The sequence below is a fragment of the Cohnella algarum genome (assembly GCF_016937515.1).
In the GTDB taxonomy this organism is placed as follows: domain Bacteria; phylum Bacillota; class Bacilli; order Paenibacillales; family Paenibacillaceae; genus Cohnella; species Cohnella algarum.
Map to the genome: position 1 here is coordinate 3,113,104 of NZ_JAFHKM010000002.1, position 115,343 is coordinate 3,228,446.

The following is a 115,343-nucleotide window of genomic DNA, read 5'->3' on the forward strand; positions in this document are numbered from 1 at the left end:
CTGGCAGCAGGCTGGCCGTGTGGGGCGCACTAGAGAAGGTGTGGTCATCATGATGGTTCAGGAAGAGCCATTGCAGCAATATTTCGCCCGCAACCCTGAAGAATTCTTTAAGCTCCCGCCCGAATCAGCAACGATTAATACAACGAATCCAAAGTTGTTGAAGGAACATCTTGCATATGCGGCTCATGAGCAGGGTGGAATGGTCATCAATGCTATGAATTATGTTCGCTCTTCGGCGCTTCGCAAGGTAGTCGCAGAAGCAAGCGAACAGTGGCAGCAACTCGAAGGGAAACTCCTTTATCGTGGTGAAACGCCAAGATATCAAACTTTATTTACAATGGGAGCTACTTATACGGTTGTAACCAAGAACGGCTGGAATGAGGACATCTTGTTTCAAAGTGTCGAAGAGCGTTCCTTAATAAGAGATTATCACGTAGACGCCGTATTTCTGGGGCCTGACAATCGTACCTTCTATAAGGTCAAGTGGGTCAATAACAGGCAACGCAAAGTGGTTGTAGAGCCGGTAAGAACGGATTATCATACTCGCGGAATTGTTCGCGATAGCATTGAAATCCATGACATAACCAATCCACTGAGAAGTGACGCGGCGATCAGATCCAATCTTGGAAACATCATCGTAAAACGAAGCACATTTGGATACAAAAAAATTTATAATCACGGTGCAACGCTTCCCGAAACCATACAATTAACCAACACATATCCTGTCAGCTTCCAAACAGAGGCGTTCTGGCTGATGTGGGATCACCAAGGAAGGGATGAACTTAGAGGTCTGCTCAAGGATGTGGATAATCACGAATCTGCTGACTTGGAGACCTTGGTTGAGGGAAGCCTTCATGCAGCTGAACATGCAATAGCTTCGGCGATCCCGGCCGTTGTAAGGTGCAGTATGGCTGATTTTCAGCACACCTCTTTTTATTCTGGCTCTGCTTTGTTCGGAATGCCCGGGATGTTCTTTTACGACAGTCAAGCAGGAGGCGGTTCGGGTATTGTCGAGGTCGTCGCTGAAAAATTCGGAGTTCTCTTGGAGAAAGCGCAACAGATCATTAGCAGCTGTGGATGTTCAGACGGCTGTCCATCATGCATTCAGTTATTTCATTGCGAAAAACAGAACGAGCCGCTGCATAAGGCTGGGTCTTTGCTGGTAATCAACCATTTACGAAAATCCCGATAGTAGAAGGTGCCGTTCCCCTTTGTGTTTTGGATGATGGCCAGGCAAATCCTATTGAATTGGATGCAGCGTTGCTGTCCAGGTTGAATGACACGTTTGAAGAACATCCATATATGCTTTCGCTGATCAATCCGGGAATGACGTTAAGATCTAATCCTTACGAATGATCAATATTTAGGGAGAGAACGTAAATGGCCGAAATTACAAATGAGGACTTAAGATTATGGAATATCCCTTCAACTCGGACCAAGGAAGTATGGAAAAGATGGGCAGAATTTGCTCTCACATTTGATGGTTACGACTACTTCAAAGGTGACGCTGACGAATTAGTCAACCTGCATGCTATGGTGGCCGAATACTGTAATACCAATAAGCGCCTTCCTAGCGAACTCAATCTTTCAGAGTTGCGAGCATGTTTGTTTGCTATGCAAAGAATGTGGCGGCATTCCGGAGAATGGGGTCTGGCCCCTAAGGACAAGGCATTCATAAAAAAGTTAATCGATGCTATCAGAGATCATGTAAAGGAAAATGAAGCACAGTTACCGTCCCTTGTCGACCAAGCGATCGAGTATGCCGCCTACGCGCACCAAGGTCAGAGGCGTAAAGGCACCAATATCCCTTATATTAGTCACCCTTATGCTGTAGGAATGATTTTGCAGAAGGCAGGGTGTGCAGAGGAGGTCGTCGCTGCCGGGATTTTACACGACACACTTGAAGATACCGAAACTACGGAAAAAGACTTGCTTGAGCGGTTCGGGCCGGTTGTGCTTGAAATGGTCAAGGGCTGCTCGGAACCGGACAAGGGGGCGTCTTGGGAAGAGAGAAAGCAGCATACGCTCGATGAACTTAAACACGCTTCATTACCGATTCGGCAGGTGTCTTGCGCAGATAAGCTGCATAATATACGTTCAATCCAGAGGGATTTGAAGGTACACGGGGAGGACGCTTGGAATAGGTTTAAACGCGGACGGGAGAGTCAGGAGTGGTATTACCGAGGTTTGGTAGAAAGCCTAGGCTATGCTTCTCGCTTTAAATTATTAGACGACCTTCAAGACGCAGTCGAAGAAGTATTCGGTCCGATATTGTTAAACGCAGAATGGAAGAAGCTGTGAAGGAATCGTAAATTCATAGACCTCGCGTTCGAAGAGTCGTAGGCGCAAAGGTCAGTTGGTCTCCTTGAACCACTTTGTCCATGGACTACAGACTGAAATTGGACGTTGTCCGAAAATGGACAGGTCGGATTCAAAACTGGGGACAAATCTCCTCCAGCTTTCCGTCTTCTTCCCCGATCGCATCGGACAGCATTTACGCTGAGGTTTCACTGTTGGTGGGTTTATACCAACTTCTTGACAGACTCCAGTTGGAGCGAGACATCGAGGACTACATTCACTTTTACAATTATGAGCGATTACAGTCCAAATAAAACGGCCTCAGTCTCATAGAATGCAGGACTAAGGCCGCTTTTCCGTTATCAACTATTCGATGGTTAGCATTAATTCGCTGACTGCATCGCCGAATAACGTGACGACATGCTGGACAATGCAAACGCGGCAATGATGGCGATGAGTACGCCGAGTATCCCGAACCAAGTAATGGATGCAAGAGAAACATGGTTAACGATCAGCCCGCCGATTCCTGCGCCGAATGCCATGGCAAGCTGCATCATGGAACTGTTCAAGCTCAGCATGACGCCCGAGGAGTCAGGAACGAGCGTAGCCAGGTTGAATTGCTGTGCCGGAGCGGATGACCAGGCGGCAAAAGACCAGAGGATCAAAATGGCGAATACGGCAATGGCCGACTGTCCGACGAAGGAAAGCAAAATCAACGAAATGACGTGAAGCGCCATCCCTGAAACGAGCGTGAATAGAATGCCACTTTTATCCGCGCTGTAGCCGCCGACTTTCGACCCTATCAAGCTAGCAATGCCGAACACGAGCAGGGCTGCGCTAATCAATGATTTATTTAAATGAGTCACCTCTAGCAGAAATGGGGAGATGTAGGTATAAACGAGAGAATATCCTCCTAACCAGAAAAAAGTAATCGCCAATGCAACCAAAACCTGAGGTTTTTTTAATAAAGCTAATTGCTTGATCAAACGAACAGGCTTGTCGCCCTGAATGCGTGGAAATACTGCAGCAATGACAAACATGGCCATAACCCCGATAATTGCGATGGCCAGAAATACAGCATTCCAGTCAAAAGCCGAGGCTACCATTCTGCCGAGCGGAACTCCGATGATGAGCGATGCGGTTAAGCCCATAGTGACGTTTGCGATGGCGCTGGCCTGCTTGCCTGGCGGAGCGATTTTGGCGGCGATGCTGAGTGCGTTAACAGTAACCACCCCGGCGCCTAACGCCGTAATGATTCTCCCCGCAATGAAGAAACCAAAGCCGGTCCATATAAATGTGAGCAGATTTGCACCAATAAAGAAGCCCAGCGAATAAAGGAGGAGCTTACGCCGTTCCATTTTAGCCGTTAGCGCCATTAGAATAGGCGTGCCGATCGCATAGGCAAGAGAATAGACCGTAATGAGCTGGCCCGCTGCCGCAACGCTTGTTCCTAATGCCTCGGCGATCCGGTCCAAAATCCCGGAAATGACATAATTAGATGTTCCTACTAAAAAACTGATCAAGACTAGAACGTAAACTTTCCATGTGCTTTTCATATTTCCCACTCCTGACGTGTTTTAAAAATATAAAAAAAGTTGGTGTTCCCTCGATTGCGACGGTTGTGAAACCGAAAGCATTTTGCTTCTATACGTCACTAGTTGTTTGAACAACATGTGTTGTATTTGTATGCTATAATAACAACCGAATGGTTCGCAATCATCAATAACCATAAACCGTTGTATAGACAACACCGTTTCTATAATGTCGTTTTACTGGGGGGATCTTAACCATGACAATTAAAAAGAATCAAGCCGATCCTCGTGTGATACGTACACGGCGGCTCCTTCAAGACGCTTTTGATTCCTTAATTCAAGAAAAAGATTTTGAATCGATAACCGTTAGGGATATTGCGGAGCGGGCTACTGTTAACAGAGCGACTTTTTATGCTCACTTTATAGATAAATTTGAAATTCTTGAGGCCAGACTAATGGAATCATTTATGACGATCATAAATCGTAGAATAAACGGGCATGAAGTTTTAAATAAAGAAACGATCCAGAGTATTTTCCTGGGGTTATGCGAATTTCATAAGGATCTGGGTACTATATGCAAAAAAAGAAATACATCGCTTGTTCCTGCATTCGAAATTCAAATAAAGAAAAAAATCCAAACGATACTTCTTTCCTTTATAGACAAAGACAAGATGCTATCGACTCCCAACACGCAATTCTTAATAAATACTGCTTCTATCATGTTAAGTTGGGGGATGTACGGTGCGGCTTACGTTTGGAATCATGAGGGGCGACTACTAAGTGCGGAAGCATTCGTTGAGCAGACTATGCCCTTAGTGATGAACGGAGCCAAAGAACTGCTGGGATAAGTCCTGTTGCTTTTTCTCTGCCCCTCGTGTTATATAAAAATGTTCGCCGCCTGACTTTATGGCGGGAAAAAGGCATGAATTCGCCATTCGGTGTGGCGGAGCCAAACCGAATAAACAGCCGACAATAGCCTAATCCCTTCTGTACAATGACGGTGGATTAGGCTATTGTCGATTAAAAAGGAAAATGCTCCCGAACCTTTGGCGAGGATCCCCGGGAGCATTCACTTCATCATGTCAAAAATACTTTATTTCGGCCTTTCTTGCAAGGCTTATTTACGCACATTCGGAAATCAATCTCCTGACGTCCAGCTCTGCTGTGAAAACTGCGGTCGGCTTCTCCATAAACACGGTCGTTATTGGCGAGGAATTGTGACGAAGCATGAGGTCATCCAGATCCCGATCTACCGTCGATATTGTCCTACCTGTAGAATAACAATCTCCCTCCTGCCGGAGTTCCTGATTCCATGGGCCCGGTATGCGACTTGGGTGCGAGAAGCGGCATTAAAGCGCAAGCACAAGGGATTCTCTTGGCGGCAGACGACAGAAAGCACAACAACTCCTGCCGTGCGTTATAGCCGCCGTACGTTGAAACGCTGGTGGGCAAGACATCTGCGCCGCGCAGCGGATGCAGCACTATGGGTTGCTGGGAAACTCGTAGCCCAGGGGGACGACACGGATATGCTCCACCTTTACCCCACCATGATGAACCCAACGCCAATGGATACATTGGATTGGCTGGACAAACTGTTACCCCGATTCATCCCCGCTGGCGCATCCAGACGGGGCTATTGGACGTTTCTAAATGCGAGGTTACCTGTAGCATCACGCTTATAAATCCCTTCAGCATCCACCGCCAAGGAGCAAGGCAAACGAAAATCGCCTCCAAAATTGCTTTAAAAATCGCCTGGACGGCAAGTTGCCCTCCTGATCCCACAAAATATGCGCCCTCCCTGGCTTCTAGCGTCTATGCGATACTCTCATAGACCACAGGGAGAGGAGATTTAGCATGGATGAGCAAGCAAGGCAGCAAGAAGCCAACTTCCGTTATGGCTTAATTGCATCACTGGTTAGCCGCAAATTGGATCCCGGAGAACAGATGGCGTTGATGCGCGAAATTGTAAGCCATGAGTATGAAACGTCGTCGGGACAGCGAAGGAGAATTAGTCTACGAACGCTTGAGCGATATTTAAAAGCGTATCGCGAAGGCGGATGGGAGGCGCTGTTGCCCTCCGTCCGAGCAGACAAACTCACGACCAGGGAAATCCCCGAGGATGTGCTTGCCAAAGCGATTGCCTTAAAGCAGGAGCAACCCGGCCGAAGCGTCAGGCAGATTATTGCGATTCTGGAACTGGCGGCATTCGTGGCCCCCGGCACCCTGAAAGAAAGCACGCTTAGCAAGCAGCTTCGCCGCCGCGGCGTCACGCGCAAAGCGTTACTGAATACGGGGTGGAGCCACTTTCGCCGGTTTGAAGCCACGCACCGAAATAGCATGTGGCAAGGCGATGTGCAGCATACCCTTTACCTTCCGCATCCGGACAAGCCCGGCAAGAAGGTCATGGCCTATCTGGTTATTTTCATTGACGATTACTCTCGCTTCGTGTGCATGGCCAGTTCTATTTCGAGGAACGTGTGGCCCGGCTGGAGGATTGCCTGAAGAAGGCGATTTTAAAGAACGGAGTGCCGGAAATGATCTATGTCGATAACGGCGCCATCTATTCTTCACACCATTTTGAGCGGATTTGCGGGCGACTGGGGGCAGAGCTTAAGCATACTCGCCCCGGACGTCCTATGGGACGCGGGAAGCAAGAAAAGTTCTTCCGATTTGTCGACCAGAGCTTTGTGCCGGAGGCATACGACCTGATTGAACAAGGGAAGATCCAGACGCTTAACGATTTGAATCGATTCTTCTCGGCGTGGCTTGAGATTGCTTACCACCAGAAAGTCCACAACAGCTTTAAGCAGCGCCCAGTCGACCGATACCAAAAAGACGACCACCCGATTCGCATGTTGCCGCCGCATGAACTCATAGAAGTATTCTTGCTGGAGGAATCCCGCAAAGTGGACAAAACGGGATGCATCTCGCTGCTGGGCACGATATTCGAGGTCCAGACAGAGCTTGCCGGCTCGAAGATTCAGGTGCGATTCGATCCGCACGACCTGTCCGTCATCCAGGTGTGGAAGGACGGCCAGCGCTATGAAGACGCGAAGCCAATGAAGCTCCGCGATCCGAAAAACCGGCCGAAGCAGGATGAACCGAAGGCCGTCATGCAACCGCCGAAGACGGGCCTCAACTATGTGGAATTATTGGTGGAAGAACAGAAACGGCAGACCCGCGAAGCGCAAGGCGCTGCGCTTTCGCGAGCGATGAAAGAGGTGAATCGCTCATGATTCGTGGTTTCTTCGGGTGGGAGCGCGTTCCGTTCACCCGGGAGATTGAAACACGGCATCTGCACCGCTCCAAGCGATTCGAAGAATGTGTAGCACGGATGCAGTATATGGTGATGACTCGCTCGATTGGCTGCGTCACCGGTGAAATTGGCTGCGGCAAGTCGACAGCCGTTCGCTACTTGAAAGACCAACTGGATCCGAACAAGTACCGGTTTATCTATCTGTCGGATGCGAATCTGAAACCAAGGGACTTTTACCGTGAACTCCTCCACCACTTCGGCTTGCCGCCCAAGTTTCTGCGCAGCGAAGCCAAACGGCAATTCCAGCACCTCGTATGGGATTTGTACGAGAACCAGCAGAAGGTCGCCGTTATTGTCGTGGATGAAGCGCACCTGCTTTCAGGAGACATGCTGCAAGAAATACGCTTTTTGACGAATTTTCGTATGGACTCGATTTCGCCGCTTGCCCTGCTGCTCATTGGACAGCCGGAACTACAGGCCACGTTGCAACTGAGAATCTTCAAGCCGATTACACAGCGGATGAACGTGCGTTTTCATTTGGAAGGCTTGTCGCTCGAGGAGTGCCGCGATTACATCTCCCACCAATTGGAGGTTGCCGGAAGTACAGGGCCGGTGTTTACGACAGAAGCGATGGACGCCATATACGCGCATGCTCGGGGGATATGCCGAGAGATAAATAACGTCTGCACCGCTGCGCTTCTGGATGCAGTGCTGCGAAAAGACAAAATGATTGATACCGTCCATGTGACGAGGATCCTAGCTGAATTTAAGGAACAGTGAGGGATGACAAATATGAATGAGATACGATTTCATGGAGATACCGAGCGTTGGAACGTGTACGATGGAGAAGAGTTGCTTTGCTCGCTACGTTGTGGTGATGCCGTGATGATTCAAGTAGGAAAGCACTTCTTGCCATCCAACCTTGAGCTCGATACGGACTGGTACGTGAAGTTTGGAAATTCGAAGTTCTGGCTCCACCGACATGCCAAGTACCGCGTCCGACCGCTGTTCTAACTGCTCTTCGGAGCAGTTTTTTTACGCCGACAAACAAAGGCGAAATATAATTGTCTCCGAAACGGCGGTGAGGAAAGCAAAAAGCCACCGTCATTGGCGGTTCCGAATCTACCGTCAATTAAAGTGGCTGATGACACTAAAGACCTTGCATGGGCTTGGCTGGACCGCTAGAGCGATTGGTCAGGAGCTTGGTCGTCATCATTCCACCATAGCCCGAGAACTCAAGAGAGGACAGACGGCTGAACGGTCCGACGCAGGAGCCGCTCATAACGCCTATCACGAGCGAAGAGCCTCAAGTGTCCCAGCGGCAAGTTCTCTGCTAGGCTTGCCGCAGAGTTGCAAGAGAAGCTTGAGCAGACATGGTCGCCCGAGCAGATCGCAGAGAAGCGGCGTAGCGAGGGGGCAGCCTAGCGTTTGCTTTAAGACAATCTATCGCTGGCTTTATGATGGCAAGCTCGTCGGTACTCCGATCCGTCAGCGCCCTAAGGAAGTGCGTAAACGTACGACCTTTGGTCATTGGGAGCTCGATACAGTCGTGTCCAGCAGAGGGAAAAGCAAAGCCTGTGCAGCCACTTTTATCGAGCGTAAGACAAGATTATACTTCGCTGTTAAGATGCCTGACCGCACCTCACATTCGATGGAGATTGCCTTTGGTATAGCCGCTAGTCAGTACCCACAAGGTGTCTTTAAAACCGCTACTACAGACCGCGGCAAAGAGTTTGCCTGCTATACCGAGCTAGAGCACTTTCACAACGTCAACGTCTACTTAGATGTCGGATCTTGTGCTGGGTCTGAATCTCGTCTATATAATTCAAGGAGAAGGATGAATGTGTTCACCAGCCAGTATAAATTGATCTAACGAACGAGAGAATCTTTATTTAGCTTTTGTGAAACTTTGTCCCCCTCTGATTATAGAGTCAATTCGCGGCCTGCATGTTCACGTAGCCGATGGATATCGGGTATGGTTGGGGAATCGCGCCCTAGGTAAATCACTTCCTAAAGTAACACCATTACGCACGAATTTCATCATAGGGGCTAAATGGTGAAAATGGGAAGGAATCTCGGGTATATCCCACCGAAAATGAATCTCGCTAAACTTTAGATTATGGATTTTGTTGCGGGATGGAGGAATCAGTTTGTTGTATGACTACACGACGAGCGGCGAGGCCATTTTCAACTGCTCTAGTAGCAGCAGCTACCCCATTAAACGAGAAAACCCTCTTACTGGGCTTGAAGCCCATAAGAGGGTTTTTTCTTGCGACTAGATCAATTCGGACTTCTGGAGCAGGCGCTGCATGAGAGTTGCTACTTCCGCACGGGTGATGAACGCTTTGGGAGCCAACTCCGAAGCGCTTCGACCCGTTGACACCCCTGCCTGCAAGCTGTCCGCAATGCCCGATTTTGCCCAGTCGCCGATTTCGTCTGCGTCGGCGTACGCGCCGAGCGCAATCTCGGAAGCTGGAGACGAGAGCTTGTCTTGTAGCCCCGTCAACTGCATGGCCTTCGCGATCATCGTCAGCGCTTGCTCGCGAGTGATCTTGTCCGCCGGTCGGAACGTTCCGTCCTCGAATCCGGTAATCAGATGATACTCGTAAGCCGTCGCGACCGCGCTCGCATACCAATCCGCCGCCTTTACGTCCGAGAACGCCGAGGTTTCATTATCCAGCTTAAGTCCTAATCCGCGTACCAAGATCGCTGCAAACTCGGCTCTTGTGATGTCCCGGTTCGGGCTGAACAGCCCGCTTCCCGTGCCGTCGACGACCATGCGGGACCCCATGTCGTTTGCCGCGACTTTCGCCCAGTGGTTTTCGACGTCGCTGAATTCGACCGGATTCCAGATAACGGAATACAAGCTGTTAGTCAGACTGTTGATGACCGCGTAATACTTCCCGTCGATCATCTCGATCTTGGTCGGAACGTGGCGAACGGTTCCGTCCGGATCGGTTACGACTCCTGTGGTGATGCGGTTAGAATCGACGCCGTCGGGAATGTTGATGGTTCGCTCCACGTAAGCGTCAAACCGGCTGATCTCGACCGTCTGGCCGCCATAGGTACCTTGCACGATAAACTCGACCGGCGGGACGACGAGACTAAAGCCGCCCTGCGAAGCCGTATCCTCCACAAGCTTGACGGCGTCAGCTGTCGGGGTCGCGATTTGAATATGAATCTTGATGTCTTGCAGATTTACTGTTTGCCCTAATTGGCTTGAGATGGAATCAATGTTAATCTGCCGGGCTGGCAGCGTATAGGTCCCTTGTTGCGTCCTGATCTCAACGACCGCTTGCTTCTGCTCCATATTTTTGACCATCTGACCGTTCAGTTCAACGACAACCGCATCCGTTCCGGTATTAACCGGAATGATGACCACGGCGTTCTCTCCCTCTGCCGCGAGCATCTTATCCAGCTTGTCCGGGTCCGCTGCTACGGTGGTGACCGATTGATCGTTGAGGGTCGAGGTTGTCACGGTTCCCGCATTCCCTACTTTGCCGTTGACGAGAACTTCAATTTCGTTTGTTGCCGGTTCGGGCGAGGTTACCGGTGTCGGCGTCGTGATAACCGGAGAAGGATTGGATACCGTCACCTCGCTAAATGCGGTAAACCCGCCGTCAGCTGTCATCGCCGTAATCGTCGCCGTTCCGGCGGCTACCGGCGTCACTACGCCGTATGCTACCGTCGCAACGCTTGGATTGCTCGAACTCCACGTGACGTTTTTGTTCGTCGCGTTCGATGGTGCAACTGTTGCCTTCAGCGCTGCCGTTGCGCCTCCCGCCGTCAAGGTTAATGTCGGCTTATCCAACGTTAGGCCTGTTACGGGTATCGTTGTCGGCGGAGCCGTCTCAATTGCCACCACCGTGACGGTGAACGTTTTGGTCTCGGTTTCGCTGCCTTTCGTAATCGTGGCCGTGAGCGTGACGGTTTGGTCTCCTGTCGTGAAGGAAGGAGGGGTAACGTTTCCGTCTTCTCCGATAACGGCCGGATCGCTGGATGCCCAGGTGATCGTCGTGTCGCTTGCTCCCGCAGTCGGAAGCGTCAAATCCTGGGTGACGCTCGTTTCGCTGTCGCCGCTGCCATAGCCGATTTCCAATGCGGCTTTGGCATTCGCTACGGCTTCGGCATCGGATTCAGGCAGTGCTTTCACCGTGACGGTGAACGTTTTGGTGTCGGTTTCGCTGCCTTTCGTAATCGTGGCCGTGAGCGTGACGGTTTGGTCTCCTGTCGTGAAGGAAGGAGGGGTAACGTTTCCGTCTTCTCCGATAACGGCCAGATCGCTGGATGCCCAGGTGATCGTCGTGTCGCTTGCTCCCGCAGTCGGAAGCGTCAAATCCTGGGTGACGCTCGTTTCGCTGTCGCCGCTGCCATAGCCGATTTCCAATGCGGCTTTGGCATTCGCTACGGCTTCGGCATCGGATTCAGGCAGGGCTTTCACCGTGACGGTGAACGTTTTGGTGTCGGTTGCCGTCCCTTTCGTAATCGTGGCCGTGAGTGTGACGGTTTGGTCTCCTGCCGTGAAGGAAGGAGGGGTAACGTTTCCGTCTTCTCCGATGACGGCCAGATCGCTGGATGCCCAGGTGATCGTCGTGTCGCTTGCTCCCGCAGTCGGGAGCGTCAAATCCTGGGTGACGCTCGTTTCGCTGTCGCCGCTGCCATAGCCGATTTCCAATGCGGCTTTGGCATTCGCTACGGCTTCGGCATCGGATTCAGGCAGGGCTTTCACCGTGACGGTGAACGTTTTGGTGTCGGTTGCCGTCCCTTTCGTAATCGTGGCCGTGAGCGTGACGGTTTGGTCTCCTGCCGTGAAGGAAGGAGGGGTAACGTTTCCGTCTTCTCCGATAACGGCCGGATCGCTGGATGCCCAGGTGATCGTCGTGTCGCTTGCTCCCGCAGTCGGAAGCGTCAAATCCTGGGTGACGCTCGTTTCGCTGTCGCCGCTGCCATAGCCGATTTCCAATGCGGCTTTGGCATTCGCTACGGCTTCGGCATCGGATTCAGGCAGTGCTTTCACCGTGACGGTGAACGTTTTGGTGTCGGTTTCGCTGCCTTTCGTAATCGTGGCCGTGAGCGTGACGGTTTGGTCTCCTGTCGTGAAGGAAGGAGGGGTAACGTTTCCGTCTTCTCCGATAACGGCCAGATCGCTGGATGCCCAGGTGATCGTCGTGTCGCTTGCTCCCGCAGTCGGAAGCGTCAAATCCTGGGTGACGCTCGTTTCGCTGTCGCCGCTGCCATAGCCGATTTCCAATGCGGCTTTGGCATTCGCTACGGCTTCGGCATCGGATTCAGGCAGGGCTTTCACCGTGACGGTGAACGTTTTGGTCTCGGTTTCACTGCCCTTCTTGATCGTAGCCGTGAGCGTGACGGTTTGGTCTCCTGCCGTGAAGGAAGGAGGGGTAACGTTTCCGTCTTCTCCGATGACGGCCAGATCGCTGGATGCCCAGGTGATCGTCGTGTCGCTTGCTCCCGCAGTCGGAAGCGTCAAATCCTGGGTGACGCTCGTTTCGCTGTCGCCGCTGCCATAGCCGATTTCCAATGCGGCTTTGGCATTCGCTACGGCTTCGGCATCGGATTCAGGCAGGGCTTTCACCGTGACGGTGAACGTTTTGGTGTCGGTTTCGCTGCCTTTCGTAATCGTGGCCGTGAGCGTGACGGTTTGGTCTCCTGTCGTTGACGATGGAAGGGTGACCTTTCCGTCTTCTCCGATAACGGCCAGATCGCTGGATGCCCAGGTGATCGTCGTGCCGCTTGCTCCCGAAATCGGGAGCGTCAGGTCTTGCGTGACGCTCGTTTCGCTGTCGCCGCTGCCATAGCCGATTTCCAATGCGGCTTTGGCATTCGCTACGGCTTCGGCATCGGATTCAGGCAGGGCTTTCACCGTGACGGTGAACGTTTTGGTGTCGGTTGCCGTCCCTTTCGTAATCGTGGCCGTGAGTGTGACGGTTTGGTCTCCTGCCGTGAAGGAAGGAGGGGTAACGTTTCCGTCTACTCCGATGACGGCCAGATCGCTGGAAGACCAGGTAATCGTCGTGCCGCTTGCTCCCGAAATCGGGAGCGTCAGGTCTTGCGTGACGCTCGTTTCACTGTCGCCGCTGCCATAGCCGATTTCCAATGCGGCTTTGGCATCCGCTACGGCATCGGCATCGGTCACAAGAGGCTGAAGTGCCGGATACTGCCCGCCACTTATCTCCCATACGGTCTCGAAGTCCCAACCCGCGCCGGTGAACGTAGATTTCGTCTGCATTTCAGCGGTCGATTTCGGATCGCCTTTCCCTGTATCCGTTTGTTGAGTGGTTGTAGTGTCATAAAAACTGGAAGTTATCGTTCCGGAATCATTATTTCCAATCAGACCTCCGACTGGGGCGGTGCCGCTCACCTTACCGGCGGCATAACTGTTGATGATTTGTCCCCTGTAATTTCTTCCTATGAGCCCGCCAACGTTTCCGGCACCCTTCACCTCTCCGGTAGCGTAACTATTATCGATGACGGAAGCCGCATTAGCGTATCCGCTCAATCCGCCGACATAATTGTAGCCGTTGCCCGTTACTGTGGCGCTTGAGGAACTTTTGCTGATTTTCCCATAATTATCTCCAACTAATCCGCCAACATAATTACCGGCACTTGACACATTCCCGTTGACAGAGCTATAGCTGATGTTTCCGCCATGATTTCTGCCAACTAAGCCGCCAACTGTCAACCTTCCTGTTACATTTACATTTACCAGTTTGACATTTTCGATTTTTCCGTAACTGCCCACCCAACCGAATAACCCAACATTGTCGATATCCGTTCGATTAATCGTCAAGTTAGTGATTGTATGACCGGCTCCGTCAAAACGACCTAAAAAATTTGCCGAGGCATTTCCTATCGGCTCCCAATTCGAATAACTGCTCAAGTCGATATCATTGCCGAGCTTATAGGAAGAACCAAGTTTATCCCTGACGCTATTGAGTTGATCGGCGTCCGTGATGATATACGGATCAGTTGCAGTTCCCGAACCTGTCATGGGCGTCCCCGCCGCATCGGCCGGGTGACTGTACAAGAACGGTTGGATGATAGAAAGCAGCATTAACAAAAACAATCCAAGTGAAATTCTGCGTTTCATGTTTTTCTCCCTTCGAATGATGTCAAAAAATGACGAAAGTCTAAGGACAGGATACCGATCATCGCTTAACAAACGCTTAAAGCCCTCCTTGAACGATCACTGAAATACCGGCGAAGAAATACGCGATGTGCTGGACGAAGCCATTCGTTATTCGCAAGGAATTACGCAGTCGACAGGCGCCCCTATTCGTGCATTTGAGATATGACGTTTACCTAAATGCAGAAGAGGGCGTCAAGAGCGCGTACAATATTGAAGTAAAAGATCGGGAGACAAGGCCGAATCGTCAAAAGCAAGCGAAGCGCCTGCAAGCGAGTCTTCCGAAAAGAACGAAGCTTTAACACCTATACCGTGGCCGAGGGAGATAATCTCTTCAGAATTGCTCAGGCGGAATTGGTAAAGAGGGGAAGAACCCCTCTTTTTTTTTCATCCTTAATGTCGGTTTGAATCCATATTTAAGCATAGTTCTCCATCATGCTGGTTAAATAATTACAAAAGTCCGCTACGTAAGATTTGGGCTCTATGATTTTCAGATGGGTGCCGAAACCGGCTAAAAATTGAAATCCTACACTGTTTTGAGGAATATGAACGGTGGCTAATAAAAATTCGGAACTATAATTCTCAATGCTTTTTCGACCGTACCTTTCCATGAATTGATCTTTTATGCTGGGCGATATCAATGCCTTAACCGCGACGAGCTGCGGTTGAAAGCTTGCTTCGCGTTCTTGTTCCGACCAATCGCTTCTAGGGTGAAACGTTCTTTCATCCATCGCAAGGTGATCGATCCGGGATAATTTAAACGTGCGATATCCCTGACGATGCAAGCAGAATCCTTTCAGATACCAGCTCGATTCGCTAAAATGTAGCTCGTATGGCTCGACCGTGCGATTCGTTACAGCGCCATTTTTATCGATATAATCAAATGAAACCAACCTTCTCTTCGAGATGGATTCTTGGCATATTTTCAAGGTTTGAACCATTTCGGACCGGCCCTCCCAATCATAGAACGACAGTTGAATGGAACGATTCCGAGACAAGGGGCTAACCATGGCTTCTATTTTTTTTATCGTCAATTCAACTTCTTCGCTAAGGAGAATTTGCTCCAATCCGCCAAGCGCAGTCAATATATTCTCGATGTCGGTATTGCTTAGTAGACGTTTATCCACCTTATATTCATCCATAATGCCGTAGCCGCCATTCACCCCGTTGATCGAATAGATCGGAATGTTGGACAAGCTCAGGGTTTCCATATCGCGAAGGATCGTTCGTTTGGAAACGTTAAATAATTGCGCGAATTCGCTTGTTGGAACGACCTCTTTTTTCAGCAGGATCATGATGATCGAAATGAGTCTCTCGACCTTGTCCATATTCGCCCTCTTTTTCTTTGTTTTATCTCACAACGGTGACAATAAGCTGTCACCTTTTATCCATTATACTACATGTATCTTAAGAAGGAGGTATTGCTTTATGCCAGCTATTGCCTATTTGAATTTTGATGGAATTGCCGAACAAGCGATTGAATTTTATTCGGGGGCGTTAAAGGCGACTGAAGTGAAGAAAGTGAAATTCAAGGACTTCCCGCAAGATCCAAACTATCCGATGCCGGAAAATGAGTTAAATATGATCATGGAGTCATCGATCGAATTCGGCGGCGGGAAAATCATGATGTCGGATCTTTTGCCTTCCATGAAGACGGTAACGGGCGAGTTGACGAAAGGGAGCAACGTATGGATCAGTCTGGTCAACGAGGATAAGCAAGAACTGGAGGAATACTTCAATCGTTTGTCTGTCGGCGGCCATGTGATCATGCCGTTATCCGATACGCCTTGGTCTTCGTGCTTCGGCATGCTGGTGGATCAGTTCGGGGTCTGCTGGAAATTTAATCGCGACGCGGATAAGTTTCTGGATAACGTCATAGCCAAGCAAAAGTAACCCGCTCCCCAAAAAATGGTCTTTCATGAGGCCATTTTTTTAATTCGATCTTTGTATATGTGCAGCGACCTTGCTGATTGGAAAAGGGGGATTTGATTGATGGAAATTGAAAATCGGGTTCCGGCAACATCGAGAAAGGATCTAAGGAACTGGCTGCAGGAGAACGGCAAGACGGAAAAGTTTTGCTGGGTCCCGGTTAGCATGACGCCTACCCCTGATCGATTGTTATATTTGGACGCAGTCGAGGAAGCGTTGTGCTTTGGATGGATCGACGGAGTCAAAAAGAAAATTTCCGAAACGGAGCTGGCTCAAAGACTGTCTCCCCGAAGCAAAAAAAGTTCATGGACAGAATTGAATAAAGAACGTGTCCGCCGCCTTGAAAAGTTGGGGTTCATGACAGACGAAGGGAGAAGGGTTCTTCCCGATCTGGATCCCCGTTCTTTTCGAATAGATGAGGTTATCGAGCAAAGGCTGAAAGAGGATAAGCAAGTCTACGATCATTTCATGGCATTTCCGGATCTCTACAAAAGAGTTCGGATCGACACGATCCAAAGCATCAAGAATCAGCCGGAATTGTTCAGGAGCAGATTGGACAAATTCATAGCAAACACAAGAGAAAACAAAATGTACGGCCAATGGAACGATCATGGGCGTCTGCTGAATTATTAAGATTTGGATGCTCAGGGGCTTTTCAAGCCTTCAGGTCAGGAAAGAACGGTCCGCCCAATCAATACTTTCACTCTACTCAGTAGTACCTTTATAATGAAGATGTATTCGATAGGAGGTGGAATGATTGAAATATTTTATTACGGATCTACACGGTGAGTACAACGGACTGGAAATCCTGTTGAAGCATGCAGAGATCGATTTTGCCAAGGACCAGGTTGTGTTCGGCGGCGACTATATCAATCGAGGGAAGCAAAGCGGTAACGTCATCAAGCGGATAAAAATGTTGTCCCAGGCTTATCCCCAAAATGTAGTTGCCCTGATCGGCAATCACGAGGAGATGGCGAGGGATTATTATCTGAGCGGAGACAAGCTGTGGCTAAGCCACGGAGGGCGGGAAACGTTAAGGGACTTCGAGAAGACATTTTCCGGAGCCGAATTGAAAGAACATGTTGAATGGGTATGCAATCTTCCGATGGTTTACGAAGATGAAGAGTTCATCTATACGCATGCCGGTTTGAATCCATACGAGCCGCTGGATAAACAAAGCAGAGAAATCCTTTGGATGCCGGAGTCCGACTTTTACAGTATCTCAAAGGAGCACTTGTTCAGCTTAACGCGAAATAAACCGGTGATTCACGGCCATACGCCTGTCGAGCGAATTTATTTTGATGGGGGGAGGCTTAATTGCGATCTGGGAAGTCATACCTATTTCATTGAAGAGGAAAGAGGGCTTGCGCTGGTCGATTTGAGCCGAATGACTTACTTTGTTTATAAACAGTTTACAGGCAAGGTTGAAAAGCGGAAAATATCAAGATTTTAATACCGCATTCCTAAGGGGAACGAGTTTATTTTAGTATGCAGGAAAGCTTAATTCTATAGACGGTTTGGCGAATGCAAGCCGGATTCTACCCTCCACTTTTGCCCTGTTCGGGCCCTGAATGACGCCCCTCCAATCGGTCGAGCCAGGCCGAAACTACAGCGAAGAAACTTCTTGACCATCTAGTTTTAATTCGGCATTATATTCCAGCTTTTTATTGACAGATAGGCGAAAACACGGTATATTTATTTACTGTGCAATTGATAATCATTATCAAGGAACTTCGACATGGATGCAAGCAAGAACAAATATATTTTTGAGAAGGATGGATACGCGGAATGAATGCAACGAAAAGGAAATCCTTAATGACCTTATGGGTCTCGGCCATGATTCTGGTCCTGCTGGCCGCTTGCTCGGCCAATTCCTCCAATGGCGAGTCTTCGCCATCTCCGTCCGGTAGCGCGGCGGCAGCTACGGAAACGCCATCTTCGGAAGCTCCGGCATCTTCGGAAGCCGCGGTTGAATATCCGATCGTCATCCAGCATGCGCTTGGCGAAACGATCATTGAAAGCAAACCCGAACGCGTGGTGACCATTCAATGGGCCAACCACGATGTCGCTCTGGCGCTGGGCGTTGTTCCCGTCGGCTTCTCCGCGGCGAACTTCGGCGTTCAGGACGGCAGCGGACTGCTGCCCTGGACCAAGGAAAAGCTGGACGAGCTTAACGTAACCGAACCAAACGTGTTCCAGGATACGGACGGCCTTGACTTCGAAGCGATCTCCGACGCCAACCCGGACGTGATCCTTGCGGCCTATTCCGGCATTACGCAGGAAGATTACGATTTGTTGACGCAAATCGCTCCCGTTGTCGCATATCCGACGGCTCCGTGGGCGACAACATGGCGAGAGCAGGTGACGTTGAATGCGACCGGCATGGGCATGGCCGCCGAAGGCGAGCAGCTCATTAAGGATACGGAGGCTTTGGTGAGCGAAAAACTGAGCCAGTACCCTCAATTGAAAGACAAAAAAATCGTTTGGGTCAATTTCAACGCGCAGGATTTGTCCAAACTGCATATTTATACGCCCATCGATTCGCGCGTTTCCTTCCTGCATGAAATGGGACTCGTCTATCCGGAAAGCGTCACGAGCCTGATTACGGACCCTAACAGCTATTCCTTGTCGTTGAGCGCGGAAAATGCCGAGGCTCTAAACGACGCGGACATTCTGGTCGGTTATGGCAACGACGAGTTGTATCAAGCCGTTAAAGCGGACTCCCTGTTGGGCAAAATCCCTGCAATCGAAAGAGGATCGGTCGCGTTTATCGACAGCGACACGCCTCTCGTAGCCGCAGGCACGCCAAATCCGCTGTCGATCGCCTACACGATCGATGAATATTTGAGCCTGCTTGGAGCCGCCGCCGACAAAGTAAATGAATAATTCATCGATTTCGAACACCGCTCGGCTAAACGCGCATATCCCGAGGAGATTCCCCCTGGTTCTGACCCTAGGCCTCCTCCTCCTCGGGGTGAGCGTATTCGCTTCTTTGGTCTTCGGCTCCCGGCCGGTCCGCATTCACGAGCTGATCGACGGTTTGTTCCGCCCGGAAGCCGATTCCTACGGGGCAAACATCGTACGGAAGAGAATATCCCGGACCGTCTTCAGTTTATTGAGCGGCGCGGCGCTTGGGGTTTCCGGATCGCTCATGCAATCGGTCACGCGCAACCCGCTTGCCGATCCCAGCATTCTGGGCGTCAATACGGGAGCCTCGCTATTCGTGGTGATCGGCATGGCTTTTTTGGGCATAACCACCGCGAATCAATATATATGGCTAGCTTTAGCCGGGGCTGCGATTACGGCAGTCTTCGTGTTCGGAATCGGCTCGATGGGGCGTGGCGGCGCTACGCCCATTAAGCTTGTTCTGGCCGGAGCCGCCGTAAGCGCCGCCCTTGCTTCGCTTGTTTCCGCGATTCTGATCCCGCGTTCCTATGTCATGGATCAATTCCGATTCTGGCAGGTGGGAAGCGTGGGGGCGGGCACCTGGGACAGCATCGGAACGTTCGTCCCGTTTCTAATCGCAGGCTTGCTCATCGGATTTATTGCGGCGCCGGCGCTCAACGCCCTCGCGCTTGGCGACGACGTCGCGACGGGACTTGGCGTGCGGACGGGAACGCTTCGGCTGATCGCGGCGATGGGGGGCGTCTTGTTATGCGGGGCGACCACCGCGCTCGCCGGCCCTATCGGGTTTATCGGTCTTTTAGCCACGCACGCCATTCGCCTGATCCTTGGACCGGATTTGCGCTTCGTCATTCCGATGTCGGCCCTCGCGGGAGCGATTATTTTGACCCTGTCGGATGTCGCCGGAAGGCTTCTCGGAAGTCCCGGCGAGCTTGAAGTCGGCGTCGTTACGGCGTTTATAGGCGCCCCTATCCTTATCATTCTAGCGATGAGATCGAAAGTGCGGTCATTATGACAAATCCATCTATTGCAATAATTGCGGCGGGCAGGCGCCAAAGGCGCCGCCGTTTTATTCTCGTCACAGGCCTCCTGTTCCTTCTGGCGTGCGTGCTTTGCTGCGCCATGCTTTTACTCGGGAACACGATTTATCCGGTCCAGGAGGTCGTTCGCGCGCTGACGGGAGATTCCGTCAAAGGCGTGTCGTTCGCAGTGAACACGATCCGCCTTCCGCGAATGCTGGCGGGCCTGTTCGCAGGCTTTGCCTTCGGCATTGCAGGCTATACCTTTCAAACCATGCTGCGCAATCCGTTGGCGAATCCCAACGTCATCGGCATTACGTCCGGCTCCAGCGCGGCCGCCGTTTTCTGCATTACCGTCCTCAACGCGAACGGTTCGGTCATTTCCGCGGCCTCGGTCATTGCCGGGCTGGCTACGGTGCTGTTCATTTATGCATTGTCGAGAGGAAAGGCCTTTTCCATCGGGCGGCTCATTCTGATCGGGATTGGCATACAAGCGATGCTGGATGCCCTGATTTCCTATCTGCTGCTGGTCAGCGACGAGCAAAACGTTCCCGCGGCGGCAAGATGGCTCGCGGGCAGCCTTAACGGCTCCCAAATGAGCGAGCTGGCGCCTCTCGTCATTGCCGTCGTCGTCTGTACGCCGATCATTATGGCGCTCGGCAAGCATCTCAGCCTATTGGAGCTTGGAGAGCAGTCGGCTTTTTCGCTCGGCGTCAGCACGGACAAAACAAGGATCGGGCTTATCGTCGCCTCCGTCTGCATGATCGCGATCGCTACGGCCACCACGGGACCGATCGCCTTTGTTTCCTTTCTTTCGGGGCCGATCGCAAAAAGATTGGTCGGCGCAGGCTTCTCCGGCGCCCTTCCGGCGGGCCTTGTCGGCGTCAATCTCGTTCTGGCGTCCGATCTGGTGGGGCAATTCGCCTTCGAGTACAGGTTCCCCGTCGGCATCATTACGGGAATACTCGGCGCGCCGTATCTGATCTTTTTGCTCATCCGCATGAATCGAAAGGGAGAATTGTGATGAAACCGACGCATACGTTTCAGGTCGAAAATCTCGTCGCCGGCTATGAAAATAAAACGGTCATCCACGATGTGGGCCTGGTCGTACCCGGCAACAAAATAAGCGTCATGATCGGGTCGAACGGGTGCGGGAAGTCTACGCTCCTGAAAGCGATGGCGCGGCTGATCAAGCCCGAGTCCGGGTCCATTACCCTTGACGGCAAGCCGATCGGCAAATTTCCGCCCAAGGAATTGGCTCGTGTCGTCGGTCTGCTGCCGCAATCTCCGATCGTGCCGGAGGGCATTTCGGTGGCGGATCTGGTCGGACGAGGCCGGTTCCCTCACCAGTCTCTGCTTGGCGGCTGGTCGAAAAAGGATTACGCGGCCGTTGCCGAAGCCATGGAAATCATGAATATTACCGAATTCGCCAACCATCCTATCGACGAGCTGTCGGGCGGCCAGCGGCAGCGGGTCTGGATTGCGATGGCTCTGGCGCAGCAAACCGATATACTGTTTCTCGACGAGCCGACCACCTTCCTGGATATTACGTACCAGATCGAGATTCTGGACCTGCTCACCGACATTAACCGAAAGCACGGAACAACCATCGTCATGGTGCTGCACGACATCAACCTGTCCGCGCGGTACGCCGACCATATCTTTGCCCTGCAAGGCGGCAGGCTCGTCGCCGAGGGCGCGCCGTCAACGGTCATTACAAGCGAGTTGATCAAGGACGTGTTCGGGCTGGACTGCACGGTGATCGAGGACCCCGTCTCGGGCTCCCCGTACGTCATTCCCATCGGGCGCCATCATGTCAAAGACGCCGTAAGGACGACATAAAGGGTGACAATGCAATAAAATCTCCGGTAATAAGATCGCCCCGCCGCGATGCTTTGCCGGATTTTTTCTTTTTCGCTTAAGCAGGAACGAAACGCCAAGCGGTGGACAGTATTGTAAGGGAAGATACCCTATGTATTGAGTTGTTAATGTTAAGGATGTCCGAAAACTCTACGAACATTGCCCTCGGTAATATTCAGGATGCGATAGAGAGAGTTGATCGTTCGATCAGATCCTTTTTTTCTGAAATGACCAATAAGCTTGATTATCTCAATATTAACCTTACCGTGCTCAACGTTTTGATTGGCGCACTTGTCGTTATTTCGTTTTTGAGGTTGTTGAGAGAATGGAATAAAACGAAGTAGCGCCTTCAAGCAAAAGCTATCGGTGTTATATCCTGCTCGATGAATAATACGAGAGGGGGATCGGTATTCGCACCAGCCGAACGAAGAGTTCTTCTATCCGTATGTACGGTGCTCGTCCCCTCTTGACGCCCCCATCCCCCTATGTTACAATCTGACCGACAGACAGTCGGTCGAGGGTGGGGGTGCACGAATGAGAATCGTAAAAACGGCCGGGGAACGGAAGAACGAAATTTTGGACGCGGCGGACGAGTTGTTCGGTCAGAAGGGCTTCGAAGGCACCAGCACGAACGATATTCTCGAAAAAGTCGGGATTGCGCGGGGGACGCTGTATCATCACTTCAAGTCGAAGGAGGAGATTATGGACGCGCTGATCGAGCGATACGGCGCGCGTCTGTTAAGCGCGGCCCGGGATGCGGCCTCGGACAAGAGCGTTCCCGTCGTCGAGCGTATCATCCGCGCCGTGATGGCGCTGAATTTAAACGGAGGAAGCAGCGAGGAAATCATGGAGCACATCCACAAACCGCAGAACGCGCTGATGCACCGGAAAATCCAAACGGTCGTCCTGAACGGCGTCCCCCGATTCTGACGGACATCATCCGCGAGGGCATGGAGCAGGGGCTGTTCAACACGCCGTTCCCGTACGAATGCATGGAGATGGTCGTCATTTACGCGAATGCCGTTTTCGATGACGATCTCGTCCCGCTGACGGACGAGGAACGCTTAACGCGCATGCAGGCGTTCGTCTTCAACGCGGAAAGGCTGCTCGGGGCCGAAAGCGGAAGCCTGATGTCCGTCATGCGGATGTTCGCCGGCGGAAATCGGGACGGCCATGAGTAACGCCACGGCGCTTCCTGAAATCGATTCGACAGCATGAAAGCAGAGGTGGCCCATGTATTCCAGAATCATCCGCAACGACATGATCAAGAGCAAAACCGTGACGCTGGCAACCGTTCTGTTCGTCGCCGCCGCCGGCATGCTCGTTTCGCTCGCGGCGATCCTGACCGTCCATCTTTCGAGCGCGCTGGATACGCTGATGAAAACGGCGAAAACGCCGCATTTCATGCAGATGCATTCGGGCGATATCGACACGGCGCGGCTTGCGGCGTTTGCGGAACGGTACGGCAACGTCGAGGAATTTCAAGTGCTTGAATTTCTCAATATCGAAGGCGCGCGGATTCGATTGGGCGACCGGTCGCTAGCGGGCAGCGTTCAGGACAACGGGTTCAGCGTGCAGAGCGAGAGTTTTGATTATTTGCTCGATCTGGACGGAAATGTCATCCGCGTATCCGACGGCGAGCTCTACGTTCCGGTTGCCTATATGAAGGACCATACGGTAAAAGCGGGCGACAGGGCCTTCATCGGCGAAAAGGAGTTCACGGTCGCGGGATTTCTGCGCGATTCGCAGATGAACTCCGCGCTCTCTTCCTCGAAGAGATTTTTGGTCAGCGAAGGCGATTTCGCGGCCATCCGGAATGCCGGCAGCGTCGAGTATCTGATCGAGTTCCGACTGAAGGATTTGTCCAAGCTCGGCGCGTTCGAAACCGCGTATGCTTCCGCAGGGCTCGAAGCGAACGGCCCGACGGTGACCTATTCGCTTTTTCAAATGCTGAACGCTCTTTCCGACGGATTGATGATCGGGGTCATCCTGCTCGTCAGCCTGCTGGTCGTGGCGATCGCCTTGATGTGCATCCGGTTTACGCTCCTGGCGAAAATCGAGGACGACTACCGCGAAATCGGCGTGATGAAGGCAATCGGCATGCGCGTTTCCGACATGAAAAAAATCTATCTGGCCAAATACGCGGCGATCGCGGCGGGAGGCGGCGTTCTCGGGTATGCCCTTTCGTTCCTGTTCAAAGACATGCTTCTCGAAAATATCCGGCTGTACATGGGGAAAAGCGGGAATCCCTTCCATGCCGCGCTGTTCGGAATCGTCGGCATCGCGCTCGTGTTCCTCGCCGTCGTGGCTTATGCCGGCCGGGTGCTGAACCGCTTCCGGAGCATTTCCGCCGCGGAAGCCATTCGTTTCGGCTCTTCGCGGGAGAAAATCGCGGGCGGAAGGCGTTTTAACCTGAGCGAAAATCGGCGGCTCGGCACGAATCTTTTTCTCGGGCTCAGGGACGTCCTCGCCAGGAAAAGACTTTACGCCACCATGCTGGCGGTGCTGGTCATTTCTTCCTTTATCCTGATCGTTCCGCAAAACCTGCATCATACGATTTCCTCCAGCGGCTTCGTCCAATATATGGGGATCGGAAGCTACGACTTGCGCATCGACATTCAGCAGACCGACCGGATTTCCGAGAAAACCGCCGACATCGCCGACGCGATGCGAAACGACCGCGACATTGCCCGATACGCCGTCCTGACGACCAAGACGTTTCGGACAACGAAGGTGGACGGCTCGGAGGAGCTTATCAAAATCGAGCTGGGCGACCATTCGGTTTTTCCGATTCGATACTCCTCCGGCAGAGCGCCCGCAGCGGACGACGAAATTGCGCTTTCGGCCTTGAACGCCGATGAGCTGGGCAAGAAGGTGGGCGACGTCCTCGCGCTGGCGATCGAGGGGAAGGAGAAATCCTTCGCGGTAAGCGGAATCTACGCCGATCTCACGAATGGCGGCAAAACCGCAAAGGCGGCATTTGCCGACGATTCGGCAGAGACGATGTGGAGCGTGGTGTCCGCAGAGCTGGCGGACCCGGCTCTTGTCGGCAGCAAGGCTTCGGAGTACGCGGACAAGTTCGGGTATGCCAAAGTTTGATGGACCTGTTTTCCGAAATCAACGCGGCCGGGACCGCCGTTATGCTGGTCACGCACGACGCGAAGGTCGCGGCGCGGACGGAACGCATTCTGTTCATGCGCGACGGAAGCCTCGTGAGCGAGCTGAAGCTGCCGAAGTTTGACGGCGCGGATATGGAGGGCAGGGTCGAGCGGGTAACGGCCAAAATGCGGGAAATGGGGATTTGATTTTCGCGCGGAAGGGATCTTGAAAAATTTGTCGAATAATCCAACATAGCATCTATTCGACAATATTCACGATAAGAGTTGGTTGAACTGTTAAAGAGATCTCTGCTCGTTTGCCTGCTCGGCCTCCTCGCGGTTTCTCTCATTCCGTTGTCGCTTCTGTCGAATGACGACCGTCAAGCCGGCGACTTGCAAGTCCGGAACGGGGTCATGGACCTCTCCTCATGGAATCGCGAGCGGGATACGCGAATCCGGCTGGACGGCGATTGGGAATTTTACTGGGGCCGGCTGCTGGCCCCCGACGATTTTCGCGGCAACGCGGCCGCAACTGCCGCCTATATGAAGGTTCCGTCCCAATGGAACGGCAAAATCGTTGACGGCCGCCCCTTGCCTGCTTACGGCTACGCGACCTACCGGATGGTCCTGAAAAACGTGCCGTTCAGCGGCGTTTTTGCGTTGAAAAAAAACAATATCCGCTTTTCGAGCGCCATTTTCGTGAACGGGCAGAAGCTGTTCCAGGATGGAACGCCGTTCGCGGAAGCGGCGGGTTATCGCCCCGGCAACACGCCCCAGTTCGGGCTCGTTTCGCTTGAGAAGGGGGATGTGGAAATCGTCGTCCAGGCCGCCAACTACGATTACATCAACGGGGGCATTCCGATCTCCCTCTACTTCGGCGAACAGGCGGCCATGATGGAGCGCGAGGTGAAAAATTCGACGCGCGAATTCAGCATCCTGGCGATTCTCGGCACGCTGGCGCTCATTTATTTGATCTGCTTCGCGGCGACGGCCGTCTACCGCAACAAGGATGTTTCGCTGCTTCTGTTCGCGGTCGCCTGCGCGCTGTTTGCCGTTTATCACGGCCTCGTCGGCGAACGGACGCTCTTGCTGCTTTTGCCCGACGCCGCTTTCGAAACGATGTACAAAACGAAGGATATCGCCTCGATGGCCGGCCTCATCGCGCTCTCCGCTTTTTTCTACAAGCTGCAAAAAGACATGGTTCCCCTAAGGCTGCTGCAAGCGATCTCGATCGTGCTGGGAGCGTTCCTGATTCTGGTCGCAACGGCTCCCGTCCGCGTGTATACGAACATCCAGGTCATCGTCATTTTCATGTACGAAGCCTTGCTGATCTGGATGCTTCTGAAAGCCGCCGTTCTCTTCGTCAGGAGCGCGCCTCGCGGCCGGCTTAAAGCGTTGCTGCTGTTCATGGCGGTTCTCATGATCAACCTGTACTCCCTGGACATCATTTTATTTGCCCTCTCCTGGAAAGAAAATCTTTGGCTTTCGCAGTTTTATATCGTCGTCTTCAACGTCGTCGTCCTCTTCCTGGTCGTTCTCCGGTTTTTCGAAGCCTACCATACGGTCGACGAAATGAAGAACAGGCTGCTGCAAGCCGACAAGATCAAAGACGATTTTCTCTCGAACACTTCCCACGAATTGAAAACGCCGCTGAACGCCATCGTCGGCATCGCCGATACCCTCCTCAGAGGAATCGAGGGACCGGTTACGGAGAAACAGGCGCAAAACCTGGCCATTATTTTGGGGAGCAGCAGAAGGTTAACCCATCTTGTGAACGAGCTTCTCGATTATTCCAAAATGAAGCATGGAGACGTTGCGCTCCAGAGGAGCAGGGTCGATTTGAAGGCGACCGTCGATTCGGTTATCCGGATTCATACGTTTCTGCTCGGCGGAAAGCCGATTTCACTGGTCAACGGCGTGCCGGCGGACTTTCCCGCCGTGCAGGCGGACGGCAACCGGCTCATTCAAATTTTGCACAATCTGATCGGCAATGCGATCAAGTTTACCGACCGTGGGGAGGTGGCCGTCCGCGCCAGGGCAATCGGCGACGCGGCGGAAGTCCGGGTAAGCGATACGGGGATCGGGATCGAGGCGTCCATGCAGCAGCGCATATTTAACGACTTCGAACAGGTAGATCCTTCCGAAACCCGGAGCTACGAGGGAACCGGCCTCGGCTTGAGCATCACCAGAAGGCTGGTGGAGCTTCACGGAGGCGAAATCAGGCTGGAATCGAGTCCCGGACAGGGCTCGGTATTTATATTCACGCTTCCGAGAGCGGATGCGGCTTCGGGCGCCGCTGCCGGACAGCGGGAAGAGGAGGGGCCGCCTCGCCCGGATGCCGTCGTTCCGAGATCGGAATACCCCGTCTTCGTCGAGGGGAAGGTCGACGAGCCGATTCTCGTGGTGGACGACGATTTCGCCAGCCTGCAAGCCATGATCAACCTGCTCCGGCTGGAAGGGTATTCGATCGTGGCGGTCAATCGCGGACAAATGGCGCTGGAGCAGCTTTCCCGGACGCCGGATTTTTCCCTGGCGATTCTGGACATTATGATGCCCGACATGTCGGGCTACGAAGTGCTCCAGAAAATCAGGGAGCGATTCTCTTCCTTCGAGCTGCCGGTTTTGATGTTGACGGCGCGAAGCAGGCCGCACGACGTGAGGTCGGCGCTCGAAATCGGGGCCAACGACTTCGTCGCAAAGCCGTTCGAAGCGGAGGAGCTGACGGCTCGCGTCCGAAGCTTGACGAGATTGAAGGCTTCGGTGCGAAATGCCGCGAACGCGGAAATCGCGTTTTTGCGTTCGCAGATCAATCCTCATTTTTTGTACAACGCCTTGAACGCGATTGCCGAATTGTGCCTTGACGACCCCCGGAAGGCGGAGGAACTGACGCTGAATCTTTCGGACTATTTAAGAAGCAGCTTCGATTTCAAGCAATTGGACTCGTTGACGACGCTGCGCAGCGAGATGGAGCTCGTGGAAGCGTACGTGCATATCGAGCGGGCGCGTTTCGGGAGCCGGCTTGAGGTCGAGTACGAGGTGGAGGCGGACCCGGATAGCCGAATCCCCCCGCTGATTCTGCAGCCGCTGGTTGAAAATGCGATCCGGCACGGCTTGCTGTCTACGTTTAACCGGGGGAAAGTGTCCGTAACCGCGAAAAGGGCGGAGGGCGGGATTCGTTTTACCGTGGCGGATAACGGGAGCGGGATGAGCGAGAGCAGAAGAAAAGCCGTGCTGAACCCGGATTCGGACTCCGATTCGGACAAAAAAGGCGTCGGATTGCGGAATATCGACAGAAGACTCAAGCTTTTGTACGACACGGGCATTCGGTTGGATAGCGAAGAAGGGCGGGGACATCGGTATCGTTCGTCATTCCGGCGCATCCGTCCGGAAAGCAGGGAGGGTAAACCATGTTAACGGCAATGATTGTAGACGATGAGGAATTGTCGGTAAAACGGCTGAAGAGGCTTTTGCACGAGAGCGGCGAGTTCGGCGCATGCCACGCTTTTCTGAACCCGGCGGAGGCTTATGAATTCGCGAAAACGAATCCGATCGATATCGCCTTCCTGGATATCGCCATGCCGAAGCTGGACGGCATGACGTTGTCCGGCAAGCTGCGGGAGCTTGACGATTCCATCAAGCTGGTGTTCGCGACCGGATACGGCGACTACGCCGTCAAAGCGTTCGATATCAACGCCCTGGATTATCTGATGAAACCGGTCACGGCGGAGCGGTTGGACCTGACCTTGGGCAAGATCGGCAAGGGGCGTCAAAGCGCTCCTTCCCTGCGCATTCGGCTGTTTAACGGATTGAACCTTGTCAACCGGGGCCGTCCGGATGTTCCGCTCAAGCTGCGAAGCCCGAAAACCGAAGAATTGTTTGCCTTTCTTCTGAGCAAGCGCACGGTAAGCCGCGAGGAAATCGTCGAAACGCTGTGGGGCGGCCTGGAGACGGACAAGGCGTTAAAAAACCTGAACTCGACTCTTTACTATTTGCGCCAAGCGGTCGACGCGGACAAGACCGGGAGCGTCATCCACGCGGGCCGAACGGAGATTCGAATCGAAGAGAACGGCATCGATTGCGATTTGTACGAATTCGAACGGCTGCTGAAGGAAATTCGATCGGCTCCGGAACGGGCCTCCAGACTGCTCAAGAAAGCGGAAGCGCTGTATGCCGGAGAACTTCTGAAAGGAAAAGCGTTCGAATGGGCCGTCCCGATCCGGCGGCGGCTGGAGCAAGAGTACATTCGGGAGCTGGAAGCGGCCGGCAGGCACAACCGGAAAAACGGTCTGCTCCCTGATTCCCTGCACGATTTCGGCGTCATTCTGAAGCTCGATCCCTTGCGGGAAGACATCCATCACGAAGTGATCCGATTGCATATCGAATTGGGGAACAAGAACGAGGCGCTTCGCCAATATCGCCTGATGGAGAAGCTGCTGGAACAGGAACTGGGCATGAGGCCCGATTCCCGAATCGAGGAGGATATCCGAAATTTGACGCGCTAGCCGCCGGCGACCGCCGCGAGCCATTTGAGTAAAAATGAGTCATCTCGCCCTCTTTGCGCGCACGCTGGCCGCTCAATTGAGTCGTGTTTACTCATCTCCTCCTGCCCAACGCCTATCGCTCCGGGGAGTTCTGTCTTTCTGGGATGTCTCCGGCGTTTTCTTGTTTATTCTGCGTTTATCGCCATTCTTTATAATGAGACGGAAAGCACTAGGCGATCATATTTGACAAAGGTGGGTTATGCGTGAACAATCAGAACGGCGCGCGAAGGATCGGGGCTTTTTCCGGCAGAAGGCTGCTCCTGTTGCTCTCCAGCCTATTGCTGATCTTGTCCTTGTTCCCTTCGGCGGGCCTTAGGGCCTATGCCGAACCTTCTGCAATGGACGGAGACGGCTCGTTCGAAAATCCTTGGCAAGTTAAGGATGCGTACGATCTGGCTTCGATCGGAACGACAGGGTACCCTTTAAGCGACAGCTACATTTTGATGAACGATGTCGAGCTTACAGGCGAATGGGGTCCGATCGGCCTGAACGACGGCGTCGGCTTCTCCGGAATATTTGACGGCAACGGCAAAACGATCAGCAATTTGTATATCGACCGGCCTACGGAGGACAATATCGGCTTTTTCTCCAAAATAAGCAACGGACATGTGTTCGATTTGACGATCGAGACGGCGGCGCCGGGCGTTGTCGGTCGGGTCAATGTCGGCATTCTGGCAGGAACGATCGAACAAACGAACATGTTCGAGAGATCATGGATTACTCTTATTACCGTCAGCGGAGACGTGACGGGAGATACCTATGTGGGCGGTTTGGCAGGCCTGACGGATGCAGACGAGGATTCAAGGGTCGAGTTCGCTCACAATCGGATGGTTTCGGGTAAAGTGACAGGCAAAAACAACGTCGGAGGGTTGGTCGGCAAGTTTGTAAACGGGTCGATATACAACTCCTATTCTGAAGCGGAAATCGTTAGCACCCAGGTGACGGGAGGGCTGCTCGGATTTGCTACTCAATCGGATATAAGCAGAAGCTATTCGACGGGAACCGTACAGGCGACCGGGAGCTCCATCGGCGGGCTTGTGGGCGTGTCGCTTGAAAACGACATCGAGACTTCGTATGCTACCGGAGATGTAGCGGGCGACAATCAAATCGCCGGATTGATCGGCTATTCCTCTCTCGACAGCATCGAGCACAGCTATGCGGCGGGTCATGTCGATGCGACGGGCACGATCCATGGCGGGTTGATCGCCAATAACTCGGATTCGAGCTCGGAGGTAACCGCGTCCTATTGGGATACGACCGTATCCGGCAAGGAGGATGAGGACGAATCCGACGCTTCTCTGTACGGCATAGGGCGGAGCTCATCTGCCATGATGGACGAGGCTACGTTCACGTCGGCATCGGAAGAATCCGACAAGTGGGATTTCGAAGAAGTTTGGTTCATGGAGACCGACCGTTATCCGCAGCTATACGGCATCTCGGGCATCAATTTCGATGTAGAACCGGATTACGTATCGGGTCAGCAAACGCACGCGCATGAAATTACGATCGAACCCGATACGAATATGTTATTTCCGGGTCAGTCGATCGATGTTTATCAGGTTACGGAGAACGGCGATGAGAAGGTCGGCACGATTACCGAGAACTCGAATGCAACCGTCCCGTTCGCGTTGGACACGACCGGATTGGACGATGGAACGTTGAAATTGGCCGGCTTTTATTTAATAGACCAAAATGGCAACAAGTCGCGTATCGCTTATTCCGAAATCGAGATCGACAGCACATCTCCCGTTTGGGAAGACGGCGCCTCCATCACCCAAAACGAGAGCGGCGGCAATGTCGAGTTATCCTGGGACAGCGCTACCGACGGCACGGGCAGCGGAGTGGAATATTATAATGTGTATGTCAACAGCGAGGTTAGCCAGATTTGGGGTACGACGCATACCATACCCGCCCCTTCGACGCCTGCCTATTACGCGGTCGAGGCCGTGGATCAGGCCGGCAATAAGAGCACCCGGCTTTCCATCGGCGGAACGGCTTCGGCGATCATGATTAGCGGCTCAAGGAATGTCGTCATCGGACAAGCGATCATGCCTTTCTATATCGCCTCCGTAACGGGCGCTCCGTCCTATATGCAAGGTTTAGGTACGTATGTATTTGGGGGAACGTTGGCCTTTTACGTTGACGGCGTTTTGCAGATCGAGAATGTGCCGATCACGTCGACAATCGCGGGGATTGCACCGGCCGGCATGTTTAACTTTAATTACAGCCAACTCCCGGAAGGCGTTCATACCCTTAAAGCCGTTTATTCCGGTTATATCGGCGAATTCCACGGTACCCCTTATTATGTCAATCCGAGCGAGGCATCCCTCGAGGTCGCGGTAAGCGCACTAAACGTAACGTCAAGCGATCCGAGCGGCACGGAGAATGACGGCAAGACGAAGCTGGCGGTGACGCCGGACGTTTCGGCGGGCAACAAATGGGTGTACCGCAACTTCGGCAGCGGGGACGTGATCGTGCCGAATAAAGGCGATGTGCTGGACCCGACCGGCTACTCGGATCTGCCGGCCGACGGCCTGATTCCGGCGGCAAACTTCGATAAGATCGGAGTCGTCGAGATCGACGCGGCGACGGGAACGGTCGTGCACATCGGGCAAACGACGGCCGTGGCGGCGGACGAACCTCCGGCCCCGGTTCCGGCGACGGGGCTGACGGTAACGTCGAACGACCCGAGCGGCGCGGAGAATGACGGCAAGACGAAGCTGACGGTGACGCCGGACATTTCGGCGGGCAACAAACTCGTGTACCGCAACTTCGGCAGCGGCAGCGTGACGGTGCCGAACGTGGACGATGTGCTGACCGATTACGCGGATCTGCCGGCCGACGGCCTGATCCCGGCGGCGAATGGCGATCGGATCGGGGTAGCGGAAATCGACGCGGAGACAGGAAAAGTCGTGCGTTTCGGGCAAGCGTCGGCCGTGGCGTCGGATGAACCTCCGGCCCCGGTTCCGGCGACGGGGCTGACGGTGACGTCAAGCGACCCGAGCGGGGCCGAGAACGACGGCAAGACGAAGCTGGCGGTGACCCCGGACGTTTCGGCGGGCCATAAGCTCGCGTACCGCAACTTCGGCAGCGGCAGCGTGACGGTGCCGAACGTAGGCGATGTGTTAAACGATTACGCGGATTTGCCGGCCGACGGCCTGATCCCGGCGGCGAATGGCGATGCAATCGGGGTAGCGGAAATTGACGCGGAGACAGGAAAAGTCGTGCGCTTCGGCCAAGCGTCGGCCGTGGCGGCAAACGAGCCTACGGAACCCGGAACGGGCCCCGATCCGGAGCCGGTTCCGGCGACGGGGCTGACGGTGACGTCGAGCGACCCGACTGGCGCGGAGAATGATGGCAAGACGAAGCTGACGGTGGCGCCGGACATTTCGGCGGGCAACAAACTCGTTTACCGCAACTTCGGAAGCGGCAGCGTGAGCGTGCCGAACGTAGACGATGTGCTGACGGGTTACGCGGATCTGCCTGCCGACGGCCTGATCCCGGCGGCGAATGGCGATGCAATCGGGGTAGCGGAAATTGACGTGGGGACAGGAAAAGTCGTGCGCTTCGGCCAAGCGTCGGCCGTGGCGGCAAACGAGCCGACGGAACCCGGACCGGGCCCCGATCCGGAGCCGGTTCCGGCGACGGGGCTGACGGTGACGTCGAGCGACCCGAGCGGGGCCGAGAACGACGGCAAGACGAAGCTGACGGTGGCGCCGGACGTAACCTCGGTCAACAAGCTTGTGTACCGTAATTTCGGCAGCGGCAGCGTGACGGTGCCGAACGTAGGCGATGTGTTGAACGATTACGCGGATCTGCCGGCCGACGGCCTGATCCCGGCGGCGAATGGCGATCGGATCGGGGTAGCGGAAATTGACGCGGAGACAGGAAAAGTCGTGCGCTTCGGTCAAACGTCCGCTACGGTGGCAGACGAGCCCGGGGAACCGGGTCCTGGACCGGGTCCAGATCCAGAGCCAGAGCCGGAACCGGTTCCGGCGGCTGGACTGACGGTGACGTCGAGCGACCCGAGCGGAGCGGAGAATGACGGCAAGACGAAGCTCACGGTAACGCCGGACGTGTCGGCGGGCTGTAAGCTCGCGTACCGCAACTTCGGCAGCGGCAGCGTGGCGGTGCCGAACGTAGGCGATGTACTGACGGGTTACGCGGATCTGCCGGCCGACGGCCTGATCCCGGCGGCGAATGGCGATGCAATCGGGGTAGCGGAAATCGACGCAACCGGCGGCAAAGTCGCGCGCTTCGGCCAAACGACGGCTGTGGCAGCAGCGGAGCCTGCGGTAATTACGCCAGTTCCCGTACCTCCAGCATCCGCGCCTGGCGCAACTGATGACACGGATGATGCGGAAGTTCTCGTAAACGGCAAGGCCGAAAAGCTGGGCAAGGCAACGACGACCGAAGTCGGCGGCGTGAAGACGACAATCGTCACCGTCGATCCGGCCAGGCTGCAAGCGAAGCTGGAGGCGGAAGGCAGCCGTACGGTTGTGACCATACCGGTCGCAACGGGATCGGATACGATCATCGGCGAGCTGAACGGACAGATTGTCAAGAACATGGAGAATGCTTCGGCTACGCTTGTTCTCCAAACGGAAAAGGGGACCTACACGCTGCCGGCGCTGCAAATCAACATCGACGCGATTTCCGAACGGGCGGGCGAGTCGGTGGCGCTGGAAGAGATCAGGGTGCAGATCGAAATTTCCGCTCCGAACGCGGAAAAAGTCACATGGGTAGAGAATGCAGCTGCAAACGGCACATTCACGCTTGTTGCGCCCCCGGTCGAATTTACGGTGCGCGCGATTTTTGGAGATCAGACGGTAGAAGTCGCTCGATTCAATGCTTACGTAGAGCGTACGATCGCGATTCCGGAAGGCGTCGACCCGAACAGGATGACGACGGGCGTGGTCGTGGATCCGGACGGAACGGTACGCCACGTGCCGACGAAGATCGTCGTCATCGACGGCAAGTATTACGCGAAGATCAACAGCTTGACCAACAGCATGTACTCCGTCGTCTGGCATCCGCTCGAGTTTGCCGACATGGCGAATCACTGGGCGAAGGATGCGGCAAACGACATGGGATCGCGGATGGTTATCGAGGGGACGGGAAATGGCCTGTTCAGCTCCGATCGCGAAATCACGCGCGCCGAGTTTGCGGCCATGGTCGTTCGCGGTCTCGGCCTCAAGGTCGAGGGCGGAGCGGCATCCTTCACGGATGTCGAGGCATCGGACTGGTACGGCGGCGCGGTCGGCACGGCGGCCGAGTACGGTCTGATCAGCGGCCTGGATGACGGCACGTTCCGACCGAACGAGCGCATTACGCGCGAGCAGGCGATGACGATGATTGCCAACGCAATGAAGGTTACCGGCTTGAAAGACAAGCTGCCGGAGGCATCGGCAGACGCGGCGCTTGGCTCGTTCGCGGACGCGGCAGCGGTATCCGGATGGGCGAAGAGAGGCATTGCCGACTCCGTTCAAGCCGGCATCGTATCGGGCAGAGGGGAAGCCGGACTGGCACCGAAAGCCTACGTGACGAGAGCCGAAGCTGCAACGATGATACGGCTGCTGTTGCAGAAGTCCGATTTGATTTAATCGCTTAACAACAAGAGCCTTCGAACCGACCGGTTCCGAGGGCTCTTGTTTATTCGACATTCTCTCTCCTTTAGACGGCGGAGTCGATTTGCTTGGCAAACCGAAATATTCAAGTTCTTACTCCCGGCAAGAAGTCTGTTGGTGATCACCCGGCTCAGCCAGGCTTTCCGATGTTCGGCATTCTTGAAATCGGGCGCTTTTTCCATTAGTTTGATAAAGGGATCCTGAATCGCTTCTTTGGCGTCCTCGCAGCTGCCGAGACGAACCGTGGCAATCCGGAACAGCGTGCTGGCGTACGTTTCATAGCTCATCATCGTTTTCCGGCCGGGCAATCGGTCACATTGTACGGCAAGAAGGAGGGATAAAATCATGAGCAAGCCGGAAATGAACGTAGCCGTCGTATGCGGACCGAATTGCGAGTTGGAGATGAAGGAAGATTCGTCATGCCCGAATTGGCCGAAGAGGTTTATGAAGCCGGGGAACCGGCCGGGGACTTCGGACCGGATGAAATCAAGCGTTTCGCCAGGTTGAAGGAGAAAATCGTGATTGCAAACGGATGTACGCTCGGAGAGCCGGGGATGGCCAAAGCGTTAGCGGATGCGGGGTGCAAGGCGTACATCGGACCTGACGATTATCCGGATGGAAACGCGGCGCTTATGTTTGCTATCCGACTATTTTACGAGATGATTCAAAATCGAAAGAGCGTGAAAGAAGCTTTCGATCTGGCGCGAGCCACGGACAAGGAAATGTCGATGTACCGGTTTTATGGGCAGGAGGACCGTTAAGGCAATCATCCGTCTCCTCGATCGTCGGGGTCGCAACGGGGACGCGAGCAAATCGCGTCCTCGTTTTAATCCTGATTCAGGGCATTCTCCTCAGCAGATCGTCCATATCGTCGACAGGCACGGCCAACCCGGCTTTCATGCGCCCGCCCTCGCGATCCAATTCCGTCGTCGCGTAGACGACGGCTACGACGTTGCCGCGTTCGTTGATGACCGGACTGCCGCTGTGGCCTTTGAAAATTTGCGCGTCGATCGCGAGCGCCGGCTTCGGCCGGTTTCGAATCGGCACCAGGCCGATCAGCTTGCCTTCTCCGGCGATTTGCGAAAAATAAAGCGGATTGCCGATCACGAAGACGGAGTCGCCCGCCTCCCACGGCCGTTCGCGTTCGATTTCGATATAAGGCAGTTCTTCGCCGCCCAAATCCACCTTTAAAATCGCGATATCCAGCTCGGGATCGGCGGCTTCAAGCTCGGCTTCATATCCGGGCGAGCGATCCGGAAATTGTACCACCGTAAACGCATTGTCCACGATGACATGGTAATTGGTGACGATATAGCCGTTCGAGATATGGAAGCCCGTTCCCTTGCCCTTGTCCGAGCCGATCTGGACGATCGCTTCCTTGTAGCCTTGAATGTCTTCCCGGCTGGAAATCTCCCCGGATTTGAAAAGAAAGGGCAGCGTTTCCCGATTGTAGATTCGCGGCCAAAACGCCAAGATGTTGCCGACGAGCGCGGCCGCGAGGAAAACGAGCACCGCGTTCCGGATCCATTTGCGTCGGGGAGGCGGGGCGTCTTCGTCATCCTCCTCTTCCATCCAAATGTCATCTTCCAAAGGGGCAGCGCCCTCGTGCATCTGCTTGTCTGTCTCCGCGACGGAGACTCGCTTGTCTTCGGCTTCCGTTCCTTCCTTCTCTCGATCCACGAGGCTCCCCCTCTTTTCAATCGTTAATCAAATCTTTCGGGCAACGATGAAATATTCCCGAGAACGTTTCTTCAAGCTATCCGATTCGACAACGGAAAAATTCCCTCGCTCGATGGCATGGATGAAATGGCGTATTTTAAACGATCTTATTTTCGGCACTAAACCAATTTGACCTGCAAGAAATAACAAGCTTCTCAGAAAAATTTTATCGCCCACGCATGGCGTTGCGGAAATCCATAATCCTCCCGGTTTCAACAGTTCATGCATTCTTTGCAAAACGATATGTTCATCTTCCGATAAATGCAGAACATGAAAGGCCAGGATGACATCAAACGAGCCTTTCTTATACCTTTCATCGAAAATGGTCGTATGAGCGTAGGTTATATTGGCAATGTTTCGTTCCTTTGCCTTGTTCTCCGCAATTGTAATCATATTCGACGAGATATCGATCGCCTGAATCCCTTTCACGTATCCGGCAATTTCATTGGAGATCCGCCCGGTCCCGCAGCCGCAATCCAAAACGATGTCGCTTGCTCGGAGATGCGTTTTCGTTTTATTTATCATCTTGGCGTAAGTCGGCTCATCCTTCTTTTCCAATTGATCGTAACGGCTTGCTGTTTGGTCCCAAAAACGTTCCGATTTATTCATTGCAGGCACACCAGCCTTCCAGAGCATATCTCTTAATCGGGTACAGCGTTTCGGTCCGCCAGGTTGAGCCAGGCCTTTGTTCGGCTTGCTTAAAATCGGGTACATCAAAACCGGAACGCCGACATACGCAGCGACCATGAGCAACTGGAAAAACGCCCCTGCAAGCACCTGGTTTTCATTTGCGGAAGCCTTCGCCAGGTAGTCTGCTCCATCGATAACGGGAACGACGCTAAATAGGCCTGCAACCAAACCGGCGATCATTAACAATCCGGTTATGACGGCGGACCTTTTGCCTGATGTCGTGCTCTTCCCCGATCCGGACAGGTGACCCCGGCTTTATCGGCCAATTGCTGCTGGGTCATCCCGTTATGATGAAATCGGAGATTTCGTATTTGATTGCTGATCGCATCCTTTCCCATGTCAAACTCCTTTTTTGTAAAAGTATAATTGAGCGATACGTCCCAGCAGGTCGGATAAAAAACCGAAGGAGATCGCACAAGAAACGTCCAGTAAGTCGGAAGATCCGTAACGAGCGGAACCATGGATAAAATAAACCCGAAGAAAATCACATAAAGCGAAATCCGGTCTGCCTGCTCATCTTCATTCGTGGCGATTTTGTTGAAGATGACAAACGCGATATGAATGATCATCTTCGCTGCGATCGACACCGGGAGCAGCACCAAAATGAAGGAACCCCAAAAATGGAAATCGCTGTCCGAAGTGATGCTGCCTTCCTCCCATATTGCCGGCATGGTTGCTTTTAATTGCTCAACCTTTCTTGAAGACGGCCCAATCTCGCCCGCAATCCTTTCAGGACTTCTTCCGGAGCCTTCCTGACTTTAAGGTCCTCGCCCAAGAAAAGAAGCCAATTCGTGATTTCGGCCAATTCTTCGGGCTTATTCACTTGGACAAAAGTTTTGAGAATGGCCGTGGCCTGATACGGATTTGTATAAGAAAGGGAAGCTTTTAACGGATGGTATTTTTTGTACTGCGCGATTGCGTTTGGCCCCAGTTCGAGGACAAGGTTGATTTCTTCTTCCTGCTTGCCGAGCTTTTCCAAAATCTTTTTCGGGTTTAATCTCTTTTTCGCCGGGTAGGGTTTGACATCGGCGAGCCGGTCGACGGGAAAAATCTTCTTCTTCTCTTCCTCCAAATCAAACCCTTCCATCCACCAATAGCTTTTTTCATGATAAAGATGCAAGAGATAGACGGGATAAGACCGGATTCCTTCCTCTTCATCGACGGCAATCCATAAGCACCGATCCGCCAGCAGGTTTTGGATGAGTTTCTCCAACATCGGATGGGGAAGGTCCGAAAGCTCGAGCAGGTCGGGATTATGCGGGTTGGTTCCTTCGAAAAGCAGGATTTGATTTAGAAGAACGAGGTCGTCCTGCTGGTTATTCGAGATGAGGCCCAGCAATTTTTCGGCTAAAGACTGACGGCTCGTTAGATAGGGGAGCTGCGCGTTTCTCGTGGCCATAAAGGCAATAAAAAGAGCTTTGACCTCATTGTCGGTAAAACGCACGCCGGGCAGGAGAGAGTTGTGCATGACAAAATACCCCCCGTCCCTTCCGACTTCGGCGACAAGCGGCATCCCCAAGGCCTCGATTTCCCGGATATCCCGAATCGCCGTCGAACGGGAGATCCGAAATTCCCGCATGATTTCCGATATCGTAAATTGGGACCGGTTGTTGATATACCGCATGATCGTATTAATCCGTTCGACTTTTTTCATGAAGACTCCTAAACCGTATCGTTTTTTGACATGATTAAAGGTTATCATAAACCTGTCGAAGCAAGAAGACCTAACTCGAACTTAAATCCAAAGAAGGAAGGTTATGAACGATGGCGAATTACGCATTGGAAGAAAAAGAGGGCTTTACCGTTTTCGGTCTCGGAACCGAGCTGAAGAGCGATTACACGGACTATGCCGGCATAAACAAGGAAAAGTCGGACTTCTGGCAAGCCGTTTGCCAAGATGGAAGGCTTGACAAATTAAAAGCCATGGCCGCAAACGACTACGTTTTTGCCGTGAACGAAGCGGTAAATAACAAGATGATGTTTTATGCCGGCGTCATGATCGAGGCATCGGCCCCGGCATCGGAAGAATCCAGCAGGAATATCCAGTTTCCCAAGGGGGAATACCTGGTTGTGAAAGGGGAAGGGAAGACGGACGATGAATTGAATCAAAAGCTGGCCGGCATTGCCTTCGGCCAAGTCTTGCCGGAAGCCAAAAATTTTGCCTATGTCGGCGGGCCGAATGCAACGGTCGTGAAGGATCGGCGTGACGGGTTCGTTTATGGCGAAATGTGGGTTCCCGTCGTCAGGAAATATTAAGAGAAAAGGAGAAATGGAAATGTCCCGCCTCGTTGATTTTAAAAACGTGTCCACGGCCGGTTTGGAGTCTTCGCCGGTAGCGGAAGCGCTTGCCGGTTTGCGCGCCAACGAAGCCCGTTACTTTATGAACAAATACAAGCATGAGTTTACGGTCGTACCCGCCGGCGAAAGCCGGGAGACCCTTGAATATGTCAACCGGATTTTGAAAGAAGAGCGCGGTCTTGAGTTTGCGGCCAAACCTTTGGAAACGTCGCGGTTTCAGGTGGAAAATATAAGATGGGCCTTCGTCTTCTACGAGGACGGACTAGCGGTCAACGTCATGTATACGGTGGATGACCCGAAGAAGCGGGCCGTTGGATTTAAGCTTTCCGAGGGGATGGAGGTCCCCAGGGAATTGGAAGAGAAGAAGTTCAAGTTTGCCAGGCAGAAGTCTAAACTGGCCGGAACGGTTCGGGGCTCGTTTTTTGTAATCAAAGGAGAATGGTAAATTCTAGTCGGCAATCGCTAGTATATGGTAAACTATAGGCAGAGAACGTCAAGCCGAAGGGAGGATTGAATGATGGATATGGAAACGGTCATGCAGGAGCTGGAGGCTCTCGGCAAGGAAAGACTGAGGAAAATTTACTTATGCAATGGCGCGCGCGAACCGCTTTTCGGCGTGGCGACGGGCGCAATGAAGCCGATTGTCAAAAAAATAAAAATCAATCAGGCGTTGGCCGAGCAGCTTTACGCTACGGGGAACTATGACGCCATGTACTTTGCCGGAATTATCGCGGATCCGAAGGCGATGACCGAAGCGGATTTCGAGCGCTGGATCGATGAGGCTTATTTTTACATGATCTCCGACTACGTGGTGGCGGTCACGTTGGCCGAGACGGATATCGCGCAAGAAGTGGCGGACAAATGGATCGCCAGCGGCGAAGAACTGAAAATGTCGGCAGGCTGGAGCTGCTACTGCTGGCTTTTGGGGAGCCGCCCGGACGCCGAGTTTTCCGAAAGCAAGCTTGCCGGCATGCTTGAACGGGCGAAAGCTACGATTCACGAGGCCCCCGAGCGAACGAAATACGCGATGAATAACTTCATCTACACGGCAGCAATATCCTTTAAGCCGCTTCACGATAAGGCGGTGGAGACCGCGAAGGCGGTAGGCCCGGTAGAAGTCAAAAAGGACAAGAAAAAGAGCGGTTTCCTGAACGCTGCCGAAAATATCCAAAAGGCGGTCGATAGAGGCCAGCTCGGTTTCAAGCGGAAATACGTCAGATGTTAAAATAAGCCTTGAATTAACGGAAAGCGCCTGTTCGAACGGGCGCTTTTTTCTTTGCGTCTTATTAATCCTGACAACTATTATGTCATAATTAGGGGAGTAGGATAAACCCGGATGAGCCGACAGGTTCGTCGACCGAGGAGAGATGCGCATGAGACTGGACCGTCTGCTGGGCATAACGCTGGAACTGATGGCCAAAAAAAGGGTGACCGCCGCGGAATTGGCCGCCAAGTTCGAGGTGTCGGCACGCACCGTCTACCGTGACGCGGAGCTGATCAATCGGGCCGGCATTCCGGTCGCGTCCTTCAGCGGCGCCGACGGCGGCTTCGAGCTGATGGGCGGATTTTTCCTGACGAGGCAGCATTTCTCGGTCGACGACTTTTCGGTGATCTACACGCTTTTGAAGGCGATGGAAGGGGCGATGGGAAGCGCCGTCGCGTCCCCGATGCGGAAGCTGGCGAGCCTGCATCCCGCTCTGGCGAACGACCGGGAAGCTCTCATTCTCGGCATGAGCGCGCCGGAGCCCGAGCGGGGGAACGTTCGGGAGCTTTTTCGGGCGATCCGGCAATCGCGCGTCGTGCGCATGGCCTATGCGAGCGCATCCGGCACGCCCTCCGAACGCAGCGTAGAGCCGATGAATCTGCTGTGGGAGAAGGGCGTCTGGTACCTGGAAGGATACTGCCGGTCGCGCCGGGCAAAACGGTATTTCCGCGTTTCGCGCATCGCCCGGCTCGACGTGTCGGAGGAGACGTTCTCCCCGCGCCGCGTGCCGGACGAGCCGGAAGCCGAAGAAGAAGGGCAAGGGATTCGGGCCCATCTTCGCTTCGACCTGTCGGCGCGCATGCGCGTGCTCGAGCAGTTCCCGGGCGAATGCGAATATTTGGGCGATCGCATCGAAGTGCGCACGACCTTTTACAAAAAGGAGTATGCGCTGTCGGTCATCGCCTGCTACGGAACGACGGTCGACATCCTGGCGCCGGACGGGCTGCGGGACGACAGCCGCGACGGCGCTGTTCGCGCAAAGAACGCTGTATCATATGCGCAACAACGGGTTCGGCCTTGCGATCGAAGCGGCGTTGTCGCCGATCGTCATGCTGCTTATCTTTGCCTTCCTGTTCGGCGGGCGGTCCGGCTCCGCGAGCGGGTACGTTTAGTATTTGCTGCCCGGCATCCTCGTGCTGACGGTCGTGCCGATGACGGTGTACAGCGGCACGACGCTGTGCACGGATATCGCCAAAGGCGTCTACGACCGGTTCCGCACGATGCCGTTCTGGCAGCCCGCCGCCGTCTTCGGCTCGATTGCCGCCGACGGCTTGCGCTACGCCGCGGCGCTGCTCGTCGTTTTGGCCGCGGGACTTGCGCTCGGCTTCCGGCCGGACGGCGGCGTCGCCGGCGCCGCGCTGGCAGCGCTGTACGTCCTGTTTTTCGCTTACAGCGCCAGCTGGGTGTTCGCGCTCATCGGCAATGCGGCCAAGCGGCCGGAGACGGTGTCGGGCACGAGCATGATGATCGTCTATCCGCTGCTGTTCGCCAGCAACGTGCTCGTCGACACGTCGACGATGCCCCGGTGGCTGCGGGCGGCGATCGAGTTGAATCCGATCAGCGCCGCCGTCAACTTGACCAGGGGGCTGCTGTACGGCACGGCGGATGCCGCCGACGTTGCGGCGGGCATCGGCGTCGGCCTGCTGCTGATCGCCGTATTCGCGCCGTGGACGGTGTACGTTTACCTGAAAAGACAATTGCGGTAGGGGTGCGAGATTTCTTTATTTTTGCAGCTTGTAAAATTCAAGGAAAACGCATGGCGTGCCGATATAAAAAGATAGATGGTTTTCAAGGCTCGTCAAAGGCAGCTTGAACGCTGTCTACAAACCGCAAGGAGGCAGTGGAATGAAAGTAACGGGCAACCCCTACGCAACTTATCCGAAATTATCCGGCGAACGCCAGCCGACGGTTTGGCAAACGGGATCGAAGCTTCCGGTTCCGGAAGTCCCCCGCGACCTGCTGGAAATTAGCGACGAGGGGCGACGCAAGCTTGACTTGATCGAAAAGGAAGCGACGAAAATCTCGATCCCGGAAAGCCCGAAGGATGACGTAAACGAAATCATGAAAATGTTCCGGCCGGAAACCTATGAAAAAATGAAAGAGCACCTCGACCGGGGGGATGTCAAGGAAGGCTTGAGCGTGCTGCTTTCCTTCGCCAAGGAGCTCGCGAAGCACTCCGATTGGATTCGAGAGTACCGGGAGGCGGCGCAGAAATAAAACGCGGCCAGAACCGTCCGAAACGTCGGGAATCCGATGTTCGGGCGGTTTTTTCGCGGTTCCGGGCTCCTGTCTTTATCGAAAAACTTTAAATCCGCGTGACGGATTCGGCGACTTCCTTCTTTGACCGGCGGCAATCCTCGAGTTCGGGCACGGACGCCTGAAGCCGAATGTCATTGTCCGGGATTTTCCCGGCACGAATCTTTCCTGTAGGCGGCCGGCGATTGGCCGATGACCGACTTGAAATCTTTAATAAAATGCGCCTGATCGAAATAGCCGAGCTGCGCCGCGAGTTCCGCCCACTGCGCCGATTCTTCCCGCTCTAGCCGCTCCGCCGCTTCCTGCAGCCGGAACCGCTTGATCACCCATTTCGGCGTCACGCCGACATATTTGCGGAACAGGCGCTGCAGCTGCCGGATCGACAGCCCGGTTCGCTCGCTCATTTGCTCGACTTTGACGATCGTTCGGTCGTTCATCGTTTCCCGCACGATGCGATCCGCCAGCTCCGCCTGCGGTTCGCGCTCCGGTAGCCGCGCCGACAGGAGGAGCTCCGTCCGCTTCGCCATCTCCGCATCGTCGCCGGCATCGAGCACCGCGTTCAGCCACTCGTCGGCGCGGGGACCGAACGCTTCGGACGCCGGGACCGTCTCTCCGGTTAACGTCGAGACGTCCCGCCGCCAAAACGGGAAAAACCCGCCCGCGCGAAACTTGACGCCGAGCACCCGGCCCGCTCCGCGCAATTCGCGCACGAACGGCCGCTTCGGGATGCCGTACAGCAGCGCCCGGCGTCCCTCGTCGTCCGACTCGAAAGCCAGGTGCACGTTCGGGAACGACAACACCGTCTGGGTGTGGCGCTGCCCTTCGCCCAGATCATAGCTTACGGTCCAGTAATGCTCGACGAACGGTTCGAGCGGCGGTCCCGGCGAGAAGCGGGACAACGCAAACTTGCCTTGTCCGGCGGCCGCTTGCAGAATGCCGCGCGTCGACGAGCCGTCCCCATGTTTCATGCGCACCAGCCTCCTGACATGTCCGCGTCGCCTTTTTACAATACAGACGAACGGCCAAGCTTCTATAATGGAGCCTAGCAAAAGAAAACCGATTTCGCAACGGCGCCGCAACGGCAAGCCCGGACGAAATCGGCGATGCGAGGCTCAAGATATTGCGAATCGGAGGAATGGAAATGGCCAATCCAAGCAACAGCGCGGGTATGACGGGAAAGCATGTCCGAAATGGGACCCCTAACGGGTACACCGCCATAACGCCGTTTGTCGTCGTGAACGATCCGGCAGAAGCGATCGCCTTTTACGAAACCGTTTTTGGGGCAAAGGCGAAAAGCGTGACGGAATTCGGCGACGACGGCAACAAAATTATCGTTCATGCGGACATCGATTTTGGCAACGGCTATTTGCAGCTCGGCGCCGCCAACCCGGCCTATCGGCTCGTTCCGCCGCCGGGGGACGGCAATGCGTGCTATTCGCTCGGCATTTACGTGCCCGACGTCGACCGAGCTTTAGACCTGGCCGTAGCCAACGGAGCGACCGTGAGAGAGCCGGCGGCGAACTTTGTTTCCGGAGACCGGTACTGCAGCATTCTGGACCCGTTCGGCATCCGCTGGTCGATCATGACCCGGGTCGAGGATATTTCGGAGGAAGAAAGCTATCGCAGGGTGGCCGAGTGGAGCAAGAGCCAGTAACGCGAAAGGCACCGCGCGCAGCTCCCAGCGCGCGGTGCCTTTCGCTGCAAATGACGCCGGTCGGTCGACCCTATGGCCGAACCGGCAGGTCGTCTTGGGCCGGAATTCGCCTTACACCAGCTTATGCCGGTACCACTTGTCGCCCTTGAAGCGCCAGGCGAAGATCAGGCCGCGAACGCCCCACTCCGCCACCATCGCCAGCCAAATGCCGGCAATCCCCATGCCGAACGGAATCCCCAACAGGTAGCCCAATCCGATCCGGAACAGCCACATCGTGGCCAGGGAAGCCGCGGACGTGAATTTCGAGTCTCCGGCCGCGCGCAAGGCTGCGGGCAGCACGAAGCTCGGCGCCCACAGGAAGGGCTGGGCGACGGAGATCAGCAGCACGAGTAGGAAGATCGTATCCGCAATTTCGTCCGGCGAAGCGTACAAGGCCATCAGCAGCGGAAATAACGGCAAAATGACGGCGGCAAGCAGCACGAACAGCAGGACCGAAAAGCCGAGAAACGACCGGATAAACTTTCGCGCGTCCTGAATGTCGCGGCTTCCGACGCACATTCCGACGACAGTGACGATCGCGACGCTGAGCGTGTTGCCGCCGATCTGAAGGAGCATGGAGATCGAGCCGGCGATCGCGTTGGCGGTCACGGCGAGCGTGCCGAGCTGGACGATGAACGTTTGCGTCAGCAATTTGCCGCCGTTGAAGAACATCTGCTCGGCCGCGAACGGGAGGCCGATGAACAGAATCTTTTTCAAAAGGCCGAAATCCGCTTTGAGCAGCCGCTTTGCCGCGAAATCCAGCGTCTGGTTGTATTTGATCAAATAGACGAACGCGGCGGCGGCGCCGATCGCCCGGGCCGCGATCAGGGAGATCGCGAGGCCGTAGACGCCCATGTCGAACCCTTTGATGAAGACGAGATTCAGCAGGAAGTACGAGAGATTCATGATCAACGAGATGATCAGGCTCGCCTTCGTCTCGCCGACGCCTCTCAGCACCCCGGCCGCGGCCTGCTCCACGGCCAGAAACGGAAACGAAATGCAGCTCCCGATCAAGTAGATCGCCGCGAGCCGGAGCACATCTTCCTCCACGCTGCCGAATAAGAGATTTAAAGTCTGCTTATGAAAGAGCATCACGACGACGCTGACGAGCAGGGCGACGGCGGCGACCGCCAAGATCGCCTGGGCGGCGGAACGGCAGACCATGTCCCGATTTCCGCTGCCCTTGTACTGCGCGACGATGACGGTTCCCCCGGTCGCCACGGCGATAAATACGCTAAGGATAAAAACGTTGAGCGAATCCACCGTGCTGACGGCGCTGATCGCGGCCACCCCGGAGGAGCTGATCATCGCCGTATTCAGGATGCCCATCAGGACGATGAACGACGTGTCGACGAAGATTGGCAGGGTAATTCCGAAAATTTGTTTGTAGTCCAGGGAATTTCCCGTAAAATATCGGTTCAGCCAGAAGTCGGCTTTTCGTTTCAGAGCAACGCTTGCCCGGTTCAAGGATTCATCCCTGCTTTTTGTTATGACTTGATGGAACATCTGTATTCTACTCCAAGTATCATGCGTCTGTAAAAAAGAAATCGGCAGAAATCGATCCTGCCGCGCGGCGCGAACCGAAATTCATCGGACGGCTGCAGTAGAATTCTTATGCTTCTTTTAGGTTCGTTTAACCTTCCTTTTAGATTCGTCCTTCATGATAGAGCCATCGACAGCATGGGAGGATGATTCGAATGAATGAACATACAACGAATGAAACGAACACGGAAAGAACGATCGAACCGGCGACGGAGAACCGCTATGACTCCGGGCAAAAGCTCAGGTCGATCCAGTCGGCCTACGAAAAAGAACTGGCGAAGGCCGATCGTTCGGCGGCTTCGGAGGGCGGGGGCGGCCGCCGGCGCGAAGCGCGTCCGGGACGGACGTCGGCTAGGTCGATTCTCGCGTCCTTTCTGGTCGGCGCTCTGGTCGTCGGAGGCCTCTCCTTCCTGTCGGACCGGCTGAGCCTGTTCACCGGCGACGCGTCCGGCGAGGCCGGGATGTCGGCATCGGGCGGCAGCGCCTATTCGGCTTCCTCCGGGATCACCACCGCTTCTCTAAACGCCGAAGATGATATTTCCTCGGTCTTCGAGCAGGCCAATCCGGCGGTGGTGGAAATCGAGAACTACGGAATCCCGACCGACACGTACGGAGCGTATCTGTTCGGCGGACGCGGCGGCTGGATGGACGGGCCGCAGCAGCAGCGGCAAAGCGCCGAACCCGAGCTGATGGGAACGGGAACCGGATTTTTCTTCAGCGAGGACGGGTACATTTTGACAAACGAGCACGTCATTGCCGACGCTTCGGAGTTGAAGGTGACCGTGCCCGGATACGCCGAGCAGCTGACAGCGGAGGTCGTGAGCGCGTACGAGGAGCTGGACATCGCGGTGCTGAAGGTCGAAAGCCCGGACGGCCAGGCGTTCCCGACGCTGGCGTTCGGGGATTCGGATCAAACGAAAATCGGGGATTGGGTCATCGCGATCGGCAATCCGTACGGCCTGGACCATACGATGACGGTCGGCGTGCTGAGCGCCAAGGAGCGTCCGATCACCATCGCGGAGGAAGACGGTACCGAGCATCAGTACGAGCATCTGCTGCAGACCGACGCGTCGATCAACCCCGGCAATTCCGGCGGACCGCTGCTGAACGAACAGGGCGAGGTCATCGGCATGAACACGGCGGTGAACGCCGAGGCCCAGGGCATCGGGTTCGCCATCTCGTCCGCGACCATTCAGAGCGCGCTAAGCGAGATGTTGGCCGGCGCTTCTGTAAGTCGTATACATTCGCAGCACTCTCCCTTGATCGTCCATAATTAGATGCCGACCTTCAAAACCGGCCGTTCTCCGAAACGGAGCTTGCCTTTCCATTATACAACAAATCGTTGGCCATACGTTGACGGCGACAGGAGCTTTCGGTAGGATAGACGAAACAGCTCCCGTCGCGCATCCTGCCGGTGCGTATCCAGGCGGGCCTTTATTCGTTTTAGGAGGAAGGTATGGATTTTATCAAAAACCTGCTGGCGGATCTCGGAGTTCAGGCAACGATTGCGGGCTATCTGGCCAATATGATCATGATCGTCGGAATCGGCGCGCTCGGCATCTTGGCGCATTTTATCACGAAAAAAGTCATCCTCAAGGTCATTACCCCTTACATTCACAACAATCGGTTCAAGTGGGACAATTATCTGTTGGAGCGAAAGGTCATCCAGAGGCTTTCCCATCTGGTTCCGGCCGTCATCATCTATTATTTTTCCTTCAGCTTCCCTTCCTATCAGCACTTGATCGCGAAGGGCGTCGCCATCTATATCATCGTCGTGACGCTGGCGGTGCTGGACGCTCTTCTGAACGCGCTGAACGATTTCTATTGCACCTTTGAAGTCTCGAAAATGAGACCGATCCGCGGCTACATCCAGGTCGCTAAAATTATCATTTTTACCATCGGCGGAATTCTCGCGATCTCCAACCTGATCGGGGAGAGTCCCCTTATTCTCTTAAGCGGGATCGGCGCCTTGTCTGCCGTCGTCATGCTCATTTTCAAGGATTCGATCCTGGGCTGGTCGCCGGGGTTCAATTGACCTCCAACGACATGGTGCGCGTCGGCGACTGGATCGAAATGCCGAAATACGGCGCGAACGGCGACATCATCGATATTTCCTTGAACACGGTAAAAGTCCAGAACTTCGATAAAACGATCACGACCATTCCGACTTACGCGCTCATTTCGGATTCCTTCATCAACTGGAGAGGAATGCAAAATGCCGGCGGCCGGCGCATCAAACGTTCCATTCGGCTGGACACGGGCAGCATCGCTTTTTGCAGTCCGGAGATGATCGACAAATTCAAAAAAATTCATTACCTGAGCGACTACATCGCCGGCAAAGAGAAAGAAATCGAACAATACAATCTGGAAAACGAAATCGACCGGTCCAGCCCGGTAAACGGCAGGGCGCTGACGAACATCGGCGTGTTTCGGGCGTATATCCAAAACTATCTCGAGCATCACCCCAAAATCCACAAAAGCATGACGCGCATGGTGAGGCAGCTCGAGCCGGGGGAAACCGGCCTGCCGCTGGAAATTTACGCCTTTACGAACGATACCGCCTGGGCCGCGTACGAGGGAATTCAGTCCGATATTTTCGACCATATTCTGGCCGTCGCGCCGGAGTTCGGACTGCGGGTTTTCCAAAGTCCATCGGGACACGACATGAAGAGCTTGTCGGCGAGAGAGCGGGTCGGCTATTACGAAGTGCGCTGATAATATGCAACTTTAGAGTTGCGAATTCGCCCCGCGCTATGGTACTATAGGTGCAACCGAAAAGTTGCATATAAGCTGGTTTTAGACCATGGAACGGAACGGGAGGCGCAGGAAAATGAGTCAAGTCACGGTGATGCGCACGATCTGGATCGATGCGCCGCAGGAACGCGTCTGGAAGGCGGTGACGGAGGCGGAACAGCTCTCGCGCTGGTATGCGCCAGGATCGCCTTGGGAAATTCCGGAGCTTTGCGAAGGGGCGACCTTGTATTTTCATCATTCCCCCAACGAGACGAAAGATCAGGCCCGGCAGACGGAGGAAGGGTACGGCATGTCGCTGGAAAATCTGCAGGCGCACATCGAGGGAAGGAGCTTGCCGCATTGAGCGTCGAGCTTGTTTTTAACGCGTTGGGCGAGCCGATCCGGAGACAGCTGCTGGAGACCCTTTCCATCCAGGGGCCGAAGACGGCGACAGAGCTTGCCCGGTCGTACCCGATTACGCGGCAGGGAATTCTCAAGCACTTGCACGTTCTCCAGCAAGCGGGCCTGGTGAGCGTCCGCCAGCATGGCCGCGGCAAACGCTACGAGCTGTCTCCGGAGCCGCTCGGCGAGATTTCGCATTGGGCGGAGGCGATCGGCGGCAGATGGGAGGATCGCTTGCAGCGTTTGAAGGGCATGATGGAGAACGGGAAGGAGACAGAGCGGTAGCGAATGAAAGTCGCGATATAACGGAAAGCCGGCATTCGTGGAAGAGCCGGGCAATGTGATGCCATTCTGGAGGGGGCGGGAAACATCGATTCGCGAATCCGCTGCGGCTGGGTAAACGACAGTCCGCTATACATTCGGTACCACGACGAGGAATGGGGCGTACCGGTTCATGACGACCGGAAGCAATTCGAGTTTCTGACGCTGGAAAGCGCGCAAGCCGGCTTGAGCTGGTATACCGTATTGCGCAAACGGGAGCATTACCGGGAAGCGTTCGCCGGGTTCGATCCCGAGACCGTCGCCCGGTACGACGAGCGAAAGCTTCAGGAACTGATGCTAAACGACGGGCTCGTCCGCAATCGCCGGAAGCTGGAGGCGGCCGTCCGCAACGCTGCGGCGTTCCTGAAGATACAGGAGGAATTCGGCAGCTTCGACGCCTATATTTGGCGCTTCGTCGACGGCCGGCCGATCCGCAACGAGTGGAAAGTGCTGAAGGACGTGCCGGCCTCGACACCGGCGTCCGACGCGCTCAGCAAAGATTTGAAAAAGCGGGGCTTCTCGTTCGTCGGCTCGACGATCTGTTACGCGCACATGCAGGCGGCGGGGCTGGTGCAGGACCATCTGACCTGCTGCTTCCGCCACGAGGAGATCGCATCCCTTTATTGATTCGTCTGAAAGCGGAAGCCGACCCATGGGTCAAGAACATCAACGAAACCTTGGGAGGAGACGAAATGAATCCCGAGTGTGGAAAAAAAGGACGCGGCTCGCGTCCTTCTTCGTTTGGCCCGTCTTCCTTACAGCAGCGGCATCCCGGGCTGCGGCATTTGATCCATCGGAGCCGAGCCGTAGGCTTGCAGATAGGTGGCGGTCGTCGTATCCTGAAGCGTCGGCACCTGGTAGTAGCCCTTCTGGTTCGCGTATTGGAAGCCTTCGTACGCCATGTCCGCGCAAGCGTTCGCCCCGTGCTGCATCATCCGGCGAAGGGTCGGATCGGCCATTTCGAGCGCGGCTTTCATTTTCAGGGAGGCGGAATGCTTGTGGCAGCCTACGACGCACAGCGCGACGTCCGCATCGTCGATTTCGTTTGCGGTTCCCGCGGGAGCCATCGTTTCCGGGTTGCGCAGGCCGTACGTCGGCTGGAACGACGGATTTGGGGTGTTCATCGGGGCCATGTTCGATGCGGTGCCCATGCCGGCGTTCATGGAGGCCAAGTTCGTCGCGGTGCCTACGTTGCCCATGCCGGCGTTCATCCGGCGCGCGGGCACGGCCTGGGAGGCCCCCTGACGGGTCGCGAACTCGACCATATGGTTGTACTCCATCGTCATCGCCTGCGTGTGCCGATCCAGCATCGCTTGCAGCTGCTGATCCTTGGCATGCGGGCGGAACAGCTTCAACGTGTTCAGTCCGCTAATGGCATTGTTCAGCACTTCGTGAAGCTCCATGACTTCGTGTGCGCCAAGCTTGTTCATTTTGTCAACCTCCGCATTGATTGTTGCATGGAACCGGAATCCATACGAGTAAATTTTGTACAACCGATCTGAATTTATTCGGATGATTTCGTTCGGATTTTCGGGAGACTGTCCCATTGATGCCGGAACGTCGATGCTGGTAAAATAAATTTATGTCAACGTCCATCATCGCCACCAAATTTTATATTCCCGCGCCTCGGCCGAAAGCGGTTCTGCGCCGACGGTTAACGGAACGTTTGAACAAGGGGTTGCACCGAAAGTTGACCCTTATCTCTGCGCCGGCGGGCTATGGCAAAACGACCTTGGTTTGCGAATGGCTTTCCGGCTGCGGGCGGCAGGCCGCATGGCTTTCGCTCGAGCAGGGGGACAACGAAATCGCGCGTTTTTTGACCTGTATGATTTCCGCTCTTCGGACGATAGCGGAGAATATAGGAGAAGGCGTGCTTTCCGTGCTGCAATCGCCTCAACCGCCGCCGACCGAGTCGCTTGTGTCGGCTCTTCTTAACGAACTCGCGGCTGTTCCGGCTCCATTCATCCTCGTTCTCGACGACTATCATGCGGCGAGTTCGAAAGGGGTCGACGAAGCCGTATCCTTTCTGGTGGACCATCTTCCCAAGCAGATGCACCTTGTCATGACGACCCGCGAAGACCCTGATCTTTCCCTGCCGCGGTTGCGGGCTCGGGACCAGTTAACCGAGCTGCGCGTTGCCGACTTGCGATTTACTCTTGCCGAGGCCGAAGCTTTTTTTAACCGTGCGATGGAGCTGAACCTGTCCATGGACCACATAGCCGGGTTCCAGTCGCGCACCGAGGGCTGGGTTGCGGGTCTGCATTTGGCTGCGATCTCCGCACAGGAAGATGAGGACGCCGTTCGGCTCCTGCAGTCTTTTACAGGCAACCACCGTTTCGTGCTGGATTATCTTGCAGAAGAAGTTCTGCAGCGGCAGCCCGAAGCCGTGCGGGCTTTTTTGCTGCGGACCTCGATCCTCGACCGGATGTGCGGATCGTTATGCGATGACCTTATGCTCGATCCCGAGATTTCCGGAAGGGACATGTTAATCGATCTTGATCGCAAGAACTTGTTCGTCCTTCCCTTGGATAAGGAACGACGCTGGTATCGTTATCACCATTTGTTCGCGGATCTTCTTCGCAGACGGTTGCGGGAAAGCGCCGACGGGAGCACGATCGCGGAATTGCATAAACGAGCGAGCGCATGGCATGAGGACCACGGCTTCGAGATCGAAGCGTTTCGTCATGCCGTACAATCCCGGGATACGGAGCGCAGTTCGCGTCTGCTTCAAGGCGACGGGATGCCGCTGCATCTGCGAGGGGCCGCGGGAATTTCGCTCGACTGGCTGGAGTCGCTGCCGGCCTCGGAACTGGATGCCAGGCCCGCGTTATGGGCGATTTACGGTTCGGCTCTACTGATCGCGGGCAAGCCGACGGGGGTCGAACCCAAGCTGCGAGCGGCAGAGGCGGCTTTGGAAGGCGCGGAGCGGGACGACGGCGTCAGGGATCTGATCGGGTTGATCGCGGCGACTCGCGCTACGTTGGCGTCCTTGATGCTGACCGACAAGGAAGACGGCGCCCAACGAAAGCTTCAGGCAGCCGAAGCGGCCATGCAAGCCACGGGGCTCGAAGATAAAACCGATGAACTGGTCGGGTTGATCGCGCCCGCAAGCGAAGGTCGGATAAAAGGAACGCGCGGAATAGACGAGGTCATTGCCCAATCCCGCCGTGCGCTCGCGTATCTCCGACCGGATAACCTTCCGGTTCGGACGGCGTCCGCCTGGATGCTGGGCGTCGCTTGCCAGCGGCGGGGGGATTACGCCGGGGCTTGCGACGCTTATAACGAAGTCATATCGAACAGCCAAACGATAGGCCATCAATTGATGGCCGCAATGGCCATGATCGGAATCGGCCAAATACGGGAAGCGGAAGATCGGCCCGATCTGGCGGCAGAACGTTACCGGGAGGCTCTGCGGCTTGCCGGCGATTTGCCGCACCCGGCCCTTCAAGAAGCCCGAACGGGGCTCGAGCGCGTGCGCCGGGTCCTCGAAGGCGGAACGAAGGGCAAACGGATCGAACCGCTGAGCCCGCGCGAAATCGAGGTGCTGGAGCTCATTGCCAACGGCCTCTCCAATCGCGAAATCGGCGAGAAGCTCTTCCTGGCGTTGGATACGGTGAAAGGTCACAATCGAAGGATTTTCGAAAAGCTTCAAGTGCAAAGACGCACGGAAGCGGTCGCCCGCGCCCGCGAGTTAAACCTGCTGACGAATGCCCCTAAACCACACTAAAGTGTCTACAGGCCTCCTCCTCTTCAAGCTATACTGCAACTAAAACGAGCCAAGAGGAGATCGGGCATGAAAAAGAAGGCAAGAGCGGCAGGGGCGTTGTTTTTGGTGTCGACGGGGACATTCCTGATCGGAAGCGGAATGCTGGATCCTATTTTGCATCGGACGGATTTGCTCGCCGGCATATATCCCGACCGGACATTCGTGTTCGCGGGAGTGTTTCTGGAGCTGATCAATGCTTTGGCGGTCGCGGGGATTGCCATGCTTCTGCACCCTGTGCTGAAGAAGCATAATGAAGCGTTTGCGTTGGGGTACTTCGGTTCCCGGGTTTTGGAGTCTGCGCTGCTCATTATGAGTTTAATCGGTCCGCTTGTTCTTCTCGCGTTAAGCGAACAAGCCGTTTCCGCGGGAACTTCCGGCGATTCATACCTGCAAACGATAGGCCGTTCGGCAGTGGATGCTCACTTCATGCTGTTCGAAATGGCGATGATCGTGCTGGGCGCAGGCAGCTTTTTGTTTTGTCATATCCTCTATCGATCGAGGTTGGTTCCGCGATGGTTGTCCGTCATCGGCTTTATCGGGTATGCGGGATTGCTGGCGAGCAGTTGTCTGTCGATCGTCGGTCTGGATTCGGGAACCGTTCTCTTTATTCCGGGAGCGATATTCGAAATCGTTTTGCCGGTTTGGCTCATGGTCAAGGGATTTCATCCTCGCTCGGAGGACCGGCGGCGCCCGTAATTTGCCGATGGCCCAGGTTTGAGTCGACCTCTCCATAAGGGGCAAGTTGTGATATATTCAAAAGAAAAGAATGACCTCTACCGGAGGGATGCACCACCATGATCCAGTCCAAAATTCAAGTCCCTCATAGTCGCAAATCATTGGTATCCCGGCCGAGGCTGATGAGCAAGTTTGACGAAGGGTTAGGAGTCAAGCTGACGCTCGTGTCCGCACAGGCCGGCTATGGCAAAACAACGGCGCTCGGCGAATGGGCGAAACAAAGCGGCGCGCTGGTGGCCTGGGTTGCTTTGGACAGGCTGGATAATGATTGGACTCCTTTTTGGAATTGCGTGTTATCTTCCATTCGGGAGAGAGTTCCCGGATTCGGCAATGCGCTGGGCTTTCTTCCGGAGTCGGAGTCCGCGGCATCCTTCGAGTCTGCGATCTCGGCGTTTTTGAACGAGCTGAATCAGTTAAACGATGAGCTGGTTGTCGTGCTGGACGACTATCACCTCATTGAGTTTCCCGCCATCCATCATGCTCTCAGCTACCTTTTGGAGTATTTGCCTCCCCGCGCCCATTTTTATATCGCAAGCCGTACCGACCTGGCGTTCCCTACTGCAAGACTGTTGGCCAAAGGCGAAGTAAATCGTATCGATACGAATGACTTGCAGTTTAGTTTGGATGAAGGCGTTGTTTTTTTTAGGGACATGATGAAAATAACGCTAACGGACGAACAGGTGGTGGAGCTGTTCCGGCAGACGGAAGGATGGGTGAGCGGCCTGCAGCTCGCGGCCATTACGCTGAAACGCGGCGGCAATATTGCCGAGTCCATTCGCCATTTTAACGGCAGTCAGCGCGATATTTTCGATTTTTTGCTGGAAGAGGTCTATGGGCATCAGCCGGCATCCATGCGAGAATTCCTGCTGGCGACCTCCGTGCTCGCCAGAATGAACCGGGATTTGTGTCAGGCCGTAACGGGAAGGGCGGACAGCCAGGAGAACCTGGAGCGGCTGGAGCAATTAAATTTGTTTCTGATTCCGCTGGATGACCGGCGGAATTGGTATCGTTATCATCATCTGTTGTCCGATTTCCTGCAGAGGATCGGCTCCAGAGAAAATCCGGAGCTGCGGAGGCAATCCCATGCTCGCGCCGCGAAGTGGCACGAAAGTCAGGGACTCGACGAAGAGGCGATCGAGCATTATATCAAGGCTAGGCAGACGGACGATGCCGTCCGGCTGATCGAACGGGTTCTCCCGGAACTTATGCAATCGAAGAGCAATGTGCTCTTAAAATGGATTGCGTCTCTTCCGGAAAGCAGCTATGAACGCAAACCGGCGTTCGAGCTGTTCTATATCTCGAAACTGGTGGTCGACGGAGAATGGAATCAAGCGATGGGCAGAGCCGAGCAAGCGGAGCATCGATTCGAAGCGCTAAAGGATTCGGTTCCCGAGCCGGAATGGAACCGGTTGATGGGCAATCTTTGCTATTTCCGGGGGATTATCTCGTACCTGCAGCAGGACTTGCCCCGGACGTCGCATTATTTCGAGCTGCTTGATTTATATTTGCCGGAAGGCAGCGGCTTTCAGAATTTTGGAAGCAATCGGTATCAGGGCTACGATCAATTCACGGATCTTTTATCGTTGGCCAACGACCTCCAGGTCGTGGAGAAATTTCTGCTGAAGAGAATTAAGGCCAGCGAGACGAAAAAGAATTATCCTTTCGTCGGATACCAGTACTTGACGTATATTATGCTGCTCTATGAGTGGAACCGTCTGGAAGAGGCGGAGCGCTATCTCGGTCAGGCCATGGGCCGGGAGGATCTTCAGTCGAACCTGTGGATCCGGATTCAACTTCATCTTGCGTTTTCGGGGCTCCAGCAGGCTTTGGGCAAAGGGGAACAAGCAGTCGAATCGCTAACGCGGCTCGGTATGTCTATCGATTCGCCGGATGCTCGAATCATTATGCGGAGGATCGAAGCGGAGCAAGCTCATCTATTTTTGCGTCAAGGGCACATCCGGAAGGCGCTCGACTGGTCGGAACGTTGCGGGCTCTCGCATATGGACGAGGTCTTCATGCATCGCTTTGAGGAGCATTTGGTACTGGCAAAGGTTTTGGCGGCGGCCGAACGAACGGAGGAAGCAAGCCATCTGCTCGAAAAGCTGCAACGGTTGGCCGAGAAGGAAAATCGCCTTCGGGTACGGATTAAGCTGTTGATCGCGCGGAGTACGGTACTTCGGCATTCAGGTCATTTGCAAGAGGCTTTCGTTCCGTTGGGGACGGCATTGCGATTGGCGGAACCGGCGGGCTATATTCGGAGCTTTGTCGACGAAGGTCCGGAGATGGGAGAGATGCTGGCCGAGCTTCTGACGCAGGGACAGGGATCAGCTCATTCGTGGCTTCCTTTGGATTATATCGGGCGCCTTCTGGACGTTGCGCGCAATGGCGGGTTGAAAGAACCATCGCCGAAAGAACTTTTGACCGAGCAGGAAGCGAAAGTGCTGTATTTGATCGCGGACGGGCGGATAAACAAAGAGATCGCGTATGAGTTGAATATTGCGTTGGACACGGTGAAATTCCATGTGAAAAACGTTTATCGCAAGCTGGGCGCGCGCAATCGGGCGCAAGCGATTCGGCTTGGCAATCAATACGGTATCCTCGGATGAAGAAACGCCTACCTACCCCATTTTTATCGTCAGCCTACCTTTTCGGGTAGGTTTTTTTTGATTCGCTTCGTTTTAAAGTAGAGGAATGGGTTGCGCTAAACCAGAGGAAAGCCGAGGGAATATTCATGATTAGAAAATATCTGTCTTTTGTATTGGTTTTATTAATCGCTGCAAGCCTGATCCCTGCGCCGCCTGCGGGCGCTTCCGGACTCGTACCGGATGAATCGGGCTGGACGAAACCCGATTCCGGCACGTTAAACGATCTGCGCGGCATCAGCTTTGGCAACGGCACGTTTGTGGCGGTCGGGGAGAGCGGATGGATCGCAAGATCCGGCGATGGAGTAACCTGGACCGGCAGTCCCGCGATAGATACGCCATTTTTGCTAAACGGTATCACTTTTGACGACGATCACGACAAATTCGTGCTCGTGGGGTACTCCGGGTTGATTATGACCTCCGTTGACGGAGAAGCATGGGCGAATCATCAATCGACATCGGGTACGGCGGAGCCTCTTGAAAGCGTTGCTTACGGAAACGGCATTTATGTGGCGGTAGGACACGAAGGAACGATCGTCAGCTCTGACGACGGGGAGAACTGGACAAGTCGAACGTCGAACACATCCGAAATGCTTTATGGCGTCGCCTATGGCAACGGAAAATTCGTGGCGGTGGGGGACGGAGGAACGATTCTGATCTCCGCGGACGGACAAAATTGGTCAAGCCGCACGTCAGGCACCGACTGGTATCTTGGGGGAATCGCTTACGGCAACGGCAGGTTTGTGGCAGGCGGCTCCCTCGGAACTACAGTGTCCTCATTCGATATGGGGGAGAACTGGACGCTGGGGTCGGCCGGCGCGATGTCTCATCTTTTTGGCGTTAGTTATACGAACGGAACGTTTATGGCGGTGGGACGGGACGGTACGGTCGCAACCTCCGCGGACGGAACGAGCTGGAGGCCGTTTCCTTCTCCGGCTCCCGTTGAGTTGCGAAGCGTTGCTTACGGGAAAGGAATGTATGTTGCCGTAGGAAACGAAGGGAAAATTATGCAATATACGAATACGGATCTGAGCGGACTCGAGCTGTCGAGCGGGACGCTGAGTCCCGAGCTTGCTTCCGGAACCACGAGTTATACGGCCAGTGTGGAGCATGGCGTAGGCAGCATCGCCGTAACCCCGACAGTGTCGGATTCTAAAGCGACGGTGACCGTAAACGGCGAGGCGGTGGCGAGCGGCGAGCCGTCGGAAGATATTCCGCTGAGCGTGGGAAGCGGCAATACGATCGAGATCGAGGTGACGGCGGAGGACGGCACATCGGCCAAAACCTATATCGTGGCGGTAACGCGTGCCGGGCCGCCCGGAAGCGATGCGGATTTAAGCGGGCTGACGCTGTCGAGCGGGACGTTAACCCCGAATTTCGAACCCGGCAGGACAAGCTATTCCGCCAGCGTCGGCCATCTCGTGGATCGTATTACGGTAACGCCGACGGTATCGGATACGAAAGCGACGGTGACCGTAAACGGCGTGGCGGCGGCAAGCGGCGAGCCGTCGGAAGATATTCCGCTGAGCGCGGGAAGCGGCAATACGATCGCGATCGAAGTGACGGCGGAGGACGGCACATCGACCAGAACCTATACAGTGGAGGTCACGCGCGCCGTGCCGCCCAGCAGCGATGCGGATCTAAGCGGACTGGCATTATCCAGCGGAACGTTAAGCCCGGATTTCGAACCCGACACGACAATCTATTTCGCCAGCGTCAGCCATCTCGTGGATCGAATTACGGTAACGCCGACGGTATCGGATACGAAAGCGACGGTGACCGTAAACGGCAAGGCGGCGGCAAGCGGCGAGCCGTCGGAAGATATTCCGCTGAGCGTGGGAAGCGGCAATACGATCGCGATTGAGGTGAGAGCGGAGGACGGCGCATCGACCAAAACCTACATCGTGGCGGTAACGCGTGCAGGACCGCCGGGCAGCGATGCGGAACTGGTCGGGCTGACGCTGTCGAGCGGGACACTGCGACCGTATTTTGCTCCCGGCACGACAAGCTATTCCGTAAGGGTCGATATGAGCGTGAGCAGCATCACGGTGATGGCCACGCCGGCGGACGACGGCGCGACGGTGACGGTAAACGGCGCTGTCGTGGCGAACGGCACGCCGTCGAAAGCCATCCCGCTTGGAAGCGGCAATACGATCGCGATCGAGGTGACGGCGGAGGACGGAACGACGAAGAAGACATATACGGTCCAGGTGACGCGTACGGCGGAGCCTCCCGGCAGCAATGCGGATTTGAGCGGCCTGGCGCTGTCGACCGGTACGCTTGTCCCGGAGTTCGATCCCGATCAGAAAAGTTATGTTGCCTATGTTCATTATGACGTGAGGAGCATTCAGTTGACGCCTGCGCTTGCGGACCCCAATGCGCAGGTGTACGTAAACGGTGAGCTCGTAGCAAACGGCATCGCTTCGGGACCGATTTGGCTGAGCGTAATGGATAACACGACGATCACGATTCGGGTGGAAGCGGAGGACGGAACGACGACGAAGACATACACGATCGAGGCAACGCATTCGGCCGACGTTCCGAGCGATGACGCGAAATTGAGCGGCCTGACGTTGTCTGCCGGAACGCTGACCCCGGCGTTTGCGCCGGACACGGTCAGCTACGCGGCCAGCGTGGACAATAGCGTGAGCAGCATCGCGGTGACGCCGACGTTGTCGGACAGCGGAGCGACAGTGAAGGTGAACGGAGTTGTGGTGGAAAGCGGCACTCCGTCGGAAGCGAAACCGCTAAGCGTAGGAAGCGACAACGCGATTACGGTCACGGTGACGGCGGAGGACGGAACGACGGAGAGGACGTATACGGTCCGGGTGACGCGCGCGGCAGCGCCGCCGAGCAATGACGCGGACGCGGATCTGAGCGGCCTGAAGCTGTCTGCCGGAACGCTGACCCCGGCGTTTGCGCTGGGCACGGTCAGCTACGCGGCCAGCGTGGACAATAGCGTGAGCAGCATCGCGGTGACGCCGACGTTGTCGGACAGCGGAGCGACAGTGAAGGTGAACGGCGCGCCGGCAGCGAGCGGGGCGGCTTCGGAAGCGGTTGCCTTGAACGTCGGAAGCAATACCGTAACCGTAGTCGTGACGGCCAAAAACGGGACAACGAAGACGTATACGATAATCGTAACGCGAGCTGCCGATCCGGTCCCGCCGTCTTCTCCGGGTCCTGCTCCCGTCGGCGGAGGGGGGAGCGTGACTCCGAATGGGAACGAGAACGAGAGCGGGAAACTGTCGCTTCCGGCGGGGAAAGCAGGAGAAGTTAGCCTGGAAGACGGGGTAACGATTGAGATTCCTGCGGGCGCAACAGATCAAGAATTAACGCTAACGATCGAACGAGTGCTGAACGCCCAAGGGTTGTTAACGAATCATGCGGTTCCGGTCAGTGAGGTATTCGAAGTGCTGAAGAACTTCGCCGATAACTTCAAGACACCGATTAAGCTGACTTTCGCTTTCGATCCGGCCAAGCTGAGCGAAGGTCAACGGCCGTCCGTCTTCTACTACGACGAAGTGAGGAAAGAATGGATTGAAATCGGAGGAACCGCGAGCGGCAGCAATATCGTCGTCGAGGTAGACCATTTCACGAAATTCGCGGTTTTTGCCGTAACCAAAGCTGCGGAAACGGAGGTTGCCTTCAGCGATATTGCAGGACACTGGGCCGAGGCGGCCATTCGGCAAGCGGCAAGCGTCGGCATTGCCGACGGGTATACGGACGGTAAGTTCGAACCGAACCGGACTGTAACCCGCGCTGAATTCGCGGTCATGCTGATGAATGCGATTAAACCGGAAGGAGAAGGAGAAGGAGAAGGGGCAGCGCTAACCTTCGCGGATGAACCGGCAATCGGAGCCTGGGCGAAAAAAGCCATTGCGCAGGCGGTCGAAGCAGGCATAATTGCCGGCTATCCCGACGGCACCTTCCGTCCGGATTCCGAGATCGCGCGCGCTGAGATGGCGGCGGTGATCGCCAAGGCGCTCAAGCTGACGATTGAAGAAAACGCGGCAACCGGCTTTTCGGATGACAAGAGCATTCCGTCGTGGGCAAGAGGAGCTGTGGCGGCCGTAGAGAGACTTGACCTTATGGAAGGCAACGAAACGGGCCGATTCCGCGCCGATGCTCGGGCAACCCGAGCGGAAGCCGTTACCGTTCTGCTGAGGATGCTGGAGCAAAAAAGCAAGTAAAGCAGCCTTGCGAAGGGGCTCTTCGAAGCCGGTCCAACCCGTTCGCTAATGCTTGTTCGCCGCCCCGCAAGCGCGCTAACGTTCCAGCTGAGTCGTGGCGACTCATTTTAAGCCGCATCGTTTATGCCCCTCTTTTCTCGGCTTTTACGTGGAACCGGATCACCCCGCGATCAAGGAGCTGTGCGCGCCTCTCCGCCATGCCCGGAACGAGGCCTGCCGAACGATGGTCGACCGAATCCGGGACGCCGGCTACCGGATCGAATGGGCGGAAGCGGAGGCCTACGTCGCGGGCGGGACCGGCGTTAACAAGCAGCACATTATGCATGCCTTGACTGATCGGGGATATTGCGACGCCATTTACGGCCCTTTGTACAAAAAGCTGTTCGCGCGCGGCGGAGAGGGCGTTCCGCCGGGAATCGCCTATGTCCCGCTGACTTATGTCGATGCGGCGTCCGCCATTCGGGCGATCCTTGCCGCGGGAGGCATTCCGGTGCTGGCGCATCCCGGCCAGATGGACAATTACGACGCCGTCCCGGAATGGGCGGAGGCCGGGCTCCGGGGCATCGAGGTCAAGCATCCCGATCACGGGCCGTTCGACGAGGCGAGAGCCCGGACGCTGGCGCATCAATTCGGGCTGGTCGCGACGGGCGGGTCCGATTTTCACGGCTTTTACGGGACTGCAAAACAGGCGCTCGGCTCGCAAAACGTCGGGCTCGAAAGCGTCGAAAGGCTGAAGGCGATGAAACGGGGACGCGCCGGGCAGCGAAAGCTGTAACGGGCAAGCCATTTCGAAGGCAAAAAAATAGAACGCGCGTTCCTCTTCGTGATATAATGGAACAAGCAATAGAATGGCTCATAAGGGCGGTCGGCTAATCTCCCGGAGGGAGGTGATGCCTGTGGAGGTCTACCAAGCATTGACGCTGATGATTTCATTCGCGACATTGGTTGTGTTTTTCCTTTCCTTCCACAAAAAGAAATAGACCGCCCTTGTCCAATGGATGCGGTCTATTTCTGCCGTTACGCCTGGTCAAGCCTACCGCCCTTAAAAGCGGCTATTGCTCGGGGAGTCGTGTTAGCCGCACGGCTCCTTTTGCATTATAAGCACTTTGTAGGTTTAGTATACCATCGGAGGATTTGCGTTTCAATCCTGTGGCTTCCTTTATACCCCGGCTGCCGTCCCCATCATACTCGCGCCTTCCTTCGTCAGCGTATACTCGACGACGGCGCCGCTCCAGAAGTGGAACTTCAGCAGCACGTTGCCGTCGTTGACCTCCCTGAAAAAGTTTGAATTCAGGACGATTTCCCCGGTATCGTAATTCGGCTCGAACGTATATGAAAATTCCTTGAAAGCGTCCAGTTCTGCGGGCCCGCGTTGCTGCCGTCTTCGTACCGCGCTTCCATCGTCGCCAGAAGGTCGCCGTTGAACTCGGCCGGAATGGTGAAGGAGCCGGTCTGACCCGCGGCGTCTCCCAGAACCGGAATGTCGTAGGCGATAACCCTGAACGTCCAGTCCGCTCCTTTGTTGAAATCGGCCTTCAGCCATGCCTGGGTTCCCGTCTCGCCGGAGCCGGAGATAGAACCCCAAAAATCGGATGAAAAATCAGGCGAAAATTCGTGCTGTCCGAGAGAAGGAGCCGACAAAAAAGCCGGGTTTCTCCCCTTGCTGGAGAAACCCGGCCGTTTTGTCCCCGTCCGTTATTGCGGATCGGCGCTAAGGACGATGTGGCAAGCGGTCAGCTTCGGAATCGTATACGTAAACGAATTGTTCTCGATTCCCTCGACCGGAGCGCGCTCCGTTACGGCGTCATTTTCGCCGTCGAACGCCCATACGCGCGCCGACGTGTACGTCGTTCCGCCGTCGATGTTGAAGCTGGCGTTCATTTCGTAATCGTTGTTTTTGTTCAATACGATCAGGTGCAGGTTGTTGTCGCTGTCCCGATAGACGGAGCCGTATACCGAACTGTTCTCGATATCGGACGTTTCGGCTCTTACCTTCGTATCGCCGAACTTGGAATTGTTGCCGTCGTAATCGCTGTACAATTTAAATGCCGCGGTGATATACGTCGAAGCCGTGGCGCCGCCCGTCATTCTCCAGAAGTTGGCCATGTAAACGCCGTATTTGCCGTAGATGCCCAATACGTCCGCCTGGGCGATGCCGCCGTAGACGTTGTCCTCGCCGCCGTAGTTGTACTCCGTGAAGGCGAGCTTGGTGCCCGGGTAATACGTGTTGATCGTCTGGTTCAGTCTCGGGATCAGCGGGAAAAACTCGCTGTTCCAGCGGAACAAGCGGCTGGTTTCCACCGGCTCGCTGTAGCTCGGATCCCACAGCTGGCGCGGAGCCTGCAGACGGGCCAGGTTCGTTTCCCGCACGTTGTTGGACCTGTAATCCTGAATCCGGTAGCCTCCGGCTTCCGTTTCCGGATACCAGTGGACGTCAAGCACGTCGAGCAGCCGTTTGCCCCCCAGCTTTTCGCCTTCCGCGCGGAATTGGTCGAGATAATAATCGAGGTACCAGTCGTACGAGCCTTGCAGCTGCGGCCAGTCCGACGCCGCCTGCATGCTGTACATATCGTCGAAGCCGAACGTTACCGGTCCGAAAATTTCCGCGTCGGGGTCCACCTTTTTGACCGCTTTGGCCAGCGCCAGCCCCTTGTTCAGCACTTCCTCCGCTCCGGAGGGGTTCGGGTGCATGAACGGATGCGTCTTCCTCCAAATGCCGGGCTCGTTGTCGATTTCGTAGCCGCGGATTCCCGTCGGCGAAGAGGCGCCCCCGAATTTGTTCACCAGATAGTTGACCAATTCGTCCATATAGACGTACGAATCGCCGGTGTCTGGAATTGCGTCGAACGGCGCTCCTTTTTCGGGCTTCACTTCGACCCAGCGCGAGGAGGGAGCCGTTTGGCTTTCGTGGACGGTACCGTTCGCGTCTTTGGCTACGTAGCCCGCCGTTTGCAGCGTGGCCAGCGTGTAGGCGCCGGTATCGAGCGACTTTTGATGGAAGCCGGTAATGCCGATGGCCGGCTCGGTCGGCTCCAGATGCCACGGCACGCCTCCATAGTAATGCGCGACAAAATTGTCGCTGTGATGACCGGCGTCGTCGCCGGAGTTCGAAGCGTTGTTTTCCCAGTTGTACGTCGACAACCGGTTGCCGCCGATGCGGCGGGACGTCCATTTTTCCGTGCCCGTCAAATCGTCGTTCGTGCCGTAAATATACGGGCTGATCGGCGCCCGATCCTTCGACGTGTCGACATCGATCCGAACGTCGAACGGTCCGGTCGGCGTATTCGTCGTGTTTTGCGTCAGCAGATCGCTCCAGGCGCCGAGGGTCGAATTTTCCTTGGCGCGCACCCGGTACGTATGCGCGGTCCCCGGCTCCAGCCCTTCGTGCGCGTACGTCGTTGCCGTTCCGTTATCGACGACGGTTCCGTCGACTTCGATATCGTAGCCGGTAATTTCGGCTTCCGGCGGCGCTCCCCACGACAGCGTGATCGACGTGTCGGTTTTCGTCGCTTTCAGGTTCACGGGCGCCGGAATGTCTTGCAGGCCGGTCGTTTTGACGGACAGCGGGGCGCTCCACACGCTTTCCTTCGCTTCCGTTTTCGTTTTTACTTTGTACGTATGACGGCTGCCGGTTCTCAGCCATTCGTGCGTGAAGGACGTTCCGCTTACCTCGTGCGGCTTGCCGTCCGCCAGGACGACATAGGAAACGGCGCCTTCTACCGGCTGCCAATGGAGCGCAATCGACGTATCGGCAGGAACGGCTTCGATGCCGCCGGGGAACGGCGGCAGGTCCAGCGGAACCGGCTCCTCGCCCCAGACGCGCTCCCCGGCCAGATAGGCCGTTACGTTCATGTTCGGAACGGAGGTGCCGGAGGCGTTAAACGAATAGTCGTTGCTTAGGTTGAAGTTGGACCAGTCGCTTTTGTTGATCCAGGTGCCGATGATGACGGACGATCCCGGATGGAGCGTGCCGGCTTCCGGCTTGAAGCCGAACTCCAAGTACGTGTCCGCCTTATCGGAAGGAATCGGCATGGTCACGAAGCGCGGGACGGCGCTGTCCGCGGGAACCGTGCTCCAGAATCCGATGGACAGGGGAATGTCCTCGCCGTCAACCGTAAAGTAATAGCGGATTTTCAAATCGTTCAGATTGACGGGTCCGTCGCCCGTATTCGTAATGGTGAAGTTCGGACCGAGCATCGGCGATTCCGTCTCCGTCCCCGTTTCCGTTTCGACCTTGATGGCGGATGCCGGAACCGTCGTGTCGGGCAGCGTGCGCGCCGTCACGGCCGGGCTCCATTCGCTTTGGGCTTCGGCGTTTTTCGCCCGGACGCGGTACGTATGCTGCGTATCCGGCTGCAGTCCCGCGTGCTCGTAGGACGCGTCCGCTCCGAGCTCGAGAACCGCGCCGTCGGCTTCCAGCTCGTAGCTCGTCGCCCCCGAGACCGGGCTCCAGCTCAGCGAGACCGCCGTCCGATCCGCGGCCGCGGTCAAATCCGCCGGCGCCGGCAGCGTTCCCGGAGCCGTGCCTCCGCCCCGGACCGCGATGGACGCCGCCCCCGTGAACCATTCGTAAATGTCGGCGTCCCAGCCCGAACCGAAAATGCCGACGCTGACAATATAAGACCCCTCCGGCATCGACGCCGGAACGTTCCAGATAATCGGAACCCGTTTCGTTTCGCCGGCCTCGACGTGCACGGGGTCGACGATCAGCTGCGCGCGCTGTTTGAACGAAGCGTCGAAAACTTCCAGATCGACCAGGATCGCGGCCGATTCCGAAGAGGCGACGTCGACATAGAACGTCGTGCTTGCCCCGGGGTCGACTTCGGGCGCTTCCGTCGTCACGGCCGCCTGGATCGCCGCGTTCGCATGCGCCTCCTGCCGCTCCGGCGGAAGAAAGACGCCGGTAATCAGCAGCAGCCAGGCCGCCGCCGCGGCCGCCCATCGTTTTCTCCTGAGCGTTTTTGTTGCTTCCATCATGAACCCACTCCCGTTTTGCATGAATTTTAAAGCTTCGGTGCTCCATCGGCACGACAGCCATGTTATCACGTACATTCGAAAAAAGATGTGTGGGAGGTTACAATTCAGGAAAAAAATAGGGGGCGTCCGCGCGAAACAGCCCGGCAAGGGGAGTTTGCATGGGAAATCGCACTGCAATTGCCATGGAAAGCGGAAAATGGAGGGGGTTGTTCGTAGAACCGCCCGACGCGACGACTCTTCATCGAAAATCGTGCGGTTCGCGAACGAGCGGGCGGATGAAGCTGGCGTCCTTGCGCATCCGCCGCACGTTATCCTATCGTCGATTGGGTACGGTCGGCTCGGTCAAGGGGTAAAGCGCCGGATTTCCGCCTCCGTCCAGCCGATTTCGTAAGGCATGACCAGCTTCCGGGCCAGCCGCAGGCTGCGGCTCCAGCTTTTGCGGGCTTTGCCGAAGTCGCCTTCGCATCCGGCGACGATGCCCGCAAAAGCATGAAAACGCGGAAGGGCGATCGGGAACACCTTGGCGAACCCTTCCAGCGATTTCATCGCTTCGCCGAGCGAGGAGCGGTAATAAGCGCGGTCCTCGCCGGGCGAATTCCAGAGGGCGAGCAGCGCTTCCACCAGCGCCGCGTATCCGTCGAAGGCGTAGTACGTCGTCGGCTTGGAGGCGGTCGTCAGCGGGAGGCCCAGACCCGCGTAATGCTTCGCCTGCTCCGCTCGACCCGTCTTTATATAAGCCAAAGCCGACAAATTGTAAAGGCGAATTTCTTCCGTTCGGCCGATGTTGACCGGAATCAGCGCCTCGGCTTCCGTCAGATGACGGATCGCGTCCTCCGCCCGGCCTTCGTAGAGGGCGTTTTCGGCCAGCGCCAGCAATCCCCACGATTGGGCCTGGGCGTTCCCGCTGGCCCGGCCGGATGAATAAATCGCTTCGGCGAGGGCGGAGCTCTTCCCGAAATCCGCGTCATGATACGCCAGCGCCTTCACCATCAGGTAGGACGAGGCCTCCCAATAGCGCCGGTCCCCCATTTTTTCATAGATGCCCATCGATTGCTCGGAATACCGCTTGGAAAGGAACCATTGTCCGATTCCGATATAGTAAAGCGAAAGGTCCATGCTGACCCAGGCTTTGGCCGACAGATCGTCCGTCCGTTCCGCCGCTTGCGTCGCCTGCTTGATATAAGCTTTGGCAAGCGGGTGCAGGGACATAATGCCGGCGGTTACGCACATGTTGCCGGAAATCTGGGCCAGCTCGGCCGAGGGTCCGGCCCGTTCCGCCAGGTTGATGGCATGCAGCGAATGATAAAGGTTGTCCGCCGCCATATTGGAAAAAAACGCGATCTCGGCCAACCGCCAGTGGCAGAGCGCCTGCTCAAGCAGCAACTCGCGGCTTCCGGCCGGTTTTTCGATAAAACGGGAAGGCAGCGTACGGTGAACGAGCTGGCGAACGACCTGGGCGGCCACGTCTCTTTTGAATTGCTTCGAAGTCGAAGCCGCAGAGCGTCCGTGCAGCGTTAAGGCCTGGCCGATCCGCTCCGATGCCTGAGCCATATCCCCGATGCCCATGTAAGCTTCCCCAAGCAGCCGGTGCCAGCGGGCGGAAGTTTCCGCGGACGCCGGAACCGCTTGGCCGTTCACCAATTCGGAAAACACATGAACCGCTTCTTTGTAAGCTCCGGTGCGCAGTGCCTGCAGTCCGACTTTTTCCAAATAATAGACCGTCTTGTCGGGCTGCTCCGCCCTGGACCAATGATAGGCCAGCACGCCGTAAAGGGAGGACGCATCGGCGTGCCGCTTCTCATACCAGACCGCCAGCGCGCGGTGAAGCTGCTTCCGCTGGGAATGAACGAGCATGTTGTAGCTGACCTGCTGCGTAATGACATGTTTGAACAAATACGACGGTTCCGTTTCGCCTTCCTCCCGCAGCGTCAGGCTGGCTTCGGTCAGACGGTCCAAATGGCCCTCGAGCCGGTCATGCTCGGTCGGCATGGGCATCGTGCCGTGCAAGGCGTAGTAAGGGAACGCCCTTCCGATGACGCTCGCCACTTTCAAGACAAGCTGTTCGTCCGCCGGCAGGCGATCGATGCGGCTCCGGATGATGCCTTGTATGGTCGTCGGGAAATCCAGCTCCCGCAGATCGTCCGTCTGCCTGGCGAAGCGGCATTCGCCGTTCTCGATTTCGATGAACCCGCTGTCGCGCAAGGCGTAGGCCAATTCTTCGATGAAGAACGGGTGGCCTTCCGCCTTTTCCGAGATGAAGCTGCCGACGGCTTCCGACAGGCGGGAGACGCCCAGCCGATTGGCGATCAGCTCGAACGTCTCGTCAGGCGACAGCTCACCAAGCCGAATGACGGTCGCCGAGGGCAGCTTCAGCAACGGCAGGTCGCGCAGATGCTGATGCTCGCCGTCCGGCCGCGAAGCGACGAGAAGGAGCGCTTGCGGCAGTTGCTGCGACACGGCGAACAGCAGCGCCCAAGTGGACGAGTCGATCCAATGGGCGTCATCCAGCATCAGAACGAAGGGCGCATCGCCCATAAACCGCTTCATCAGCCGGATGACGAGCGCGTGCAGATTGTCCGCGCGTATTTGACCGGTCATCTGGCGAGTCCACTCGTTGTCCGGGATTTCGAACGGCAGCACCTCCGAAAGCAGCGGAACCAGATGCCGCGAATCTTCCGTCGCTTCATGGATGATGCGAAGCGCCTGCTCGTAGCGAAGCTCCGAACCTTCGGGCGCCGCGGCCAGGCGCAGCAGCGTAACGAAAAGGCTCCGCCAAGGATAATAAGGCGTCCGCTGTTCGATGGCGTCGGCCTCCCCGTATAGAACGGTCGCGCCTCTTCCTTCCGCTTCGAGCTGCGCCTGCCGGAGCAGGAGGGATTTGCCGATGCCGGCTTCGCCCATCAGGCAGACCACGCCGCCTTCTCCTTGGAGGAGGCGCTCCAGATGCCGCTCCAGCAGCGCGGTTTCGGCCGTTCTTCCGACGAGCGTCCGGCGTTCGGCGCCCTGCGGGTCCGCCAGGCCGAGGGGGAATAGACCTTTATCGGACCGGGCATCCCCTTGGGATGAACCGTTTCCGCGGCCTGAAACCGGATCGCCGGGCCCGCGGCTTCGCATGTCGCGGAGTCGCACAGAACGGTTCCGGCCGGGGCCAGCTGCATAAGGCGCGCCGCCAGATTCATCGTGTCCCCGATCTTCGTAAATTCACGTTTGCTCGCATTGCCTATGGAACCGTAAAAGACGAGTCCGGTGGCCAGCCCGATCGAAAACCCGGCGCCGAGCTCCGTCAGCCGCTGCCGGACGGCCATCGCCGTTTTGACGGCGCGGGCGGCGTCGTTTTCGTGGGTATAAGCCGGCAGGCCGGTTGCCGCGATCGCCGAGCAGCCCTTGTCGTCGAGACTGAGCTTGTGAACGGTTGCCCCATGCTGCTCCGCGGCCAACCGAATCGCTTCCGCCGTCTGCCGGAGACGTCCGGCGTCGAGACGCTCGTGGAAGTCCGGTAGATGGATAAACAGAACGGAAACGGTCCGCATTTCGGCTTCCCAGTCTACGCGTCCGGATTCCCCCGCCGGAAACGGACCGGATGCTTCGGCGGAATCGAGCGCCGTTTCCGTTCCGGCTTCCGCGCCGGCATGAAAACGCGCGACGAAAGCTCCCCCGCCGCCCGGAGAAGGCTCGGCCTCGCATTGATGCCGGACTCGCGCATAAGCCTCTTCGGACAGCAGCACTTTGCCGGCTTCCGTGTGCGGGCTGCAGGCGCGCAGTTGAACGAAAGGCTCGCCCGCGAGCACGAGCTCGAGTCCGCGTCCGCTGCCGTCGACCGGGCAGGCTTCGATCCGGCCCGCGCTCAGGCAAACGCGGAGCGAGAGCGGAAGGCCGGGAAGCATTTCCCGCCGATGCAGCGCCCGCTGAAGGAACAGTCCGCACTCCGCCGCCTTCCGCACGCAGGAAGCCGGATCGCGATCGGCTTCTTCCTTCCAGACCGCCAAGAGAGCGTCGCCCGCAAATTTGATAACCTCGCCTCCCGCCCGGTCGATGGCCGCGATCATCGTATCGAAGCAGGCATTGAGAATAAGCGAGATTCTTTCGGTGCCGCCCGCGCCCTGCTCGGTGAGCCGCTTGCTCAGTGCGGAAAAGCCCGAAATATCGACGAACAGCATCGCGCCCTCGTACCGCCGCGCCGGGTCCGACGCAGAAGTCCGGGGAGAGATTGAAAGGTTCAGATCGCTTGACATTTATCTTGTTCCTCGGCTTTTATTTTGGAATGGGGAATAACAACTCTATTATACATTCCGAAGGCGAAATGGATATTATTTTCAGTGGAAAAAAGATAGGGGCGGGCTTCGTATTTAAAAGGGGCTTCGTGCTTATGGGGGGCGCAAGAGGCCGGCCCCAGTAGGGTAACTATGACTCATCTGAACCGGTTAGGCGAAAAAGGCCGGGCCCAGTAGGGTAAAAATTACTCATCTGCACCGGTCAGGCGAAAAAGGCGGGCCCAGTTGGGTAATTATGACTCATCTGCACCGGTCAGGCGAAAAAGGCGGGCCCAGTTGGGTAATTATGACTCATCTGAACCGGTTAGGCGAAAAAGGCCGGGCCCAGTAGGGTAAAAATTACTCATCTGCACCGGTCAGGCGAAAAAGGCGGGCCCAGTTGGGTAATTATGACTCATCTGAACCGGTCAGGCGCAAGAGGCCGGGCCCAGTTGGGTAAAAATTATTCATCTGAACCGGTCAGGCGCAAGAGGCCGGACCCAGTTGGGTAACTATGACTCATCTCACCACTTTCGCAAGCACGTCGTCGATCCGGTTGAGTCACGGCCGCTCATCTCAACCCGCCATACGCACATATCCGTAAGCACATACGCACATGTCCGCACGCAGTTGAGTAACTCATGACTCCGATCCTCCCCTTATTTCTTCGTATTTCACGTTTTCGCGACGAAGCCCGAATATGGCGGTGGCGGTGCCGGCTGCAGCATCGCAGGCGTCTCCCTGTTTGGTCGGGTCCATTTGCGTTGAAGGAACGCGCGGACGATCGATGCTATAATAGGACTAGCATCCAAGCGGGAGGGCATTATGGACATTGTCGCCGGAATTGCGTTTATCGCCGTCTACGCATTGATCGTGTTTTACATCGGCTGGAGCGGCTGGTCGTGGATGAAGCCGAAGGTGTCGCGCCGGTTCCGGGTCGTTTACGTCGTCGCGCTGATTTTTCTCGCCGCGTCCTTCATGCTGGCGCGGGTATTCGAAGGCTCGATTTTGCTTGGCGTCATCGGTTCATACTGGCTGGCGTTGTTCAGTCTGCTCGTCATGCTGCTTCCCGTCGCGCATCTGCTCGTCTGGCTGACAAGGCTGACGCGGATTCCGCGCCATCGCGTACATAAATGGGCGGGCTGGCTTACGCTGACGGCGCTGGCGGCGCTCCTCGGATTCGGCAGCTTCAACGCCTTCAGCCCGGTCGTCCGCACCTACGATATTCGGATCGACAAGCAGGGGCCCGCCAGCGGAACGCTATCCGTCGCCATGGCCTCGGACATGCACTTCAACTATTTGTCGAACAAGCGACATGCGCAGCGGCTCGTCGACGAAATCAACCGGCTGAAGCCCGATCTTGTTTTATTCCCGGGCGACATCGTCGACGACGACATCGTCCCTTACCGGAACCAGGGAATCGGGGAGGTGCTGGCGCGGATTCAGGCTCCGTACGGCGTTTACGCATCGCTTGGCAACCATGACCGGTTTCGCGGGGAAACGGAGGAACTGATCGCGCTGCTCGAAGAAAGCGGCATGCGGGTGCTTTACGACGAAGCCGTCGAGGTAAACGATTGGCTGACGATCGTCGGCCGCAAAGATTACAGCGACGGGGAGCGGGCCGGGCTGGCGCAGCTGACGGAGGGCGTCGATCGCGAGGACGCGTTGTTTTTGCTGGAGCATCAGCCGGTCGAATTCGACATCGCGAGCGAGCAGGGCGTCGATCTGATCGTATCCGGGCATACCCATCGCGGGCAAATCGCGCCCGGACACCTCATTACGCAAATGCTGTTCGAAAACGACTGGGGCTATCTGCAGAAAGAGCAGCTGCATTCCGTCGTTTCGTCCGGCTTCGGCTTTTGGGGGCCGCCCATCCGAATCGGTTCGCGTTCGGAAGTCGTGCTAATCAACGTCTCCTTCGCGAATGCGCCGTCCAACTAAAGTAGGCCGTACCCTCGGGCGAGGGCGGCCTATTTTTTTTAACGCCGGAAAGAATAAAATTCACTCGTATCCTTTTCCGATCGATTCCAATCTCAACGACATTTTCTGTACTTTAAGCATGTCGAAGCGGTTTTTTATTTGGAAGGAAGAGACGAGGAGGCCGGTAGCGGCGGGAAAATCCGCATAAGAAAGGATTGATTGGGCACGGGGGAGACGCGTGGGGCAAGGATAGGCACGTACAGTAAGCATAGGTTGGATTGGTTTCGTGTCGAATTTTCGCATTAGCTAAGTACGGCTTTTAGAGAGCGAATGTAAGCCTTTTACTATTATTGGTTGTAAATTATAATAGAATGTCTCTTTTTTTCAAATATAATAAATGAAAAATAACGAATTTACCTTTAAATAAATATGTAAATGGGCGAATTTATTTTGTAAACTTAAATTCCTCAACCGAATCCGATCGGCGGTTGAAGCCAACGATTTTCAACCGAACAGGAGATGTTTTGAAATTGAATAGACGCAACCATTTTCCCGCACAAACCGCCACCGCCATTGCCGCTTCTTGCGACCGCCTTCCCTGGGGCGGGTTGCTTGCGCTCGCCATGGCCGCATTTATCTGCATTTTTACCGAGACGATTCCCGCCGGATTGCTGCCTCAACTAAGCGAAGGGCTCGGCATTTCGGAAGCTCTTGCCGGCCAGCTTGTCACGTCGTACGCTCTGGGGTCCCTAATGGCCGCGATTCCCGTGACCGCCGCTACGCGCGGCTGGCCGCGGCGCCGGCTGCTGCTGGTTACGATGACCGGTTTTCTCGCGTTCAACAGCGTTACCGCCATGTCCTCCGATTTTGCGCTGACGCTGGCTGCCCGTTTCTTTGCCGGCGTGTCCGGCGGCGTCCTGTGGGGGATGGCGGCAGGCTATGCCCGCCGGATGGTGCCGGATGCCCTCAAAGGACGGGCTCTGGCGGTGGCTATGGTCGGTTCTCCTCTTGCCATGGCGCTCGGCGTTCCCGCAGGGACCTTCCTCGGCGGTCTTGCGGGGTGGCGCGCCGTTTTCGGGATCATGTCGCTGATTACCGTGCTGTTGATTGTCTGGATCGTCCGGAAGATGCCGGAGTATCCCGGACAGCAAGCCGCCGGAAGAACCTCTCTACGCACTATTTTCATGATGAAGGGCGTGCGTCCCGTATTGGCGGTCGTCCTGCTCTGGGTGCTGGCCCACAATATTTTATACACGTATATAGCGCCTTACCTTGCCCGGGCGGGGCTTGCCGGCCGCGTCGACTTGACGCTGCTTATTTTCGGTCTTGCATCGATCGTCGGGATTTGGATTGTCGGGATGTGGATCGACCGCATGCAGCATAAAATGGTATTGGTCAGCCTTGCCGGATTCGCTTTGGCTTCCCTGCTGCTTGGCGTTGCCGCCGGTCAGCCCGCGTTGATTTATTTGGCGGTTGCCTTATGGGGACTGACGTTCGGCGGAGCGGGGACGCTGCTGCAGACGGCGATGGCCGAAACCGCCGGCGAGCATGCGGATGTCGGCCAATCGATGCTCGTCACGGCCTGGAATTTGGCCATCGGCGGGGGCGGCTTTATCGGCGCCGTCATGCTCGAAACGATGGATGCGGGTTCCTTGCCTTGGGCCTTGCTGCTGCTGACGCTTCTTGCGCTCCTTGCTGCCTGGCGGATCAACGTACGCAGGTTCACTTCAAGGAAGCGCGGGGAAGGTCCGACGCTTCTTCCGGAGTCGGAATAAGAGGTTTATAATCGACGGGAGACGACATGACGATCAAGGTCGTATACGTTCCGTATTTGTCGCACTCGTTCCCGAACTCTTCCAGAGAGCGTATAGAGTCGGTCATGACCTTTACCAAATAATTATGTTCCCCGCTTATGCGGTGACATTCGACGACATAGGGAGACGCGCGGACAAAATCGACAAACGCCGTGCAATCGCGGGTTCGGAAGAGGAAATAGGCAGCGGTGGATTTTCCGATTTTTTCCGGAGAGACGATCGTCCGATATTCCTCGATCATTCCTTTTTCCTCCAACCGTTTCACTCGTTCCGTTACGGCGGGCTGGGACAGGTTCACGGCTTTGCCCAGCTCCGTCATGGAAATTCTCGCCTGATTCTGAAGATGGAACAGAATTTGTCTGTCGATTTGATCCATATGCAATTCCTCCTATTAATTAAAGGCATTTAGATTTTATTAATTTTGTTATTTAAGCAAATCATTGAATTTGAATTAATTTTAAATGAAAGCCTGCGAAGCAATCAACATGAAAATCATCGCTTGACCCTCACATTAATGTCAGGGTTTACAATGAAGGCGATCGATCTAGCGGAGGCGATAAACATGAAAATCGGAGAGCTCGCGGCGCGCACCGGGGCGAGCGTTCGTTCGCTGCGCTATTATGAGGAGCAAGGGCTATTGACGCCGGTTCGGAGCGGGAACGGCTACCGGGATTATTCGCCGTTTGCGGAAGAACAAGTGCGGACGATTCAGCTGTACCTCAATCTCGGGTTGACGACGGAGCAGATCGCCGGCTTTTTGAACTGCGTGTTGAAAAACAAGGAAGCGTTCTGCAGCGAAGTGCTCCCGGTTTATCGCCAAAAGCTCGAAGAGATCGAAACCCAAATCCGCCTGCTGCAGAACATCAAGTCGAATTTGGAGGATCGCATCCGGTCGATTTTGGAGGAGCGGCAGCAGGCCGAAACGGAGGAAAAAACATGAGCCTGCAAACGGTCGACGCTTCAACCTTTCAAAGCGCCGTTCGGGAAAACGAAGTGACGCTGGTCGAATTCGGCGCGGAGTGGTGCCCTCCCTGCAAAGTTTTGCTGCCTATTCTGGAGGAGATGGACCGAGAAGAAGGAGGCCGGGCGGCGATATTGCAAGTCGATTGCGACGAATCGCCGGAGCTCGCTTCGGCGTACGGCGTGATGTCGATGCCGACCGTCATCGTGTTTCATCGCGGCGAACCGGCGGACAAATTTGTCGGACTCCGGCCCAAGAGCGTCTATCAAACGGCGTTGGCCAGGTATCGAAGCGGGGAAACGGACGCCGGCTGACCCGTCGAGCGAAAATCGCGGAAAACGAACCGCGCGGCAATTGAACTTGGCAACTTGCATAAGCTATACTTTTCATAGCTTGCAAGAGCTGGAATTTTGCCTTCTCTTGAAGGTTGAAATGAAGGAGCCTGACACTTGCCGACCGAACGGACCCGAATTTCCGCCAAATGGAAGACGCTCGCGATATTGGGGTTATTTCTGATCCTTCTCGCGGGCTTAAGACTCATATGGATCGGCTGGTTTCATCACGAGGACCAGCCGCATGCGGCGAACGGACTGCTGGATTTGCGGAACTGGGATGCCGGCGCGGGCCGCACCGTTACGCTGGACGGAGAGTGGGAATTTTATCCGCACGTTTGGCTGATGGACGGCGACGATCCGACGGCGGCATCCGATCAGGGCCAACCTTCCGCCATCCAGGTCCCCGGCGCCTGGAACGCCTCCTTGCGGCCGGGAGAAGAGACGCCTTACGGCTACGGATCCTATCGTTTGCGCATTCTCGTCGATCCGGAAAGCGAGGCAACCTACAGCATCCGCATTCCGAGCGTCCGCAGTGCGTCGGCGTTATACGTCGACGGCCGTCTGCTGGCCAAGTCTGGAGAGCCCGCCGAGAGCGCACGGGAGTTTGTTCCGTATAACATCCCGTACACTTCTTCGTTCGCGCCGAACGGCAGCGGCGAAATTGAAGTCGTCATTCAGGCGGCGAATTATGCCGACCCCCGCGACGGCGGCATCGTGCGTTCGATCAAGTTCGGGGCGGAGGAAGCGATCGCCCGGGAGACCCAGCTGTCGGTTTCCATGCAGCAACTGGTCGCTGTCGTTTTTTTGCTGCATGCCGTCTATGCGTTTATTTTGTTTTTCGTCGGAAACCGGGACCGAAAGCTGATTTATTTTTCCCTGCTTCTCGTCAGCGCGACGCTGATGCACCTGCTCGGTTCCGAAGAAAAACTGTTGTCGTACTGGACCCCGATCGATTACGAATGGGGATTCAAGCTGGTCCATTTCTCTATGGTCGCCGTAGGTTACGGTTTGCTCCAAAGCACCCGCCACCTGCAGCCCGAAGGCTGGCGAAAATTCATCCCGATTTATTCCGCCTTGTGCGCCGGGGCCGCCTTCCTGTCGCTGCTTTTGCCCGTCCGGCATTTGGTGACGGCGCAGCCGGCCTATGCGCTGATCATGGGGGTCGGAATCGCGGCGTCCGGCTTGTCCGTGCTTTTTACTTCCATCAAGGAATTAAAAGAAAACGTACTGCTGCTTCTGTCTCTGGTTGCGTTCAACAGCCATTTCGGCTGGTGGGGCATTCATCTTGCGACCGGCATCAAAACCGTCTATTACCCGTTCGATCTCATCGTGTCGATCGCCTGCTTCGCTTCCGTCTGGTTCAGGGGCTATTTTCAGGTTCATGCCGAAACGAAAATGCTCGCCGCCAAGCTGCAGAGCGCGGACAAACGGAAGGACGAATTCCTGGCCAATACGTCGCATGAATTGCGCAATCCGCTTCACAGCATACTCAATCTCTCGCAAGGCGTTCTGGAACGGGAGCGGTCGCTCGGCGGGCAAAGCGCCAAAGACCTGGAAACCGTGCTGAATGTCGGAAGAAGAATGTCCTTTATGCTGAACGATCTGCTGGATGCGATGAGTCTGAAGGAAAACGCCCCCCGTCTGCAAATTCGTTCGATCTCCGTACGGCCCATCGCCGTCGGCGTAATGGATATGCTTCGTTTTATGGCGGAGGGAAAAGCCGTACGGCTGACGGTTCGGATTCCCGAACGCTTCCCGCAAGTGAATGCCGACGAGAACCGAATCGTCCAAATTTTGTTCAACCTGCTGCACAACGCGCTGAAGTTCACGGCCGAAGGCGAAATCGCGATCGGATCCTACGTGGAAAACGGTCGGGCTTACATTTCCGTAACGGATACGGGGATAGGCATGGACGAGGAAATGGCGCGCCGCGCGTTCGAGCCTTACGAGCAGGGAGACTCCGGCAAGAGGATGATCGAGGGGGCTTCGGCCTCGGTCTCGGCATCAGCAAACAGCTGGCGGCATTGCACGGCGGGGAACTGCGGGTTCGCTCCGTCCCCGGTCAAGGATCGGAGTTCGTTTTTTCGCTGCCGCTTGCCGAACGGTCCGATGCGGAAGAAGAACCGGCAAACGCAGCGGCGTCCGCGGAAGCCGCCATGGCGGAAGCGTCGGCCGCCGCCGCTCGGCCTTGGCCGCCGGAGCCTTCCGGCAAGGTCGCCGAACGTCCGCCGTACATCCTCGCCGACCGGCCCCGGATTCTGGCGGTCGACGACGATCCCGTCAACCTGAAGGTGATCGAAACGCTTCTTTCGTCCGAAGACTATGACGTCGCGACGGTCGCGAGCGGCGCGCAGGCGTTGGCCGCCCTGGACGACAAGGAATGGGATCTGGTCATTGCGGATGTCATGATGCCGCATATGTCCGGCTATGAATTGACGCGCGCGATTCGCGCGCGGTTTTCGCTTACGGAGCTGCCCGTTCTGCTTCTTACGGCGCGCGGCCGGCCCGAGGACATCGAATGCGGGTTCCGCTCGGGCGCGAACGATTACGCGGCAAAACCGGTGGATGCGTCGGAAATCCGGTCGCGTGTCAAGGCGTTGACCGAAGTCAAACAAGCGATGCGCGAGCGGCTGCTCATGGAGGCGGCCTGGCTTCAGGCGCAAATTCAGCCGCATTTTTTATTCAACACGTTAAACGCCGTTTCGGCGCTGAGCGAAATCGATTTGGATCGGATGCGCAAATTGCTGAAAGTTTTCGGGGATTTTTTGAGGGACAAATACAAGTTGAAAAATATGCACGAGCTCGTCCCGGTCGAAGAGGAGCTAAGCATTGTCCGCTCCTACCTGTATATCGAGCAAGAGCGGTTCGAGGATCGGCTTCGGATCGTTTGGGAAATCGACGAGGAAGATTGCAAAGATATCCGAATTCCGCTGCTGACGATCCAGCCGCTGGTCGAAAATTCCGTCCGACACGGCATTCTGAAGCGTTCGCGGGGCGGAACGATCACGATCCGGATCGCGAACTTCGGCGGTTATGCGGAAGTGGCGGTCGAAGACGACGGCGTCGGAATGGACGAAGCGACCCTGCACGGCCTCCTGGAAAAACGATCGGACGTCCAGTCCGGAGTCGGCCTGCTTAATACGGATCTTAGGCTGAAAAGACATTATGGAAAAGGACTTCGGATCAAAAGCGAGCCGGACTTCGGGACTTCGGTATCGTTCAACGTTTTCCGCAGCGTTTGACCGATCGTCCGGCTCCCTCGACGCCGTTATTTTTTCCTCCCGTACTGCTTGGCGTAGGAGATGATTTTGCGATACAATCGTTTGTCCTTCATGTCCTTCAACGGATAAAATTGCGGCCGCGTGTTCACTTCCAAAATCCAGGCCCGGCCTTCGCGATCCAGCGCGACGTCCAGCCCGAGCTCCCGGAACCCCGTCAGATGCCCGTCGAACAGGCGGCCGACGGATTCGCCAAGCCGTTTCAGTTCGTTTTCTTTATGCTCGATGCTCGCCTGGCCGTACCCCGCGCCCGACAGGGTAGGCTGGAAAAAGCCGATTTTTCCGCCTTGGTTGTAGTTCGTCGCGACCTTGCCTTTACGGCCGATTTTCGTGAACAACGCCGTGCTCTTCCAATCGCCGCCGTTCGTTTTCTGCACCATGACGCGAATATCGAACGGCCTGCCCTCCGTTACGGCAAGCTTGATTCCCTTTTGCAGCAAATAAGAGCTGCCGCCCGTCCGTTTTTTCAAATGTTCGTACAGGGCGTCGAAGGTGGGAAACCGGTTTTTTTTCGCATTGTGCTGAATCTGGTAGCCGTTTTCCTTCTTCGTGATGCGAACGATGTTGAAGCCGCCCGTTCCGCCGGTAGGCTTGAAATAGACAGTGGAATACTGAGCAAGCATGCCGCTAAGGGCGCTTCGGCTGAAGAGCTGCGTATGGGGGACGTATTTGCGCAGGCTTTCGCTTCTGAGCAGCCATTTCGTTTTCGTCCATTTGCTCTTAATGGATGTGCTTTTGTATTTCAAGCCGTCCATCTCTCCTCTCTCGCCCTAGCGTATGAGCGGATACGGAGAACCGGCCGTGCTCCTGTCTAGCGCCCAAGCCTAAATCGCGGCCGGGCGGAATCTGCGTTTGGAAAGGAAGCAGGAACATTCGGGAAAATTCCATCCCGATCGAAAAAAGCGCTATAATGAAGGCAGCGATTCGAAAAGATCAGAGGAGGGGCGGTCGGATGGACGACCGAAAAAAGCCGAGCCAGTCCGAAGCGATGAAGCGTCTGCTTGAGAAGAAAAAGGCGGCGCAGCAGAAAGCACGGGGCGAACAAGCCGGCTACCGCACGGAAACGAAAAAAATGAAGACGCAAATCCACAAAGTGCAAAACAATCAAAAGCGGCGCACGGGCGTTTAAGCGAACTGCAGAAAGGATGAAGCTCCATAGACGAGCTTCATTTTTTTTTTTGCATTCAAAATGTACGTCTGGCGATGGGGAGCAGTGTGCTCGTTGTGTAAATATAGTTAACATTAATTGTAACAATTTTATTGTCAGACGTGAAAAGTTCAAGTATGATCATGGGTAATCTCGCACGGGGGGAAGTATTTCGTGAACAACTGGTACAAGAAACAGCTGCTTTCCTACTTTCCTATTTTTTTACTTACGATCACCGTGATCGTACTGCTCGGTCTGGTCGTCATTTCCGATATTTCGCGGAAAGAAACGGAGAAGGCGAACCGAATGTCTGCCGACTACGTTGCGGATACGATGGTCCGGTCGCTTGACGATATCGAGAACGCCGTTCTCAAAGAGCTGAACAAAAACGAAAGCATCGCAACGTTTGCCGAAGCGCCCGGACTCGCCGGACACGATGAAAGCCTCCTCCTCTACAATGCAGCTGCCTCGCTTCGTTCCCTGATTGAAGGGAATCCGGTCATCCATTCGATTTATTTGTACCGCGCGAAGGACGGCCTGATTATATGGCCCAACGGCAAAACGACCCTCGATTCGTTCGGCGACACGGCTTTCCTCCGAAAGGTACTCGAAGACGAACGGCATACGACGGACCGTTGGTCGGAAACGCGCTGGCTCCAGGACAGGTTCGTCTCTTCTCCCGCCCGGGTCATCTCCCTCGTCAAGCAGCTTCCCGTTCCTTTCGGCGACAAGGGCGTAGCCGTCATTAACGCGGACGTAAGGGAGCTGCGAAGCTACATCGGCGATATTGCCGATACGAAGATCAGCTACCTGGATGTCGTGGACACGGCGGGGCAACTCGTCATGTCGACGGACGAGGAAGGGGAAAACGGCCGGAAAGGCGGTGGAGTCAAGCAGCTTGCGGAAATCGAAGTGCCCGATACCGCATGGACGATCCGCAGCGGCATCAAGCAAGGGCAGTTCTTCGGATGGTTTTCACTGATTTCCTACATATGGGTGGCGATCGGTTGTGCCGTCATCGGGCTCAGCCTCGGATACGTAATTTACATTTCGAAACGGAACTACCGCCCGATCCAGATGATGATGAACAAGCTGGAATCGATACAACTGAACTCCTTGCCGGACGATCGCAAGGTGGACGACCTTTCCTTTATCGGACAGGCCCTGGAGGATCTGATCGACCAATCCCGGCATTACGAGGAAGGAAGACGGGAGCATCTGATTACGAAGCGCAGGCAGTTTTTCATGGATTTGGTCGAAGGTACGGGAGTCGTTGCGGAAACGGATTGGGAGGAAACGATTCCTTTGCCGTATAGGGACGACGAATGCCCTGCCGACAAAGGCGTCATCGTGGCGGAGCTCGGTCATGAAGCCTTCCTGGGGGAAGGAAAGCCGCAGGATCAGGCTATGCTGCGCCTCGCCGTGCAAAGCATCGTGCACGACTTTTTGGACAATTCGTCCATGCGCGCCTGGTGCGAGTGGATAAGCGGGGGCAGGCTGGGCGTCATTTGCCGGATGGAGGAGGGGAAAAGCGCGAAGGAAACGCTTCTCCCTAAGGTGGCGGCCTGCCGGCAGTGGGTCGAAGAGAACTTCGGAATCCGTTTCGTGTTTGCGCAAGGGGTTCCGGTCGCATCGTGGGAAGATCTTCCCGTTTCATACGCTTCCGCTACCGCGGCGCTTGGCTACAAGCTGACCGGCGGCGAGACATTGATCGTTGCGGAAGAACGGGTCGGCGGTTCGGCAGAAGATGCACATTCCTACTGGGTCCGGATCGCGGAAATGGCAAAGGCGTTCCGCCTTGTACACGACGGGTGGAGGGATCAGCTAGCCGGACTGTTTAACGATTTTCGGACTTACCGGTTAAACGATATGCAAATCCATATGATTTTGGCCGCGCTGGAAAAGCTGCTTAAAAAAGAAACCGGGAACGAGGTTCTGGCGTCCGAGACGATGCGGCAAGCCTGGATCCGGCTCGACGTCGAAGCGATGGTGACCGAAAGCTCTTCGCTGGACAGTCTGGAAGCGAACCTGACCGAAGCGTTGAACGAAGCGTACCGGGCTTACGTCAAGGTGTTCGAAACCAACAGTTTTCAGGCCGTCGCGGTGGGGATGCGCACTTACATCGAGGAGCATTTTGACGACCCGGATCTTTCTCTGAAGCACCTAAGCGACCGGTTCGGCATGAACGGAAAAAACGTCAGTCAACTGTTCAAAGACGCGTTCGGCGAAAATTTCGTGGACGTCCTGCTCCGGCTGCGTATTGAAAAGGCAAAACGGCTGTTGACGGAAACGGATTTAGGGCAACAGGACATCGCTCAGCAAGTCGGATATTCCAATGCGATTACGTTCGGCCGCATGTTTAAAAGAGTCGTCGGCGTTACGCCCGGGGATTACCGGAAGAAACATGTCTGAACGATCCGGAACGGAAGCGGCCGCCCGCTCAAGCGGGCTCGGCCGCTTCTTTCCTAGGGATTTCTATTACATAAACCTTACATTGCAAATTCTGAAAAACAGTTTATTCGCGATTTTCAGTGTCATAAATCATGACGCAAAAAACGGGGCTAAGGTTTATTGGCGGAAAACAAGTTTATTGTCTGCGGCGAGAACGGGATGACATACTGGACTCGTTCCCGGCAGGCGCCGGAACGCAAAAAATCGGATAGGGGCTGAAGAGAAATGGAGAGAAGGTACCAAAGACGCGGGTACGGCAAGATCAGGTCGGCGCTGTTGGCGACGGCAATCGGGCTCACGGCGATCCTCGCGGCATGCTCGAATTCATCGGACAGCGGCTCGGCAAGCGGCAATGCTTCTTCCCAAGAGAAAGTCGCCTTAAAGGTCGAGGTGTTCGACCGCGGAAACGCGCCTTCCGGACTTAGCGTCACGGACAATTACTTGACCCGGTACGTTCAGGAGAATTTCGGGGACCCGAACAATATCGAAGTGCAATATGTGCCGGTTGCGAGATCCGAAGAAGTCCAGAAGCTGAACGTTCTGATGGCCAGCACCAACGACGTGCCCGACATCGTGTTTACGTACGATTCCGGCACGTTTCAAAGATATGCGTCCCAAGGCGGCTTGATGGACCTGACGGAGACGCTTGACGAGCACGGTCCCAACCTGAAAGCGTTCCTGGGCGAGGATACGTTGAAATACGGCCAGATCGACGGGCAACAATTGGCTATCCCGGGCCGCCGTCTCGTTCTTGGCAAATACTCGTCGTACATTCGACAGGATTGGCTCGATCAACTCGGTCTTTCCGTCCCGCAGACGACGGATGAGCTGTATGCGGTTTTAAAGGCGTTCAAGGAGCAGGACCCGGGCAACACCGGCGGCAAGGTCATTCCGCTCGGGATGTCGGTCGCTCCGGCCCAGTTCGAATCGCTCATCTGGTCCTTTATCGAGCCGTTGACCGAGGAACAGAAATACACGCTGACGCAAAAGCTGGGCTCCAGCGACTATCCCGTTCTGCTGCCGGGTTTCAAGGAAGCGCTGCGGTTTATGAACAAGCTGTACAACGAAGGCTTGATCAGTAAGGATTTCGCGCTCGACAAGGACAAAAAACAGCTGTGGCAGGACGTCCAGAACGGACTTGTCGGCGCCTTTTCCGAGGATGCGGGAGAACTGTACTTCGACTACAACGGCACGTACAAAAACCTGCAAACGAACGTGCCCGGAGCCGTCATGACGCCAATCGATCCGTTTTCGAATTCCGAGGGCAAGCATCCGAAGCCGGGATATGCGCCTAACGCCATGTATATCATGATTCCGAAATCCAGCGAACGCGCGGTCGAGGCGATCAAATATTTGGATTGGATGGCTTCCGGCGACAATTTGTTTTTCATGCAAAATGGCGTGGAGGGAGAGAACTATACGCTCGAAGACGGGATTCCGGTGCTGAACGCGGATGCCGCGCAAGAAATCAAGGATCGCCTGTTCAACTACGGGGATATGGCGATCATCGTAAACGGCAAGTATATCGGCGAAACCGAGCAAAACAACGAAGCCTACATTCGCCAAACGCCCAAGGAATATCACGAAGACATGCGAAAATCCGTCGACATTTCGAATACGGACAAGCTCGACCAAATCGTGCTGTCCCGTCCGATCGAGGCCGAATCGAAGTACGGAAGCGTATTGACGGACAAATACAATGAAATGATCGTCAACACGACAATGATCGGCACGGATAAATTCGACGCTACGTTTGACAGCCTGATGAAGGAATATATGGCGAGCGGCGGTCAAGCGATTTTGGACGAACGGACCGGAGTTTACAAAGAAATGAACCCGTAAACGGATCGGCCGCGTTTAGGGCGGGGCCTTTCGGTTCCGCCCGTTATCAACAGGCTAAGGAGGACCCCGATGAGAGCGTCCGTGTATGCAAGCAGGTACTGGCAGCTGTATGCGCTGCTGGCGCTGCCGCTCGTTTATTTTATCGTGTTCAAGTACGGTCCGATGTACGGCATCCAGATCGCGTTCAAAGACTTCAATCTCTTTCAGGGAATTACGGGAAGCGAATGGATCGGTCTCGAAGCTTTTCGGGAAGTGTTTCGCAACCAAGAGTTTTACCAGACGCTGCGCAATACGCTGATGCTGAACTTTTTGGATCTTCTCGTTTCGTTTCCGGCTCCGCTTGTTTTGGCGATCATGCTGTACGAGTTGAAATCCTCCTGGTTCCGCAAGCTTTCCCAGACGATTTTGTACGTTCCGCACTTTATTTCCTGGGTGATTATCGGCGGCATCGTCTACCAGGTATTCGGCACGCAATCCGGCATGATCAACAACGTTCTCGCCGGCCTTGGGTTCGAGGCGGTTCCTTTTCTGACGGAAAAAAACAAGTGGCTGATTACGTATTTGTTGACGGGCGTCTGGCAGAGCGCGGGCTGGGGGACGATCCTGTATTTGGCCGCTCTTACGGGCATTAACCGCGAGCTGTTCGAGGCCGCGGAGGTGGACGGCGCCGGGCGGTTTAAGCGCATTTGGCACATTACGCTGCCGGGACTTAAAACGACGATCGCAACGCTCCTTATTATCAACCTCGGCCACATCATTACGATCGGTTTCGAACGGCCGTACGTCATCGGCAATCTGGCGGTGCGGGATTACTCCGACGTTCTGAGCACGTTCGTTTATCGGGTCGGTCTCGAATCGGGCCAGTACACGCTGGCGACCGTCGTCGGCCTGTTTCAGGCGGTCGTCGGCCTCGTATTCGTATTGGGCGCCAACTTCTTGTCTAAAAAATTGACGGACGAAAGCGTTCTATGACTTCGTTTAAATTTATCCGCGTTTAACGCGTGTAATTCGGAAGGAAGTGCAATCATGAGCGAACGAACGGCAAACCGGATTTTCGACACCTCCAACGTCGTTCTCATCGCCGCGGCCGTGTTGCTGTGCGCGGCACCGTTTCTGCATATTATCGCGATTTCCCTCAGCTCCTCCCGCGCCATCATGTCGGGCGAGGTTACGCTGTATCCCATAGAGCTGACGTTCGAGGCCTACAAACGAGTGTTCACGGACCCGTCGATGCTGCAATCGTTGGGATTTACCGTCATGCTGACGGTCGTCACGACGGCGCTCTGCATGATCGCGACGGTGGCGGCCGCTTATCCATTATCGAAGTCGAAGCTTAAAGGGCGCAAGTTTTTGATGGTTGTTGTCATGATCACGATGTTTTTCAGCGGAGGCATGATTCCCGAATACATTCTGATCCGGAATCTGGAATTGCTGAATACGATGTGGGCGCTGGTGCTGCCGGGACTGATCAGCCCTTTCTATCTGATCATTATGATCTCGTTTTTAAAGGGAATCCCGGAAAGTCTGGAGGAAGCGGCCGAAATTGACGGCAGCTCGCATTTTAACGCGTTATTCCGGATTGTGCTGCCCTTGTCGATGCCCGTCATCGCAACGCTCAGCCTGTTCTACGCCGTGGGCCGCTGGAACGGGTTCCAGGATACGCTGATGTATATTACGAAGCCGGAGCTGTATCCGCTTCAGTTAAAGCTGTATCAGATTATTAATATCAGCCAGTCCAGCGAGCTGCTTCGGATGGAGGGGGCGGGCATGTATCAGGTTCTGCCGGAAGGACTGAAGGCGGCGAGCGTCATTTTCGCGACGGTTCCGATTTTGCTCGTTTATCCTTGGCTGCAGCGGTATTTCGTGAACGGAGTCATGATCGGGGCCGTGAAAGGATAATGGGCAATCCGCTTGCCGCGTCAACTGCGCGAAGATTTCCTTATTTGCTGTTGAAGCTGCGGTTCTTTTACTTGGCGACCGGTCTTGCCGGCGGACTTTTGAACCCCTATATCGGAACGATTTTCAAGGAAAGCGGGCTCGGCGATTCCGCCGTCGGCCTTATCATGGCCTGCTCGTCCGTCCTGATCGTTGCGGCGCAATTGTTCTGGGGGCGGCTGGCGGACCGCTACCGGTTGACGAAGCCTATTCTGCTGTTGAGTCTGGCGGTGCCGGCCGCTCTTTCTCTGCTGTATCAGGCTCCGTCCATTCCCGTCATGATCGCCGCCTACATGACGGTCGTGACGTTTACGGCGCCGCAGGCTCCGATCAGCGACGCTTATGCGGTGCCGGCGGCTCGAGCGGCCGGTTCGTCCTACGGTACGATCCGCTGCTTTCAAAGTATCGGAAACGCGCTGGGCGGCTACGGGGCGGGCCTGTTCGTTTCGACTTATGCCCCAAGCAGCCTGGTTGTGCCGTTTTTTCTGTTAAGCTGCGTCGGGATCGCGGCGGTTTGCGTTTTGCCGAAGCAGGGGGCCGTCAGTGTCGCCAATCGTTCGTTGTCGGGCGGCATTTCGTTTCTGCTGAAGAACAGGGAAGCGGCGCTGTTCTTAAGCGCCTGCTTCCTGATCAACCAGACGTTGACGGCGTTCAACACCTATTTCGTGATCGTCTTCCAGCATGCCGGCGGGAGCAGCGAATGGGCCGGGACGGCGCTGATGATCGCGGCGATTTCGAACGTGCCGTCGATGTTTTTGGCTTCGGCCGTCATCGGGCGGCTCGGGTTGGAGAAAACGATGATGATCGGGGCGATGGCTTATATCGCCCGATGGGCGATCCAATATTTGCTGCCCGTTCCCTCGGTCATGGTGGGGGTTCAAGTGCTTCAGGGACTTTCCTTCGGGTTGTTTTACGTCGCCGCTGTGGAATATGTGGCGCGGCTGGTGCCCGCCGGCATGCAGGCGACGGGACAAAGCGCGTTCAGCATGGTTTTCGTCGGCATGGCGGGCATGGCGGGCAACCTGCTCAACGGCTTTCTGCTGGAAGCGGGCGGTCCGTCGCTGATGAACGCGGCGTGTACGATCAGCGCGGCATGCGGGGCGGCGCTTCTGGCCGTCATTGTCAAAGGCACCGGATCGAAGCGGAGCTCCCGTGCCTCGGAATCCGGCGAAATGCAAAGGGATGGCTAGAGAGGAGACGTACGAAAAATGAAGGCAACGATAACCCCATGGTCGCCAATGCCGCCGGAACGGGAATTTCTGGTTAGGCAAGCGATGCGGGTGATGGACCGGAACTACGACGAACAGGCGTCGCTGGTGCGAGAGACGGAGGGGGGAGAGCTGTCGACCCGAAGCAGCGCCCATTACGCGCTGGGGCTGCTTATTCGCGGCGAACCCGGAGATCGGGAAAAAGCCAGCGCCATCCTGCAACGGGTGCTGGATATGCAACTCGACGCGCCGGATGAAATCTATCACGGCACGTTCCGGGTATCGCCCGAAGCGCCGGTTCCCCCGGCCGGTCATATGGCCTGGGGGACGTTTCCGCCGGGCATCGCCTATTCCATTCATACGACGATGGAAGCGGTATTCCGGCGCTTCGCCGCGAATATCGGCCGGGCGCTGCCGGGCCTGCTGACAGGCGAAGCGGAGCCTGCCGTTCGCGACGGCTTCCGCCATGCAGTAAACGAAGTGCTTCCGCCCGTTTGGGAGAGCTACGACCCGAATTGGCGCGAATTCATCGCATGTACATTCGCATTGCTGCTGGACCGGTTCGAGGCGGAGCTCCCGCCCGGTTTGGTCGCCCGGATCGACGGGGCGATGGGCAAAGCCGTCGGCGCTTCCCTTGCTCGCCGCCTGTCCCAATCGATCCCGATGAATACGAACATCGAGCTGATGCACGCGTTTATCGTCCATTATTACGGGCACCGCTATCGTGACGAGGCCTGGATCGAACACGCGGAACGGGAAGCGGAACGGCTGCTCGCGGCATACCGCGAATTCGATTCGTTCCCCGAGTTCAATTCCACGACATACTACGGCGTGGACCTGACGGTCCTCGGGATGTGGAGGGAGCATGCGCGAACGGAATCGTTCCGAAGCGCCGGCAAAAAGCTGGAGAGCGGCCTGTGGCGAAACCTCGCGGATTTTTACCACCCCGGTCTTGAAAACGTGGCGGGCCCGTTCTCCCGGGCCTACGATATGGAAATGAAGGAGCACAGCTCTCTCGGCGTCTTCCTTTATCTGGCGCTGGGCGAGTCGTGCCGGCATTTGGCCGTTGTCAACTGCGAGACAAGCCACGACCCGCTTATCGCGCTAGTCGGTGTCGACGTTCCCGAAGACGTCCTGCCGCGGCTGCGGGAATTCGGCGGAGAACGCCATATTCGGAAGTCGTTTCGGGAACTGTGCGAGCGGGACAAGCCCGGCGCCAATACCCATCTTTGCCGTGCCGAAGCCTGGATCGGCCGCGATTTGATGATCGGGGCGATGTCGGGCAGCCGGAATACGAGCGGCCAGCTGCATCCGGCCACGATTCACTGGCGGACGGAGAGCGGGGAACGCTATTCCTTGCGGCTGCTCCGGAGGGCGAAGGGTGAGCAATGGAGCCGGCACCTGCGGGGCGTCACGTTCGAAGCGAAGGCGGCGGAACGGCGGCTCGAAGCCGAAATTTGCGTCCGGTCGGACGAGGAGATAGAGGTGTTCTTCGAGGTGTCGGGCCCCTGTCTGGAGCCGGCGCAAATATCGGAAGACCGCTGGTCGTTTCCGGGACTGTCCTGCATCGTATCGGCCGAAGCCCCGCAGCCGGCCGTCCGCATGAACGGCGGCCGGCTGGAGATCGTTTATCCCTGCCGTTCGGGCCCGGACGCATGGAGCCGTTTGCGCTTCGAGCTTCAACTGGAGACCGCGCGCCTATAACCGGAATAGACGCCGCCCGCCGCCAATCGGATGGGCGGCGTTTTTGTTTCACGGCACAGAAAGGGCAAGCAATGAATTGAATGATAGGGAACGGAGGCATATAATGTGGATATTCCTAAAATGAACCGCGAGGAGGGACCGGCATGCTGCCCATTCAGCCAACGGAAATTCAGCAAAGACTCGACCGCTTGAAAAACAAGGAGCTTTACCTTCACCTTGAAATGACGTCGGGCGCCTATGCCGCCCATTTCGATAGCACCCGGCATCCGGCCGCTACCTTCATCACGAATGCCGCCGTTCGGTATTTCCACGGATCGATTTCCGGCAACGGGCCTTATCGGGTCGGGTTGAAGACGGAGTCGGGCTGGGTCTATTCCGAAGGGCTGACCCACTATGAAGAAACCGAGGCGGAGCGACTGATTTTGGCCGGGCACGACAGTCAAGGCAAGCTGGTCGTCGCTTTGCATTTGAGCCCGCAGCCCTTCTAAAGGAGAGGAGACGAGAACGCGATGAAACAAAACATACTTGTGGTACTGCCGCATCCGGACGACGAAGCCTTCGGACTGTCGGGAACGCTCGCGAGGCATGTGCGGGACGGGGATCATGTCACGTATGCCTGCCTGACGTTGGGCGAGATGGGCCGGAACATGGGCTTTCCCCCGTTCGCCAATCGGCTGACGCTGCCGGACATTCGGAAGGCGGAGCTGGAAGCTTCGTGCCGGGCGATCGGCATTCAGGATTTGAGGCTGCTCGGCTTTCACGATAAAACGATCGAATTCGAGGAACGGGAGCTGCTCGACGGCAGCATCGAAGGTTTGCTGAACGAGCTGCAGCCTTCGGTCGTCTATACGTTTTATCCGGGCTACAGCGTCCATCCCGACCATGACGCCTGCGGCGCCGCGGTCGTCCGCACCGTCGCAAAGCTGACGGAAGAGAAGCGGCCGGCCGTTCTCTGCATGGCCTTTTCCAAAAACCACGAGGAAGCGATCGGCAAACCCGACGTCCGCCACGACGTCAAAGACTTCGTGAAGCAAAAAATCGCCTCCGTCCGTGCGCACGCCTCGCAATTCCAGGTTCCCGAGCTGTCGGGAAGCGACGACAACGAAATCGAATTGCAAGAGCGGTTCGGGACGGAGCGTTTCTGGACGTACCGGTTCGGCTGACGCTTCGCTTCTTTCCCATCGCCGGCTTGCCGGCGATTTTTTTCGGACTTTTCAGGAGGATAATGCCGAGTACGACAACGGAATACAAGCTAAGGCATATTCCCGAAGGCAGATTGCTGCCTTTTTTTGGTGGGGGCACCGGTTGAGCCTTTCGCGGTTGCCTCTTTTTTTGTTGTTAAGCGTTTGTTAAGCGCGATAAGTTAAAATTTTCGACATGTTTGGGTCTATGGATGTACCCCCTGTCCAAAAGGAATAGGTTCTTCTGCCTAGTTCCGTATCCAAGCGAATTCGCAGTTAACTACACATCGAAGGCGAGGCAGAGACTGGAATGATCGTATTTGGAAAAAAAGGGATGAAAACCATTGCCGCATTATTGGCTCTTGTGTTGGCCATCGGGATCTGGCCGCCGCTTCAGGGTGGCCGGGCATACGCCGATAGCAGCGCGGTGATCGTTACTTTGGCGGGAAGCGGCATAGGCCCGGACAGAGCGGCGGTGGATATCGGTCAAACGCCGATCGGAGTAGCCGTATTCGGTTCGTACGTTTATGTTGCGGACCGGACCAATCATGTCATCCGGCGAATCGACAAATCGACCGGAATCGAATCGGTGGTGGCCGGCATCGGATTCGCGGGCGTTACCGGCGACGGCGGGCCTGCCGCGTCTGCACGTTTGCAGAGCCCGTCTTCGCTTGCGGTCGACGCCGACGGCAATCTGTATGTCGCAGGCATGAACGACTACCGCGTTCGGAAGATCGCGACCGACGGCACGATCACGACCGTGGCCGGAATCGGTCAATACGGTTATTCGGGCGACGACGGTCCGGCAACGGAGGCCAGAATATCCCCTCAGGGAATTGCGATCGACGCCGAGGGCAATCTTTACATCGCGGATAGCGGCAACCATCGGGTGCGAAAAGTGGATGCCGTCACCGGTACGATCACGACCGTGGCGGGTACCGGAACGTCCGGCTTTTCGGGAGACAACGGACCGGCTACGACGGCCAGGTTGAATTCGCCGAACGGGGTGGCGTTCGATGACGCCGGCAATCTCTATATCGCCGATATGAACAATAAAGTGGTTCGGAAAGTCACTCCGTCGGGAACGATTACGACAATTGCAGGTGTCGCCGGAACTTATGGGGACTCCGGGGATAACGGACCGGCGACATCGGCGAAATTATCCAGTCCCGGCAAGCTGGTTTACAGCTCGGGCTATCTGTATATTTCGGACTATAACGCCAACAGGGTGCGCAAGGTGAATTTATCTACCGGCATTATTTCTACGGCAGCGGGAACGGGAGCTTACGGCTATTCGGGAGACAACGGACCCGCCGCGTCGGCTCAACTGAATTACCCGCAAGGAATTGCGATAGACGGCAGCAACAATCTTTATATCGCGGATGGGAACAACAACCGGGTCCGGATGGTGAGCGATTCGGGGTTAATTTCGACAATCGCAGGGAACGGCAGTGCGAGATTTGCCGCCGACGGTCCGGCCTCGCAGGCCGAATTGTACACGCCTTCGGCCATCGCATTCGATGGCGCCGGCAATCTTTATATTGCCGAAACCCAGAACAACCGGGTTCTCAAAGTCGATCCTTTCGGAAATATCGTAACGTTCGCGGGGACGGGAACGGCCGGCTTTGATGGCGACGGGGGTTCGGCGGCTTCGGCGCAATTGAATTTTCCGTCGGACGTGACTGTCGACGGGGATGGAAATGTCTATATTGCGGATACCCAAAACCGGCGAATTCGCAAAGTGGACACTCTCGGAACCATTACAACCGTTGCGGGGAACGGGACCTTCGGATTTTCGGGGGACGAGGGAGCGGCCCTGGATGCCCAGCTATCCAGTCCGACCGGAATCGCCTTGGATGGAAACGATCTTTATATCGCGGATAACGGGAACCAGAGGGTCCGCAAGGTGAACGGCCAAGGAATCATTACGACCGTGGCGGGGGACGGTGGATACAACTCCATTTACACCGACGGGGCCGAGGCGACATCCGTGTCCGTCATGCCGAACAAAATCGCCGTTGACGACGGGAACCTTTATATCGTCGAAACGTTTTACGGACGTATACACAAAGTGGACGCCGACGGAAAAATAAGCAAATTTGCGGGGACCGGCGGCTCCGGCTATGCGGGGGACGGCGCATCGGCCAAGCAGGCACTCCTGAATTATCCGTACGGAATGGCTGTCGATTCCGACGGCAATGTCTACATCGCGGACGGAAACAACCACCGAATTCGGGTGGTCGATGCCGAGGGCATCATTCAGACGGTGGCGGGGACCGGAACAGCGGGTTATTCCGGGGACAACGGTCCTCCGGCAGCAGCCCAACTGAGTTATCCGCAGGCGCTGGCGTTCGATCGCAACGGAAATCTTGCGATTGCGGATTACGGTAACTTCCTTATTCGACAAATCCGTTTGCCCCAGGCCGCTCTCGAGTTGTCAGGCATCGTCTGGGGGCCCGGAAGCGGGCTGGGCACGACGCAGGCGACGGCTGTGCCGACGATTCCGGTCGGAAATACATTAAAATACGTTGTCGGCGGCCCCGGCGATAAGACGCGCCCGATGGCCGGAGAGGATGCCGCTGCGCTTGGCTATCAGGATGAATTGATGGTAAACGACGATATTGCCGTCAGCGAGGGACAGCATATTTATGTCGTCGAGACGGATGCGGACGGGAACATCCAGGCATGGACGGACGTGACCGTAGAAGCCGAGAATATCGCTTCGGATGTGGACGCTCCCGCCTATGAGCCCGGTTATCCGAGGCTGGGGACGGTGACGGATACGTCTGCAACCGTAAAGGTAAAAACGGACGAGGCTGGCGTTGTGTATTATGTCGCAGTTCCGAAAGGCTCGCAGGCTCCGAGCGCCGAGCAAGTCAGAGCGGGAAGCGACGCGGAAGGCAATACCGTCGACTCGAACCGGAAAGGAACCGCCCCGATGGCAGCGGGAGAGGAAGTCGCGGTCAAGATCGCCGGTCTGTTAGCCGGTACCGACTACGACGTTATGTGACGGCCGAAGACGCGGTCGCAACGCCGAATCTTCAATCGCCTCCGGTAAAGCTGGAGCTGACGACGAGGTCCGCCGTCCATTGGATCGGAAGCGGCACCGAAACCGATCCGTATCAAATTTCGACGGCCGAAGAGCTCGCGGGCATCGGTTCCGCGAACGCGGACAAGCATTTTATTCTGATGAACGATATCGACCTATCGGGTTATTTGGCGGTCGGCGGTCCCGGTTACAACGACGGGGCGTACTGGTTGCCGCTCGGTTCCGTCGCTTCTTTCAACGGCAACGGACATACGATATCCAACCTGAAAATCGTTTCGGACGAGGAGCATGTCGGACTGTTCGGCCGGTTTTTCGGTACGATCTATCATTTGACTCTTGCCGACGCAGATATAACGGCAACAAACGTCAACAGCGGGAATAACAACGCAGGGGGCCTTGTCGGCTGGCTTCAACGCGGAACGATTATGGACAGCGGCGTCTCGGGAACGCTGAGGGCCAGCCAGCCGAACGCAAGGTTGGGGGGCCTTGTCGGGTATACGAACGGAGACGTGCTTCGCAGCAGCGCATCCGCCGAACTTAGCGGCCCGAGCATGAAAGGCGGCCTCGCCGGATATAACGCCGGATTCATCGGCGACAGCTTCGCTTCGGGGACGATTCTCGGCAATAACGGAGGAGGGCTTGCCTATATCAGCTATTCGGACCAACCCTCGACCGTCGCCATTTCGAACAGTTATTCGACCGTAAGCATGAGCGGCAGCAACGTCGGCGGGCTTGTCGCCTTCGCGTCAAATTCGTTGGCGTCCGACTCGTACTGGGACACGGAAGCAAGCGGCATTTCGGTCAGCGGCGGCGGAGGCACCGGCTTATCCACCCAAGATATGCTTGACCCTGGCACCTACTCGTTCTGGAGTTCCGATATTTGGGAGCTTATCGCGGGTTCGTATCCTGCCTTCAAGGCAAAAGGGCGCGTACAAGAGGTTGTTCTGGAAAATGCGGAGCTCGTAGCCGGAGCCGGCGCGGGGACGGAAGTCGGAACGCTTTCGGTATCGGCAGGAGATCCGGCTGCCCCGATCGTTTATAGTCTCGTCGGCGGGATCGGCGGAGAGGATAACGCAAAGTTCGAGATCGACGGCGCGACGCTGAAGACGAAAACGGCGATCGGCGAGGAAGCGTCCGTATATTCCATTCGCGTCATGGCGCTGGACGCCAATCACTACGCGTACTTCAAAAATCTGATGATTTCCGCTACGCCGGCTCCGGCGCCGGAGCTGACGGGCTTCGGGTGGGACCCGGGCAGCGAGGCGGGTACGACGCAAGCGATCGCACTGCCGACGGCAGGCGCCGGCCATACGCTGAAGTACGTCGTCGGCGCGGCGGGAGCGTACGAGCGTCCGGCCGTCGGCGCGGATGCAGCCGCTATCGGCTACGTCGCCGACTTGAGCTTGAACGCCGACATTCCGGTAACGAGCGGTCAACATATATTCGTGGTCGAGGTGGATGCAGACGGAAACATTGTCGGCTGGGCGGATATCGCCGTTGCGGATGACCGCATTGCGCAGCCTCCGCAGCCGGCGCCGGAGCTGACGGGCTTTGGATGGAGCCCGGGCAGCGAGGCGGGTACGACGCAAGCGATCGCACTGCCGACGGCAGGCGCCGGCCATACGCTGAAGTATGTCGTCGGCGCGGCGGGAACCTATGCGCAGCCGGCCGTCGGCGCGGATGCCGCCGCTCTCGGCTACGTCGCCGACTTGAGCTTGAACGCCGACATTCCGATAACGAGCGGTCAACATATATTCGTGGTCGAGGCGGATGCGGACGGAAACATTGTCGGCTGGGCGGATATCGCCGTTGCGGATGACCGCATTGCGCAGCCGGACCCGGGAACTGACCCGGGCACCGATCCGGGAACGGATCCGGGAACGGATCCGGGAACTGACCCGGGCACTGACCCGGGCACCGATCCGGGAACGGATCCGGGAACGGATCCGGGCACCGATCCGGGAACGGATCCAGGCACCGATCCGGGAACGGATCCGGGCACCGACCCGGGAACGGATCCGGGCACCGACCCGGGAACGGATCCGGGCACCGACCCGGGAACGGATCCGGGCACCGACCCGGGAACGGATCCGGGAACGGATCCGGGAACGGATCCGGGAACGGATCCGGGCACTGACCCGGGCACCGATCCGGGCACCGACCCGGGCACTGACCCGGGCACCGATCCGGGCACTGACCCGGGCACCGACCCGGGCACTGACCCGGGCACCGACCCGGGAACGGATCCGGGAACTGACCCGGGCACCGACCCGCAACCGGTGCCCGAGCTGACCGGCTTCGGATGGAGACCGGGCAGCATGGCGGGCACGACGCAAGCGGCGGTTTTGCCGGCGGCAGCTTCGGATCATGCGCTGAAATATATCGTCGGCGAAGCAGGGGCGCATTCGCGGCCGACATTCGGAGCGGATGCAGCCGCTCTCGGCAATGCAGCCGACTTGGTCTTGAACGCCGACATTCCGGTAGCGAGCGGTCAGCACATTTACGTGGTCGAAGTAAGCAGCGACGGCAAAATCATCGGCTGGGCGGATATTGCCGTGGCCGACAGCGACATTGGACAATCGAATCCGATTCCCGTCCCGGTTCCGCAACCTTCGGCCGGAAACACCGGCGGCTCCGGAGCCGAGGAGCCGCCGGACAACAACGGAATCGTCATCTTCGTTAACGGCACGGAGAAGATCGATGCGGCAACGGCAAAAATGACGACGGAAGAAAACAAGAAGATAACCGTTGTCACGCTGGACGAACAGAAGCTGAACGAGCAGCTTGACAAAGAAGGCGAAGGTTATGTCGTCCAAATTCCGGTAAGCAACGGATCCGACTCGGTTGTCGGAGAGCTGAACGCCCGGTTGGTCAAGAACATGGAAGCCCGGAACGCCGTGCTTGAAATCAAAACGGAAACCGCGGGATACTTGTTGCCGGCCAGCCAAGTAAACGTCGACGATCTCGTCTCCCGAATCGGGTCCGATCCGGCGCTGGAAGAGATTCGGATTCGCATCGAGATCTCGAATGTGCCGAGCGATCAAGCCGTTTTCATAACGGATGGAGAAAACGCGCAAATCGTTGCGCCGGTCGTCGATTTTAAAATTACGGCCGTTTACGGCGGCAATGAATACGACGTCCATCAATTTAACGGCTATGTCGAGAGAATGATCGCGATTCCGGGCGATGTCGATCCGGATCGAATAACGACCGGGGTCGTATTCCGGGCTGACGGAACTTTCGCCCATGTACCGACGCGGGTCGTGCAGATCGACGGCAAGTATTTTGCGGTCATCAATAGCCTGACCAATAGCATGTATACGGTGATCTGGAACCCGCTCGAATTCGCGGACGTTTCCGGCCATTGGGCCCGGGACGCGGCAAACGATTTGGGATCGCGCCTTGTCGTCGAGGGTTCCGAAGACGGCGGTTTCCATCCCGGAAACGATATTACGCGCGCCGAATTCGCGGCGATACTCGTTCGCGCTCTTGGATTGAGCGATGCCGTTGAACGTGTTCCCTTTACGGACGTGGGAGATTCCCGGTGGTACGCTTCTGCCGTTCAAACGGCTTACGCTTACGGCTTGATCGACGGCTTCGAGGATGGCACTTTCCGTCCGACGGACAAAATAACGAGGGAGCAGGCGACGGCGATCTTGGCTAAAGCGATGAAGCTCGCCGGCTTGCAAACGCCGGATCCGTCCGCGGCGCCGGGAATTTCGTTGCAGGCGTTCGCCGACGCCGCGGCAGTGGCGGACTGGGCGCAGGAAGGCATGGCGATGAGCGTCGCATCCGGGATTGTAACCGGTCAGAGCGGCATGCGGTTGGCGCCAAAAGCCAATATGACCCGAGCGGAAGTCGCCGTCATGATTCAACGTTTGCTTAAACAGGCCGATTTGATTTAAAAATAAGATAATCAGAGCATCAATTAACGTACACTCGAAGGCAGCCCTCTGCCTTCTTTTTTTTGTTGCGAACAAAGGCTCGGAGCTAACGTTCCCCTGCGAAAATTGTCAACCGATCGGCGAATGTAACGTTTAATCCCGACATCGGTTTCGAGCCTTCCCCCGCGAGGACGGCGTTCTTGCGAGAACAAGAAAGCGCAAACATTATTTTCCCCGACGTCTTGACGCTTAAAGCTCCGGCATGTTATTCTTCGGTTAAAGGTTTAATCAATCGTTGTAGATACTGATTAAACGTTTAATGTATTGCAATGGAGAGCCTGATGAAACAAGAAATCAATCTGATCGACGTAGCCAAGGAAGCGAACGTTTCCATTGCGACCGTGTCCAACGTAGTGAACGGCAAGGGACGCGTCTCGGCCCAGACCGTCAAGCGGGTGCGGCAAATTATCGACCGGCTCGGCTACACGCCCAATCTGCTCGCCCGCAATCTGAAAACGAACCAGTCCCGCCTGATCGGCCTCGTCATTCCGACCGTAAAGCCGGGGCGGCTGCAGGACAATCCGTTTTACTGGGATTTGCTCGCCGGCATCGAAGAAGGGGCGCGGGACCGCGATTTTCATATCATCCTCGCGGGCATCGACGAAGCGGGCGAATCGTTTTCGTTCGTCAAGGAGCGCAAGCTCGACGGCCTCATCGTCATCGGCGTCGGCGAGTCGTCGGAGGCGATCGGCAAATTGCTCGAAACCGGCGTTCCTTGCGTGTTCGTGGACGGCTATCTGCGCGATCCGAAGCGGTTCCAGGTCATTCTGGACGACCGGCTCGGCGGGCTGCTGGCGACGCAGCATCTGCTGGAGCTCGGGCATACGCGCATCGCGGTGCTGATCGGCGACGTCGTCCTGGAGCAGATCCACCGGTACGGCGTGCTGCAGGAACGGTGGCTCGGCTACCGGATGGCGCTTGAGGAGGCCGGCCTTCCGTACGATCCCGAGCTGATGATCCGGTTCCCCACGTCGTTGGAGGGCGGGTACCGGACGGCGGAGTGGCTCGCCGGCGCGAAGGACGTCACGGCGATTTTTTCGTTTTCCGACATCAGCGCGATGGGACTGCTCAAAGGGCTGCGGGAGCTCGGCCGCAGCGTGCCGGAGGACCTGTCCGTCATCGGCTTCGACGATTTGTTTATGTCGGGGTATACGTCGCCTTCGCTGACGACGATTTCGCAAAATATCGCGCAAAAAGGGCTGGCGGCGATCCGGCTGCTGACCGATCAAATCGAGGGCGAGCCCGTCCTGTCCCGAAAGGTGGTGTTGCCGGTCGAACTGAAAGTCCGCGAAACGACGGGAAAACCGCCGCAGCCTTCCTGAGGCGGCAAGCCCGGCCAAGCACGACCCATTTTACGCTGACGAAAAGAAACGGGGAGGAAAACAGAGTGTCGAACAAAAAGATCTTATCCATGATCCTGAGCGTGTCCCTTTTTGCGCTCGTGCTGTCCGCATGCGGCGGCGGCCCGAATCGCGACGGAAACGCGAGCCCTTCCGCCGGTTCGTCCGCTCCCGCGAGCGCCGCCGCAAGCGCTTCCGGCGAAGCGGAGGCCGACAAGCCGTCCGAGCTGACCGTATGGGCGGACGTCGACGAAGCGAAGCTCGCCACGCTCGAATCCATTACGAAGAAATATACGGAAGCGACGGGAATCGCGGTCAAGCTGACCCCGATCGCGATGAACGACCAGCCGCAGGCGCTGTCGCTCGACGGCCCGGCCGGAAAAGGCCCGGACCTGTTCTACCAGCCGGGCATCGGCGAGCTCGTCGTCAAAGGGCTCGTGCAGCCGATGAATGTAAGCGATGACATCCGCGCCGAATATACGCCGGAATCGCTCGAGGCGCTTAGCCAGGACGGCCAGCTGTACGGCTTGCCCGCCGTCGTCGAGTCGCTCGCCCTGCTTTACAACAAGGAGCTGACGCCGGAGCCGCCGAAGACGATCGCCGAGCTGGAGAAGCTGATGGCGGAGCGCACGGACAAATCCAAGGACGAGTACGGCTTCCTGTACAACGCGACGGACTTCTATTTCTCCTGGGCGTTCATGGGCGGCAGCGGCGGTTACATTTTTAAGGAAAACAACGGTTCCTTCGACATCAAGGACATCGGCTTCAACAAGGAAGGCTCGGTCAAGGGCTTGAAGCTGATCCAGAGCTGGTTCGAAAAAGGCTACTTGCCCAAAGGCGTCAACGGCGACATCGTCGGCGGCCTGTTCAACCAAGGCAAGGTGGCGGCCGTCATCAACGGTCCCTGGGCGATTACCGATCATAGAGATCAGCTTGGCGACAAGCTCGCGGTAGCGCCGCTTCCGCAGCTCGAAGACGGCGGCTATCCGACGACGTTCATCGGCGTGAAGGGCTGGATGCTGTCCGCCTTCTCCAAAAATCCGGAATGGGCGACCGATCTCGCCGCCTTCATCACGAACGCCGAAAACTCGCTCCAATGGTTCAAGGAAACCGGCGAAACGCCGCCGAACCTGAAAACGCTGAACGATCCCGCCCTCACCGACGATCCGCTCGTCTCGGGCTTCTCGGAGCAAATCCAGCACGGCATGCCGTTCCCGAACGTGCCCGAGCTGTCCCACGTATGGGAGCCGATGGCGAACGCGCTCAAGTTCGCTTCCGAAGGCCAGGACGTGCAGGCGATTCTCGACGAGGCGGTCAAGCAAATCGAGGAACGAATCGAAATGGCGGGCGCCGGAGCCTGATAAAGAGAATAAAAAACGGCCGCCCAAGCGGCGGCCCGACGCGAAAAACCGGCACGGAAAGGGGCTCATCCTTTCCGTGCTCCCTATGGAAAACAGGGAGGAACTATGAAAACCGAGACCGACGATAGGCGGGTCGCCGCGGCGAACCCTCATCAACCGATCCTTTCCGTCATTTTATCCGTCATCCCGGGGCTGGGTCAACTTTATAATCGAAGATACATCAAGGGAGCGCTGTTTCTCGTCTTTTTTTTCGGCGCGGTCGGCCTGCTTTACGAATTCATGGACATCGGCTTCTGGGGCCTGTTTACGCTCGGCACCCTGCCGATGGTCGACGACTCCAGGTCGCTGCTCGTGCAGGGCTTGATCTCGGTCATGCTGCTCGCGTTCATGATCGCGTTTTACATTTTCAACTTAATCGACGCTTACCGGGACGGCGAAAAGCTGAAGATGGGCTTCCGCATCCCGAGCATGAAACAGGCGTTCCAGGAGACGTGGGACCGGGGCTTTCCTTATTACATGGTGCTGCCCGCTTTGTTCATGCTGGTCTTCGTCGTCATTTTGCCGCTTTTATTCATGATTTGCCTCGCGTTTACGAACTACAACCTGTACAATCTTCCGCCGGCCAAGCTGCTGGACTGGGTGGGCCTCGACAATTTCGTCGCCTTGTTCAAGCAGGAGGTGTGGCGCCGGAGCCTGCTGAACGTGCTGTCCTGGACGATCGTCTGGACGTTCGCCGCCACGACGCTGCAAATCGCGGTCGCCATGTTCCTCGCCGTGCTCGTCAACGACCCGCGCGTCAAGTTCAAGCGGACGATCCGCACCGTGTTCATTTTGCCGTGGGCGGTGCCCTCGTTCGTGACGATTCTCATCTTCGCGGCGATGTTCAACGACGATTTCGGCGCGATCAACCGCGAGCTTCTGGCTCCTCTCGGCATGCATGTTCCGTGGATGTCCGATCCGTTCTGGGCAAAAATCACGTTGATTCTCATACAGGTGTGGCTCGGCTTTCCGTTCGTGTTCGCGCTGTTCAGCGGCGTGCTGCAAAGCATTTCCCGAGATTGGTACGAAGCGGCGGACGTCGACGGGGGCAGCCGGTGGAGCAAATTCCGGCACATCACCCTGCCGCACGTGCTTTACGCGACCGCGCCGCTGCTCATCATGCAGTATGCGGGCAATTTCAACAATTTCAACATCATTTATCTGTTTAACGAGGGCGGACCGCCGGTGCGCAACCAGTCGGCGGGGGGCACCGACATTCTTATTTCCTGGGTGTACAAACTGACCTTCGACAACAACAACTACAAGATGGCCGCCGCTATTTCGATCATCATGGGCCTCATCGTCGCCGTGTTCGCTTTCTTCCAGTTCACGCGCAGCCGGTCGTTTCGGGAGGAGAAATTGTACTGATGAAAAAATCGGCGAAAAACCGTCTCGAGCTGACGGGCATTTACCTTATCGTGCTGTTCGTGTTCGCCGTCATCGCCTATCCGCTGCTATGGACGCTCAGCATCTCGTTCAATCCCGGCACGAGCCTGTTCAGCTCCAGCATCATTCCGGACGTATGGTCGCTCAAGCACTATCAGTGGCTGTTTTCCGATCCGTCCAGCGATTATTTGCTCTGGTACAAAAACACGCTGCTCGTCGCTTCGGTCACCTCGGTCGCGTCCGTGATCATCGTGGCGTTCGTCGGCTTCGCTTTTTCCCGGTACGAGTTCGTAGGGCGCAAATACGGCATTTATTCGTTTCTGCTCTTGCAGATGTTCCCGGTGCTCATGGGCATGGTGGCGATTTACCTGCTGCTGAACGTTGTCGGCTTGCTCGACTCGCTGTGGGGGCTTGTCATCATCTACATCGGCGGCGGCCTGCCGATGAACGCGTTTCTCGTCAAGGGCTACCTCGACACGATTCCGCGCGATCTCGACGAGTCGGCGAAAATGGACGGGGCGGGCCACTTCCGGATCTTTTTCCAGATTCTCACGCCGCTGGCCAAACCGATTCTGGCCGTCGTCGCGCTGTTCAACTTCATGTCGCCGTTCATGGATTTCCTGCTGCCGCGCATCGTGCTGCGCGATCCGGAGAAGTTCACGCTCGCGCTCGGGCTGTACAACTTCATAAACGACCAGTTTTCCAACAACTTTACGCGGTTCGCCGCCGGCGCCATTCTGATCGCCGTGCCGATCGCGGTCGTATTCCTGTTCCTTCAGCGCTATCTCATCTCCGGTCTGGCGGAGGGCGCGACGAAGGGATAATCGGCAAAAAAAGAGAAAGAGAGCAATCCGGTTCCCGGAAAGTCCGCCTGGCGCAGCTTCGGCCAACGGACTTCCGGCCGGACGCGTCATTTTGGGATAAGAGGAGACAACCGCATGGAAACAAGCTTGTCCATTCATCCGGATCGCTTCGGCCAAGCCGAACGGTCCGAGTACCGCTCGCCGGGCGGCGTCCGCAACTTCGCGGAGACGCCGGGCGGGGCCGATATCGCCTGCGACCGGGGCGCGCTCTATATCCGGTTTTACGGGGAAGACATCGTCCGGATCGCGTTCGATCCGAAAGGAGGTCCGCTTCCCGCGCATAGCCATGCGGTATCGGTTTTCCCGCCGCTTGTCGAAGCGTCCCTCGACCGCGCGGAGGACGCCTTGACGCTGCGCGGGGGCAAGCTCGCCGTTCGCGTCGAACCGGCATCGGCCCGCGTCACGCTGCTCGACGCAGCGACCGGCGGGACGCTGCTCGCGGAGCCGGAAGGCGGCGGGCTGCTGTATACCGAGAAAGGGGAAGTCGTCTGCCGCAAATCCTCCGCGCCGGACGACCGCTACTACGGGTTCGGCGAAAAGGCCGGCTTCCTCGACAAGCGCGGCGAGAAGCTCGTCATGTGGAATACGGACGTCTACGCGCCGCATAACCCGGAGACGGATTCGCTGTACGTGTCCATTCCGTACTATATGGCCGTTAGCGGCTCGCAGGCGTACGGCATTCTGCTCGACAACGCGCACCGGACCGAGTTCGACATGAAAAGCCGTTCGGAAATCCGCTTCGGGGCCGACGGCGGCGTGCTCGACTACTATTTCCTGGCCGGACCGGAGCCGAAGGACGTGCTCGGCCGGCTTGCGCGGCTGACGGGAACGATGCCGCTTCCGCCGAAATGGTCGCTCGGCTACCATCAATCCCGCTACAGCTACGAGACGGAAGCCGAAGTTCGCGAGCTCGTCGCGGCGTTCGAGGAGAAGGGCATTCCGCTCGACGCCGTCTATCTCGACATCCACTACATGGACGGCTACCGCGTGTTTACGGTGGACCGGAGCCGGTTCCCGGATTTCGAAGAAATGGTTCGGGATTTGGCGCGCAAGGGCGTGCGCGTCGTGACGATCGTCGATCCCGGCGTCAAGGCCGACCCGGAATACGCGGTTTACATGGAAGGCATCCGCGGCGGCATGTTCTGCAAAAACGCCGAAGGACGCGTCTTTCACGGGCCGGTCTGGCCGGGCCGCAGCGCGTTCCCGGACTTTACGAGCGGGCGCGTGCGCAAATGGTGGGGCGACAACCACAAGCCGCTGCTGGACGCCGGCGTCGCGGGCATCTGGAACGACATGAACGAGCCGTCGGTGTTCAACGAGTCCAAGACGATGGACCTGGACGTGCTGCACGACAACGACGGGCACGGGGGCACCCATCGCCAGCTTCACAATGCATACGGCCTGCAGATGGCCCGGGCGACGTACGAGGGCCTGGCGCAAGGACTCGGGGGCGACCGCCCGTTCGTCCTGACCCGGGCGGGCTATGCCGGCATCCAGAAATACGCGGCCGTCTGGACCGGCGACAACCGCAGCTTCTGGGAGCATCTGCAGATGATGATTCCGATGTGCCTCAACCTGGGGCTGTCGGGCGTGCCGTTCTGCGGCGCGGATGTCGGCGGCTTCGCGCACGACGCGACGGCCGAGCTGCTCGTGCGCTGGACGCAGGCGGCGGCGTTCACGCCGTATTTCCGCAATCATAGCGAAATCAAGTGCGGCCGCCAGGAGCCCTGGGCGTTCGGTGAGGAGACGGAAGCGCTCGTGCGCGAGGCGATCCGGATGCGGTACCGCTGGCTGCTCCACCTGTACGCGCTGATGGAGGAGGCGTCCCGGACGGGCGTGCCCGCAATGCGGCCGCTGTTCCTCGAATTTCCGGACGACCCGGAAACGTACGCGATCGCCGACCAGTTTCTGCTCGGGCCGAACGTCCTCGTCGCGCCGATGCTGCGGCCGGGCGCGAAGCACCGCGCCGTCTATTTGCCGGAGGGCGAGTGGATCGAATTTGCGAGCGGCCGGCGCTGCGAAGGCGGCGGGGCCGTCGTCGCCCGTGCCGGGTTGGACGAGATTCCGGTATACGTGCGCGCTGGAACGGCGGTGCTGCAGGAGAGCGACCGGCTGACGACGGCCGAGGCCGCCGAAACGATGACGGTGCGGCTCTATTTATCGTCGGAGGCGGAGCAGGCTTTCGAGTACCGGATTTACGAGGACGATGGTAAAACGTTTAACTACACGGAAGGCGCGAGCTACGAGGCGCTGGGAAGCGTCTCGCTGAGCGGCGGCAAGCTGGAGATCGCCGAGCGGATCGTACGGTCGGGCTGGATGCCGGCGTGGAAGAAGCGGAGGGTGGAAGTTTACGCGCCTTTCGAAATCGGGGAGATCCGGTTCGGCGGCCGGCCCGTTGCGGCTGCGACGGCCGAAGCGCCGGAATCCGGATCGGAATCGGCCGCGGCACCGGGATTCGGATCGGGTTCGGCCGTGGGGGCGACCTTCGTTTCGGGATCGTTTTCCCCGTCTGAATCCGCATCGGCTTCGGCGCCGGGGACGGATCGGAAGGCGCGTTCGGCATCGGCTTTTCGCGAAGTCGTCATCTTTTTCGAGTGGGACGTTTAAAGGATGTAATTTTTGAATCGGGAATCGGGAGGAGAGTCGGCGTGCGTAAAAGGGAATTGAGGAAAATGTCTTTTGCGCTGCTCGCCGCGCTTTTGCTGTTCTCGTGCTTCCCCGCCTTGGGCGGCGGGGAAGTGCGGACGGCATACGCGGCGGGCGCGGGAAGCTTCGAGGAAGTCGCGCCGTCCGTGACGGACGGAGTCTACGTTCGCATCAAGAACGACTATACGGGCCATTACCTGATCGCATTGGACGGCAAAGCGTCGTACGGCGAGGCGGTCGAAACGGACCGCGCCTCGCATTGGCGTCTGGAACCGTCGGCCGTCGGCGTGCGCATTCAGAACCGGCTGACGGGAACCTACGCGTCGGCGAACGTGCCGCCGAAAGGCCATTGGTGGAGCGATGTCCTGCTCGCCGATGCGGGCGAAACGAACGCGGACGACTTGGCCTGGGAAATCGTGAATGCGGTTACATCGGACGGACCGGCGACGGACCGCTGGAACATTCGGAAGCCGGCCAACCCGACGTACATTCTTCATTTGGAGGACGACACGGGAAGCGGCCAGCTCGGCGCTCTGAATCCGGCCTGGGGCTCCGGGCATTGGCGGATCGAGCCGGTCGTCGATTACGTCCGGTTTCAGAACAAGCATACGGGCCAATTTCTGACGGCGGCGGACGGCTTCGTTTCCTACGGAGACGCGGTCGAAGAGGATCCGTCCTCGCACTGGCGCGTCGAAGCGGCCGGCAACGGCTATCTCATCCGGAATCGTTCGACCGGCGCATACGTCTCCATGCTCGGTTGGGCGGATTATACCAGCCGGATTCCGCTTGCCGGGGCCGCGGAAGCGGCGGCATGGCGATTTGCCGCGGGCACCGAAGCGGGGCATTGGGTCATTCAATACGCGGACAACGCGGCGCTCAGCCTCCATATCCAGGATGACGCCGGCTACGCCCAAGTCAGCGATCTTCCGCAAAATTGGGGCACGCCCCAATGGGCGGTCGTCCCGGCGACTGCGACGAAGCCGTACGATCCGGAGCCGGATACGGGACCGCGATACGTCCGGATCATGAACGATTGGCTCGGCTTGTACATGTACGAAGCGGACGGCAAGCTGCTGTACGGCAACGCTCCGGCGGACGACGAGGCAAGCCATTGGGAAATCGTCGAGGAAGACGGCGTGCAGCGCATCCGGAACCGGGCGACCGGACATTTCGTCAGCCGGACGGGAGTCGCTTCCGACAAAGCCGCGGTCACGGTCGTCGCGGCCGGGGAGAGCGCCGAGACGGAGCAGTGGGTCATCGAAAACCTGCGGACCGCGGGCACGAAGCTCATCCGGGCCGAAGCCGACGAGGGTGTCTATTTGCATCTGGAAAACAAGCTCGGCTTCGTCCAGTACGGCGCGATTCCGAAGGAATGGGGCAGCCCGAAATGGGCGTTCAAGCCGGTGACCGAGAGCGGTCCGCGCTACGTCCGCCTCAAAAACGTCTATCGCGGCGAATACCTGTACGAAACGGAAGGCAAAGTGGCGTACGGCAGCCCGGCCGTCGAAGCGGCGGAATCGCACTGGCTGATCGAGGACGATGGCGGCGGCCAGGCGCGCATCCGCAATCGGGCGACGGGCCATTACATGAACGTGGAAGGCATGCAGTCGGGCGAAAATCCGCATTTGCAGCCGCTGCGCAGCACGTCCGTCGAGCCGAGCTGGACGAGCGCGAAGTGGAACGTGACGGAGACGGCGGCGGGGGAGTTCGTTTTTGAAAACGTCTGGCAGGCCGGCCAGCGCATCCATGCGGAGGACGGAACGGGCTACGCGCAGTCGGGCGCCATCCCGGCCGAGTGGGGCAGCGCGCGCTGGCTGCCGGAGGACGCGCCCGCGCAACTGCCGCTCGAACTGCCGGACGGCTTCGTCCGGCTGCGGAACGCGGACACCGGCGCGTATTTGTATGAGAACGAGAACGGAGTCGCGCTGTACGGAACGCTTGAGGAGGGGGACGCGCGCTCGCATTGGACGTTCGCCGGGGAAGGGCCGGCGCGGCTGATCAACCGGGCGACCGGGCACGAGCTGACGGTCGTCGACGGCGTGCCTTATTTGACGGCCGCGCCGGGGCCGGCGGAAGGAGCGGCCGGGCTCTGGCACGCCGAACCCGCGCCGGGAGGCGTCAACGTCCTGCTGCGGAGCGCCATGCGGCCGCTCGAATACGCGCATACGATCGACCGCGCCGGATACGTGCAGCTCGACCTGCGCTCCGTCGAAGCTTTGGGCGCCCAGTGGGCGATCGAGCCGGCGCCGGACGAGGCGTTCGTGCCGGAGCCGGCGGGCTCGCGGCCGGACGTGCTCGCGCACCGGCTGGACGACACCCGCCGGGTGCGCATCGTGAACGCCGCGGACGGGACTCCGCTCCGGGACGAGCAAGGCGCGGATGTATGGCGGCTGCAGGACGAGAACGGCTACAAGCTGATTCGCAGCGCCGCAAGCGGCCGATATTTGACCGTCGTGGACGGGAAGCTGGCGACGGCGGAGCTCGGGACCTCGGCTCCGGCCGAGGCTCCGATGCAATGGCGGATCGTCGAACGGGGCGATCGGCTCGCGCTCGAAAACGGGGCGGGCGCGTCCCCGACGGATTCGCAGGCGTACCGCTTTGCGCCGCTGAAGGAGGATGCGGCGTTCCAAGCGGAGGATGCCTTCCTGTCCGGCGCGAGCGCGGTCGCGGTCGCGGGAATTGCGGCGGACGTGCCCGGCTACGAAGGGGAAGGCTTCGCGTCGCTCGACGGCGCGGAAGCGGAAGCGACGTTCGCCGTGCATGCGGACGAGGCCGGCCTTTACAAGGCGGAGATTCGCTATGCGAACGGCGCGGACGGCGTTCGCGCGCTCGCGGTTGCGGCGAACGGGCTGCCGGCGGGCCGGCTGCAAGCCGCTGCCCGCGACGGAGGGTCCGATTGGCGGACCGCCGAGATCGAGTTGAACCTGCGCGCGGGCTACAATTCCGTGACGCTGTCCGCCCCGGACGGCCGCGTGCTGGTCGACCGGCTGACGGTGCGGGACGTCGTGCCGCCCGCCTACCGCGGAGCAAGCGTGTCGTATGCGACGCACGAAGCGGAGCATGCCGCGACGAACGGCCAGCTGCTCGGCCCGAGCCGCGCGTACCGCGAGCATGCGTCGGAGGCGTCCGGCCGGCAAGCCGTCCGGCTGGATCGAGCGGGAGATTACGTCGAATTCACGCTATCGAAGCGGGCGAATCGGCTGACGCTCCGGTATTCCGTGCCGGATTCGGCGGACGGGAGCGGGGCCGAAACGCCGATCGGCCTGTACGTCGACGGCAAAAAACTGGACGGAGCGCGGCTGACCTCCCGCTACGCCTGGGTGTACGGGGCTTATCCTTGGACGAACCGGCCGGAGGACGGCTCCGCGCACCGCTTCTTCGACGAAACGAGCTTCGAGATCGGACCCGCCGACGCCGGCTCGACGGTGAGGATCGCGTTCGACGCCGACACGACGGCGGAATACGTGGTCGTGGATTTGCTCGAAGGCGACTGGGCGGAGGAGCCGTACGCGCAGCCGGCCGATTTCGTGTCGGTCACCGATTACGGCGCGGTCGCGGACGACGGGCTGGACGATACGTCCGCGATCGAGGAGGCGATCGCGGACGCCAAACGCCAGGGAAAGGGCGTCTGGCTGCCTCCGGGGGATTTCCGGGTCGGCGAAGGCCCGATCGAAGTGGCCGACGTGACGATCCGCGGTGCCGGCAAGTGGCATACGACGCTCGTCGGCGGCGGATTCATGGGCGCCGGAAACCGCATTCGCGTCTATGATCTGGCGATCGACGGGGAGGTGACCGCCCGCCGCGACGAGCTGCCCGAATCGGGCTTCGACGGAGCGTTCGGCACGGGCTCGACGCTGCAGCATGTGCGGATCGAACACGTAAAGACGGGCATCTGGTCGACGACGAGGACGCTGCCGGACGGGCAGGCCCTGGCCACGGACGGCCTGTACGTCGCGGGCGTGCAAGTCCACAATACGTTCGCGGACGGCCTCAACTTCAGCACCGGGACGAACCGCTCCATGGCCGAACACAACCAGTTCCGCAACACCGGGGACGACGGCATGGCGATGTGGGCGAGCGGAGCGCAGTCCGAAGGCAATACGTTCCGGTTCAACACGGTGGAGCTGCCGTGGCTGGCGAGCAACATTTCGGTCTACGGGGGCAAAAACGCGACCGTCGCCGACAACGTCGTCTCCGACACGGTGGCGTTCGGCGCGGGCATCAGCGTCAGCACCCGCCATGCTCCCGTACCGTTCGAGGGAACGATCGAAGTGGCGCGAAACACGCTGCTGCGGACCGGCGGCCGGGAGCACAACTGGCCGGCGGATTTCGGAGGCCTGCTGCTGTTCGCGGACAGCGGCCGGGAGATGACGGGCGACATCCGCATTCGCGACAACCTGATCGCGGACAGTTCGTATCAGGGCATCTCCTTCCTCGGGGAGGCGCCGGCGCGCGGCATCGAGCTGCACGGCAACGTCGTGGACGGAGCGGGCACGTGGGGCATCCACGCCGCCGGCAATATCGGGGGCGAAGCGACGTTCGGCAATACGATCGTCCGGAAAGCCACGGTCGGCCCGTTCATGGACGGGGCCGGCGGTTTCGAGGTCCGGACGGTCGACGAAGGCTTCTCCTTCGAGGAGCCGCCGTTCCGGGCGAGCATAGGCGGCCGCGAGGCGGCGCCGTTCGTTGTCGAAACGGGCGAGACGGTGCAGGTGTCCGTCGCCGGCGACGAAGCCGGAGAGGCGGTATGGTCGTCGTCCGACGATACGGTCGTGCGGATCGCTGACGGCAAGCTCACGGCGCTGAAGACGGGCACGGCAAACGTCGCCGTATCCTGGGGCGGCCGCGAGCGGATCTTCCGCGTCGCCGCGAAGGACACGACCGCCCCCGCATGGTCCGGCGGCGCCGGGGCAACGGCGGTGCGGGAGGCCGACGGCACGTATACGGTCCGCTGGCCGGCGGCTTCCGATGCCGGCGGCATCGCGGGGTACCGCCTGTCCTGGGGCGCCGGGCCCGTCAGGACGGACGCCACCGCGACGGAATGGAACGTCGGAGCCCTTCCGTACGGCGGCGCGATCCGCATCTGGAGCCAGGATGCGGCCGGCCTGTGGACGCCCGCCGCGCTGACCGTCGCCGTACCCGGCCCGTCGGACGGCATTGGCGGAGCGGTCGTGCCTCAGCCTCAGCCGCAACCGCCGTCCCCGCCGAACGCGCTTGAAGTCGCTTCCGTCCCGAAAACGGACGCGAACGGAAACGTCTACGACGAAGCGGTCGTGGACGGCAAGGCGCTGATCGCGGCGCTGGAAGGGTTGGAAGCGTTGGAAGGCGCTCGTCCCGCGCTGACGCTGAACGTCTCGGGCACCGCTCGGACGGCGGTCGTCGCGCTGCCGCTGGATGCGCTCAGGTCGGCCGCTCCGGTAAACGCCGTCCTCGACGTCCGCCTGAACGCCGTGCCGGGGCTTGCCTTCTCGCTGCCGGTCGACGCGATTGCCGGCAGCTCGCCGGCGCCGGAAGGCGCCGAGCTGCGGATCCGGCTCGGCAAGGCGAACGGCTCCGCGGCGTTCGAGCCGGGAAGCGCCGTTCGCAGCGACGCATACGAGGTCGGCGTTTCGGTCGCGACCGGCGGAGGCAGAACGGCAGAGGGCTTGACCGGCCGTACGTTTGCGACCCTGGAGTTTCCGGCGAACGGCACGGTAACGCTGGCGACGGCGGGCGGCATGGCCTACGACGAGGCTTCCGGCAAATGGAGGCCGGTGCCGGCGACGTTCCGCACGCTCGAGGACGGCACGGTCGTCACGGTTGTCCGCACCGTGGCTTCGGGCACGTTCGTCGTCATCGACGAGCCGCGCGCGTTCGCCGACGTTCAAGGCCATTGGGCGCGCGACGCGGTGTCCGCGCTCGCCTCCCGCCGCATCCTGAATGGCCGGGAAGCGGACCGCTTCGCTCCGGGCGATCCCGTGACGCGCGCCGAGTTCGCCGCCATGCTGACCGCGGCGTTCGGTCTGCCCGCCGGAAGCGGAACGCCCGGCCGGTTTGCCGATGTCCCGGCGAACGCCTGGTTCGCGGGCGCCGCCGAGGCCGCCGCGGCCGCCGGGCTCGCGAACGGCTTCGCGGACGGCGTCTTCCATCCGCACGAGCGGATTACGCGCGAGCAGACGGTCGCGCTGCTCATGCGTGCTTGGCGTCTCGCGCTGCCCGGCGGCGCCGCCGAAGCCGCGGACTTGGGCGGTTTCGCGGACGGGGCGCTCGTCGCCGAATGGGCGCGGGCCGACTTCGGCGAAGCGGTTGCGCTCGGCCTGCTGCAGGGCCGCCCGGACGGCAGGCTCGCGCCGCAAGGGGAGGCGACCCGGGCGGAAGCCGCGCAGCTTGTTTACCGGCTGCTGGCGCAATTGAATTGGATTCGCTCGTAATTTCGCTTAAGAACGCCCCTGTCAAAGGCTGCCGGCCCGAGACGGGGGTTGTCTTCCGGTTTATTTGAAAGCGGTTTCCAAAAAAATGGGATGACGGGATTGACATTCCCGTCTTACAGGAGGTCGAGTTGAGAATATGTTCGTGAAAATGGCGAAAACGGGGTTGTCCGCGATGCTTGCCCTGTCGTTTGCGCTCGCGCTGCTCGGAGCGCCCGGCAAGGCGCTTGCCGTCTCGCTGGAAGCCGAGTCCGCGACGCTTTCGGGCGGCGCCGTCGCCGAAACCGAGCACGCGGGTTATTCGGGCGCGGGCTTCGTCGGCGGCTTTACCGACGGCAACAAGGGAAACGCCCTGGTCCGGTTTTCCTATACGGCGGCGTTGGCGGGCGCTCATACGGCCGCGCTTCGTTATGCGAACGGTACCGGGAGCGACAAGACGCTCAGCCTATACGTCAACGGCGCGAAAATCAGGCAAACGACGCTGCCCGCCACCGCAGGCTGGAGCAGTTGGGCCGCGAAGGCCGAGACGCTGACGCTCGCGGCAGGCGCGAATACGATCGGCTTCAAGTTCGACGATTCCGATTCGGGCAACGTCAATCTGGACAAAATCGACATCGACGTTCCGGCTCCCGCCGATCCGAACGTTTACGAAGCCGAAGCGGCGGCGCTGTCCGGCGGAGCGTCCGTGGCGACGGAGCATGCGGGCTATAGCGGCGCGGGCTTCGTGGACGGCTTTACCGACGGGAACAAGGGGAGCGCGGCCGTCACGTTCTCGGTGAATGCCGCCGAGGCGGGCAGCCGCGACATTACGCTTCGTTACGCGAACGGAACGGGTTCGGCGAAAACGCTCAGCCTGTACGTGAACGGAGTCAAGCTGAGGCAAATCGCGCTTGCGGCGACGGCGGGCTGGAGCGCTTGGGGGACGCATGCGGAGAACGTGACGCTAAACGCGGGCGCGAATTCGATCGTCTATAAGTTCGATCAGACGGACAGCGGCAACGTGAACCTGGACCGCCTCGTTCTCGGCCCCGTATCGGCGGATCCGGAACCGGGCGCGCCGAACGTTTACGAGGCGGAGGAGCAGTTTTACTCGGGCGGCGTGACGAGGACGGCATCCGGTTTGACGAACTTCGTTTCGGCCGGCGCGCGGGCGGTGTTTACGGTGAACGCCGGGGCGGCGGGCAACGCTTCGGCCGAGCTTCGCTACGCGAACGGAACGGGCTCGGCGAAAACGCTGAACGTGTACGTCAACGGGCTGTTCGCGCTCGCGACGACGCTGCCCGCAACCGGGGGCCCGACGGTCTGGGCGAGCAAAACCGAAACGCTGCCTTTGCGAAAAGGGCTGAATACGATTTCCTACCGCTACGACTCCGCAAACAGCGGCAACGTAAGCCTCGATTCCTTGACGCTGGCGGGCGGCGCTGCCTTGGCCGCTCGCGGGGCTACGCTTCCGTATGCGGAGCTGGAGGCGGAGAACGGCGCGACGAACGCCCAGCTTCTCGGCCCCGGACGCAACTACTTGACGGTCGAAGCCGAATCGTCCGGCCGCCGGGCGGTCAAATTGACCCAGACGGGGCATTACGTGGAATGGACGGCGCCGAAGTCGGCGAATGCGCTCGTCGTCCGCTACAGCATGCCGGACAGCGCCGGCGGCGGCGGAACGAACGCGACGCTGAGCCTGTACGTGAACGGAACGAAGAGACAGGCGCTCGATCTTACGTCGCGTTATGCGTGGACTTACGGCGCTTATCCGTACAACGACAACCCCGCGAACGGGAACGCGCACCGTTTTTACGACGAAAGCCGGTTTCTCGTCTCGGAGATTCAGGCCGGCGCGACCGTAAGGTTGCAGAAGGATTCCGGGGATACGGCCGCCTATTATACGATCGACCTGATCGACCTGGAGCAGGCGGATGCGCCCTATGCCATGCCGGCCGGCTTCGTCAGCATTACGTCCTTCGGCGCCGTCGCAAACGATGCGGGAGACGACACGGCCGCGATTCGCGCCGCGATCGCCGACGCTCGGTCGACCGGCATGGCGGGCGTTTGGATTCCGGCCGGCACGTTTCGGATGAACGACCGGGTCGACGTAAGCGACATTCACATTCGCGGCGCGGGCACGTGGCATTCCGAGCTTCTCGGGACCGGCGGCAAAGGCGGGTTTTACGGCGTCGGCGGCAACGTCACCGTCGCGGATCTGGCGTTGACGGGCGATTCGCTGTACCGTAACGACGCGGCAGACCATGCGGGCTTCGAGGGGAATTTTGGCGCAGGGTCGCTTATCCAGAACGTATGGATCGAACATATGAAGGTCGGCTACTGGCTGCAAGCCGGAACCGACGGCCTCTATGTCGTCGGGGGCAACGTCCGCAACACCTGGGCCGACGGCGTCAATCTGCACGGAGGCGTCAAAAATACGACGGTCAGCCACCTCAGCGTCCGCAACACGGGCGACGACGCGTTCGCCATGTGGTCCGACGGAGCGCCGAACGAGAACAACTCGTTCCGCTATAACACGGCGCAGGCCCCGATGCTTGCGAACGCGTTCGCGCTGTACGGCGGGAAGGACAACAAAATTCTGGACAACGTCGGCGCGGATACGGTCACGGCGTCTTCGGGCATCGTCGTCAGCACCCGGTTCAATGCGGTTTCGTTCAGCGGCACGACCGAGCTGAAGCGCAATACGCTGCTCCGTACCGGCGGCTGGGAGCCGAACTGGAACACCAGCTTCGGCGGCCTTTGGATCTACGCGGAGAACCAAAATATAACGGCTCCGATCGCGATCGAGGACGTCGAAATCAAGGACAGCACGTACGAGGGCGTCAAATTCAGCTACAACCGGACGATCCAAAACGTCAGCTTCAACCGGGTGTCGATCGAGGGGGCGGGCACGTTCGGCCTGAACTTCGACGGCGTAACCGGGACGGGCACGTTCGGCAACGTGACGGTATCGGGGGCCGCTTCCGGCGCGCTGAACAATCCGAACAACCTGTTTACGATCGTGCGCGGCCCGGGCAACGTCGGCTGGTGAACGCATCGCGTTTTAGCTCCCCGTTGGCGGACGGATGTCCGTCAACGGGGGGTTTTTTATAACATTCAGGGCTTGAAGCCGTGGGATTGGCAGGCCGAAAGGGTACTGGACGGACTGCATGACGGGTTAGCGTAAAACGGCGCCTCCGACTCCGGTTGTCCCGTTTCGTTTCCGTACGCTATAATGGGTAAAACGTTTAATTAGAATGTGTCGGAATGACAGGAAAAGAAACGGAAGTGCTCCCATGAACAAGGAAATCAGCATCGTCGACGTGGCGGCGGAGGCGGGCGTTTCGATCGCGACCGTGTCGAACGTCATCAACGGGAAGGGCCGGGTTTCCACCAAAACGAAGCAAAAAATCGAGCGGATCATCCGCGAAATGGGCTACACGCCGAACCTTCAGGCACGCAACCTGAAAACGCGGCGGACGGATCTGATCGGCGTCGTCGTCCCGACGATGCAACCCGGCCGGCTGCAGGACAATCCGTTTTACTGGGACCTGCTGGCGGGCGTGGAGGAAGGAGCGCGCGGGCGGAAGTTCCATGTGATCCTGACCGGAATCGACGAGGCGACGGAAACGTTTGCGTTCGTCAAGGAACGGCGGCTCGACGGCCTCATCGTCATGGGCACGAACGAAGGCTCGCAGGCGGTCGAGCGGGTCGTGAAGCTCGGCATTCCCGCCGTTTTTATCGACAGCTATTTGCGCAGCCCGGATTTTTACCAGGTGTATTTGGCGGATCGGCAGGGCAGCTACAAGGCGACGTCGTACCTGATTAACCAGGGCCACCGGCGGATCGCGCTGCTCGTCGGCGACG

At 57.2% G+C, this 115,343-nt stretch carries 79 protein-coding genes and 9 pseudogenes (2 of these 88 only partly in view); 69 read left to right on the plus strand and 19 right to left on the minus strand.

Annotated features, from left to right (window positions below; genetic code table 11):
• The 3 genes from JW799_RS14020 to JW799_RS30130 all read left to right on the plus strand — a co-directional run.
• Positions 1-1,192, plus strand: partial view of a DEAD/DEAH box helicase gene (locus JW799_RS14020; protein WP_240353663.1) — the 3' end only. Its footprint begins 1,334 nt before the window's first position; the window shows 1,192 of its 2,526 coding nt (coding positions 1,335-2,526); its start codon lies off the left edge, out of view; it ends in the stop codon at positions 1,190-1,192.
• A 188-nt stretch (positions 1,193-1,380) separates the two neighbouring features.
• Positions 1,381-2,301, plus strand: coding sequence for an HD domain-containing protein (locus JW799_RS29640; RefSeq protein WP_338026269.1), 921 nt, complete (start codon positions 1,381-1,383; stop codon positions 2,299-2,301).
• 215 nt (positions 2,302-2,516) lie between these two features.
• A complete protein-coding gene (locus JW799_RS30130) occupies positions 2,517-2,612 on the plus strand; it encodes an IS3 family transposase (RefSeq protein ID WP_420830686.1) in 96 nt (31 codons plus the stop codon).
• Between the two features lie 69 nt (positions 2,613-2,681).
• Here the strand turns inward: JW799_RS30130 and JW799_RS14035 are convergent, their stop codons facing one another.
• A complete protein-coding gene (locus JW799_RS14035; protein WP_205430360.1) occupies positions 2,682-3,854 on the minus strand; it encodes an MFS transporter in 1,173 nt (390 codons plus the stop codon).
• Positions 3,855-4,087: 233 nt separating this feature from the next.
• Between JW799_RS14035 and JW799_RS14040 the strand changes: the two genes are divergently transcribed.
• The 7 genes and pseudogenes from JW799_RS14040 to JW799_RS14065 form a co-directional block, all read left to right on the plus strand.
• Positions 4,088-4,678, plus strand: a complete 591-nt coding sequence (locus JW799_RS14040) for a TetR/AcrR family transcriptional regulator (RefSeq protein WP_205430361.1) — start codon at positions 4,088-4,090, stop codon at positions 4,676-4,678.
• 231 nt (positions 4,679-4,909) lie between these two features.
• Complete coding sequence (locus tag JW799_RS30135; RefSeq protein WP_420830679.1) at positions 4,910-5,512, plus strand: DUF6431 domain-containing protein; 603 nt, start codon at positions 4,910-4,912, stop codon at positions 5,510-5,512.
• Positions 5,513-5,684: 172 nt separating this feature from the next.
• Positions 5,685-6,332 (plus strand): transposase, encoded by a 648-nt coding sequence (locus tag JW799_RS14045; RefSeq protein ID WP_205430362.1) that lies wholly within the window; start codon positions 5,685-5,687, stop codon positions 6,330-6,332.
• Entirely contained in the window at positions 6,308-7,066 is a 759-nt protein-coding gene (locus JW799_RS14050; RefSeq protein WP_205430363.1) for a Mu transposase C-terminal domain-containing protein, read from the plus strand. The genes JW799_RS14045 and JW799_RS14050 overlap by 25 nt, the downstream gene beginning before the upstream one ends.
• A complete protein-coding gene (locus tag JW799_RS14055) occupies positions 7,063-7,866 on the plus strand; it encodes an ExeA family protein (RefSeq protein ID WP_080832318.1) in 804 nt (267 codons plus the stop codon). Before JW799_RS14050 ends, JW799_RS14055 begins: the two co-directional genes overlap by 4 nt.
• Before the next feature lie 12 nt (positions 7,867-7,878).
• A complete protein-coding gene (locus JW799_RS30140; protein WP_176220599.1) occupies positions 7,879-8,100 on the plus strand; it encodes a DUF5348 domain-containing protein in 222 nt (73 codons plus the stop codon).
• A 130-nt stretch (positions 8,101-8,230) separates the two neighbouring features.
• Positions 8,231-8,866, plus strand: a pseudogene (locus tag JW799_RS14065) (IS30 family transposase); the annotation flags it as partial.
• 495 nt (positions 8,867-9,361) lie between these two features.
• Here the strand turns inward: JW799_RS14065 and JW799_RS14070 are convergent.
• The 3 genes and pseudogenes from JW799_RS14070 to JW799_RS14075 form a co-directional block, all read right to left on the minus strand.
• Positions 9,362-13,333 carry an immunoglobulin-like domain-containing protein gene (locus JW799_RS14070; protein ID WP_240353278.1) on the minus strand — a complete coding sequence of 1,324 codons (3,972 nt, stop codon included), beginning with the start codon at positions 13,331-13,333 and terminating at the stop codon, positions 9,362-9,364.
• Between the two features lie 138 nt (positions 13,334-13,471).
• Positions 13,472-14,194, minus strand: a pseudogene (locus JW799_RS30145) (GLUG motif-containing protein); the annotation flags it as partial.
• 452 nt (positions 14,195-14,646) lie between these two features.
• The gene (locus JW799_RS14075; RefSeq protein WP_205430365.1) at positions 14,647-15,558 is read right to left on the minus strand and encodes a helix-turn-helix transcriptional regulator; all 912 of its coding nucleotides are present in this window, start codon (positions 15,556-15,558) and stop codon (positions 14,647-14,649) included.
• Positions 15,559-15,658: 100 nt separating this feature from the next.
• Here JW799_RS14075 and JW799_RS14080 point away from each other — a divergent pair, with 100 nt between their 5' ends.
• From JW799_RS14080 to JW799_RS29645, 13 genes and pseudogenes are all read left to right on the plus strand, one after another.
• Positions 15,659-16,123: a VOC family protein gene (locus JW799_RS14080; RefSeq protein WP_205430366.1), complete on the plus strand. Its 465-nt coding sequence runs from the start codon at positions 15,659-15,661 to the stop codon at positions 16,121-16,123.
• A gap of 99 nt (positions 16,124-16,222) precedes the next feature.
• Positions 16,223-16,792, plus strand: coding sequence for a YdeI/OmpD-associated family protein (locus JW799_RS14085; RefSeq protein ID WP_205430367.1), 570 nt, complete (start codon positions 16,223-16,225; stop codon positions 16,790-16,792).
• A 124-nt stretch (positions 16,793-16,916) separates the two neighbouring features.
• A complete protein-coding gene (locus tag JW799_RS14090) occupies positions 16,917-17,612 on the plus strand; it encodes a metallophosphoesterase (RefSeq protein WP_080834971.1) in 696 nt (231 codons plus the stop codon).
• 335 nt (positions 17,613-17,947) lie between these two features.
• On the plus strand, positions 17,948-19,045 hold the full coding sequence (locus tag JW799_RS14095; RefSeq protein ID WP_080834969.1) for an iron-siderophore ABC transporter substrate-binding protein: 1,098 nt from the start codon (positions 17,948-17,950) through the stop codon (positions 19,043-19,045).
• Positions 19,038-20,078: a FecCD family ABC transporter permease gene (locus JW799_RS14100; protein ID WP_080834967.1), complete on the plus strand. Its 1,041-nt coding sequence runs from the start codon at positions 19,038-19,040 to the stop codon at positions 20,076-20,078. Before JW799_RS14095 ends, JW799_RS14100 begins: the two co-directional genes overlap by 8 nt.
• Entirely contained in the window at positions 20,075-21,106 is a 1,032-nt protein-coding gene (locus tag JW799_RS14105) for a FecCD family ABC transporter permease (protein ID WP_205430369.1), read from the plus strand. Before JW799_RS14100 ends, JW799_RS14105 begins: the two co-directional genes overlap by 4 nt.
• Entirely contained in the window at positions 21,106-21,924 is an 819-nt protein-coding gene (locus tag JW799_RS14110; protein ID WP_205430370.1) for an ABC transporter ATP-binding protein, read from the plus strand. The genes JW799_RS14105 and JW799_RS14110 overlap by 1 nt, the downstream gene beginning before the upstream one ends.
• Positions 21,925-22,476: 552 nt before the next feature.
• Positions 22,477-23,123: pseudogene (locus tag JW799_RS14115) on the plus strand (TetR/AcrR family transcriptional regulator).
• A 52-nt stretch (positions 23,124-23,175) separates the two neighbouring features.
• Positions 23,176-25,041: an FtsX-like permease family protein gene (locus JW799_RS14120; protein WP_205430371.1), complete on the plus strand. Its 1,866-nt coding sequence runs from the start codon at positions 23,176-23,178 to the stop codon at positions 25,039-25,041.
• A pseudogene (locus tag JW799_RS14125) lies at positions 25,032-25,247 on the plus strand (ABC transporter ATP-binding protein); the annotation flags it as partial. The gene JW799_RS14120 and the pseudogene JW799_RS14125, both read left to right, overlap by 10 nt.
• 78 nt (positions 25,248-25,325) lie before the next feature.
• Positions 25,326-28,454, plus strand: coding sequence for an ATP-binding protein (locus JW799_RS14130; RefSeq protein ID WP_205430372.1), 3,129 nt, complete (start codon positions 25,326-25,328; stop codon positions 28,452-28,454).
• Positions 28,448-29,542, plus strand: coding sequence for a response regulator (locus JW799_RS14135; RefSeq protein WP_205430373.1), 1,095 nt, complete (start codon positions 28,448-28,450; stop codon positions 29,540-29,542). The genes JW799_RS14130 and JW799_RS14135 overlap by 7 nt, the downstream gene beginning before the upstream one ends.
• Positions 29,543-29,784: 242 nt before the next feature.
• The gene (locus JW799_RS29645) at positions 29,785-35,184 is read left to right on the plus strand and encodes an S-layer homology domain-containing protein (RefSeq protein ID WP_205430374.1); all 5,400 of its coding nucleotides are present in this window, start codon (positions 29,785-29,787) and stop codon (positions 35,182-35,184) included.
• Here the strand turns inward: JW799_RS29645 and JW799_RS14145 are convergent.
• Positions 35,181-35,555, minus strand: a complete 375-nt coding sequence (locus JW799_RS14145; RefSeq protein ID WP_080834943.1) for a sigma factor — start codon at positions 35,553-35,555, stop codon at positions 35,181-35,183. The genes JW799_RS29645 and JW799_RS14145 overlap by 4 nt on opposite strands.
• Before the next feature lie 51 nt (positions 35,556-35,606).
• Between JW799_RS14145 and JW799_RS14150 the strand changes: the two are divergent.
• Positions 35,607-35,969: pseudogene (locus JW799_RS14150) on the plus strand (delta-aminolevulinic acid dehydratase); the annotation flags it as partial.
• A 76-nt stretch (positions 35,970-36,045) separates the two neighbouring features.
• Here the strand turns inward: JW799_RS14150 and JW799_RS14155 are convergent.
• From JW799_RS14155 to JW799_RS14170, 4 genes are all read right to left on the minus strand, one after another.
• A complete protein-coding gene (locus JW799_RS14155; protein ID WP_338026270.1) occupies positions 36,046-36,888 on the minus strand; it encodes a S1 family peptidase in 843 nt (280 codons plus the stop codon).
• A 27-nt stretch (positions 36,889-36,915) separates the two neighbouring features.
• On the minus strand, positions 36,916-37,797 hold the full coding sequence (locus JW799_RS14160; protein WP_205430375.1) for a DUF4386 family protein: 882 nt from the start codon (positions 37,795-37,797) through the stop codon (positions 36,916-36,918).
• Positions 37,798-37,808: 11 nt separating this feature from the next.
• Entirely contained in the window at positions 37,809-38,219 is a 411-nt protein-coding gene (locus JW799_RS28680; RefSeq protein ID WP_240353280.1) for a helix-turn-helix domain-containing protein, read from the minus strand.
• A gap of 77 nt (positions 38,220-38,296) precedes the next feature.
• Complete coding sequence (locus tag JW799_RS14170) at positions 38,297-39,271, minus strand: helix-turn-helix transcriptional regulator (protein WP_080834939.1); 975 nt, start codon at positions 39,269-39,271, stop codon at positions 38,297-38,299.
• Between the two features lie 110 nt (positions 39,272-39,381).
• On the opposite strand from JW799_RS14170, the gene JW799_RS14175 reads away from it, so the two are divergent.
• From JW799_RS14175 to JW799_RS30410, 4 genes and pseudogenes are all read left to right on the plus strand, one after another.
• Positions 39,382-39,873: a GyrI-like domain-containing protein gene (locus tag JW799_RS14175; RefSeq protein WP_080834937.1), complete on the plus strand. Its 492-nt coding sequence runs from the start codon at positions 39,382-39,384 to the stop codon at positions 39,871-39,873.
• Positions 39,874-39,892: 19 nt separating this feature from the next.
• A complete protein-coding gene (locus tag JW799_RS14180) occupies positions 39,893-40,360 on the plus strand; it encodes a phage tail protein (protein ID WP_205430376.1) in 468 nt (155 codons plus the stop codon).
• A gap of 72 nt (positions 40,361-40,432) precedes the next feature.
• Positions 40,433-41,140, plus strand: coding sequence for a DNA alkylation repair protein (locus tag JW799_RS14185; protein WP_080834933.1), 708 nt, complete (start codon positions 40,433-40,435; stop codon positions 41,138-41,140).
• Between the two features lie 187 nt (positions 41,141-41,327).
• Positions 41,328-41,813 (plus strand): annotated as a pseudogene (locus JW799_RS30410) (helix-turn-helix transcriptional regulator); the annotation flags it as partial.
• Here the strand turns inward: JW799_RS30410 and JW799_RS30415 are convergent.
• Positions 41,726-41,980, minus strand: coding sequence for a hypothetical protein (locus tag JW799_RS30415; protein WP_476695927.1), 255 nt, complete (start codon positions 41,978-41,980; stop codon positions 41,726-41,728). The pseudogene JW799_RS30410 and the gene JW799_RS30415 sit on opposite strands and share 88 nt — an antisense overlap.
• 83 nt (positions 41,981-42,063) lie before the next feature.
• Here JW799_RS30415 and JW799_RS28685 point away from each other — a divergent pair, with 83 nt between their 5' ends.
• The 3 genes from JW799_RS28685 to JW799_RS14200 all read left to right on the plus strand — a co-directional run bounded on the left by JW799_RS28685 (position 42,064) and on the right by JW799_RS14200 (position 43,396).
• On the plus strand, positions 42,064-42,291 hold the full coding sequence (locus tag JW799_RS28685) for a hypothetical protein (RefSeq protein WP_240353281.1): 228 nt from the start codon (positions 42,064-42,066) through the stop codon (positions 42,289-42,291).
• A 3-nt stretch (positions 42,292-42,294) separates the two neighbouring features.
• Positions 42,295-42,885 (plus strand): ABC transporter permease, encoded by a 591-nt coding sequence (locus JW799_RS14195; RefSeq protein WP_240353282.1) that lies wholly within the window; start codon positions 42,295-42,297, stop codon positions 42,883-42,885.
• 139 nt (positions 42,886-43,024) lie between these two features.
• Positions 43,025-43,396, plus strand: a complete 372-nt coding sequence (locus JW799_RS14200; protein ID WP_205430378.1) for a hypothetical protein — start codon at positions 43,025-43,027, stop codon at positions 43,394-43,396.
• A 173-nt stretch (positions 43,397-43,569) separates the two neighbouring features.
• Here JW799_RS14200 and JW799_RS14205 read toward each other — a convergent pair whose 3' ends face one another.
• Positions 43,570-44,403 carry a helix-turn-helix domain-containing protein gene (locus JW799_RS14205; protein WP_205430380.1) on the minus strand — a complete coding sequence of 278 codons (834 nt, stop codon included), beginning with the start codon at positions 44,401-44,403 and terminating at the stop codon, positions 43,570-43,572.
• Positions 44,404-44,576: 173 nt separating this feature from the next.
• On the opposite strand from JW799_RS14205, the gene JW799_RS14210 reads away from it, so the two are divergent.
• The gene (locus JW799_RS14210; protein ID WP_205430382.1) at positions 44,577-45,089 is read left to right on the plus strand and encodes a VOC family protein; all 513 of its coding nucleotides are present in this window, start codon (positions 44,577-44,579) and stop codon (positions 45,087-45,089) included.
• 111 nt (positions 45,090-45,200) lie between these two features.
• Here JW799_RS14210 and JW799_RS14215 read toward each other — a convergent pair whose 3' ends face one another.
• On the minus strand, positions 45,201-46,595 hold the full coding sequence (locus JW799_RS14215; protein WP_240353283.1) for an MATE family efflux transporter: 1,395 nt from the start codon (positions 46,593-46,595) through the stop codon (positions 45,201-45,203).
• 230 nt (positions 46,596-46,825) lie between these two features.
• Between JW799_RS14215 and JW799_RS14220 the strand changes: the two genes are divergently transcribed.
• The 5 genes and pseudogenes from JW799_RS14220 (at position 46,826) to JW799_RS14240 (ending at position 50,753) form a co-directional block, all read left to right on the plus strand.
• Entirely contained in the window at positions 46,826-47,947 is a 1,122-nt protein-coding gene (locus JW799_RS14220; protein ID WP_240353284.1) for a S1C family serine protease, read from the plus strand.
• A gap of 179 nt (positions 47,948-48,126) precedes the next feature.
• Positions 48,127-49,385: pseudogene (locus JW799_RS14225) on the plus strand (mechanosensitive ion channel family protein).
• 115 nt (positions 49,386-49,500) lie between these two features.
• Positions 49,501-49,767 carry an SRPBCC family protein gene (locus tag JW799_RS14230; protein ID WP_240353285.1) on the plus strand — a complete coding sequence of 89 codons (267 nt, stop codon included), beginning with the start codon at positions 49,501-49,503 and terminating at the stop codon, positions 49,765-49,767.
• Entirely contained in the window at positions 49,764-50,090 is a 327-nt protein-coding gene (locus JW799_RS14235) for an ArsR/SmtB family transcription factor (RefSeq protein ID WP_205430385.1), read from the plus strand. Before JW799_RS14230 ends, JW799_RS14235 begins: the two co-directional genes overlap by 4 nt.
• Before the next feature lie 84 nt (positions 50,091-50,174).
• Positions 50,175-50,753: a DNA-3-methyladenine glycosylase I gene (locus JW799_RS14240; protein ID WP_205432980.1), complete on the plus strand. Its 579-nt coding sequence runs from the start codon at positions 50,175-50,177 to the stop codon at positions 50,751-50,753.
• A 128-nt stretch (positions 50,754-50,881) separates the two neighbouring features.
• Here JW799_RS14240 and JW799_RS14245 read toward each other — a convergent pair whose 3' ends face one another.
• Positions 50,882-51,556 carry a spore coat protein gene (locus JW799_RS14245; protein ID WP_205430386.1) on the minus strand — a complete coding sequence of 225 codons (675 nt, stop codon included), beginning with the start codon at positions 51,554-51,556 and terminating at the stop codon, positions 50,882-50,884.
• A 260-nt stretch (positions 51,557-51,816) separates the two neighbouring features.
• Between JW799_RS14245 and JW799_RS30420 the strand changes: the two genes are divergently transcribed.
• From JW799_RS30420 to JW799_RS30160, 6 genes are all read left to right on the plus strand, one after another.
• Positions 51,817-53,853, plus strand: coding sequence for a winged helix-turn-helix domain-containing protein (locus JW799_RS30420; protein WP_240353286.1), 2,037 nt, complete (start codon positions 51,817-51,819; stop codon positions 53,851-53,853).
• Between the two features lie 66 nt (positions 53,854-53,919).
• Entirely contained in the window at positions 53,920-54,588 is a 669-nt protein-coding gene (locus JW799_RS14255) for a DUF4386 domain-containing protein (protein WP_205430387.1), read from the plus strand.
• Positions 54,589-54,686: 98 nt separating this feature from the next.
• Entirely contained in the window at positions 54,687-57,233 is a 2,547-nt protein-coding gene (locus tag JW799_RS29335) for a winged helix-turn-helix domain-containing protein (RefSeq protein ID WP_205430388.1), read from the plus strand.
• Positions 57,234-57,358: 125 nt separating this feature from the next.
• Entirely contained in the window at positions 57,359-61,459 is a 4,101-nt protein-coding gene (locus JW799_RS14265) for a cadherin-like beta sandwich domain-containing protein (protein WP_205430390.1), read from the plus strand.
• A gap of 223 nt (positions 61,460-61,682) precedes the next feature.
• Positions 61,683-62,234, plus strand: a complete 552-nt coding sequence (locus JW799_RS14270) for a PHP domain-containing protein (protein WP_176220725.1) — start codon at positions 61,683-61,685, stop codon at positions 62,232-62,234.
• A 115-nt stretch (positions 62,235-62,349) separates the two neighbouring features.
• Entirely contained in the window at positions 62,350-62,439 is a 90-nt protein-coding gene (locus JW799_RS30160) for a putative holin-like toxin (protein WP_420830626.1), read from the plus strand.
• A 179-nt stretch (positions 62,440-62,618) separates the two neighbouring features.
• Here the strand turns inward: JW799_RS30160 and JW799_RS14275 are convergent.
• Positions 62,619-63,100 (minus strand): annotated as a pseudogene (locus tag JW799_RS14275) (hypothetical protein).
• Positions 63,101-63,154: 54 nt separating this feature from the next.
• Positions 63,155-66,436, minus strand: a complete 3,282-nt coding sequence (locus JW799_RS14280; RefSeq protein ID WP_205430392.1) for a glycoside hydrolase family 44 protein — start codon at positions 66,434-66,436, stop codon at positions 63,155-63,157.
• A 158-nt stretch (positions 66,437-66,594) separates the two neighbouring features.
• Between JW799_RS14280 and JW799_RS14285 the strand changes: the two genes are divergently transcribed.
• Positions 66,595-66,789, plus strand: a complete 195-nt coding sequence (locus JW799_RS14285; RefSeq protein WP_205430394.1) for a hypothetical protein — start codon at positions 66,595-66,597, stop codon at positions 66,787-66,789.
• On the opposite strand, the gene JW799_RS14290 is transcribed toward JW799_RS14285, so the two are convergent.
• Together JW799_RS14290 and JW799_RS14295 are read right to left on the minus strand one after the other, a co-directional pair.
• Positions 66,779-69,454 carry an ATP-binding protein gene (locus JW799_RS14290; RefSeq protein WP_240353668.1) on the minus strand — a complete coding sequence of 892 codons (2,676 nt, stop codon included), beginning with the start codon at positions 69,452-69,454 and terminating at the stop codon, positions 66,779-66,781. The two genes, JW799_RS14285 and JW799_RS14290, sit on opposite strands and share 11 nt — an antisense overlap.
• Positions 69,337-70,593, minus strand: a complete 1,257-nt coding sequence (locus JW799_RS14295) for an adenylate/guanylate cyclase domain-containing protein (protein WP_205430396.1) — start codon at positions 70,591-70,593, stop codon at positions 69,337-69,339. Before JW799_RS14295 ends, JW799_RS14290 begins: the two co-directional genes overlap by 118 nt.
• A gap of 918 nt (positions 70,594-71,511) precedes the next feature.
• Between JW799_RS14295 and JW799_RS14300 the strand changes: the two genes are divergently transcribed.
• Entirely contained in the window at positions 71,512-72,627 is a 1,116-nt protein-coding gene (locus JW799_RS14300) for a metallophosphoesterase (protein WP_205430398.1), read from the plus strand.
• 509 nt (positions 72,628-73,136) lie between these two features.
• Complete coding sequence (locus JW799_RS14305) at positions 73,137-74,381, plus strand: MFS transporter (protein ID WP_275901462.1); 1,245 nt, start codon at positions 73,137-73,139, stop codon at positions 74,379-74,381.
• On the opposite strand, the gene JW799_RS14310 is transcribed toward JW799_RS14305, so the two are convergent.
• The gene (locus tag JW799_RS14310; RefSeq protein ID WP_080834888.1) at positions 74,329-74,796 is read right to left on the minus strand and encodes an Lrp/AsnC family transcriptional regulator; all 468 of its coding nucleotides are present in this window, start codon (positions 74,794-74,796) and stop codon (positions 74,329-74,331) included. The genes JW799_RS14305 and JW799_RS14310 overlap by 53 nt on opposite strands.
• Before the next feature lie 186 nt (positions 74,797-74,982).
• Here JW799_RS14310 and JW799_RS14315 point away from each other — a divergent pair, with 186 nt between their 5' ends.
• The 4 genes and pseudogenes from JW799_RS14315 to JW799_RS28715 all read left to right on the plus strand — a co-directional run bounded on the left by JW799_RS14315 (position 74,983) and on the right by JW799_RS28715 (position 78,958).
• Complete coding sequence (locus JW799_RS14315) at positions 74,983-75,360, plus strand: MerR family transcriptional regulator (protein WP_080834886.1); 378 nt, start codon at positions 74,983-74,985, stop codon at positions 75,358-75,360.
• Entirely contained in the window at positions 75,357-75,695 is a 339-nt protein-coding gene (locus JW799_RS14320; RefSeq protein ID WP_080834884.1) for a thioredoxin family protein, read from the plus strand. The genes JW799_RS14315 and JW799_RS14320 overlap by 4 nt, the downstream gene beginning before the upstream one ends.
• A gap of 1,416 nt (positions 75,696-77,111) precedes the next feature.
• Positions 77,112-77,756: pseudogene (locus JW799_RS29650) on the plus strand (sensor histidine kinase); the annotation flags it as partial.
• Positions 77,741-78,958 (plus strand): response regulator, encoded by a 1,218-nt coding sequence (locus JW799_RS28715; RefSeq protein ID WP_240353287.1) that lies wholly within the window; start codon positions 77,741-77,743, stop codon positions 78,956-78,958. The pseudogene JW799_RS29650 and the gene JW799_RS28715, both read left to right, overlap by 16 nt.
• 26 nt (positions 78,959-78,984) lie before the next feature.
• Here the strand turns inward: JW799_RS28715 and JW799_RS14330 are convergent, their stop codons facing one another.
• A complete protein-coding gene (locus JW799_RS14330) occupies positions 78,985-79,740 on the minus strand; it encodes a YheC/YheD family protein (RefSeq protein ID WP_080835555.1) in 756 nt (251 codons plus the stop codon).
• Positions 79,741-79,946: 206 nt separating this feature from the next.
• Here JW799_RS14330 and JW799_RS14335 point away from each other — a divergent pair, with 206 nt between their 5' ends.
• From JW799_RS14335 to JW799_RS14425, 19 genes are all read left to right on the plus strand, one after another.
• Entirely contained in the window at positions 79,947-80,123 is a 177-nt protein-coding gene (locus tag JW799_RS14335; RefSeq protein ID WP_176220721.1) for a hypothetical protein, read from the plus strand.
• Positions 80,124-80,315: 192 nt separating this feature from the next.
• Positions 80,316-82,553, plus strand: a complete 2,238-nt coding sequence (locus JW799_RS29655) for a cache domain-containing protein (protein WP_080834882.1) — start codon at positions 80,316-80,318, stop codon at positions 82,551-82,553.
• 264 nt (positions 82,554-82,817) lie between these two features.
• Positions 82,818-84,434, plus strand: a complete 1,617-nt coding sequence (locus JW799_RS14345; RefSeq protein WP_080834880.1) for an extracellular solute-binding protein — start codon at positions 82,818-82,820, stop codon at positions 84,432-84,434.
• A gap of 69 nt (positions 84,435-84,503) precedes the next feature.
• Complete coding sequence (locus JW799_RS14350) at positions 84,504-85,406, plus strand: ABC transporter permease (RefSeq protein WP_080834878.1); 903 nt, start codon at positions 84,504-84,506, stop codon at positions 85,404-85,406.
• Positions 85,407-85,460: 54 nt separating this feature from the next.
• Positions 85,461-86,333, plus strand: coding sequence for a carbohydrate ABC transporter permease (locus tag JW799_RS14355; protein WP_080834876.1), 873 nt, complete (start codon positions 85,461-85,463; stop codon positions 86,331-86,333).
• 44 nt (positions 86,334-86,377) lie between these two features.
• A complete protein-coding gene (locus JW799_RS14360; protein ID WP_240353288.1) occupies positions 86,378-87,559 on the plus strand; it encodes an MFS transporter in 1,182 nt (393 codons plus the stop codon).
• Between the two features lie 18 nt (positions 87,560-87,577).
• A complete protein-coding gene (locus JW799_RS14365; protein WP_240353289.1) occupies positions 87,578-89,281 on the plus strand; it encodes a hypothetical protein in 1,704 nt (567 codons plus the stop codon).
• 143 nt (positions 89,282-89,424) lie between these two features.
• On the plus strand, positions 89,425-89,769 hold the full coding sequence (locus tag JW799_RS14370; RefSeq protein WP_080834870.1) for a YojF family protein: 345 nt from the start codon (positions 89,425-89,427) through the stop codon (positions 89,767-89,769).
• Between the two features lie 21 nt (positions 89,770-89,790).
• Complete coding sequence (gene bshB2, locus JW799_RS14375) at positions 89,791-90,444, plus strand: bacillithiol biosynthesis deacetylase BshB2 (protein ID WP_080834868.1); 654 nt, start codon at positions 89,791-89,793, stop codon at positions 90,442-90,444.
• A 328-nt stretch (positions 90,445-90,772) separates the two neighbouring features.
• Positions 90,773-93,472 carry an NHL domain-containing protein gene (locus tag JW799_RS14380; protein ID WP_205430400.1) on the plus strand — a complete coding sequence of 900 codons (2,700 nt, stop codon included), beginning with the start codon at positions 90,773-90,775 and terminating at the stop codon, positions 93,470-93,472.
• The gene (locus tag JW799_RS14385) at positions 93,469-97,416 is read left to right on the plus strand and encodes an S-layer homology domain-containing protein (protein ID WP_205430402.1); all 3,948 of its coding nucleotides are present in this window, start codon (positions 93,469-93,471) and stop codon (positions 97,414-97,416) included. The genes JW799_RS14380 and JW799_RS14385 overlap by 4 nt, the downstream gene beginning before the upstream one ends.
• A 320-nt stretch (positions 97,417-97,736) precedes the next feature.
• Positions 97,737-98,777: a LacI family DNA-binding transcriptional regulator gene (locus tag JW799_RS14390; protein WP_205430404.1), complete on the plus strand. Its 1,041-nt coding sequence runs from the start codon at positions 97,737-97,739 to the stop codon at positions 98,775-98,777.
• Positions 98,778-98,842: 65 nt separating this feature from the next.
• Positions 98,843-100,156 (plus strand): extracellular solute-binding protein, encoded by a 1,314-nt coding sequence (locus JW799_RS14395; protein WP_245809695.1) that lies wholly within the window; start codon positions 98,843-98,845, stop codon positions 100,154-100,156.
• A 105-nt stretch (positions 100,157-100,261) separates the two neighbouring features.
• Positions 100,262-101,563, plus strand: a complete 1,302-nt coding sequence (locus JW799_RS14400; RefSeq protein ID WP_080834863.1) for a sugar ABC transporter permease — start codon at positions 100,262-100,264, stop codon at positions 101,561-101,563.
• Entirely contained in the window at positions 101,563-102,405 is an 843-nt protein-coding gene (locus JW799_RS14405; RefSeq protein WP_080834862.1) for a sugar ABC transporter permease, read from the plus strand. The genes JW799_RS14400 and JW799_RS14405 overlap by 1 nt, the downstream gene beginning before the upstream one ends.
• A gap of 114 nt (positions 102,406-102,519) precedes the next feature.
• A complete protein-coding gene (locus JW799_RS14410) occupies positions 102,520-105,051 on the plus strand; it encodes a glycoside hydrolase family 31 protein (protein WP_205430406.1) in 2,532 nt (843 codons plus the stop codon).
• A 41-nt stretch (positions 105,052-105,092) separates the two neighbouring features.
• On the plus strand, positions 105,093-111,500 hold the full coding sequence (locus JW799_RS14415; protein WP_205430409.1) for an RICIN domain-containing protein: 6,408 nt from the start codon (positions 105,093-105,095) through the stop codon (positions 111,498-111,500).
• 136 nt (positions 111,501-111,636) lie between these two features.
• Positions 111,637-114,528, plus strand: coding sequence for a CBM35 domain-containing protein (locus JW799_RS14420; RefSeq protein WP_205430411.1), 2,892 nt, complete (start codon positions 111,637-111,639; stop codon positions 114,526-114,528).
• Between the two features lie 244 nt (positions 114,529-114,772).
• Positions 114,773-115,343 carry the 5' portion of a LacI family DNA-binding transcriptional regulator gene (locus tag JW799_RS14425; RefSeq protein ID WP_176220720.1) on the plus strand. The gene runs 467 nt beyond the window's last position, so only the first 571 of its 1,038 coding nucleotides appear in the window; it begins with the start codon at positions 114,773-114,775; its stop codon lies off the right edge, out of view.

Excerpts from the sequence above, each read along its gene's own strand:
- JW799_RS14420 (WP_205430411.1), top strand. The coding sequence starts at position 111,637 with ATGTTCGTGAAAATGGCGAAAACGGGGTTGTCCGCGATGCTTGCCCTG.
- JW799_RS14135 (WP_205430373.1), top strand. The coding sequence starts at position 28,448 with ATGTTAACGGCAATGATTGTAGACGATGAGGAATTGTCGGTAAAACGG.
- JW799_RS14080 (WP_205430366.1), top strand. The coding sequence starts at position 15,659 with ATGCCAGCTATTGCCTATTTGAATTTTGATGGAATTGCCGAACAAGCG.
- JW799_RS14405 (WP_080834862.1), top strand. The coding sequence starts at position 101,563 with ATGAAAAAATCGGCGAAAAACCGTCTCGAGCTGACGGGCATTTACCTT.
- JW799_RS14265 (WP_205430390.1), top strand. The coding sequence starts at position 57,359 with ATGATTAGAAAATATCTGTCTTTTGTATTGGTTTTATTAATCGCTGCA.
- JW799_RS14280 (WP_205430392.1), bottom strand. The coding sequence starts at position 66,436 with ATGATGGAAGCAACAAAAACGCTCAGGAGAAAACGATGGGCGGCCGCG.
- JW799_RS14270 (WP_176220725.1), top strand. The coding sequence starts at position 61,683 with ATGGTCGACCGAATCCGGGACGCCGGCTACCGGATCGAATGGGCGGAA.
- JW799_RS14035 (WP_205430360.1), bottom strand. The coding sequence starts at position 3,854 with ATGAAAAGCACATGGAAAGTTTACGTTCTAGTCTTGATCAGTTTTTTA.
- JW799_RS14120 (WP_205430371.1), top strand. The coding sequence starts at position 23,176 with ATGTATTCCAGAATCATCCGCAACGACATGATCAAGAGCAAAACCGTG.
- JW799_RS14180 (WP_205430376.1), top strand. The coding sequence starts at position 39,893 with ATGTCCCGCCTCGTTGATTTTAAAAACGTGTCCACGGCCGGTTTGGAG.
- JW799_RS28685 (WP_240353281.1), top strand. The coding sequence starts at position 42,064 with ATGCGCTGTCGGTCATCGCCTGCTACGGAACGACGGTCGACATCCTGG.
- JW799_RS14345 (WP_080834880.1), top strand. The coding sequence starts at position 82,818 with ATGGAGAGAAGGTACCAAAGACGCGGGTACGGCAAGATCAGGTCGGCG.
- JW799_RS14100 (WP_080834967.1), top strand. The coding sequence starts at position 19,038 with ATGAATAATTCATCGATTTCGAACACCGCTCGGCTAAACGCGCATATC.
- JW799_RS14205 (WP_205430380.1), bottom strand. The coding sequence starts at position 44,403 with ATGAAACATGGGGACGGCTCGTCGACGCGCGGCATTCTGCAAGCGGCC.
- JW799_RS14175 (WP_080834937.1), top strand. The coding sequence starts at position 39,382 with ATGGCGAATTACGCATTGGAAGAAAAAGAGGGCTTTACCGTTTTCGGT.
- JW799_RS14300 (WP_205430398.1), top strand. The coding sequence starts at position 71,512 with ATGGACATTGTCGCCGGAATTGCGTTTATCGCCGTCTACGCATTGATC.
- JW799_RS14085 (WP_205430367.1), top strand. The coding sequence starts at position 16,223 with ATGGAAATTGAAAATCGGGTTCCGGCAACATCGAGAAAGGATCTAAGG.
- JW799_RS14200 (WP_205430378.1), top strand. The coding sequence starts at position 43,025 with ATGAAAGTAACGGGCAACCCCTACGCAACTTATCCGAAATTATCCGGC.
- JW799_RS14355 (WP_080834876.1), top strand. The coding sequence starts at position 85,461 with ATGAGCGAACGAACGGCAAACCGGATTTTCGACACCTCCAACGTCGTT.
- JW799_RS14070 (WP_240353278.1), bottom strand. The coding sequence starts at position 13,333 with ATGCAGACGAAATCTACGTTCACCGGCGCGGGTTGGGACTTCGAGACC.
- JW799_RS14040 (WP_205430361.1), top strand. The coding sequence starts at position 4,088 with ATGACAATTAAAAAGAATCAAGCCGATCCTCGTGTGATACGTACACGG.
- JW799_RS14370 (WP_080834870.1), top strand. The coding sequence starts at position 89,425 with ATGCTGCCCATTCAGCCAACGGAAATTCAGCAAAGACTCGACCGCTTG.
- JW799_RS14075 (WP_205430365.1), bottom strand. The coding sequence starts at position 15,558 with ATGGACAAGGTCGAGAGACTCATTTCGATCATCATGATCCTGCTGAAA.
- JW799_RS14410 (WP_205430406.1), top strand. The coding sequence starts at position 102,520 with ATGGAAACAAGCTTGTCCATTCATCCGGATCGCTTCGGCCAAGCCGAA.
- JW799_RS29640 (WP_338026269.1), top strand. The coding sequence starts at position 1,381 with ATGGCCGAAATTACAAATGAGGACTTAAGATTATGGAATATCCCTTCA.
- JW799_RS14045 (WP_205430362.1), top strand. The coding sequence starts at position 5,685 with ATGGATGAGCAAGCAAGGCAGCAAGAAGCCAACTTCCGTTATGGCTTA.
- JW799_RS14380 (WP_205430400.1), top strand. The coding sequence starts at position 90,773 with ATGATCGTATTTGGAAAAAAAGGGATGAAAACCATTGCCGCATTATTG.
- JW799_RS14400 (WP_080834863.1), top strand. The coding sequence starts at position 100,262 with ATGAAAACCGAGACCGACGATAGGCGGGTCGCCGCGGCGAACCCTCAT.
- JW799_RS14365 (WP_240353289.1), top strand. The coding sequence starts at position 87,578 with ATGAAGGCAACGATAACCCCATGGTCGCCAATGCCGCCGGAACGGGAA.
- JW799_RS14185 (WP_080834933.1), top strand. The coding sequence starts at position 40,433 with ATGGATATGGAAACGGTCATGCAGGAGCTGGAGGCTCTCGGCAAGGAA.
- JW799_RS14285 (WP_205430394.1), top strand. The coding sequence starts at position 66,595 with ATGGGAAATCGCACTGCAATTGCCATGGAAAGCGGAAAATGGAGGGGG.
- JW799_RS14295 (WP_205430396.1), bottom strand. The coding sequence starts at position 70,593 with ATGCTGTTCGTCGATATTTCGGGCTTTTCCGCACTGAGCAAGCGGCTC.
- JW799_RS14105 (WP_205430369.1), top strand. The coding sequence starts at position 20,075 with ATGACAAATCCATCTATTGCAATAATTGCGGCGGGCAGGCGCCAAAGG.
- JW799_RS14055 (WP_080832318.1), top strand. The coding sequence starts at position 7,063 with ATGATTCGTGGTTTCTTCGGGTGGGAGCGCGTTCCGTTCACCCGGGAG.
- JW799_RS14145 (WP_080834943.1), bottom strand. The coding sequence starts at position 35,555 with ATGATTTTATCCCTCCTTCTTGCCGTACAATGTGACCGATTGCCCGGC.
- JW799_RS30160 (WP_420830626.1), top strand. The coding sequence starts at position 62,350 with ATGCCTGTGGAGGTCTACCAAGCATTGACGCTGATGATTTCATTCGCG.
- JW799_RS14160 (WP_205430375.1), bottom strand. The coding sequence starts at position 37,797 with ATGATCGCCGGTTTGGTTGCAGGCCTATTTAGCGTCGTTCCCGTTATC.
- JW799_RS30135 (WP_420830679.1), top strand. The coding sequence starts at position 4,910 with ATGTCAAAAATACTTTATTTCGGCCTTTCTTGCAAGGCTTATTTACGC.
- JW799_RS29335 (WP_205430388.1), top strand. The coding sequence starts at position 54,687 with ATGATCCAGTCCAAAATTCAAGTCCCTCATAGTCGCAAATCATTGGTA.
- JW799_RS14315 (WP_080834886.1), top strand. The coding sequence starts at position 74,983 with ATGAAAATCGGAGAGCTCGCGGCGCGCACCGGGGCGAGCGTTCGTTCG.
- JW799_RS14320 (WP_080834884.1), top strand. The coding sequence starts at position 75,357 with ATGAGCCTGCAAACGGTCGACGCTTCAACCTTTCAAAGCGCCGTTCGG.
- JW799_RS30415 (WP_476695927.1), bottom strand. The coding sequence starts at position 41,980 with ATGCGCGCCGACAGGTCGAAGCGAAGATGGGCCCGAATCCCTTGCCCT.
- JW799_RS14210 (WP_205430382.1), top strand. The coding sequence starts at position 44,577 with ATGGCCAATCCAAGCAACAGCGCGGGTATGACGGGAAAGCATGTCCGA.
- JW799_RS14390 (WP_205430404.1), top strand. The coding sequence starts at position 97,737 with ATGAAACAAGAAATCAATCTGATCGACGTAGCCAAGGAAGCGAACGTT.
- JW799_RS14245 (WP_205430386.1), bottom strand. The coding sequence starts at position 51,556 with ATGAACAAGCTTGGCGCACACGAAGTCATGGAGCTTCACGAAGTGCTG.
- JW799_RS14350 (WP_080834878.1), top strand. The coding sequence starts at position 84,504 with ATGAGAGCGTCCGTGTATGCAAGCAGGTACTGGCAGCTGTATGCGCTG.
- JW799_RS14110 (WP_205430370.1), top strand. The coding sequence starts at position 21,106 with ATGAAACCGACGCATACGTTTCAGGTCGAAAATCTCGTCGCCGGCTAT.
- JW799_RS14170 (WP_080834939.1), bottom strand. The coding sequence starts at position 39,271 with ATGAAAAAAGTCGAACGGATTAATACGATCATGCGGTATATCAACAAC.
- JW799_RS14220 (WP_240353284.1), top strand. The coding sequence starts at position 46,826 with ATGAATGAACATACAACGAATGAAACGAACACGGAAAGAACGATCGAA.
- JW799_RS14335 (WP_176220721.1), top strand. The coding sequence starts at position 79,947 with ATGGACGACCGAAAAAAGCCGAGCCAGTCCGAAGCGATGAAGCGTCTG.
- JW799_RS14230 (WP_240353285.1), top strand. The coding sequence starts at position 49,501 with ATGAGTCAAGTCACGGTGATGCGCACGATCTGGATCGATGCGCCGCAG.
- bshB2 (WP_080834868.1), top strand. The coding sequence starts at position 89,791 with ATGAAACAAAACATACTTGTGGTACTGCCGCATCCGGACGACGAAGCC.
- JW799_RS14095 (WP_080834969.1), top strand. The coding sequence starts at position 17,948 with ATGAATGCAACGAAAAGGAAATCCTTAATGACCTTATGGGTCTCGGCC.
- JW799_RS14310 (WP_080834888.1), bottom strand. The coding sequence starts at position 74,796 with ATGGATCAAATCGACAGACAAATTCTGTTCCATCTTCAGAATCAGGCG.
- JW799_RS30140 (WP_176220599.1), top strand. The coding sequence starts at position 7,879 with ATGAATGAGATACGATTTCATGGAGATACCGAGCGTTGGAACGTGTAC.
- JW799_RS14255 (WP_205430387.1), top strand. The coding sequence starts at position 53,920 with ATGAAAAAGAAGGCAAGAGCGGCAGGGGCGTTGTTTTTGGTGTCGACG.